This window comes from Nocardia panacis, from assembly GCF_003598715.1.
Lineage (GTDB): Bacteria > Actinomycetota > Actinomycetes > Mycobacteriales > Mycobacteriaceae > Nocardia > Nocardia panacis.
Genome location: NZ_QZFU01000055.1, coordinates 229202 through 344544 on the forward strand (window position 1 = coordinate 229202; position 115343 = coordinate 344544).

A 115343-nucleotide genomic window follows, 5' to 3' on the forward strand; every position below is an offset into this window, starting at 1 on the left:
ACCCGGACCGGTGTCGGTGCCGGTGAGCCGACCGGAGGCGGGTTCCATGACGATCGCGCCGCGCTCGCGCAGCGTCGCCACATTGGCCCGCGTCGCCGGATGCTCCCACATCTCGGTGTGCATGGCCGGAGCGAACAGCACCGGACATCGGGCCGTCAGCAGGGTGGCGGTGAGCAGATCGTCGGCGCGGCCCTGCGCGGCCCGCGCCATCAGGTCGGCGGTGGCGGGGGCGATGACCAACAGGTCCGCCTCCTGGCCCAGCCGGACATGCGGCACCTCGGGCACATCGGCGAACACCTCGGTGTGCACCGGATTGCCCGACAGCGCCTCGAAGGTGGCCTTGCCGACGAATTGCAGCGCCGACTCGGTGGGGATGACCCGCACCCGGTGTCCGGTCTCGGTGAACCGGCGGACCAGCGAACACGCCTTGTAGGCGGCGATGCCACCGCTCACGCCGACCACGATTCTCGGGGATGCCACTGCGGCCGCTGCGTCCTTTTTTGTCGCCGCGCCTTGGGCGCCCTTGGTTGTCACAGCGCCTCCAGGCTGGAAAATATGGTCACCGCCGGACCGGACTCACTCGCCTTCGGAGTGCTCGAGCAGGTCGGAGTGGATCTCGCGCATGGCCACCGACAGCGGCTTCTCCTGCAGACCCGGCTCGACCAGCGGGCCGACGTATTCGAGGATGCCGTCGCCGAGCTGGTTGTAGTAGTCGTTGATCTGGCGGGCCCGCTTGGCGGCGTAGATGACCAGGGCGTACTTGGACGAGGTGCGCTCGAGCAGCTCGTCGATCGGCGGGTTGGTCAGGCCGATCGGCGTGTCGTATGCGGGCGCGGTTTTGGTGTCCGTACTGCTCACTAGGGGGGCTCCTGCAGGGTGGGAGGGTTCACGAATTCGAATTTGTGCTAACGAACAACGATACCAACTGCTCACAGGCGCTGGTCACCTCGTCGTTCACGATGACCGTGTCGAACTCGTCACATGCCGCCAATTCGATCCGCGCGGTCTCCAGGCGACGGGCGATGACCTCGGGCGATTCGGTGCCGCGGCCGGTGAGCCTGGCCACCAGCTCGTCCCAGCTGGGCGGGGCCAGGAAGACCAGCATGGCCTCCGGGATGGCCGCGCGAATCGAGCGGGCGCCGTTGAGGTCCACCTCGATCAGGACCGGTTTGCCCTTGGACAGGGCGGCCCGCACCGGTTGTGCGGGGGTTCCGGAGCGTTGCAGTCCGCCGTGGATATCGGCCCATTCGAGCAGTTCGCCCGCCGCGATCATGGCGTCGAAGCGCTCGCGGGCCACGAAGTGGTAGTCGCGGCCGTCGACCTCACCGGGCCGCGGCGCCCGCGTCGTTGCCGACACGCTGAAAACCAGTTCGGGCAGGCGTTCCCGCACGCACCGAACGACCGTGGACTTACCCACGGCCGAGGGGCCGACCAGAACTACCAGCCGACCCTTCCGCGTGTGTTCGACCACCTCTGTCAGGAAGCGTCGAAGTCGAAGCGCTTGAGCAGCGCTTTGCGCTGCCGATCGCCCAGACCCCGCAGCCGCCGGGTGGGGGCGATCTCCAGCTCCGTCATGATCTCCGCCGCCTTGACCTTGCCCACCTTCGGCAGGGCCTCGAGCAGCGCCGACACCTTCATCTTGCCGAGAATCTCATCGGTCTCGGCATCGGTGAGCACCTGCTTCAGGTTGGTGCCGCCACGCTTCAAGCGCTCCTTGAGCTCCGCCCGAGCGCGGCGAGCGGCAGCCGCCTTCTCCAAAGCAGCGGCGCGCTGCTCGTCAGTCAGCTGGGGAAGGGCCACGGTTCCTCCGTCTCATCGTTCATTGCATCAACTCCTGCCAGTAACCCGGCAGTCTCAGCGACCGTACCCACGACGATCGCCGATTGCGAACCCACCCCCCAGGTCAGCGCATGATTCCGCATGGCGTACCGGGGCGGTGGGCCGGATCCGCACGCGGACCCGATCGCTGCGGCGATAGTACCGCCGAAATCGCGAAATGCCGCCTCAGCAGGGAGTTTTCACCCGTCTCCCCCGTTTGCGGAGCGGTTGCGGCGGGAGCGGGCACCGGTCGGGCAACCGGGTGCGGTCGCGACCTGGAAGTTTCTCGAAATTCCCCGCGTGTCGCACCCGCCGTTCGCGTGTCGCAGGACACATTCGACGGGGGGAACGCTTGCGGCGGAGGGTATTTCGAGTGATTCGACACGGTTGCCGGATTCGGCGGTCCCAGTTCCCGGTCCAAAATTCTCGTGGCGATTTCCCGCGCCTGGCGATAGGTGGGCGCACACCGCGGCGGCTCGGGTAGCTCGAATTCACGCGATGGCGCAACTGGGCCATCACATGACCGCGTCCGGTGCTGCTCGCCATCGGGTGCTGCGGTCGGCGGGCGACGCGACGCCTTGACGGCCGATACCGTGGCGATCGATTCGGGCAGTCGCACTATCGCTGCCGTCATCCGAACACCTGTGCGGCCGAAAAAGGGCGCAGCGGGGCATCCAGGGGCCTTACCGGGGCATCGAACGGACGTTCCGACGCCCCGGTGACGACGCGGTAACGAAATCGGCCCGCACCGAGGCGGCGCGGGCCGAGGGAAAGCTGCCGAATCAGTGCTGAAGGAAGCCGAACACATCCTGCAATTCGGCGACCTTGGCCCGCAGCGCGGGCACCTCCGGTCCGGCCCCGAGCACCTCGCGTGCGACATTCGGCACAGCCGCGTGGAACATCGACTCGGGCAGCAGCGCCCGGATCGATTCCGGTCCGCCGCCCTGCGCACCCACGCCCGGCATGAGCACGGGCCCATTGAGCCGCGACATGTCGGGCGCGTCGGTCAGCGTCGCGCCGACCACCACGCCGACCGCGCCGAACTCGGCTCCCGCATTGCGTTCGGCCGCCGCGTCGACCATGGCCTGCGCCACCGCGCGACCGTCGACCAGCGCCCGCTGCACCTGCGCCCCTTCGGGATTCGAGGTGGCGGCCAGCACGAAGACCCCGCGCCGGTTGGCTGCGGCGAGATCGAGGGCCGGGGCCAGCGCGCCGAAACCGAGGTACGGCGAGACCGTCACCGCGTCCGCGCCCAGCGGCCCGTCACCGAGCCAGGCGTGCGCGTAGGCGTCCATGGTCGACCCGATATCGCCGCGCTTGGCATCGGCCAGCACCAGCGTGCCCGAGCCGCGCAGCACCCCGATGGTGCGCTCGAGCACCGCGATCCCGCCGGAGCCGTAGGTCTCGAAAAAGGCGACCTGCGGTTTGACCAAGGCCACCTGCCCGTCGAACGCCTCGACGCAGATCTCGGCGAAAGTCTCCAGACCGTCGACATCGGCGTTGAGACCCCAGGCCCGCAGCAGCGCGGGATGCGGGTCGATACCGACGCACAGCGGCCCGAAATGCCGCATGGCGCGGCGCAATCGGTGACCGAAGGTGTGCACGGCCGTCCCCTCTCGCTCCTGGAGTCGCGTCTGGTCAGCCACGCAGCACCGAATGCAGTTCCTGCAGCGAGCGCACCCCGATACCGCCGTTGATGGTGGCCTCGATGCCCTGGACGGCGGCCGCCGCGCCCTGCACCGTGGTGATGCACGGGATATTCGTGGCGACCGCGGCGGTGCGGATCTCGTAGCCGTCCACGCGCGGACCGGAATTCCCGTAGGGGGTGTTGAACACCATGTCCACCTCGCCGTCGCGGATCTGCTCCACAATCGAGGGCAGGGTCTGCTCCGACGCGGCGCCCGGCTCCGGATCGGAGTGCTTGCGCACCTGCTCGCACGGGATTCCGTTGCGGCGCAGCATTTCCGCGGTGCCCTCGGTGGCCAGGATGCGGAAGCCCAGATCGTGCAGCCGCTTGACCGGGAACACCATGGCCCGCTTGTCGCGATTGGCGATGGAGACGAAGACCGTGCCCTCGGTGGGCAGCGAACCGTAGGCCGCGGACTGGCTCTTGGCGAAGGCGGTGCCGAAATCGGCGTCGATACCCATCACCTCGCCGGTCGACTTCATCTCCGGGGACAGCAGCGAGTCGACGCCGCTGCCGTCGGCCCGACGGAACCGGTGGAACGGGAGCACCGCCTCCTTGACCGCGACCGGCGCGTCCAGCGCGACATGGCCGCCATCGCCCTCGGCGGGCAGCATGCCCTCCGCGCGGAGTTCGGCGATGCTCGCGCCCAACATGATCCGCGCGGCGGCCTTGGCCAGCGGCACGGCGGTGGCCTTGGAGACGAACGGCACGGTGCGGCTGGCGCGCGGATTGGCCTCCAGCACGTAGAGGACATCGTCCTTCAGGGCGTACTGCACATTGAGCAGACCCTTGACCCCGATCCCCTTCGCCAGGGCCGCGGTGGAGCGGCGCACCGCCTCGATATCGCTGCGGCCCAAGGTGATCGGCGGCAGCGCGCACGCCGAGTCGCCGGAGTGGATACCCGCCTCCTCGATGTGCTCCATCACGCCGCCGAGGTAAACCTCGGCGCCGTCGCACAGCGCGTCGACATCGATCTCGATGGCATCCTCGAGGAAGCGGTCCACCAGCACCGGATGCTCCGGGCTGAGTTCGGTGGCGCGGGTGATGTAGCCCTCCAGGGAGGTCTCGTCGTAGACGATCTCCATACCGCGCCCGCCGAGCACATAGGACGGCCGCACCAGCACCGGGTAGCCGATGGTCGCGGCGATCTTGCGCGCCTGCTCGAAGGTGGTGGCGGTGCCGTACTTGGGCGCGGGCAGTCCGGCCGCGACCAGCACATCGCCGAATTCGCCCCGGTCCTCGGCCAGGTCGATGGCGGCGGCGCTGGTGCCGACCACCGGGACGCCCGCCTCGGTCAGCCGCTGCGCCAGACCCAGCGGGGTCTGACCGCCGAGCTGCACGATAACGCCCGCCACCGAACCGGATTCGGTTTCCGCGTGATAGACCTCGAGCACATCCTCGAAGGTGAGCGGTTCGAAGTAGAGACGGTCGGCGGTGTCGTAGTCGGTGGACACGGTCTCGGGATTGCAGTTGATCATGACCGTCTCGTATCCGGCCTGCGACAGGGTCTGTGCCGCATGCACGCACGAGTAGTCGAATTCGATGCCCTGACCGATCCGGTTCGGACCCGATCCCAGGATGAGGACCTTCGCGCGGTCGCGCTGCGGCGCGACCTCGGATTCGGCGGCCGGATCCAGTTCGTAGGCCGAATAGTGGTACGGCGTCTTGGCCTCGAATTCGGCGGCGCAGGTGTCGACGGTCTTGAAGACCGGGCGCACGCCGAGCCGGTGCCGCAGTGCGCGCACCCCCGTCTCGCCCGCGAGTTCCGGTCGCAGCGCGGCGATCTGACGATCGGACAGGCCGTGATGCTTGGCCCGCCGCAGCAGCGGCTCGTCCAGCACCGGGGCCGCCATGACCTCGGCGCGCAATTCGACCAGCCCCGCCACCTCGGCGACGAACCACGGATCGATCCCGGAGGCGGCGGCCACCTCCTCGATGCCCGCGCCGTAGCGCAGCGCCCGCTCCACCTGATAGATCCGCCCCTCGGTGGGCACCTTCAGATCGGCCAGGATGGCGGCGATGGCCTCCGACACCGACTGCGGGTCATCGGGATTCGCGGGCGCCCACGGTCCGTCGGCGACGGTCCAGAAGCTCGCGGCCTTGGTCTCCAGCGAGCGCAGCACCTTGCCGAGGGCCTCGGAGAAATTGCGGCCCAGCGACATGGCCTCGCCGACCGATTTCATGGTCGTGGTCAGTGTCTGGTCCGCGCCGGGGAACTTCTCGAACGCGAAACGCGGGGCCTTGACCACGACGTAGTCGAGCGTCGGCTCGAAACAGGCCGGGGTTTCCTTGGTGATGTCGTTGACGATCTCGTCGAGGGTGTAGCCGATGGCCAGTTTGGCGGCGATCTTCGCGATCGGGAAGCCCGTCGCCTTGGAGGCCAGCGCGGAGGAGCGCGACACGCGCGGATTCATCTCGATGACGATGAGCCGCCCGTCCTTCGGGTCGACCGCGAACTGGATATTGCAGCCGCCGGTGTCCACGCCGACCTCGCGCAGAATGGCGATGCCCAGATCGCGCAGCTTCTGGTACTCCCGGTCGGTGAGGGTCATGGCGGGGGCGACGGTCACCGAATCGCCGGTGTGCACACCCATCGGGTCCACGTTCTCGATCGAGCAGACCACCACGACATTGTCGCGGCCGTCGCGCATGAGCTCGAGCTCGTATTCCTTCCAGCCGAGGATGGACTCCTCGATGAGCACATTCGCCGTCGGCGAGGCGGCCAGGCCGCCGCCCGCGATGCGGTCCAGGTCGTCGTGGTTGTAGGCCATACCCGAACCGAGACCGCCCATGGTGAAGCTGGGCCGCACGACGACCGGGAAGCCGAGTTCGGTGACCGTGTCGCGCACCTCGTCCATGGTGAAACACACGCGGGAGCGGGCACTCTCGCCGCCCACCTTGGCCACGATGTCCTTGAACTTCTGCCGGTCCTCGCCGCGCTGGATGGCTTCGAAGTCCGCGCCGATCAGTTCGACGCCGTACTTCTCCAGGATGCCGCGCTCGTGCAGGGCGACCGCCGTATTCAGCGCGGTCTGCCCGCCGAGGGTGGCCAGGATCGCGTCGGGGCGTTCCTTCTCGATGACCTTCTCGACGAATTCGGGAGTGATCGGCTCCACGTAGGTGGCATCGGCGAATTCCGGGTCGGTCATGATGGTGGCCGGATTGGAATTGACCAGCGAGACCCGCAGGCCCTCGGCGCGCAGCACCCGGCATGCCTGGGTGCCGGAGTAGTCGAATTCGCAGGCCTGGCCGATGACGATCGGACCCGAGCCGATGACCAGGATGTGGTGTAGATCAGCGCGGCGTGGCATCAGGATCCCTCCATGAGACCGGCGAAGCGGTCGAAAAGATAGGCGGCGTCGTGGGGTCCGGCGGCGGCCTCCGGGTGGTACTGCACGGAGAAGGCGCGTCCGTCGACCAGGCGCACACCCTCGACGGTGCCGTCATTGGCGCAGACGTGGCTGACCTCGGCGCGGCCGTAAGGGGTGTCGAACTGCTCGCCCGCCTCGCCCTCGAGCGCGAAGCCGTGGTTCTGCGCGGTGATGGAGATCCGGCCGGTCTGCTGCTCGACGACCGGGATATTGATGCCGCGGTGGCCGAATTTCATCTTGTAGGTGCCGCGTCCGAGCGCGCGACCCAGGATCTGGTTGCCGAAGCAGATGCCGAACAGCGGCAGGCCGCGACCGAGCACACCCTTGGTCAGTTCGACCGCGCCGTCCTGGGTGGCCGGGTCGCCCGGACCGTTGGACAGGAAGACGCCGTCCGGGTTCAGCTCGAGGATCTGGTCGAGCGAGGTGTTGGACGGGACCACGTGCACCCGCATACCGCGTTCGGCGAACATGCGCGGGGTGTTGGTCTTGATGCCCAGGTCGACCGCGACCACGGTGAAACGGCGCTCGCCCACCGGGTCGATGGTGTAGAGGCCGCCGGTGCTGACCTCTTCGGCCAGATCCGCGCCCAGCATCGAGGGCTGACCGTTGACGCGGGCCAGCAGCTCGTCCACCTCGGCCAGGGCCGCGCCGGAGAAGATGCCCGCCTTCATGGAGCCGCGGGTGCGCAGGTGCCGCACTGCGGCGCGGGTGTCGATCCCCGCGATACCGACGACGTGCTGGGCGACCAACTGATCCTGCAGGGTGGAGTTGGCGCGCCAGTTGGAGGCGCGACGTGACGGATCGCGCACGGCGTATCCGGCCACCCAGATGCGCTGGGATTCGTCGTCCTCGTCGTTCCAGCCGGTATTGCCGATCTGCGGGGCGGCGGCCACCACGATCTGCCGGTGGTAGCTGGGATCGGTCAGGGTCTCCTGGTAGCCGGTCATCGCGGTGCAGAACACCGCCTCACCGAGCGTTTGCCCCTGCGTGCCGAAGGCGGAGCCGCGGAATACCCGGCCGTCCTCCAGCACCAGGGCGGCGGCGCTGTGCGTCATGCTTCGTCTTCTCCCGTCGTCGTGCTGGGCTGGGCCGCGACCCAGGCCGGGTACACCGTTTTGTCGTCACCGCGGAATCCGGTGTCGATCTCGGTTCCGGTCGGCAGCTTCCAGCGAATTACCAGCACACCATTTTCCGTCATCACCTTGCCCGCGTGCCCGCGCTCGGTGCGCACGGCGGAGATGGATTCGCGTGGAATCCAGATCGCCGCCGCGCCGTCGCGTTCGAGCAGAATGCCGCGCTCGAACCGGGTCAATTCGGCCGTCGCGCGAAACCCGAGGTCCCCCACCGCGATTCGGTCCTGCCAACTCGGCGCGATGGTGCTGCCGAGGTAGAGGCCGGTGGTGGGTTCGAGCAATTGCGCCCCCAATTCGGCGGGTACGGTGGGCAGTTCGCCGATGGCATCCACCTGGCGGCGGGCGCGATTGCGCCAACCCATGAACATCAGAAAGAGCAGCCCTGCGAAAACGATCACCAGGCCGCCCACCCACAGTGCGCGCTCCACCTCAGGCACCTCCCGCCGGTGCGGCCTTGCCGTCGCGGGCGGTGATCCGACCGCGCAGCACAGTGGCCGTGACCCTGGCCTGGAAGGTCATCTGATCGAAAGGGGTGTTGTGCGAGATGCTGGCCAATTCCTTGGCCCGCACCGTCCAGGCGGCATCCGGATCCACCAGCGTCAGATTGGCGGGCTCGCCCACCTCGATCGGGCGGCCGTGCTCGTCCAAGCCGACGATCGCCGCCGGACGCTCGCTCATCACCCTGGCCACCCCGCGCCAATCCAGCAGACCGGGTTCGACCATCGTCCGCGCGATGATCGCCAAAGCGGTCTCCAGACCGAGCATGCCGGGGCGGGCAGCCGCGAACTCACAGCATTTGTCCTGGTCGGCATGCGGGGCGTGATCGGTGGCCACGCAGTCGATGACACCGTCGGACAGCGCCCGACGCAGCGCGGCGGCATCGGAGGCCTCACGCAGCGGCGGATTGACCTTGTTGACCGCGTCGTAGGTCTCCAGGCGCGTATCGTCGAGCAGCAGGTGATGCGGGGTGACCTCGGCTGTAATCGAAATCCCCTGGGCCTTGGCCCATTTCACCAGTTCGACGGTGCCCGCCGTGGAGGCGTGACAGATGTGCACGCGGGCGCGGGCATCACGGGCCAGCAGCGCGTCGCGCGCCACGATCGACTCCTCCGCCGCGCGCGGCCACCCGGCCAACCCGAGTCGGGCGGCGGTGGGGCCTTCGTGCGCGACCGCGCCCGCGGTGAGTCTCGGCTCCTCCGCGTGCTGGGCGATCAGCACCCCGAGCGAATTCGCGTACTCCAGGGCGCGCCGCATGATCAGCGGGTCATACACGCAGTGGCCGTCATCGGAGAACATCCGCACCCGACCGACACCGGCGGCCATGGTGCCCATCTCGGCGAGCTGCTTGCCCGCCAACCCGACGGTGACCGCGCCCACCGGGTACACATCGACCAGCCCGACCTCCCGGCCGCGCCGCCACACATGATCGGTGACCACCACCGAATCGGCCACCGGATTGGTGTTCGCCATGGCGAACACCGCCGTGTAACCGCCCAATGCGGCTGCGGCGGAACCGGATTCGATGGTCTCGGTATCCTCGCGACCCGGTTCGCGCAGGTGGGTGTGCAGGTCCACGAATCCGGGCAGCAGGATCTGCCCGGCGGCCTCGATGACCTCCGTCGTCTCGCTGTCGACCGTGCCGATGGCCGCGATCACGCCGTCGCGGATCAGCACATCGACCGGGTCGCCCTCGCCGTACGGGCGCGCGCCCCTGATCAGCACCTCGGACATGCCACCGCCTTTCGAACACCTTTCCAACCGTGGGTCATCCGATCGCCTCCTGCGTGCCGACCAGCAACCGGAACAGCACCGCCATCCGCAGATGCACACCATTGGTGACCTGCTGCAGCACCGCGGCCTGCGGGGAATCGGCGACCGAATGCGCGATCTCCATACCGCGCAGCATCGGACCCGGATGCAGCACCACCGCGCCCGCGTCCAACATGGCCAGCCTGCGTTCGGACAATCCGTAGTTGACCGAATACTCGCGGGCCGACGGGAAGAAACCGCCGTTCATCCGCTCGGCCTGCACACGCAGCATCAGCACCGCGTCCGCGCCGGGCAGTTCCGCGTCCAGGGAATGCGAGATGCGCGCGGGCCAGGCGTCCACACCGATCGGGAGCAGCGTGCGCGGCGCGACGAGCACCACCTCGGCGCCGAGGGTGTTGAGCAGGAACACATTCGAGCGCGCGACGCGGCTGTGCAGGATATCGCCGACGATCACCACCCGGCGGCCCTGAATATCGGCGAGTCGCTGCCGCAGCGTCAACGCGTCGAGCAGCGCCTGGGTGGGATGTTCGTGCGTGCCGTCGCCCGCGTTGATGATCGCGGGACCGTTCGCGCGCCCCTCGGCGGCGGCCCAACTGTCCATCCAGCGGGCGATCTGATGGGCCGCGCCCGAGGCCGGATGCCGCACGATCAGCGCGTCCGCGCCCGCCGCGTGCAGGGTCAGCGCCGTATCGCGCAGGGACTCGCCCTTGGAGACCGAGGAGCCGCTGGCGCTGACATTGATGACATCCGCGCTCATCCACTTGCCCGCGACCTCGAAGGAGACCCTGGTGCGGGTGGAGTTCTCGTAGAAGACCGTCATGACGGTGCGTCCGCGCAGGGTGGGCAGTTTGCGCACCTCGCGACCGAGCAGCGCCTGTTCGAAACGTTCGGCCTCGTCCAGCAGTTCGGTGGCGGTCTCGCGGCTCAGATCGGCGACGGAGAGAAGATGACGCATTATTCGCCGTCACCGCCCTGGTGCAGGTAGACACCGTCGCGCCCATCGCATTCGGTGAGCAGGACCGAGATGTCCTCGCTGCGGGAAGTGGGCACATTCTTGCCGACATAGTCGGCGCGAATCGGCAGTTCGCGATGACCCCGGTCGATGAGCACGGCCAGTTGCACCGCGCGCGGGCGACCCAGATCGCGCAGACCGTCCAGCGCGGAGCGGACCGTGCGACCGGAGAACAGCACATCGTCGACCAGCACCACCAGCGCGTCCTCGATACCGCCCTCCGGCACCGAGGTGCGCTCCAGCGGGCGGTGCGGGCGGGTGCGCAGATCGTCGCGGTAAAGGGTGATGTCGAGTGAGCCGAGCGCGGGGCGGACCCCGGTGAACTCCTCGATCTTGTCGGTGAGCCGCGCGGCCAGATAGGTGCCTCGGGTGGGGATGCCGATCAGCACCACCCTGGCATTCGGCTCGGCCGAATCCAGCGCCGTCTTCTCGATGATCTGATGCGCGATGCGCGCGATGGTCCGACCCACATCCGAGGGCGACAACAACTCCCGCCCCGCCGCGACCCACTCCGGGGTGTGCCGCTGGGATACTTCCGCGGCGCCGGACTTGGCGGCCCGATCTTCGGGCACGGCCATGCCGACCTCCTTCCCCGCCTCACCGGACGGTCCGTTAAAGGATGTCTTACGGCAAGCAGCCTAACAGCGCTCGAATCCCTCGTTTAACCAGGGATATCCCGCTGTGAGCGAGGACACGGGCACACCCGCGGCACATCGGCCGCGGCTACTCGCGGATCGCCCGGATATCCCCGACATTCGAGTCGTTCATCGCCACCGGCGCCCGCCGCGATTCGCGCTCCCGAACCACGGCCACCACGATCGCCGTCATCGCCACACCCGCAGCAGGCGCCCGCCTCTCCGTCATGGACTCCCCCTCGGGCCGAGGCCATAACGAATTCCGTTCTCGGTGGCGCGAATCCACCGATTCGCGCCGCGCACCCGGAGTGCGGCGGCGAGTACGCGGTGCGGCTTGCGGCATGTCGGTCGTGTCGGGTGGGCGCGTCCACTGGAATTCGGCGTGGGCGGGCGGATTTCGTGTGACCCTGGAGGGGTGAGCGTGCGCATCACCGATGCGGAATCGACCGAACTGTTCGTCGGGACCGTGGACGACCCGCGGCAAGTGCTGCGGGTGAGTTTGACTCGCGGCGCCGAGGATGGTCCGCTCACGGTGGCCGTCGCGGGCGACGGGGTTTGCGGGAGTGCGACCGCTGCGCAGGGCGAGGGCGATACCGCGGTCGAGGTCCCGGTCATGGTGTCGGGGCGCGGGGTCGGCGCCGAGGTTCCGGTGGAGATCACCGCAGGCCCGGCGACACTGAACGCCACGGTGATCGTGGCCGAACCCGGCTGGACCATGTACATGGTCTCGCACTTCCACTACGACCCGGTCTGGTGGAATACCCAGGCGGCATACACCCAGGTCTGGGACCTGGGGCGCAATGACGGCAGCACCCGCCCGGTCTGGGAGCACAATGGGTTCGATCTGGTGCGCGCCCATGTGGAAATGGCGCTGTCCGATCCGGACTACGCCTTCGTCCTGGCAGAGGTGGACTACCTCAAACCTTTTCGCGACACCTTCCCCGAATACCGTTCGGTGCTGCGGGATCTCATCGCGGCCGGTCGGGTCGAGATCATGGGCGGCACCTACAACGAACCCAACACCAATCTGGTCGGGTCCGAGGTGACCATTCGGAATCTGGTGTACGGCATCGGCTTTCAGCGGCGCATCATGGGGGCCGATCCGCGCACCGCCTGGCAGCTCGATGTCTTCGGCCACGATCCGCAGTTTCCCGGACTGGTCGCCGAGGCCGGGTTGACCAGCACCTCGTGGGCGCGCGGACCGTTCCACCAGTGGGGTCCGGTGCTGACGAAGTTCGGCGGCCGCGGCGGGGATGTGCGCAATATGCAGTTTCCGGCGGAATTCGAGTGGTTGGCCCCGTCCGGGCACGGGGTGCTCACCCACTACATGCCCAATCACTATTCGGCGGGCTGGGCGATGGACTCCTCGGCCACCCTCGCCGAAGCGGAGCAGCGGGTCTACCAACTGTTCCTGACCCTGAAAGCCGTTGCCGCCACCCGTAATTGCCTGCTGCCCGTCGGCACCGACTACGCGCCGCCGAACAAGTGGGTCACCGCCGTCCACCGCGACTGGAACGCGAAATACGTGTGGCCGAGATTCGTGTGCGGGCTGCCGCGCCAATTCTTCGCCGCCGTGCACGCGCAATCGCAGGCGCGCGGTATCCGACCGAGTCCGCAGTCCAGGGATATGAATCCGGTCTACACCGGCAAGGATGTCTCCTACATCGACACCAAGCAGGCGCAGCGCGCCGCCGAGACCGCGGCCACCGATGCGGAGAAGTTGGCCTGCTTCGCGGCTCTGCTCGGCGCGGGACGCTATCCCGAGGCCGCCATGGACAAGGTGTGGCGGCAGCTCGCCTTCAATGCCCACCACGACGCGATCACCGGGTCGGAGGCCGATCAGGTGTATCTGGATCTGGTCACCGGGTGGCGCGAGGCGCACGATATCGCGGCCGAGGTGCGCGATACCGCGCTCGCGGCCCTGCTCGGGCGGGTGGATACCGCCGGGGACGGGCGGGCGTTGGTGGTGGCGAACACGCTGTCCTTCCGGCGGAGCGAACCCGTTCGGATTCCGGTGCCCGACAGCGGCTTCCGAATTCTCGACGGTGCCGGCGCGGAGGTGCCCTGCGTGGTGGAGGCGGGGACCGCCACCTTCCGCGCCGATGCCGTTCCCGGTATGGGATGGCGCACTTGGCGGCTGGCGCCCGTGGAGAGTTCGGTGCCGGGCTGGGAATCCGTCGCGGGTGACACCATCGCCAACGAGTACTTCGCGGTGCGCGCCGATCCCGCGCGCGGCGGCGGGTTGGTGAGTATTCGCGATCTGACCCGCGATCGGGAGCTGCTGCGCGCCGAGGGGGTGGGCAATGAGCTGCGGGTGTATCGAGAGTACGCGCAGCATCCCGAATTCGGCGAGGGGCCATGGCATCTCCTGCCGACCGGGCAGATGGTCGGCGCCGCCGAGGCGGCGGCGACCGCGTTCCGGGTCGAGCGGTGTCCGGTGGGGCAACGGATTGTGGTGACCGGGACGGTCGGGGAGGTCGACTACGAGCAGACGGTCACGCTGTGGGACGGGATCGATCGGCTCGAGATGCGCACCGGAGTGCGCGATTTCACCGGCGGTGATCGGCTGCTGCGGGTGCGCTTCCCCATCGATATCCCCGGCGCGCGACCGGTGTGCGAGGTGGCGGGGGCGGTCATCGCTCGCGGTTTCGCGCTGCCGGATGAGGATTCAGCCAAAGCGCCTTGGACCCTGGACAATCCGGCGCACACCTGCTTCGCTCTGGGCAGCACCGCGCATTTGGCCCTGGTAGCCGATCGGGAGCTGGGCCGAGCCGCCATCGCGGTGGCCGAAATCATCGTCGCGGCACCGCCGTTCGCCGCAGACGCACGCGAACTGGTGCGGGCGCTGGCCCGGATCGGGGTCACCGCGACCACCTCCACCGCCGCGGGCAGCCGCTACGGGTGGCTGCACGTGGATTCCAATCTGCCGGATGTGCGATTAGTTCTCGGCGGACCCGAGGTCAATCCGGTGACGGCCGAACTCCTTGCGCAGGCCGGAACGAGCTACGCCGCCGAACTGCGGCGGCTGGTCGAGACCGATGGCGCGGCACGACTTTTCATTCCAGCCGAGCACGCGGTGGAGGACGCGTGGGTTCCCAACGCCGATTTGCGGGATGTGCGCGCCCTGCCCGCCGTGGTGCTCGCGGGACGCGACGACACCGCGCTCGCCGCCGAGATCGCCGCATTCGCCGCCGAATTCGCGGCCGAGACCGAGGCGCGGGTGTCCACGCTCGAAGTCGGCGCCACCCGGCTGTTGGATCCGCATACCGTCGGCATCCTCAGCCGCGGCATGCCGGGGTTCGCCATCGATCCCACCGGGGCCATGCATCTTTCGCTGATGCGCTCCTGCACCGGATGGCCCTCGGGTGTCTGGCTCGATCCGCCGCTGCGACGCACTCCGGATGGGTCGGCCTTCCAGCTTCAGCACTGGACGCACGAATTCGACTACGCGCTCATCTCGGCCGCGGGCGACTGGCGGGCGGCGGATCTGGTCGCGCAGGGGCATGCGTTCTCCACGCCGCCGCACGCTCGACTGGTCGAGGGCCACGGCGGTGACCTGCCCGCCGAATACGCGCTGCTACGAGTCGATCCGGAGCGCCGGGTCGAGGTGCAGGCGGTCAAACCTCTCGGCAATCCCTGCGCGAGCGGGGCGCCCGCCGTGGCGGGGACCGAGGAGGTGATGCTCCGGCTTGTCGAGACAACCGGACTTCCGGTGCGGGCCACGGTCGACTGCCCGCTCGGGTGGCGCAGCGCGCACGAGACGGACCTGCTCGAATCCGAGTCGCGCGGAGCGGAACTCGTCGTGAACGGGGAGCTCGTCGCGGAGTTGTCCGGGAGCCGGATCGCGACGATCTCGGCGACTCCGTCGCGTTCGGCGGCGACCGGGACCGTGCTCGGCCCGGATGCGGAACTCGCGCAACCGGTGTATTCGCGGTATTGGCTGCACAACAGGGGGCCTGCGCCGATGGGGTTCGCACCTGTGACTATCTCGGTGCGTCCTACCGTATGCACCGGGCGCACCTGCGAGGTTCAGGTTTCCATTGCGAGCCAGTACACCGAAACCGGCACGGAGGCAACGCTTACCGTCCTCGCGCCGGACGGTTGGTCGACCGATCCCGTGACGCGTCCGATCGTGCTACCGCCGGATGGGCACACCGTCTTCCCGCTGACCATCACGGCACCGGATCCGGTGCCACCCGGTCCGCATTTCGTGCGCGCCCAACTCTCGGTCGGTGCGGACACCCTCGAGGATGTGGTGACCGTCTTCGACGCGGCACAGCCTGCGGTTGGATCCGAGGTCGCCGCGGATACTCAATTGGCTGGAACTACCGAGGATTCCGCGCCGGCCTTCGGCCTCGAGCTCACCTCGATCACGGAGTCGATCACCCTCGCACCGGGTGGCGCCGCGACACTCATCGTCGAGCTCGCCAATCGGACCGGCGGCCTTATCGAGGGTGAGGCCATGCCCATCAGCCCGTGGGGCACTTGGGAGTTCATCGGCCCGCGCAGCACCGGATTTCGAGTAGAGGCTCGGTCCGACGGTGAAATCGTCTTCCCCCTCACGATTCCCCGCGACGCCCGCCCCGGCCACTGGTGGATTCTGGTCAAACTCATGTGGTTCGGGCGTATCCAGTACAGTCCCGCCATCTCGCTGACGGTGCCGTCGTGATTCGCCAGGACGGTCCGATCATCGGCTGGATCGATGACGACCCGATCCCCCGCGTCCGTCTGGACGATCGCCTCGCGGCCCTGCACCGCGGCTCCCGCGCCGCCGCCCTACCGCAGCCCGGCACCGGCGACTACCGGCAGTTGGTCCGCTGGACCGCCCACGTCCTGTGCACCGAAGAACTGTGCCGCCGAGTGCTTCCCGGCACGATGCGGAACCCTGTCGTCGAACTCGATTCGGTCTCCGCCATCCAACTCGGCTCGATCAATGCCGCCGCCTGGTATGCCGAACCTGCGGTCGCCGCTTGCTTCCGACGCCTCTTCCCCGAACCAGCCGCGACCGGCGCGGCCGAATCCTCACGCTGGTGGCAGCTCAGCTACTCGACTGGAGTCGGTCAACCTCCCTCTGCGCCAATACCTTTGACATCCATGGGCTGGACAACCCTGGACGACCTCCCACCCGTCCTCGCCGCCGCCACTCGAAACGCCATGCCCGGCCGGACAACCGGCCCCCACATCGATGAGAACCGCTGGTACTACCTGAGACTCGATCAGATGGCTGATCGACCGCTGCCGCAGCACCGCGACCAAGGCGACAGGCTCCGGGAATTCGCGCGCGAACTCGACCGACTGCGACGTCGATCCTTGGTCATGGCACCGGGTTTCGAACATCCGGGTGATCCGGCCCAGCCGGACAATACCCACCGCCACTGATCCCGACGCGAGGGTCGTCCCGGCCGATACGCCGGGACGACCCGCTACGTCCTCAGAGCAGACAGCCCGCATCCATGAGCTGCGCCACCGCGTCGACGGTGAGGGTGGCCTGACCGGGAGTCGCGGACCCGCTGGTCCCCAGGTCGATCTTGTTCTGCTCGGCGCAGGCGATGAGGCCGTCGGTCAGGGTGACCAGCACACCGGCGTGGGCGGCGCCCGATCCGATCAGCGCCGCGCCTGCCACCATCAACGCAATAGCACCTGTCTTGACGAATCGCACTGGATTGTCTCCTTCGATTTCGCAGATGGGTACCGCATATGACGGCCCGAATCCTGCCGGCCCGAACCCGCGCGCCCCGGTAACCTCGGCTTTCGCCCCGGTCACCTCCGAATGTCGCCTTTTCACACCCGGTCGGCTCCGGTGGCGTCGAGGCCGCGGCTCAGGCCGAAGGCGCCGAGCGTGATCCGATGCCCGCCAGCAGCGTGGCGATGACCGACCCCACCGCCGTCGGCGGCGTCGGGCGGGAGGCGGTTGGCAGCAGCGTCGACAGCGCCTCGTCGTGGCAGATCCCGGCCAGCATGGCGACGGCGGCGTCGAGATCGGCGGCGGGGTCGAGGCGTCCGAGTTCGTGTTCGGCGCGCAGGTAGTCGGCGAGCCGGTCCCGCCAGTCGCGTTCACCGCCCGGCGTGGCGCCGAACTGCGCCAGCACCGCGGGCTGCGCGAGCAGGCTCGCGAACACCGGGAGGACGGCCCGGTGCATCGCCAGTCCCTGCGCCAGGTAGGCGATCAGGTTCTCGGCCACCGACGCGGTGCCCGGCCACGGCAGCGGCGAGAGTCCCCGGTGCACGGTGTCGACGTGCGCGCGCAGCGCCGCGGCCAGCAACTCCTCCTTGTCGGCGAAGTGGTTGTACAGCACGCCATCGGCGACGCCCGCCGCCCGCGCGATCGCCCGCACCGTCAGACCCGTGCCGCCCTGCTCGGCGAGCAGTTGCGCGGCCGTCGCGATCAGGTGCCCGCGCAGGTCGCTGTCGTCGCGATCGCGCAGCGCCGCTGCCTTTCTGGGGGACATGCGGTCCTACGGTAGCGGCTTCGTCGCCGTGACCAACCAGGCGGCCGCGCTCAGATGCACGCCGTCGTGGCGGACGAACGGCTCCAGCGCGCGGGCGATAGCGGCGCGGACCTGTTCGTCGGCGGCGAACTCGCGCAGGCCCCGGTGATAGCGCACCGGCCCCCAGTCCATGACGAACCGGGTGGCGTCGGTGATGTCGGCGCCCCAGGTGCTGTCGGCCTCGACGCGGCGCACGTCGACGCGGGTGAAACCGGCGGTGGTGAGCAGCCGCCGCATGGTGTCGGGATCGGCGAAATCGTTGCGGCTGGGGCTGATCTCGAAGTCCGGCAGGTGCGCTGCGGCGGCCCCGAACACGCGGCCGGTCGCCGAGTCGGGCAGCGCGGTCATGGATACGAACGCGAGCCGTCCGCCGGGCCGCAGCGCGCGGGCGATATTGGCGAACGCCACCACCGGATCGGCGAAGAACATGATGCCGAAGCGGCTGAGCGCGACGTCGAACGCGGCGTTCGGAAACGGATGCACCTGGGCGTCGCCCTGGATGAAGGACACGTTGTCCACCCCTTGAACGCCCGCCTGTTCCCTGGCGCGGGCCAGCATCGGGCCGGACAGGTCCACGCCGGTCGCCGCGGCCGCACGCTGCGCCGCCAGCCGGGTCAATTGACCGTTGCCGCAGCCGATGTCGAGAACACGGTCGCCCCTGGCGATGTGGGCGGCAACCAGCAGTGGCTCGTTGAATCCGCTGTTGACCGCGTCGTATCGATCGTGGTTCGCGGCCCAGTGGTCGCCCTCGTAGCCGTTCCAGGCCGCGGACTGGGCGGTGTTGACGATCTCGGTCATGACAACCTCCTTTATGAACACGCATTCATGAACAGATGTTCATAATGCTCTCTACCCGACCCTCGGTCAATGCCGGTTCGAGCGCGTCGACTCGACTCGATGCGTCGAGATAGCACATACGTTCGATATCGGATACGCTCCACTCATGGCCGCACCACTTCAGGCATCGCTGTTCGATGAGTTGGGGCTGGACGGATCAGGGTCCGACGCGACCGAACTCGGATCGCTCGCCACCCTCCGGCGCACGGAGCTGTCGCACGGCGCCCGGGTCGATCTGCGTCCCGGATGGCTCACCGGATCCGACACACTCTTCGCCCGTCTGGCCGAGGAGGTTCCCTGGCGGGCCGAGCGTCGCCCGATGTACGACAGGGTGGTCGCGGTCCCCCGCCTGCTGCACCACTACGGCGAGCACGCCCCGCTACCGGACCCGATCCTCGCGCAGGCTCGAGATGCGTTGTCGGAACACTATTTTCCGGAGCTGGGCGAGCCGTTCGCCACGACGGGCCTGTGCTACTACCGCGACGGGCGCGACAGCGTCGCCTGGCACGGCGACACCCTCGGACGCGGGGCCACCGAGGACACCATGGTCGCCATCCTTTCCCTGGGGGCCGCGCGCCCACTGCTGCTCCGGCCCAGGGGCGGCGGCGGCCCCAGCCTGCGTTTTCCCGCAGGTCACGGAGATCTGCTCGTCATGGGCGGCACCTGCCAGCGGACCTGGGAGCATGCCGTCCCCAAATCCCGCACGGCCACCGGTCCCCGGATCAGCGTCCAATTCCGCCCGCGCAGCGTCCGCTGACCCGTAGGCCCGGTGTCAACCCAGCGGCCAAGCCAGGTTGAACAGCGCGTGACGAGGTTGCATGCGGGCTACCTGATCAGGTTTCGAGTCGATAAAGTATCAAGATGACTAGACCGGGGGCAGGTGTGCTGGCAGTAATGCCGCTGCACACCCTCAGCGAGGTACATGGTGCGGCCGGGCTCCGCGAGCGGCTGCTGGTCGAGTTCGGCGCGCTGCCCGATTCCCGATTGCCCACGCGGGCTTTGGAATTGGCGAGCGACCTGCACCGCGAGGATCGATACGGGCGCGAACCATATCTGAGTCATCTACTGCGGGTGGCGATTCGGATCATCAGCCACTACGAGGTGCGTGATCCGGAGGTGGTGGCGGCCGGACTGCTGCACGACGCGGTGGAGGATCACCCGGCGGAGCTGGCCGCTGGGCGACCCGGGCCTGCCGCTGCGGCCGCACTCGACGAACTGGCGGACAGGTTCGGGAGTCGGGTCGCGGAAATCGTTGCGGCGGTGACCAATCCGCCCCGCGATCCGACTCTCGACCGACATACGCAGTATCGCGAGAATGTGGCGGCGAAATTGGATCGCGCACCGTGGGCGCGGGTGGTGAAGCTGTCCGACTTCACCGACAACGGTGTGGGCATCCTCTATGCGGGCGATTCGCACATGCACCGTCTGGCCACCAAGTACCGCCCGCTCACCAATGTGTATCGCGACCTGGTCACCCGGCCCGACACTCCGCTGGCCGAGCATGTCAAACAGCATATTCTCGGCCAACTCGATCTCGCCGACGAGCGTTTCGCCGCCATCTTGGACAATTAGGGCGCGCGCAACACCGACTCGACCAGTTCGCGCACCGCTTCCAGCAGTCGATCGGACTCCCCCGTGCGCACCATGGTGGGCACCAACTCTCCGCCGAAGCTCGCCAGCAGCAGTCCCGCGACGATTTCGGCATCGATATCGGGGCGCAGCTCGCGCAGCAGTTCGGTGGTGTGCCGCGCCCAGAATCCGTGGAATTCCGCGCTGCGCGGATGCGGCGGCATCGCGTTGTAGGCGACGATCAGTTCGAGATTGTCGATGACCAGCCGGGCGAATCCCTCGAAGAAGGCCAGTAGCCGGTCGCGGGCAGGCGCGTCGGGTCCCAGCGGCGGCGGGCCTTCCTGCACCGCGCACATCAATTCGATGGCGGGTTCGCCGACGAGTTCGTGCAGCAGTCCCGCGCGACTTCCGAACCGGTGGAAGATGGTGCCCTTGCCGACGCCCGCCGCAGCCGCGACCCGGTCCATGGTGACCGCCTGCGCCCCGTGCTCGAGGAGCATGGCCCTGGTCGCGTCGAGGATCGCGCGCCGATTGCGGGACGCGTCGGAGCGTTCCCTGGGACGCTGGTCGGCCATGCCACCCACTTTCCTTGCCGGAGATAGCCATTGACAACTTGACCGTCGGTCCATATCGTTTCGACACGAACTGGACTATCAGTCAACTTATGGAGCGATCATGCGAGCAATCGTAATCAACGCCGTCGGCGGCCCCGAAGTCCTCATCCCCGCCGAGGTCCCCACCCCGCAGGCCGGACCGGGTGAGCTGGTCATTCGCGCCGAGGCCATTCCCGTACTGCAACCCGAGACGGCGATGCGCTCCGGGGTTTTCCCGATGAGCATGGAACTGCCCGCCGTCTTCGGCTCCCAGGCCGTCGGCGTGGTGACCGAGGTCGGCGCGGACGTCGACCCGACACTGCTGGGAGTTCGCGTCGCCACGGCCGGATCCGGAGCCTACGCCGAATTCGTCAGCGCCCCTGCGGCATCCATCGCGCGAGTGCCGCAGGGCGTCACGCCCGCCGACGCCGCCGCCGTGCTCATGAGCGGTTCGGTGGCGCTGACGCTGCTCGACCGCGCGGCGCTGCGCGGCGGCGAAACCGTTGTCATCGAGGCGGCGGCCACGGGCGTCGGCGGGTTCCTGACCCAGTTGGCGAAGGAATTCGGTGCGGGCCGGATCATCGCGACCTGCGGTCCGGACAAGGCCACCCGCGCCCGCGAACTCGGCGCGGACGACGTCATCGACCACACCGATCCGAACTGGCCAGCGCGCCTGCGCGAGATCCTCGGCGCCGCGACGGCGGACGTCGTCTTCGACTCGATCGGCGGGTCGACCGCCGCGGATCTGCTCCCCGCCATGACCCCGGTGCACGGCCGAATGCTGAGCTACGGGTTCCTGTCCGGCGCTCCCGCGCAGATCTCGACCGTCGACCTGCTCGCAGGCGGTCTGACCAGCACCGCCTGCGCGGGACCAGACTGGCTCGACCTCGTCGCCGGCAATCGAGGCCCGATCCTGGAACGCCTCGCGGCGGGCGGCCTCGACCCGATGCTCGCGGCCGAACTACCCCTCGAAGCGGCGAGCGAGGCGCACCGCCGCATCGAGGAGCGCAGCCCCCTCGGCCGAATCGTGCTGCGACCCTAGAGCCCTGTGTCGAAGTCTCGATCAGGCCGGACTTCGACACAGGGGCCGGCGAATCAGGCCGCGCGGCGGGCGAATTCGGGACTGTGCTCCGGCAGGAAGCCACGGGCGACCAGGTACGGCGGAATGCTGCGCACCACCGGAATGCGCCGGAACACCCGAACCGACCGGGCGGGCCGCTGCGCCCCCCTCAGGTTGATCCGCCCGGCCAGCGCCGGAGCCACCGCGACGGCATGCATGAACCGCTGCATCGCCTGGGTCAGCACGGTCGGCAACTCCCTGCGACGCTGCACCCGCGCCAGATCCTCGCGCCGCACCCGGCCCGCGACCAGTTTCGGCGCGAGAATTCGGGCCGCCGCCACCGCATCCTGCACGGCCAGGTTGATGCCGATCCCACCCACCGGCGACATGGCGTGCGCGGCATCGCCGAGGCAGAGCAGACCGTCGACATACCAGCGGCGCAATCGATCCAACTGGACATCGAGGAGTTTCACGTCGTCCCAGTTCTCCAGTGCGTCGACCCTGTCGCCGAGCCAGGTCACGACATCGGCGATACCGCCCACCATGTCGCGCACCGGTCCGCGACGCGCCTGCGCATCGCTGCCCTTGGCGATGAGCACCGCGACCTGCCAGTACTCGCCGCGATCGAACATCACTCCGGCCCGATGGTGACCGGCGAACGGAATGATTCCGGAGGGGTCGAGCGCGGTGCGCGGCAGTCGGAACCACCACACATCCATCGGCGTCGGCCAGCGCTTCTTGGGCAGTTCCGCCGCGCGACGCAGCAGCGAGGCACGCCCATCGGTGGCGACGGTCAGATCGGCCAGGATTCGGCCGGATTCACCCGCGGTGGTGCGATATTCGACGCCGAGCACCTTCTCGCCATTGCGCACCAGCCCCGTCGCCTCGGTATTCATCCGCAGGTGGAAGTTGGGCTCCGCGTCGGCGCTGCGCGCCAACAGATCTAGCAGATCCCACTGCGGCACCATGGCGATGTACTTGTGCCTGCCCGGCAGATTCCGCAGCGAGAACAGCACCTGCATGGACCCGCGCATCGGCAACTGCACCGAGTCGATTCTGCGCTGGGGCAGCTTGGCGAACTCCGCGCCGAGCCCCAACTCGTCGAGCAGATCCAAGGTGGTCGGGTGCACCGTATCCCCGCGGAAATCGCGCAGGAAATCCCGATGCTTCTCCAAAACCGTGACCTCGACCCCGGCCCTGGCGAGCAGCAATCCGAGCACCATACCCGCAGGCCCACCACCCGCGATCAAACATGTAGTGCGTTCCATCGATCGTCCTCCCTGAATGCGCGCCCAATGGACACGCGGATCGGTAAAACATTCGATGTGCACCCACCATCCATCATAGACCGCGCGACGAAAAATGGTGGCCGCCAAGCGCTCTCACCTGTCGCGCGGCCGGGCCACGATGGGATGGGGGTGATCCGACGAACCGGGGATTGACCTCGAGTGCGGTTGAGGTACCAGGATCGACTGCGAGACCCGGACCGATACAGTCCTCGTTCACCCGGCCGGGTCTCTACCGGGAAGACTCCCGCCGGAGATACCAGTACACCCGTCGGCGGGAGTCGCCCGTCCCGGACGAAAAGCCTCTCGAAACAAGAACGGCCGCATCCGTATTCGGATGCGGCCGTCGATCGTGTTCTGTTATGCGTCCGGCTCGGGACGCCGGGTCGCGGCGGCCGCGGCCCGCACCTGCGCGGCGACCAGCACCACCTGACCGAGCACACCATTGACGAAGGAGGGCGAATCGTCGGTGGACAGCTCCTTGGCCAGCTCCACCGCCTCATCCACCGCGACCACGGGGGGAACGTCGTTGGCGTACAACAACTCCCACACCGCGACACGCAGAATGGCCCGATCCACGGCGGGTAGCCGGGACAACTCCCAATCCTTCAGATAGGACTCGATGGTGCCGTCCACCCGGTCCAGATCGTCGGCGACGCCTTCGACCAGGGTGCGGGTGTAGGCGTGCACCGGGGCGATCTGCTGGTCGCCCACGGACAGCTCGACCCGCTCCTGCACCAGATCGGCCGCGTCGACATCGCGGGCCTCCGCCTCGAAAAGCAGATCCACCGCGCGGCGCCGGGCCTTGTGCCGCGCGCCGAGCTTCTTGTATGTGGACTTTCGGTCCACCGACTCCTCCGCCACCGTCACATTATCGCCGAATCAGGAGGCGACGCGGCCGAGGTAGCTGCCATCGCGCGAATCGATGCGCAGCTTGTCGCCGGTGTTGATGAACAGCGGCACCTGGACCTCGGCGCCCGTCTCCAGGGTGGCGGGCTTGGTGCCGCCGGTGGAGCGGTCGCCCTGCAGGCCGATATCGGTGTGCTGGACCACCAGCTCGATCGAGACCGGGAGCTCGACGAACAGCGCCTCACCCTCGTGCATCGCCACCTGGACCGGCATGTTCTCCAGCAGGAAGCGCGCGCCCTCGCCGATGGTCTTCTCGCCGATACCGATCTGGTCGTAGGTTTCGCCGTCCATGAAGATGTAGTCCGACCCGTCGTGGTACAGGTAGGTCATATCGCGGCGGTCGACGGTCGCGGTCTCCACCTTGACACCGGCGTTGAAGGTCTTGTCCACGACCTTGCCGGAAACGACATTCTTCAGTTTGGTCCGCACGAACGCCGGACCCTTACCCGGCTTGACATGCTGGAACTCGACGATCTGCTGGAGCTGATTATCGATTTTCAGCACGAGGCCGTTCTTGAAGTCGCTGGTGTCCGCCACTGTCCTCGGATCTCCTTGTTCTGGGCACGACCGACGTCACTCGACGACGGTCAGGTCTTTGCTGGTGCGGGTGAGCAGTTCCGGGCCCCCTTCGCGCACCACGAGCGTGTCCTCGATCCGGACCCCGCCGCGGCCGGGAAAGTACACACCTGGTTCGACGGTCACCGCCACGCCAGACAGCAGTGTACCGGTTCCGGTTTTGGCCAATCCCGGCGCTTCGTGGATGCGCAGTCCGACCCCGTGCCCGAGCCCGTGCACGAACAGCGCGCCATGCCCCGCCGCCTCGATCACCGCGCGGGCCGCGCCGTCGACGCTCACCACCGAGGCGCCCGGTTTCAGCGCCTCCCGACCGGCCCGCTGCGCCGCCCGCACCAGCGCGTACACCTCGCGCTGCCAGTCACTGGCCGCGCCCAGCACGAAGGTGCGGGTCATATCGGAGTGGTAGCCGCCGACCACCGCGCCGAAATCGAGCTTCACGAAATCGCCCCTGCGCAGCACCGCATCGGTGGGACGGTGGTGCGGGACGGCCGAATTCGCGCCTGCCGCGACGATGGTGGTGAAGGCGATCGCCTGGGCGCCCGCCTCGAACATGGCCCACTCCAGATCCCTGGCCACCTGGCGTTCGGTGCGACCCGGACGCAGCGCGCCACTCGCCAGCAGCGCGGCCAATCCGGCATCGCCCGCCGCGCAGGCCGCGCGCAACTGCTCGACCTCGTAGGGGTCCTTGACCAGGCGCAACTGCTCGACCAGGCCCGGCGTCGGCACCAGTTCCAGACCGGTGCTCTGATCCTCGAAGCCGCGATGCTGGTCGACCGTCACCACATGGCTCTCGAAACCGACCCGCCCCAACTGCCACTCCCCCGCCAGTTCGACGATTCGGCGGGCGCTCGCGCGGGCGATCTCCGCCCGCAGATCCGGAACCTGCTCGGCGACCTGGGTGCGGTAGCGGCCATCGGTGCAGATGACCGTTCGATCCTCACCATTTCGGGTATCCCAGCAATGCACCAGCAGCACCGCGTTGGATCCGGTGAAGCCGGTCAGGTACCGGATATTCACCAGGTCCGTGACGAGCAGCGCGTCGATCTCGTTCTCCACCAGCAGACTGCGCAGTGCGCCGCGCCGCGCCGCGTAGTCGGGGATCAGGCCCGCATGATCAGCACCCATGGCTCAAAGCTACCGCCGTGCGTCCTCCGTCGACACCCAGCACGGTTCTCGGTTGTGGAGTACGCGATGTTCACTGTGGATCGTTTTCTCCACAATCCGGGATTCGGGGCTGCGCGTCGATATCCGACGGGAGGAGGGTGAATCGCATGTCCTCCGTTGCGGTTTCCGTCCTCGCGCTGTGGTGCGCGGCGCTCAGCGCCTTCGATCTGCGCTCGCGCAGGCTGCCCAACGCGCTCACCGGCGCGGGCGCGATCGGCATCCTCGGATACGCCCTCGGCATCGGGCGATTCGGGGCGGCCCTGCTGGGTGCGGCGCTACTGGCCCTGCCGTACCTGCTCATCCATCTGTGCACGCCAAGAGGATTCGGCGCGGGCGATGTCAAACTGGCCGTCGGGCTCGGGGCCGTCGCCGCACTCGCGGGTCCGCGCACCTGGGCCGTGGCCGCGATAGCCGCACCGGTGCTGACGGCGGTCATCGGGGCGGCAGCGCTGGGTCTGCGCCGCATCAGAGGCGGTGACGCGCCCGGCCCGTTGCCGCACGCGCCCGCCATGTGCCTGAGCACCGCGCTCGCAATAGCGCTGGTGCCATGAGGTCCACCGGATTCGCACCACCGCCCGGCGGCGGGCCACCTGCCCACAACGCCGCCCCGACATGGAAGGATGAAGCTGTGTTGCGCTGGATAACTGCCGGAGAGTCCCACGGTCCCGCCCTCGTCGCCATGCTCGAGGGGATGGTTGCCGGTGTCGAGGTCACCTCGGAGGAGATCTCGGCCCAGTTGGCGCGCCGCAGGCTGGGTTACGGACGCGGCGCCCGGATGAAGTTCGAGGCCGACAAGGTCACCGTCGTCGGCGGTGTCCGGCATGGGCGCACCATGGGCGGCCCGATTGCCATCGAGATCGCCAATTCCGAATGGCCCAAGTGGACCACGGTCATGTCCGCCGATCCGGTCGATCCGGATGAACTGGCCGACCTGGCCCGCAACACACCCCTGACTCGCCCGCGCCCCGGCCACGCCGACTATTCCGGCATGCTCAAATACGGTTTCGATGATGCGCGCCCGGTGCTGGAGCGGGCCAGCGCCCGCGAGACGGCGGCGCGCGTGGCCGCGGGCACCGTGGCGCGGGCCTTCCTGCGGCAGGCATTCGGCGCCGAGGTCCTCTCGCACGTCGTCTCCATCGGCGCCGCCGCCGATACCGGCGGCAGCACCCCCACCACCGGCGCCGATCTGGCCGCCATCGATGAGAGCCCGGTCCGCGCCTTCGACAAAGCGGCCGAAACCGCCATGATCGCCGAGATCGAGGCCGCCAAGAAAGACGGCGACACCCTCGGCGGCGTCGTGGAGGTCGTCGTCACCGGCCTTCCGGTCGGACTCGGCTCGTTCATCAGCGGCGAGGCCCGCCTGGATTCCCGGCTCGCGGGCGCGCTCATGGGCATTCAGGCCATCAAGGGCGTCGAGGTCGGCGACGGCTTCGAGACCGCGCGCCGCCGCGGCAGCCAGGCGCACGACGAGATGCGGCCCGGCCCCGACGGAATACTGCGTTCCACCAACCGGGCAGGCGGCCTCGAGGGCGGCATGACCAATGGCGAGCCACTGCGCGTCCGCGCGGCCATGAAGCCGATCTCCACCGTGCCGCGCGCGCTGTCCACCGTCGATATGAGCACCGGCGAGGAGGCGGTGGCCATTCACCAGCGCTCGGATGTGTGCGCGGTGCCCGCGGCGGGCGTGGTCGCCGAGGCCATGGTGGCGCTGGTGGTCGCGCAGGCCGCGCTGGAGAAATTCGGCGGCGACTCCCTGGCCGAGACCGCCGAGAACATCACCAGCTACCTCAAGCGGATCGGCAACCGTCCCCACATCCCGGCGTCGCAATGACCGAGCCGACCGACCCGCGCCCGCCGAGCGTGGTGCTGGTCGGGCCGCCGGGCGCGGGCAAGTCCACCATCGGACGCAAACTCGCCAAAGAACTCGGTGTCGACCTGTTCGACACCGACGCGGGCATCGAACGCGATACCGGCCGCACCATTCCGGAGATCTTCGCCGAGGATGGCGAACCCGAATTCCGTCGCATCGAGGAGCGAGTGGTGCGCGCGGCCGTCCTGTCCGAATCCGGCATCGTCTCCCTCGGCGGCGGCGCCGTGCTCTCGGCCGCCACCCGCGCCCTGCTGCGCGGCCGCACCGTCGTCTACCTGGAAATCAGTGTGGCCGAAGGACTCCGCCGCACCGGCGCGAGCACCAACCGCCCCCTGCTCCATGGCGACGATCCCGGCGCGAAGTACCGCGAACTCATGCGCAAGCGCAGGCCCCTCTACCGCGAGGTGGCCAGCGTCCGCCTGCGCACCGACGGCCGCAGCCCCGGCCGCGTCGTTCGCATGATCATGGCCAAACTCGGCCTCGAATCCGCCGAACCCATCCCCACCCTCCCCGCCGAATCCAACGGGATACCGCAGGGCAGCTCGCGCTCCCGCGCCCGCCGCCGCGCCCGCGCTCGCGCCGCCGCCCGCCGCCGAGCCGAGGTGGTCGGCCAGTCCCCGGAAGCCGTGGGGTCGGCAGCCACAGCTGATTTGGGCGATACCACTGCCGTGTCGCCCACCGGAACGTCCGACCGAGCCGAACCGCGCCGCGCTTCGCGCACCAGGCGCGGCGGCAGAACCGCCAAGCGGTCGGCCGCGTCGACGGCGAACGCGGCATCGGCCGGCAGCGGCATCGCGGCATCGCAGAGTGCTGACGGAACGATCTCCGATGGTGGCTCCACGCCGACCGATCCTGCCTGCACGCGGGGCGCTTCGTTCGCGGCGGATCGTTCGTCCACGCTGGATCGTTCGTTCGCGGCGGATCGTTCGTCCACGTCGGGTGGTTCGTCCACGCGAGGTGGTTCGTCGACACCAGGTGGTTCGTCGACGCCGGATCGTTCATCCTCGGCGGATCGTTCGTCCACGTCGGGCGGTTCGTCCACGCGAGGTGGCTCGTCGACACCAGGTGGTTCGTCGACACCAAGCCGCTCGGACACCAACACAGCCGCTCACACGCATGACGCGATTCACGCAGCCGTTGACGCGGCCATACCGAACAGTACAAAATCGCCCGCCGCCGAATCGGTTCCAGCCACCGGAGCGTTGTCACCGGACGAATCCAGTACGCGGCCGCGCCGGTCGCGGCGTCGTCGCCGCATCGGGTCGGACAGTTCCGACAATCCCGACGTACGAGGGAGTTCGGTGCCGGCCGATGCCGAATCCGGTATGGCCGTATCCGATTCGGCACAGCGCCGCCGAAATCCGCCGAGCCGCAATGCGATAGCTCCCAGCGACGGCGCTCGAGATGTCCGGAACCTCGCAGACGATCGCAGCGCGCAGCAAGCGACTTCACCAAGTAGGGACAATTCCGCATCCTCCGAGGTCGGATCCGCAGGACAGCAAGTTCAACACGGCGAGCGCCGCAACTCGCGCCGTCGAAAGGTCGATGGCGCGCACTCTTCCGTCAGTACGGGTGTGCAGTCAGCCGCTCCAACGAAGGGCGACCGCCTCGAAGGTGCCGCAGCCGAGGTCTCAAATGAGCGCGCGCACAAAACCAGCGTCCAGGGTGCAGTAGCCGCGCCCGCGCAACGGCGGCGGCGCGTGGCGACGCGGGCTGCCGGTGCTCCGGGGCAGACTGTGGACCCGGCCAAATCCGGCGACACGAAGACGACAACTTCTGGAGCGCTGGGGTCACGCGAACAGATCCTCGCGAGCGATAGCCCCGCCCTCGTGTCCGGCAGCACCGGAGTAGGCGAGAACCAGGCCGGTGCGCAGCGCGACACGGTGGCAGCGGGTAGAGCAGGTCCGGCGGCCGAGGACGCCCGCGGTCGAAAGGTCTCCGGGGCAATCGATTCCGGAGGGCGCGAAGCGGGCGACCGGGCGCGGCGAGACGCGGGCTCTGCTGCGGCGGGGCATGGGGGACGACAGCAGTTGGTAGCAACAGAAGCGGAGAGGTAGTGGTGAGCGAACCGGTTCGTATCGAGGTGAAGACGGCGCAGCCGTATCCGGTGATCATCGGGCGCGGGTTGCTCGGTGAACTGGTGCAGGCCGTGGGCGGTCCGGATGACGGAGTGCGCACCGTGGCGATCTTCCACCAGCCGCCGCTGGCCGAAACCGCGGAGGCGGTGCGGAAGGCCCTGGCGGATACCGGGATCGACGCGCACCGCATCGAGATTCCGGACGCCGAGGCCGGAAAGGATCTGGCGGTGGCCGGATTCTGCTGGGAGGTGCTCGGGCGAATCGGGTTGACCCGCAATGATGTCGTGGTCAGCTTGGGCGGCGGCGCGGCGACAGATCTCGCCGGGTTCGTGGCCGCCACCTGGATGCGCGGCGTCCGTGTCGTGCACGTGCCCACCACCCTGCTCGCCATGGTCGACGCGGCCGTCGGCGGCAAAACCGGCATCAATACCGAAGCGGGCAAGAACCTGGTCGGCAGCTTCCACGAACCCGGTGCCGTCCTCGTGGATCTGGTCACCCTGGAAACGGTGCCGCGCAACGAGATCGTCGCGGGCATGGCCGAAATCATCAAGGCGGGTTTCATCGCCGACCCGGTCATCCTGGATCTGATCGAACGCGACCCCCAAGCCGCCCTCGACCCCACCGGCGAGGTCCTTCCCGAACTGATCCGCCGCGCCATCCAGGTCAAAGCCGATGTCGTGGCCGCCGACCTCAAGGAATCCAGTCTCCGCGAAATCCTCAACTACGGTCACACCCTCGGCCACGCCCTGGAACGCCGCGAACGCTACCGCTGGCGCCACGGCGCCGCCGTCTCCGTCGGCCTGGTCTTCGCCGCCGAACTCGGCCGCCTCGCAGGCCGCCTGGACGACGCCACCGCCGACCGCCACCGCACCATCCTCGAAAGCGTCGGCCTCCCCACCACTTACGACGCCGACGCCCTCCCTCAACTCCTCGACTCGATGCAAACCGACAAGAAGACCCGCTCCGGAGTCCTCCGCTTCGTAGTCCTCGACGGGTTGGCCAAACCCGGCCGCCTCGAGGGACCGGACCCTTCACTACTTGCCGCCGCGTACTCCACCATCGCCCGCGAAGATGAGTCGCGTGGGGGTGCGATTCTGCTATAGGCGGCAAAGGGAATGAAGTTTGCTATCTTGCCGATAAACGCACAGGTCAAGAAGCTTCTGCTCCCCGCGTGCGGGATGAGTCCGGCCGACCGGCATCGACCGGGCGATCCTCACGCGTGGGCCTGCGGTCACAGTGAATCCGGTTGGCGCGCACCCGGTCTCGATGGCCTCGCGTAGTTCGGCGGCGAAAGTGGCTCCCATGACCGGAACAAGCCGGCTAGGTGTACTAACCGGAGACGTTGGTTGACTCAGTGAGTGGCTTGGGCCTGTATCGTCCAGCGACGGCCTCGGCACGTTCTCGGAGGGCGACCCGCAGTTCGTCGGGGCTCAGGGCCTCGGCAGCGGTATCCAACTGCCAGATCGCCCATACCGCGTGTCGCAGATCCTCGAATGTCACTTCGAGACGAACCCAGCCGTCCGGTTCGGACTGTTCGGCCCGGACAGTGCGTGCGGCATTGAGCAGTTCTTCTCGCCGTGCGGATTCGACCCGGACCAGCGCGGGGATGTGGCCGTCAGCGAGAAACCGGGCGCTTCGCTCTGCCCAGATTCGGTCGAGGTCGACCTGAGCGGGGCGTTCTGCCGCTTCGGAAAGCTCTTCCGCGGCCAGCATGCGCGACAACCTGTACGTGCGATCTTCCCCGGACTTTGTGGCGAGCAGGTATGTGCGGTCTCGGACAGTGACGAGTCCGATCGGATCGACGGTGCGCCAGCGAGGTGTCCTGTCGGGTGCGGCGTAGTGGAAGCGGACCTTGTGTCCGGCGAGTACCGCGTGACGGACTTCGTCCATCACCCCGCCTGCCATTTGCTCGGTGACCAGTCGCCGCGAGAGCAGGTCGGTCTCCGGCTCGATCAGGAACCGCTTGGTGGCGTCGTCCAGAGTGGCTCGGTGGCCTTCAGGTAGTGCGTCGACCACCTTGCGCATCGCCGAAGCGAGGGCCGAGCCGAGCCCGAATGCCTTCTCGCCACGTCCCGATCCGGCGGTGAGCAGTGCGAGGGCTTCGTGATGGTTCAGGCCGGTCAGTTCGGTGCGGAACCCCGGAAGCAGGGAGAAGCCGCCGTGTCGACCGCGGTCGACGAAGACCGGCACGCCCGCCGTGGACAGCGCCTCGATATCGCGCAGCACGGTGCGAGCGGACACTTCCAGCTCGTTGGCCAGTTCGTTCGCGGTCATCCTGCCGCGCCGGCGTAGTAGCAGCACCAGCGAGACCAACCGATCGGCACGCATGGCTCCATTCTCGCCATAAAACACGACACAGGGTGTCGTGTTTATTTGGCAGCCTGTTCTCTCGGGCGTCGAGGACGGTGGCCATCAGACCGCCGGGCGCTCGCGGTCGCAACGATTGGAGTGGCAATGGAACGAACAGCAGTCAACCCGGTGACGTGGTCACAAGAGATGGGCTTCAACCAGGGTGAGATCGTCTCCGGAGAATCACGGACCCTTTACATCTCGGGGCAGACCGCGATGAGCGAGGACGGTCGACCCGAGCACGACGGAGACATCGCGGCACAGCTCGCACTGGCCGCGGACAACCTCGAAGCCGTACTCAGCGAAGCCGACATGTCGCTGGCGAACCTCGTTCGCCTCAATGTCTACACCACCGACGTGGACGCGCTGTTCCCGCACTATGGCGTGCTCGCCGGACGGCTCGCAGCCGCGAGCGTCTCGCCCACGACCACGATGCTGGGGGTGACACGCCTCGCGGTCCCCGGCCAGCTGGTCGAACTCGAAGGCACCGCCGTCGCGTAACCACGAGCGTCACTATTCTCTTACCTCAATGAGGGCCGGCGGGCATAAGCCGCCGGCCCTCGGCACCTTCCAGGGAAAGCGCAATGGTCCACGCCAACGCAGCCGCCAAGGCCCTGGACTTGATCCGAAAGCTCCATGCGGGGTTGAGCCTGGATCAGGCAGTCACCGCTGGGAGTTGTTGAGTGGGCGGATCGGTTTCGGCCGCCGCGGAAGTGCCGTTCTTGCGGCCTGCGATCCAGCGGCCCAGCGCGACGCCGAGCAGCGCCGGTAGGAAGATGATCAGCACGATCGAGGATGCGGCGGCGGTGAGTTCGAAGAGTAGGCCGTTGTCGCCGAGGTCCAGGCGGGGGACGAAGTCGAGGAGCCAGGCGATCAGGCCGCTGCCGAGGCCTGCGGCGATGGCGGCTTTGAGCCAGCGCATGGTGAGGTCGGAGCCGTGTTCCGGGTCTATGTGGAGGGCTCGGTCTTTGCGGCCGTCGAAGAGGCCCCACAGCAGGATCGCGGCGAGGAGGACTACGAGGCAGAGGGCGCGCATCCAGGGGCCGTTGGTGGGCCAATAGACCATTGCGAAGCCGAGGGCGGCGCGAAGTAGGACGACCAGTGCGCCGAGGGCTATGGCTCGCAACACCCAAGCATTCATGTCGAACACCATAGCCCGGACCGCGGACAAGCTGAATGAGAACCTGTTCTAGATATTGCCGGGGGTGGGCGGTTCAGCTCGGGAAATCCAGTGCCGCGGCCATTTCCGCACGCGGGGCCTGCCGCCCAGTGAACTGTTCGACCTGGCCGTATGCCTGGTTGAGCAGCATCTGCAACCCGCTGACCACGATGTGGCCCGCAGCGGAGACCGCCGAGGCGAGGGGGGTGGGCCAGGGGTTGTAGATGGCGTCGAGGACGACCGGGGCGGTGGCGATCGCGGTCGCGAAGGGTGCGGCTGCCTCGGCGGGGATGGTGCTCACGACCGCGCCCGCGCCCGCGCACACCTCGGTGAGCGCGAAGGGGTCGAACCCGATCACGGATGCCGAAAGGTCCAGTCGCTCGGCGAGTTCCAGTGCACTGTGCGCGCGACCGGCGTCGCGGGCGACGACGGTCACCTCCTTGGCTCCGAGTTCGGCCAAGGCCAGCAGCGCGGGCCGAGCTGTCCCGCCCGCGCCGAGGACGACGGCCGAGGACAGTTCGGTGACTCCAGCCCCGCGCAGTGCGCCGACAACCCCGTCCACGTCGGTGCAGTCGGCCCGCCAGCCCTCGGAGAGACGCACCAATGTATTGGCCGACCCGACAAGTTCGGCGCGCTCGGTCCGCGCGGTGGCGTAGGCGAGTGCCGCCTCCTTGCCGGGCATCGTCACTGACAGCCCGACCCACTCGGGTCCAAGCCCGTCGACCAGTCCCGGCAGTTCCGCGGCGGAGCATTCGATGCGCTCATAGGTCCACGGCAGCCCAAGCGCCCGATACGCGGCCAAATGCAACTGTGGCGACCGCGAATGGGCGATCGGCTTGCCGAGGACCGCCGCCCGGCGGAGGGAATCATCTGTCACTGTTCAGGACTCCGTTCTTCTCCGCCACCTTCGTATTGATCCGATGTTCTTCATAGCTTTCGGTGAACAGGGTGGTGCCCTGGAAATCGATGGTCACGAAGTACAGCCAGGTGCCGACCTCGGGATTCTCCATGGCCTTCAGCGCGTTCGGAGAGGGTGAGGAGATGGGGGTGGCGGGAAGTCCTAGCATCATGTAGGTATTCCACGCGGTTTTCTTGAAGCGGTCGTTGGGGTCGGTGGCGATCTCGATGCGGTCGAGGGTGTAGTTGACCGTGGAATCGAATTCCAGTTTCTGGTCGACTTTCAGCCGGTTCACGATGACGCGGGCGACCCTCGCCATATCTCGCGGCAGTGCCTCCCGCTCCACGAGCGACGCACCGATGAGCATCTGATAGGGCGTCAATCCGGTCCGCGCGCCCGCTTGCAGCAGTCCGCTGTTCTCGTAGCTGCGGGTGCTGGCGGCGATGATCTGTTTGAGGATCTGGACCGGTGTGCCGCTCGGATCGAAATCCCAGGTGCCTGCCGCGATCAAACCCTCGAGCTGCCTACTGCGGGTCGGCACCTCCTGCACGGACTGCGTCGCCCAGTTCGGCACGCCGAGGCTCGCGAGGTCGGTGCTCGCGCCCGCCGCGTCGAGTTGCTCGTAGGTGACGCATTTGCGGTCGGCGGCCGCGCCGAAGCAGCTGGCGTCGGCGATCTTGCGGAGGATGCCGTCCGAACGCGCCCCGGTCTTCACATCCTGCTGGTCGTGCAGTTGGCGCCCCTCGGAGACGATGACATTCCCGACCCGCGACTCCTTGTCCACCAGCGCCGTCACCGCCTTCGCGCCCTGACTGTGGCTCGGGATGGCGTAGTAGCCGGGTTGCAGCGCGCTCATATTCGAATTGCGCAGCGCCGCTTCGTAGAAGGCGCCGCTGCTGGCGACGACGCCCTTGGCGACCATGGATTCGGCGATCTGCGCCGCCGTATCGCCCGGCTGCACCTGGACCACCACGAGTGGACCGGTGGGGCCGGCGAAGTCGTCGGGCGAATTGAACCGCTTCATGAGTTTGAACGCGGCGAAAGCGGCCGCGCCCGCGAACAGCACCACGAATACGCCGCCGATGATCCACAGATTGCGCCGCCGCCGTTTGCGCTCGGCGGCCTTGCGCGAGGCGATCCTGGACCGCTTGGCGCGCGGCTGGGTGCGTTTGCCGTCGCCCCGCGCGGACTCCCGGCGTCCGACGCGGCGCGGCGCGGGCCGCTCCGGCTCGGCGGGCTCGTATTCGTCCTCGACGTGATCGGCTTGCGCGTAACGGGATTCGCGCGCGTAGCCCGGCGGGGGCGGGTAGTCCTGATCATCGGTGTAGCGCGGGATGACGGTGGTGTCGTCGTCGTAGCCGCCCCGATGTTCGGCATGCCGTCCACCGTGCGACGCCTGGTTGTCGCGTTCGTCGGGTTCCCACGCCTGATTCGCGGGCGGCTCGCCTTCCCATGCCTGGTCGTCCCGCTCCCAGGCGTCATCGTCGCGGCGGTAGCGCCGCTCGGCTTCGCGCTGTCGGAAACGTTCCTCGGCCCGCGCCCATCGATCCGTCATGCATCGTCCCCGGACACTGGACGCGCCTCTCCGATCGACCTCAACACCGCACTCCGTTCGTCCAACCATCCTTGCAGGATCGATACGGCCGCCGCCTGATCGATCACCTGCCGCTGCCCACGCGCGCGAACTCCGCTGTCCCGCAATGCGCGTGCAGCAGTCACCGTAGTCAAACGTTCGTCGGAAAGTCGGATCGGCACCGGGGACACCGCTACCCGCAACTCATCGGCGAATGCCATGGCCAACCCGGCCGCGACACCCTTTTCCCCACGCAATGTCCGAGGCAGGCCGACGACAACCTCGACCGCCTCGTATTCCCGCACAATTTCGGCAATTCGGGCGATATCGGCGGGAATCCCGCCGTTTCGCCCGCGCTGCTTGACCCGAGGCACCGTCTCCACGGGTGTGGCGAGGATGCCATCGGGATCGCTCGAAGCGACCCCGATGCGCACACTGCCCACATCGACACCGATTCGCCTGCCCCGGCCCGGATCGGTGTCGGGGTCGGGGCGGTCGGCCGGTGTACTCGCCGGGTCGCCCATCACCCGGCCAGTTCGGCCACCCGTGCGCGGACCGCGGTCAGACCCGCCGCGATCCCGGACGGGTCCGCCCCCGCGCCCTGCGCCATCTCGGGTTTGCCGCCGCCGCGTCCGGCGATGCTCGGTCCGAAACTGGCGACGAGTTCGCCCGCCTTATACCCCAATTCCTGCGCGCCCTTGTTCACCGCGACGACGAACGGCACCTTGCCATCGGCATTGCCGAGCAGCACGACCACGGCGGGCTGGGAGCCGAAGCGGCCGCGAATATCGGTGGCCAGGGTTCGCAGGTCGCCCGCAGCGGCGCCTTCGGGCGCGGCGGCGGCCACCAGCAGCACCGCGCCGACGCGTTCGGCCCGATCCACGAAGGATCCGGCCGAGGACAGCACCGCGGCGATCTTGGTGCGCTCCAGTTCCCGCTCGGCCACCTTGAGCCGCTCCACGAGTTGTTCGACCCGCGCGGGCACCTCTTCCGAGGGCACCTTCAGCGAGGCGGCCACACCGGCGAGCAGCGCCCGCTCCTTGGCGAGGAACCTGTAGGAGTCCAGGCCGACGAACGCCTCCACGCGCCGCTTACCCGATCCGATGGCCGATTCGCCGAGCAGGGTGATCGGCCCGATCTGCGCGGAATTGCGCACATGGGTGCCGCCGCACAGCTCCATCGAGAAGGGGCCGCCGATCTCCACCACCCGGACCTCGTCGCCGTAGTTCTCGCCGAACAGGGCCATAGCACCCATCTGCTTGGCCTTGTCCAGATCGGTGACGAAGGTGTTGACCGGGAAGTCCGCACCTACCGCGTCGTTGGAGACGGCCTCGATATCGGCCTTCTGCTGCTCGGTGAGCTGACCCTGCCAGTTGAAGTCGAAACGCAGGTAGCCCGGCTTGTTCAACGAACCGGCCTGCACCGCATTGGGTCCGAGCACCTGACGCAGCGCGGCATGCACCATATGCGTGCCCGAATGCCCCTGTGTGGCGCCGCGCCGCCACTGCGGATCCACCTGCGCCAGCACAACATCGCCCTCGGTGATCTGGCCCTGCTCCACGGTGGCCCGGTGCACCCAGAGCTTCTTGGCGATCTTCTGCACGTCGTTGACGCGCAGTCTGAGCCCCGCGGCGGTGAGGGTGCCGCGATCGGCGATTTGGCCGCCCGATTCGGCGTAGAGGGGGCTGCGGTCGAGGATCACCTCGACGTCCTGACCGGTGAGCGCGGTGGGCACCCGCACACCGTCGGCGATCAGGGCCAGCACATGCGCCTCGGAAGTGAGTTCGTCGAATCCGGTGAACTCCGTCTCGCCGCGGTCGACCCACTCCTTGTAGATCGACAGGTCGGCGTGGCCGTGCTTGCGGGCCTGCGCATCCTCCTTGGCGGTTTTGCGCTGCTCGGCCATGAGCGCGCGGAAACCGGCCTCGTCCACGGAAAGTCCGGCCTCGGCGGCCATTTCGAGGGTGAGTTCGAGGGGGAAGCCGTAGGTGTCGTGCAGTTTGAAGGCGTCCGAACCGGCGATGGTCTTGCCGCCCTTGATCTGCACCTCCTCGACCGTCTCGGCGAACAGGCGCGAACCCGTGTTCAGGGTCTTGAGGAAGGTGGCCTCCTCGGCGACCGCGACGCTCTCGATGCGGGCGAAATCGGTGCCCAGCTCCGAATACGACGGCGACATGAGCTCGCTGACGACCTTCATGAACTCGCCGAGGACCGGGCGGTTCGCGCCGAGCAGCCGGGCCGAGCGCACGATGCGACGCAGCAGGCGGCGCAGCACATAGCCGCGACCGTCATTGCCGGGATTGACGCCGTCGGCGATGAGCATGGCCGAGGAGCGGGCATGATCGGCGATGACGCGGAAGCGGCGGTCGTCCTCGTGCTCGATACCGTAGGAGCGGCCGGTCAGTTCCTCGGCCTTGTCGATGATCGGGCGCAGCAGGTCGGTCTCGTAGACATTGTCGACGCCCTGCAGCAGTAGCGCGATACGCTCGACGCCCATACCGGTGTCGATATTCTTCTTCGGCAGCGAACCGACCGGCGGGAAGCCCAGTTTGGGGCTTTTCTCACCGCGCACGTCCTGCATGAAGACGAGGTTCCAGATCTCGAGGTAGCGGTCCTCATCGGCGACCGGGCCGCCGTCCCTGCCGTATTCGGGACCGCGGTCGTAGTAGATCTCCGAGCAGGGACCGCCGGGACCGGGCACACCCATATCCCAGTAGTTGTCCTTGCCGTCGCGGAATTGGATGCGCTCCTTGGGGATTCCCGCGACCCGATGCCAGATCTCGGCGGCCTCGGGATCGGATTCGTAGGCGGTGACCCAGATGCGCTCCGGATCGAGTCCGTAGCCGCCCTCCTGCTGCGACTTGCTGATCAACTCCCAGGCGAGGGTGATCGCCCCCTCCTTGAAGTAGTCACCGAAGGAGAAGTTGCCCGCCATCTGGAAGAAGGTGTTGTGTCGCGTGGTGATGCCGACCTCGTCGATATCGCCGGTCCGGACGCACTTCTGCACACTCGTGGCGCGTGCGTAGGGCGCCGCCTCCTGGCCCAAGAAGTACGGCTTGAACTGAACCATGCCCGCATTGACGAAAAGCAGGGTCGGGTCGGCCAGGATCAGCGAGGCGCTGGGCACCTCGGTGTGACCGGCACGGACGAAATGGTCCAGGAAACGCCGTCGGATCTCGTGGGTCTGCACAACTGTCCAGCCTACCGGTGCCGCACAGCGGATTTTCTCCGCCCTGCCGTGTTCCTCAACTGCCGCGTACTATGCGGCGCAGCTTGGTGACGCGGGGGCCGACCTCGCGTTCGTAGCCGTGATCGGTGGGGTGGTAGTAGTCCGCGCCGACCAGTTCGTCCGGCGGATACTGCTGGGTCAATACACCATCCGGATGGTTGTGCGGGTATTTGTAGCCTTGGGCGTTGCCAAGGCGGGCCGCGCCCGCATAGTGGCCGTCGCGCAGGTGTGGCGGCACCGCGCCCGCCTTGCCGCCACCGATGTCGGAGAGCGCCGTGCCGATCGCCGCGGCGACCGCGCCGGATTTGGGGGCGGTGGCGAGGTGAATGGTGGCGTGCGCCAGCGCGAGTTGCGCCTCGGGCAGACCCACCAGTTGCACCACCTGCGCCGCGGCGACCGCGGTCTGCAATGCCGTCGGGTCGGCCATGCCGACATCCTCGCTGGCCTGGATCATCAGGCGGCGCGCGATGAACCGGGGATCCTCGCCCGCGCTGATCATCCTGGCCAGGTAGTGCAGGGCCGCGTCCACATCGGAGCCGCGAAGCGATTTGATGAAGGCGCTGATCACGTCGTAGTGCTGATCGCCGGAGCGGTCGTAGCGGACGGCGGCCCGGTCCACGCTCGCCTCGACCAGGGCCACGTCGACGATGCCGTCGAGGGAGGATTCGACCGAGGCTTCCAGCGCGGTCAGCGCCCGTCGCGCGTCACCGCCCGCGATGCGCACCACATGGTCCAGGGCCGCGTCCGTCACCTCGTAGGCGCCGTCGAAGCCGCGCCGATCGGTCAGCGCTCTGGTCAGCACCTCCCGCACATCCGCATCCGTCAGCGAACGCAGTTGCAGCACAAGTGATCTCGACAGCAGCGGGGATACCACCGAGAAGGACGGATTCTCCGTGGTCGCCCCGACCAGCAGCACCACCCGATTCTCCACCGCGGCCAGCAGCGCGTCCTGCTGCGTCTTGGAGAACCGATGCACCTCATCGATGAACAGCACCGTCTGCTCACCCGAGGTCAGCCGCCGCCGCGCCACATCGATGACGGCCCGCACCTCCTTCACCCCCGCCGACAGCGCCGACAACGCCTCGAACCGCCGCCCCGTCGCCTGCGAGATCAACGAGGCCAACGTGGTCTTCCCCGTCCCCGGCGGCCCGAACAACAGCACCGAAGCCGCCCCCGACCCCTCGATCAGCCGCCGCAACGGCGACCCGACCCCCAAAAGATGCCCCTGCCCCACGACCTCGTCGAGCGACGCGGGCCGCATCCGCACCGCCAACGGCACGAACGCCCCGGCCCCTCGAAACTCCACCGCCGCCCGCTCCCCCGCAGCCTCCCGCCCGGCCACCTCGAACAACCCATCGCTCATTCCCCGACCGTATCTTTTGACCCCGACACCCCCACCACCGCGCGTCCTCTCGATCGAATGCGTCGCGACGACCACGTGACCCGTCGGGAAGCCGGGCCGTTGGGAGCAGGACTACTCCGACCAGCGTTCTTCCAGCATGGCCGACACGTCCTCGGCGAAATCGCCGATGATGTCGTCGCCGGTGCAGCGGGCGTCCTCGGCGAGGGCGGCCCACCGGTTGATGAGGGCGTCGGAGCGGGGAACGGACAGGCCGTGCTCGCGGGCGGCGGCGATACGGGTGTGGTCGGCAGGCAAGAACCAGTAGGTGGTGAGCCAGACCCAGATGAGGCGGGCCTCCAGGATGCGCTCGGCCAGGACCTCGTCATCGGCCAGGGCGGGCCAGACGCCGACGACTTCGGAACGCCATGCCTCCACCATTTGGTGGGCGCGCTCTCTGGACAGTTCGAAATCGCACAGGCAGCCGGGGAAGGAGACCAGGGCGTAGGCGATATCCAGTGTGGCGTCGCGGAATCCGCCCCACTCGTAGTCGAGGAAGCGGGCGCCCTCATCGTTGAGGAGCACATTGTCGGGGCACAGATCCGACGGGCTGAAGGCACGCAACCGGCCCGCCGAGAACAACCTGTTGCCGCGCACGATGCGTTCGGCGATCTCACCGGGCACCTCGATGCCCAGTTCGCGGCGCAGCAGATGCGGCACCTCGGCGATGGCCGACTCCGCCTGCTGGGCGATACCGTCCACCCGGTGCACCACATCGACGCGGCGCAGCAGTGCGACGAAATCCGCCTCGCGCCCGACGGTGGCGGCGTGCATCCGACCCAGACCCTGCGCGAACGCCATGAGCGCATTGCGCACGGCGGGTGCGGACCCGGAGCGCAGCACGGCGGAGAGCTTGGTGTTCTCGCCGAGATCGCTGAGCACCAGCAGCCGATCCGGCAGGCTGTGCGCGATGAGATAGGCGCCGGGACGCTGCTCACGACTGAGCGCGGTGGTGAACTGATAGGACACGGCCTCGCGCAGGAACGCGGAATCGATGCTGACGACGCCGGGCGCCAGACCACCGGTGCGGCGGTCGGCGGCGGAGCCGCGAACCTGCTTGAGGATCAGGGTGCGCGGTAGCGAGAAAGCGTTCTCCGCGACGCGGACACGCAGGACAGTTGTCCTACCACTTCCGCTGAGTTCGGTCGGATCGCTCAGCTTTACCGGAGCACCCATTCGCTTTGTGAGCAACTGTTGCGCTGCGGACACGACTTCGGTGGCGCGTTCGGCCAATAGTGCGGTCATCGCCCTTCAAGCTACTCGCTCCGGGTCACTTCTAGCGAGCGGTTGCACAACCTTTCCGCGTCGCTCGGCGTGTCTGGGGTCCCGTTGCGGATCGCCCGCTGATTCGCTTGACACCATGGTCGCTCGTACAGTTGTGTCAGCGTGAACGACCGTGCGCCACACAGGAAATGAGCCGATCGAGAATTCGGCGCCGAAAGCTCCAGGACCGAACAGAATTCCGGCACGAACCGGCCGCGTCGAAAGGTTTTGGCAATGACCGAACCGTCCGCCTCCCCACCGCGCGAACCGGGTGGTGACGCGCCCGGCGGCGCATCGAGCGCACCCGGCTACCAGGCGGGCGCACCGGCGACGCCGATGCCCGAACAAGGTCACCAAGGAGTTGCGGCGCAGCCGGGCTACCCGCAGTACGGAGCCGCACAGCCGCCGATGTCCGCGCCTGCCGGCCCCTCCTACGGCCCGACCGGCACGATTCCGCCCGCCGAACCGATACCGCCGCAGCCGGTCCCACCCCTCGGGTATCCGTGGGGCGGACCCACCACCCTCGACGTCGGCAATGCCCTGGGCTACGGCTGGGAGAAGTTCCGCGCCAATCCCGCGCCCTGGGTCGGGACCACCGCGCTCGGATTCGTCATCTACCTGCTGTATGTACTCGTCGTCCAGATCACCGATGTGCATTCGATGCTGCCGCTGCTGCTGATCTTCCTGGCCGTGACGGTGGCCATCTGGCTGCTACAGGCGGTGATGGTGCGCGGCGCGCTCTACGAGACCGACGGCGCGCAACCGGCTTTCGGCGGATTCTTCCGATTCGTCAACGCGGGCAACGTACTGCTGACCGCGCTGCTGGCCATGATCGCCACCGCGATCGGCATCGGATTCTTCGTCCTGCCCGGCCTGATCCTCGGCTTCCTGTTCATGTTCTCGCTGCACTTCGTCATCGACCAGGAGCAGGGGCCGTTCGCGGCGCTCAAATCCAGTGCGGTGCTTGTCCTCAACAATCTCGGGCAGACACTGCTGCTGGCCATCGCGGTGGTGGTGATCACCTTCGTCGGCACACTGTTCTGCGGGCTCGGCCTGCTCATCGCCGGACCGATGTGCGTCATCGCGGTCACCTACGCCTACCGCGTACTCTCCGGCGGCGGGGTGGCGTGAGAGTCACCACCGCATAGGATAATTCGACGCCGGAATAGCGAAAGTCCGTGCCTGCCGAACACATTCGGCAGGCACGGACTCCCGGTATCGGAAACTACTCGGCGGCCTTCTTCGCCTCCGGCTTGGCGTCCAAGCCTGCTTCCTTGCGCTGCTGCGCGGTGATCGGCGCGGGCGCGTCGGTCAGCGGATCGACACCACCACCCGTCTTCGGGAAGGCGATGACCTCGCGAATCGAATCCAGGCCTGCCAGCAGCGCGGTGATCCGGTCCCAGCCGAAAGCGATACCGCCGTGCGGCGGCGCGCCGAAAGCAAAGGCGTCCAGCAGGAAACCGAACTTGTCCTGCGCCTCGTCGTGACTGATCCCCATCACCTTGAACACCCGCTCCTGCACATCCCTGCGATGGATGCGGATGGAGCCGCCGCCGATCTCATTGCCATTGCAGACAATGTCGTAGGCGTAGGCCAGGGCCGAATCGGGATCGGTGTCGAAAGTGTCCAGCGACTCCGGCTTCGGCGAGGTGAACGCGTGATGCACCGCCGTCCACGCCGAATGACCAAGGGCCACATCGCCGCTCGCGGTGGCCTCGGCCGCCGGTTCGAACAGCGGCGCGTCCACGATCCAGACGAACGCCCAGGCGTTCTCGTCGATGAGGCCGCATTTGCGGGCGATCTCACCGCGCGCCGCGCCGAGCAGCGCCCGACTCGACTTCACCGCGCCCGCGGCGAAGAACACGCAGTCGCCCGGCACCGCGCCGACCTGCTTGGCCAGACCCTCGCGCTCGGCCTCGGTGAGATTCTTGGCGACCGGGCCGCCGAGCGTGCCATCCTCATTGACCAGCACATAGGCCAAACCCTTCGCACCGCGCTGCTTGGCCCACTCCTGCCAGGCATCGAGCTGACGGCGCGGCTGACTCGCACCACCCGGCATCACCACCGCACCCACATACGGCGCCTGGAACACCCGGAACGGGGTGTCCTTGAAATAGTCGGTGAGTTCGGTGATCTCGACACCGAAACGCAGATCCGGCTTGTCGGAGCCGAAGCGGCGCATCGCCTCGGCGTAGGTCATATGCGGGATCGGGGTGGTGATCTCGTGGCCGATCAGCTTCCACAGCCCGACCAGGATCTCCTCCGCCAGCAGGATCACATCCTCCTGGCGCACGAAGCTCATCTCGATATCGAGCTGGGTGAACTCGGGCTGGCGGTCGGCGCGGAAATCCTCGTCGCGGTAGCAGCGCGCGATCTGGTAGTAGCGCTCGATCCCGCCGACCATCAGCAACTGCTTGAACAACTGTGGGCTCTGCGGCAGCGCGTAAAAGCTGCCGGGCTGCAAGCGCGCCGGAACCAGGAAGTCGCGCGCGCCCTCGGGGGTGGAACGCGTCAACGTCGGGGTCTCGACCTCCACGAATTCGTGGCGGGCCAGCACCTCGCGCGCCGCCGCGTTGACCTTCGAGCGCAGGCGGATGGCGTGGGCCGGACCCTCGCGACGCAAATCCAGGTAGCGGTACTTGAGGCGGGCCTCCTCACCGGGCTGCTCGTCGAGTTGGAACGGCAGCGGGGCGCTCTCATTGAGCACCTCCAGTTCGGTGACGTTCACCTCGATCCGCCCCGTCGGCAGCTCCGGATTCTCATTGCCCGAGGGCCGCTGCTCGACCACGCCGGTGACCCGCACACAGAACTCCGCACGCAACCGGTGCGCCTGCTCGGCGGGCAGACCCTCCCGGAACACCGCCTGCGCGATACCGGACGCGTCGCGCAGATCGATGAAGATCACCCCACCGTGGTCCCGCCGCCGGGCCACCCAGCCGGTGAGGGTGACGGTCTGACCGGCGTGCTCGCTTCGCAGCGAACCAGCCAAGTGGGTGCGCAGCACGGGATTCCTTTCGACGAATGTGGCACCGGAATTCCCACCCGGCGCGGTAGCCATCGTAGTGAGACACATTCCGGGACCGGAAACCGATATCGGCGCGCACATGCCAAGCTGTATGGGTTCGGGGTCGCCGAAGCGCCCTTTCGGTTCACAGAGAGGTTCCTGATGACCTTCAACGAGGGCATGCAGATCGACCAGGACGCGGTCAGGTCCGGCGGTCCCGGCCTCGGTGGCAAGCTTGCCATCGGTGGCGGCGCGGGCGGGTTGATCCTCTTGGTCATCGGTCTACTGTTCGGCATCAATCCGGGTTCACCATCGCAACAGGCGGCGGTCCCGGCAGGCCCGGCCGCGGGCACACCCGCACATTGCAAGACCGGCGCGGACGCCAACAAGTACGTCGACTGTCGAGTCGCGTTGACCGCGCAGAGCCTCAATGCGATCTGGGCCTCCGAACTGCCCAAGCAGACGAACAAGAAATACGCCAAGCCCACGGTGCAGTTGTTCTCCGGCGCGACGAACACCGCCTGCGGCCAGGCATCCAGCGCGGTGGGTCCGTTCTACTGCCCGGCCGACCGCGTCGCCTACTTCGATACCAGCTTCTTCCAGGAACTTGTCGACCGATTCGGCTCCAGCGGCGGCCCGCTGGCCCAGGAGTACGTGGTGGCGCACGAGATCGGCCACCACATCCAGAACCTGCTCGGCGATATCGGCAAGGCGCAGCGCGATCCGCGCGGTCCGGAATCGGGTGCGGTGCGCACCGAGTTGCAGGCCGACTGCTACGCGGGCATCTGGGCCTACCACGCCGATAAACAGCCTGCCCCCGGCGCCAACCAGCCGTTCCTGAAACCCCTGTCCGACAAGGATGTTCGCGACGCCCTCTCCGCCGCCTCCGCCGTCGGCGACGACCGCATCCAGAAGGCGGCCACCGGCAGGGTGAACCCCGAAGCCTGGACCCACGGCTCCTCCGAAGAACGCCAGAAATGGTTCCTCACCGGCTACAAGACCGGCAAAGTCGCCGCCTGCGACACCTACTCCGCCCAGGACCTGAAGAACCCGCCCGCCCTGCGCTGAGCGAACCCGAGTCGAAAATGCCGCTGCCCCGCTGGAATGGCGGGGCAGCGGTGTATTCGGTGGTGGTTGGTTAGAACTGGTCCTGTTCGTAGTCGGAGACCATTTCGTCCGGGTGGGTCGCGCCGATGACGTCCGGGGTGGATTCGCCGAGCGGGCCGGTGAGATCGTCGTTGCCGGTGCGGCTCTGGTAGGGCTGCACGGTGCGGGAGTGCTCGTCCTCGCTGTTGCGTTGAGCGCCCGCGGCGGCGGGTGCGCCACCCATGAAGGAATTGCCGCCGCCCGCGGCGCCGCCGGCGCCTGGACGGCCGCCGAGCACCGGCTCGCCGGGCAGACCCGCGCCGCCGCGCAGGCCGGGCGCCATCGCGGCCCCCGGTATCGCCGTGACCTTCGGACTCGAGGACGAACCGAGACCGGTGCCGCCACCGCCGGGGCCGCCGCCGGAGCGGCCGGGACTGAATCCGGGCACGGCGCCGGGCGCGCCCGAGGACGACCCGTGATGCGCACCCGATGTTCCGCCGCCGGTGAGCCCGGCGGGCGTGGTGGCGGTCGACGGGATGGATCCGCCCGTGTCGCCGAGTCCTGCCGCCTTGGTGGCGGTATCGCCCGCCGATTGCGCGAGGTCCTTGGCCTGGTTCAGGATCGGCTCGCCGACGTTCTTGGCGACCGCCGCGGCCACCTCCTGCGGTGCGGGCAGCCCGCTCTGGGCGACCATCTGCTGTACGAGACCGCCCAATTGTGCGGTGTGCCCGCCCAATTCGCCTCGGGTGGCGTTGACGATACCGACGGCCTGGCCGAGATGTTCGGTGGCGGTGGCGATGAGCGAGGCCTGCGCGGGCGGGGTGAGGATGACCGGCGCGAGGGCGGTGGCCTGGGTGGCGAAGGAGGTGGCGACGCCGACGAGTTGGGCATTGCCCTTCTGCACGACGGCGGCGGCCTTCTCGGTGAGGTCGGCCATATCGGTGCCGCGCTTGCTGGTCTCCTGGCCGTCGTTGTTGGCGCGCTGGCTCGCGGCCTGGGCGTTGTGCGCGGCCTGGCTCTGCCAGAGCTCGTCGACGGTGGACATGCTGCCCTTGCCGACCTGCATGGCGACATCGATGACCTTGGAGGCCTCGCTCAACAGGGTGGCCGGGTTGAACATGCCCATGATGCCGGTGCCGAAGCTGCCGAGCAGGTCCAGGATCGGTTTGAACAGCTGGTCGATTCCGGGCAGCGCGGGCAACTGCAAACCTTGCAGCAGCGCCGCCACCGGGTCGGCGGGCATGGTGGCGCCGGGGACGGAAGCGGCGGACTGCACCGCGGGCGCCGCGGCCGCCGGTGTGGCCGAGGCGCCGACGTGCGCGCCGAGCGCGCCGCCGACCTGACCGGCCGCCTGCTGCGCCACGCCGACGATGGGTTGCGCCGCGTATTGGAGCGCGTTGTTCGCGTGTTCGGCCGCCTGGGTCAGCTCGTGGTGCACGCCGGACAGGATGTCCTGCGCGTCGGGCTGTTGGCCGCCGCCGAGGCCGGGCAGACCGCCGGGCAGGTGCGCCGCGGCCTGCTCCTCGGAGACCTTGCGGGACAGCACGAATGCGGGCGGCTCGATGGGTGGCAGGTCGGCGGGCAATTGTGGGAGCGCCACATCCTGGATGGCCTGCGGCGCGGCCTGCTGCATTTCCAGCACGGTCGCGGCGGCCTGGTGCGCGGTGCCGGGATCGGCGCCCGGTGCGATGAGGCCGGAGGGTTCCGCGTGTCGCATTACGCACCTCCGGGCAGTTGGGCGTTGAGGCCGGTCATATTGCCGGAATTGATCATGTCGGTGATGTCGTAGGCATTGGCCGAACTGAACGCCGATTCCGACAGCTTGGCGTATCTGCCCGCGAGGTCGTTCATATCCTTTGCCTGCAACACCTGCGCCGCCGCGAACATGGCCAAGTAGTCGGCCCCGATCAGGCCGAATACCGGTGTGAGCGTGGTGACGTTCTTCACCACGTCGATATTGGCCACGCCGGCGATATCGCCCGCTATGCCCGCATTCGAGGCCGCGAAGGCCCGAACGGCCTCGGTCTCGACGGAAAGACGATCACCCATGTGCACTACCCCCCACTCTTTCTGAACATAGTTGTCCACCAACTCGAAAGTCGTTGTGCCGTGCGCCCACTCGCGGTACCCGCGGAGGATCCCCGCCCTCGAATAGCACGCGCCGCTACGGTTGGAGTGAATATAGCCCACGCTCGCGCCATCTTTCGAGCCATCGCGCCATCCGAGTCGATCACACCGGCGGCCGCGCCGAGCCGCACCGAAAAGGAGAGCAGGTTGCAAACTAGAACAAGTTCTATATTCTCGGTTCCATGAAGGTCGCAGTGACCGGCGCCGCCGGGTACCTTGGCACGAATCTGCTCCCCCGGCTCGTCGCACGCGGGCACGAGGTCGTCGCGATCGATCGGCTGGCCCCGACCGGATCGGATCCGTCGCTCACCTGGGTGAGCGGCGATGTACTGGATCCGGCGTCGATGCGCACGGCACTCGACGGCGCGGAGATCGTCTACCACCTGGTCGCGGTCATCACCCTGGCCGAGAAGAACGACCTGGCCTGGCGGGTCAATACCGAGGGCGTGCGGGTGGTCGCCGAGGCGGCCCTGGAGGTGGGCGCGCGCCGGATGGTGCACGCCAGTTCCATTCACGCCTTCGACCAGTACTGCTGCGGCGGCTCCATCGACGAATCCGCGGCCCGCTCCACCGATCCCGGACTTCCCGTCTACGACCGGTCCAAATGGGCGGGCGAGGTGGAGTTGCGCAAGGTGATCGAGCGGGGACTCGACGCGGTGCTGTGCAACCCCACCGGCGTCTTCGGCCCGCTCGACTACGGCAAACCGCTCTCACGCATCAATCGCACCCTCGCCGACGCCGCGCGCGGGCGGGTGCCCGCCATGATCGGCGGCGGTTTCGATCTGGTCGATGTGCGCGATGTGGCCGACGGCCTGATCCTGGCAGGCGAGCGCGGTCGCACCGGAGAGAACTACCTGCTCGGCGGCGCGATGATCGCCATGCTCGACCTGTGTCGGATCGCCGCCGCTCAGGGCGGCAAGCGCGGCCCGAAGTTCGCCATCTCCCCCAAACTGGTCTCCGGCCTGATCCCGGTCCTCGAACCGATCGGCAAGTTGTTCGGCACCGATATCGTCTCGAAAGCGGCACTGGGCGCACTGGTCTCCGCGCCGCTGGTCGATCACGGGAAGGCGGAACGAGAACTCGACTACCACCCCCGCGACATCGAGGAGACAGTGCGCGACCTGGTCGCCTTCTTCGCCGATCCGCAGCGCCCGCAGGTCGGGGCGGCTTGACACCGAATCGAACACATGTTCGACTTGGTGGGTGCGCTGGCAGAACCAAACCCTGGACGCCGATGACGGCGCGCTGCCCGGTCTGGAGCGCGCGGGTTTCGTCCGCACCGTGCGCACCCCCGACTTCGAGGGCATCACATTCCACGAGGTGCTGTGCAAGAGCGCGCTGAATCGGATGCCGGAGGGTTCCGGGTTGCCGTTCAAGTGGACGGTCAACCCGATCCGCGGCTGTTCGCACGCCTGCCGCTACTGCTTCGCGCGCCCCACGCACGAATATCTGGATCTGGACGCGGGCCGCGATTTCGATTCCCAACTCGTGGTGAAGACCAATATCGCCGCCGTGCTGCGCCGCGAGTTGCGCGGGCGCTCGTGGCGGCGCGAACCGGTGGCGCTGGGTACCAATACCGACCCGTATCAGCGGGCCGAGGGTCGATACCGGTTGATGCCGGGCATCATCGGCGCGCTCACCGAATCCGGTACGCCGTTCTCGATTCTCACCAAGGGCACACTGCTGCGCCGGGATCTCCCGCTGCTGATTCGTTCGGCGCGGCAGGTCCGGGTGAGTGTCGCGGTATCGCTTGCCATGCTCGACCCGCAGTTGCAGGCCGAGGTGGAGCCCGGTACGCCCACCCCGCGCGCCCGGCTGGAGTTGATCGCCGCGCTGGCCGATGCCGGATTCGCCGTGCAGATCCTGGTGGCCCCGGTGCTTCCGCACCTCACCGACGGTCGCGCGCAATTGGACGAACTGTTCGCCGCGCTCGCGGCGGCGGGCGCGCGCTCGGCCGTGGCGTTCCCACTGCATCTGCGCGGTGCGACTCGCGGTTGGTACCTCGATTGGTTGGCCCGCGCCCACCCCACGCTGCCATCGGCTTATCGCAGGCTCTATCGGGGCGCGTACGTCATCCCGGAATATGCCGACTGGCTGCGCGAACGGGTCGCGCCACTGCTAGAAAGGCATGGCCTGGAACGGGTATCGCGCGCGGGCGATCCGGAAGATTCGCAGGGCGACGATCCCCGAATTCCGCTTGCCGCGCAATCCCAACTGGCGTTGTTTCCCTGAAGGCGCGCCTGCGCTGCTATGGAGCCGTGCGCGGCGAGAGCTTCGGTGCGCCTTCTTTCGCGGGCGCACAGGAGTAGTTTGGCCACTGGCACCTCTCAATAGACGAGGAAGTGAAGCAGGCATATGGTTTCGCACCAAAATGATGTCGGCACAGCGAAATTGGAAAAGGTCGTCATTCGGTTCGCCGGGGACTCCGGTGACGGAATGCAACTCACCGGCGACCGCTTCACCCACGAGGCCGCCGCCTTCGGCAACGATCTGGCCACCCAACCGAACTTCCCCGCCGAGATCCGCGCGCCGCAGGGCACGCTGCCCGGCGTGTCCTCGTTCCAAATCCAGATCGCCGACTACGACATCCTGACCGCGGGCGATCAGCCCGATGTGCTGGTGGCGATGAATCCGGCCGCGCTCAAGGCGAATCTGGAGGAGTTGCCACGCGGAGCCATCCTCATCGTCAATACCGACGAGTTCACCAAGCGCAATCTGGCCAAGGTCGGCTACGGGAGCGATCCGCTCGCCGACGACACGCTCACCGATTTCGCGGTGCACCGGGTGCCGATGACGTCACTGACGCTGGCCGCCACCGAATCCACCGGCGTCGGCAAGAAGGACGGTCAGCGCGCGAAGAATATGTTCGCCCTGGGCCTGCTGTCGTGGATGTACGGCCGCCCGATCGGCGGCACCGAGCGCTTCCTGCGGGAGAAGTTCGCGGCGAAACCCGAGATCGCGCAGGCGAATATCCTCGCGTTCCGGGCAGGCTGGAACTACGGGGAGACCACGGAGAGCTTCGCGACCACCTACCGCATCGATCCGGCCGCGCTCCCACCGGGCACCTACCGGCAGATCACGGGCAATACCGCGCTGGCCTACGGTCTGGTCACGGCGGGCCAATTGTCGGGTCTGCCGGTGTTTCTCGGCACCTATCCGATCACCCCGGCCTCGGATATCCTGCACGAACTCAGCAAGCACAAGAATTTCGGCGTGACGACCTTCCAAGCCGAGGACGAGATCGCCGGAATCGGTGCGGCCCTCGGCGCTTCGCTCGGCGGCGCGCTCGGCGTCACCAGCACCTCCGGTCCCGGTCTCGCGCTCAAGAGCGAGACCATCGGACTCGCGGTCATGACGGAGGTGCCGCTGGTCGTCGTCGATGTGCAGCGCGGCGGCCCGTCCACCGGTCTACCCACCAAGACCGAACAGGCCGACCTGCTCCAGGCGCTGTACGGCCGCAATGGCGAATCCCCCGTCGCGGTGCTGGCCCCGCGTTCCCCCGCCGACTGTTTCGCCACCGCCGTCGAGGCGGCCCGCATCGCGCTCACCTATCGCACCCCGGTCCTGCTGCTGTCCGATGGCGCGATCGCGAATGGTTCCGAGCCGTGGTCGATTCCGGAAATCGCGCGGCTCGAGCCGATCGATCCGGGCTTCGAACCCGATGCGACAGAAGCGGATTCGTTCCAGCCCTACGCGCGCGATCCGGAGACGCTGGCCCGCCCGCTGGCGGTGCCGGGGACGAAGGGGCGCGCGCACCGCATCGGCGGCCTGGAGAAGGCCGACGGCAGCGGCGATATCTCCTACGATCCGGCCAATCACGAACTGATGGTGCGGTTGCGCCAGGCCAAGATCGACGGTATCGCGGTGCCCGAGCTGGAGGTCGACGATCCCGACGGTTCGGCCGAATTGCTGCTGATCGGTTGGGGCAGTTCCTTCGGTCCGATCGGCGAGGCATGTCGGCGGGCGCGGCGTCGTGGCGTCGCGGTGGCGCAGGCCCATCTGCGCCATCTGAATCCCTTGCCGCACAACCTCGGTGCGGTGCTGCGCCGATACCGCACGGTGGTGGCCCCCGAGATGAACAACGGCCAGTTGGCGCTGCTGCTGCGCGGCAAGTACCTGGTGGATGTGCGACCCTGGACGAAGATCGCGGGTACCGCGTTCTCGGCACAGGAACTCGTCGGGGTCATCGACGCCGCGCTCGACGGCTCGATCGCGGAGATGGAACAGGACAAGTCCTTCGCGGCCCGCGCCAGGGCCACCTATCGCATCGCAGGGGGCAACTGATGACGATCACCGAAACCTCGCTCGTCGGCGCGGATCTCGGACTCACCGGCCTGTCGGGCGTGCCCGCGGCGGATGGACCGCAGAAGGTCAAGGATTTCACCTCCGATCAGGAGGTGCGCTGGTGCCCCGGCTGTGGCGACTATGTCATCCTGGCCACGGTGCGCGGTTTCCTGGCCGATCTCGGATTGCGCAGGGAGAACCTGATGTTCGTGTCCGGGATCGGCTGTTCGAGCCGTTTCCCGTACTACCTCGAGGCTTACGGCATCCACTCCATCCACGGCCGCGCGCCCGCCATCGCCACCGGGTTGGCGATCACCCGACCGGATCTGTCGGTCTGGGTGGTGACCGGCGACGGCGACGCGCTGTCCATCGGCGGCAATCACCTGATCCACGCGCTGCGCCGCAACGTGAACCTCACGATCCTGCTGTTCAACAATCGAATCTACGGCCTGACCAAGGGCCAGTACTCGCCCACCTCCGAGACGGGCAAGATCACCAAATCCACGCCGATGGGTTCGGTGGATCATCCGTTCAATACGCTCTCGGTCGCGCTCGGGGCCGAGGCCACTTTCGCCGCGCGGGCGTTGGACTCCGATCGCGCCGGACTCACCGAGGTGCTGCGGGCCGCCGCCCAGCATCGCGGCACCGCGTTCGTCGAGATCCTGCAGGACTGCCCGATCTTCAATGACGGTTCGTTCGACGCGCTGCGGCGCGAGAGCGCGGCCGACCATCTCGTCCCGCTGCGCCACGGCGAGCCCATCGTCTTCGGGGCGCAGGGCGAATATGCGGTCGTGCGAAGCGGTTTCGGGCTGGCGGTCACGCCGACGGCCGAGGTGGCGCGGGCGGAGATCGTGGTGCACGACGCGTATTCGGACGATCCGGAGTACGCCTACGCGCTGTCGCGGCTGTCCGATCAGGGGCTCGACCATGTGGTCACCGGTATATTCCGCAGCGTGTCCCGCCCCACCTACGACGACGGTGTGCGCGCCCAAGCGCGATCGGCGCGGGAACGCACACCGGTGGGGCCGGATTCCTTGCAGCGCTTGCTGACCGGGTCCGAGACCTGGACCGTCGGCTGAGGATTCAGTCGCGTTTGGCGAATCCCAGATCGATGACGGCGTCGCGCTCCTGCACCAACTCCGCGACGCTGGCATCGATCCTGGCGCGGGCGTTGTCGTCCGGGTCCAGTCCGGGCACGATGGTGTACTCGCCGTTCGCGCAGGTGACCGGGAACGAACTGATCAGCCCCTCGGGCACGCCGTAGGAGCCGTCCGAGGGCACCGCCATGGAGACCCAGTCGCCCTGCGGGGTGCCCAGCGCCCAATCGCGGATGTGGTCGATGGCGGCGCTGGCCGCGCTCGCCGCCGAGGACGCGCCGCGCGCCTGGATGATGGCGGTGCCGCGCTGCTGCACGGTCGGCACGAAATCCTCGGTGACCCAGGACGACTCGACCAGTTCCACGGCGGGCTTCCCGGCGACGGCGGCGTGCGCGAGATCCGGGTACTGGGTGGCGGAATGGTTGCCCCACACCGTCATTCGCGAGATATCCGCGGCGGGCGCGCCGACCTTCTTGGCCAGCTGGGCGATGGCGCGATTGTGATCGAGGCGGGTCATCGCGGTGAAGCGCGCCGCAGGCACATCCGGCGCATTGGTCATGGCGATGAAGGCATTGGTATTGGCCGGATTTCCGACCACCAGCACCTTCACATCGTCGGCGGCGACCGCGTTGATGGCCGCGCCCTGTTCGGTGAAGATGGGGCCGTTGGCGGCCAGCAGATCCGAGCGCTCCATTCCGGAGGTGCGCGGGCGCGCGCCGACCAGCAGCGCGATATTCGCCCCGGAGAAGCCGAGCCACGGATCGTCGCTGATATCCACCGATTCGAGCAGCGGGAAGGCCCCGTCCTCCAGTTCCATTGCCACGCCCTCCAGCGCGGCCACCGCCGCCGGGATCTCCAGCAGCCGCAGGCGCACCGGCGTGTCCGGACCGAGCAGCGCGCCGGAGGCGATCCGGAACAGCAGACCGTAGGCGATCTGGCCTGCGCCGCCGGTGACGGCGACGGTGACGGGCACGGGACGGGCGGTCACGGCTGACTCCTCTATCGCGGGGGATGCTCGTCGACCACCCTAGCCATCCGCACGCCCCGCGATCCGGCTTGGTGAGCTACCCGACAGTGCCGCACCGGCATTCGGTGACCATCAGGACAGTTCGGCGACCTCGCGGTCGGTCAGGACGATCGGTGAGACGTAATCCTTGTTCCTGGCCATCTGGACGGCCCGATAGAGCGGCCGCTGCTCCAACCCGGCATCGCGGGCTTCGGCCCGCAGCTGGGCCACCAGCATGGCCGAAACGGCCGCTGCCGCCGCCAGTTCGCCACTCACCAGCGCGTCGGCCAGGCGGCGCAGCCCGAGCAGGTGCAGTTCCCGCCCGCTGCCCGCATCGGTGTACATGGCCAGCGGGACGATCCGGGTATCGGGACCCGCCGTCACCCGCAGCACGATACGGCTCAATCGGCCGGGGAACACCAGGATCTCGACGCCGGTGGCCGCACTCAGTTCGAGCAGCCGCTCGCGCAGCGCGGTCCGCGCGTGCAAGGTGGTTCCCACCAACCACATTCGTCGCCGCCGCAGCGCGAACGCGTAGAGCACCGTCGGCGCGCCGACGACGACGCCCACCGCGACGGCCACCGGCCAGGACAGCACCGCGGTGGCCAGCAGTCCGGCCCCGACGCCGATACCCGCCGAGGCCAGTGCGAGCCTGCGCAGCATGGGCGCGTACGTCTCGGGTGCGACCAGATCCAACCCGACCGGCGAAACGGGTTGCTGCTGATCGGAATTCGATTCCACCGGCTCCGCCTCTCCGCGTTCGCGCCAGGTCACGGTACCGCGCCGGGCCGAGCCCCCCGCATGGTTTGCCGACCTGGTTCCGAGAACGTTATGCGGCACGGGAAACGGATGCGTTTCCCGTGCCGCCCTGCAGATTTCGACTCAGGCCAGCTCCGCCGCGACCAAGCGCACCGCGTCGTCGAGCGGGATCTGGCGCTGATCACCGGTGGCCATATCCTTCAGACCGATGGTGTTCTCCGCCAAGTCCCGGTCGCCCAGGACCAGGGTGTAGCGCGCGCCGGACCGGTCGGCCGCTTTCATGGCGCCCTTGACCCCGCGCCCGCCGTAGGCCAGATCCACCCGGATGCCCGCGCGCCGCAGTTGCGCGCCGAGCAGCACCATGCGCTGTTTGGCCGCATCGCCCAGCGGCACCCCGAACACCTCGCAGCGCGCTTCGGAGCCCGCCGACTTGCCCTCGGCCCGCAGGGCCAGCATGGTGCGGTCCACGCCGAGGCCGAAGCCGATCCCGGACAGCGGCTGCCCGCCCAGTTCGGCCATCAGCCCGTCGTAGCGGCCACCGCCGCCGATCCCGGATTGCGCGCCGAGCCCGTCGTGCACGAATTCGAAGGTGGTCTTGGTGTAGTAGTCCAGGCCGCGCACCATGCGCGGGTTCACCACGTACGGGATGCCGAGCGCGTCCAGATGGCCCAGAACCTGCTCGAAGTGCGTCTTGGCCGATTCGGACAGGTGGTCGATCATCAGGGGCGCGTCGGCGGTGAGCTCGCGCACCTCGGGCCGCTTGTCGTCGAGCACGCGCAGCGGGTTGATCTCGGCGCGCCGTTTGGTCTGTTCGTCGAGCGGGAGTTTGAACAGGTACTCCTGCAACAGCTCCCGATACTGCGGGCGGCAGGTCTCGTCGCCGAGGGAGGTCAGCTCCAAACGGAATCCCGTCAGGCCCAGACCGCGGAAACCCTGATCGGCGATGGAGATCACCTCGGCGTCCAAGGCCGGATCGTCCACGCCGATGGCCTCCACGCCGACCTGCTGCAACTGCCGGTACCGGCCCGCCTGCGGCCGCTCGTAGCGGAAGAACGGACCCGCGTAGTACACCTTGACAGGCAGTTGGCCCCGGTCGAGACCGTGTTCGATGACCGCGCGCATCACCCCGGCCGTCCCCTCGGGACGCAGCGTGACGCTGCGGTCGCCCCGGTCCGGGAAGGTGTACATCTCCTTGGTGACCACATCGGTCGACTCGCCGACGCCGCGGGCGAACAGCGCGGTGTCCTCGAAGACCGGCAGCTCCATCAACCCGTACCCGGCCACATGGGCGGCATGGATGAGTCCGGCGCGCACGGCGGCGAACTCCGCCGAGGCAGGCGGCACGTAGTCGGGAATTCCCTTCGGAGCGGTAAAGCTGCTGGTCTTCGTCACGGTTGTCCAGTTTTCCAAATGAGCGCACGCCACGTCCAACCGGTATCCCGGAACGCGTCGCGGGAACTGCCGGGTGGTCTCAGGAATAGATGGCACACTGTCATGCCGAATGTCACCACACGGGAGGAACCTGGTAGTGCCGAGCAACGAACAGCGACGGGCGACGGCCAAACGCAAGCTGGAGCGCCAGCTGGCGAATCGGGCGCAGCGGGCGCGCAGGCGTAAGCAACTCACCGTCGCGGGATCCATCCTGGGTGTCATCGTGGTGGCGGCGGCCGGCGTCGGCATCTACTACCTGACCCGCGGCGAGGGCAAGGACACGCGATCCGATACGGTCGCGGGCTCCTCGGCTCCGGTCGCACCCGCGCCGTCCGCGCGGGCCAAGCCCGCCATGGTCACCTGCTCCTACGCCGACAGCGCCAAACCGGCCGACAAGCAGGTCAGCAAACCCACCCGCACCGAGGTGCCGACCACCGGCGACAAGGCGCAGACAGTGAGCCTGAGCGTCGACACGAGTCAGGGCTCGCTCGGCCTCACCTTGAACAATGCCGAATCTCCCTGCACCGTCAATAGTTTCGTGAGTCTGGTGAGCCAGGGCTACTTCGACAACAGCCCCTGCCACCGGATGACGGCCATCGACGGGCTGAAGGTGTTGCAGTGCGGGGATCCGACGGGCAGCGGAACGGGCGGTCCCGGTTACCAATTCGCCGACGAGTACCCGGCCGACCAGTACGCGCCGGGTGATCCGGCGGCCCAGGAGAAGATCAGCTACAAGCGCGGCACCATCGCCATGGCCAATGCCGGTCCCGGCACCAATGGCAGCCAGTTCTTCCTCGTCTACCAGGATTCCCAATTGCCGCCGCTGTACACGATCTTCGGCAAGGTGGACGATTCCAGCATGGCCACCCTGGACAAGATCGCCAAGATCGGCGAGGACAACTCGAACGGCCCCGGCGACGGCAAGCCGAAACAGCCGGTCACCATCCAGTCGGTGCGGGTGGACTGATCGTTTCGGGATCGGACCCGCGCGGTCGGGTCCGATCCGAGGCGATGCCCACACGGACCAGGTCGGTCCGGAACCGCACCGCGACATTCGACCCCTGGCCGGAAATGCGCGATATATGCTGATAAGCGGCACGTCCGTACGGATGTGCCGCACAGAGGTCTCGGAGCTTTGTCGGGTAATCTCGAACCAATAGGGTGTCCAGCTCGGCAGGCGGGGCATCGCCTGCGAACAACCGACACCGCCCTGCGGACAACCCGTTCGCGCGGCGAGTCCGCGACGCAAGCACCACATAATCCATAGTGATCACCGCAGCATCGGGGAGCAGCCATGTCCGGAGAGCTGGACGACATCGGTCGGGAAACCGCGGCCATGATGAAGACAATGTTGCAACTGGCGACGCTGGTCGCACTGCGCACCCGCGAACGTGGTCAAAAGGAAGCCGAAGCGCGCATCAAGGTCACCGAGGCCCGGCTCAAAGAGGCCAGGGAGATGCAGGTCCGCGAGGCCCGCGATATCAAGGCCAAGGATCCGCGCAATGCCGAACTGGCCCGCATGATGGAAAAGCCCTTGCCCCCCAAGGGCGTATCGCTCGAGAAGGATCATTTCTCCGCCGTGCCGGGGCAGCAGTCCAGCGGTATGGCCGCCACCGCCGTCGCCACGGCCGCCGCGGCGAAACCCATGCTGCGCTACGACTCTCCCGAACGCCGCATGGCCATCGCCGCCCATCTCGCCAAGATCGGTGTCGCCCCCGAGTTGGCGGCCGTGCGCATGCTCATCGAAGTCGGCCAGGCCCAACCACCGAACGCGGCGGTGCGCGAGCGGCCCGACGAGGCCCCCAGCGTCCAGCGCGCCCGCGAGATGGAGTCGCGCGGTATGGAGCGCACCCGCAATTAGTGGACGCCCGCGCTACCGCGGGCGTCTCGCCGCTCCCCTCGAGCTCACATTCGGAAATCGCCGATGGTCGGATCGCCGAACATGCCGTGCTGCGGCGATTTCAGCGGTAGCGGGCTGAGCATATCCTTGTGCCCGTTGCGCACCGAGCAGTATTTGAACGGCCCCTTCGGATCGAAGAGTCGGGTCATGTGCGGGTCGGCGTGGTCGAGGAACCAGACGCTCAAGCCGGTCTTGCCGTCGAGGCGGTAGTGCTCCCAGGCCCGCCACAGCGAATCGAGCCGGGCCACCGCCTCCGCGTGCTGGAACCACTCCGGGCACCACACGGTGTCGCTGAGATCGGTGACCTGACGCCGGTACACCATGCTCAGGTAGTTCTCCACGAACTCGACGACACTCGCGTAGATCATGGGCTGCTGCTGTGGTTCGGTCACAGGGGCCGGACCTCCTCGACCTGTCCGTATTCGGTGGGCGGTTCCTTGCTCAACTCGGGCGCACCGAGGAAATCGGTGAGCTCGGTCTTGCGCTGCGGATCGTGCCGGGAGATAGAGCCTTTCACCTCGTCAGCGTACTCGCCCTCCCACCACGGGACGGTGCGCACGAGTACGGGCGGAGCGCCCGAGGAGAAGACGATCACCCGCCCGCGCGGCAACTGGGCCAGCGCCTGCACGCTGAAGGTCTTGGAGGAGCCCAGCGAACGCGAATAGCTCTTGCCGCCTTTGGATTCCGACATCGACTGGGAGATCACCTCGTGATCGCCGATGGCCTCCGAGCGCGCCTGCAGGAATTTGGTGTCGTCCACCCCGCTGCCGAGCACCTTGACATTCGCGGCGGCCCACAGCGCGTCCATCCCGGCCTCGCCCCAGCAGCGCACACCCTGCGCCCAGGATTGCAGCACCGTCATCACCACGATGCCGCGCGAACCGAAGTGGCTGTACTGCTTGGGCAGATCCTTCCAGCGCACCACATTGGCCGCCTCGTCCAGCACCGCGAGCAGCGGCACCGACAGTCGCCCGCCGAACGATTGCGACGCCTTGCGCATGGCCACATCGATCACGGCCTCGGTGAGCGCGCTGACCAGCGGGGCAGCCGAACCACGGCCCTCGAGCGAGAGGCTGTAGAGGGTGCCGTTGCGCTCCAGGAATTCCAATTCGTCGAACTGTCGGCGGTCGCCGCCGGGCATGATCCACGGGTGCACATTCGACAGCTTCAGGCAGCGGATCATCTTCTTGGCGGTGCCGAAAATGCCGCTCTGCGTGCGCACATCGGTGTTGTACTGCTGGGCGAGGCCGGAGGCGGTGAAGTCGTGTTTGGCCGTGCGCAGCAGTTCGATCGGCTCGGTGTTCTGCGGGTTGGTCACCCATTCCCAGACCTGCACGATATGGCGCTGACCGACCGCGGCGGCGAGGAACAGTCCCGCCAGGAGATCCTCGGCCTCCGGATCGAAGAAGGCGTCGGTCTTGGCGTCGGAACCGTCGTCGCTGTCGGCGAAGTGACCCGCCAGCCGCGCGGCCCGCATCTCGCAGCCGACGGTGCGGGCATCGACCCAGGCCAGCGGATCCCAATACCAGGTGGGTTCCTCGGCCGCGACGCCCTGCGGATCGAAGACGTAGGTGCGAGAGCCCTTGGCCTCGCGCACATCTCGCGTCGCATCGACGACATCGCGCTTGTTCGAGGTGGCCAGCACCGGACCGACCGCGCTGAGGATGGCGGGGATGACGCGCGAGCTCGACTTGCCCTGGCGCGGACCCCAGATGTCCAGGTGCAGATCCTCGTAGGAGCCGTAGAGCATGATGCCGTCGGCCACGCCGATACCGATCGGCACGCCGGGCACCGGATCGTTGCGCCACCCGTGATCGAGGATGTGATGGGTATCCATTCGAACGCCGAGCTGCGTGGCCTTGGCGCGCACACCCGATTCGGTGAGCGCGCCGATGGCGCCGCCGTTGCCCATCACATCGGCCTTGTCGTCGACGGAGAGGCGGCCCTTGGTCTTGCGCGCCTTCAGGTTTCGGCGCACGTACACGTAGGCCACGACCAGCGCGACGACCAGCAGCACCAATACCGTCGAGGTGCGCGGCCAGTGCAGCGTGCCCTTGAATAGACCCACCACGATGGCGATCGGATTCACCGGGACGTTCTGCGGGGTCACCGAGAGCGCGTTGCCGATATGCAGCGACAGCCACAGGGTGGCGAGGACCGCGAATCCGGCGTAGACCATGTACAGCGTGAGGTCGGGTCCGGTCGCGGCCGGATCCTGCACCTTTTTCTTCGCCATCTCTGCCTCCTCCAGGCGGTCGATGAAAATGCTTCGGTCTCAGCGGAACGCGTCGAGTCGCCAACCGTCGGGCGTGCGCACGACGGTGGCGATCACCGTCTCCGGTGCCAATTGTTCCTTGCGGCCGTCGGAATAGACGACGGTCTGCTCGATACCGACTTTGAATTGCTGGGTATTGGGGTCGGGACCGGCGGGCGGGCGCTCGCCCGAGGCGAAGACGAACGCCTCGACGCGGGCCTTGGCCTTGGCCCACTGCGACCACAGCAGCGACGCCTTGGGTGCGTCGCCGGGGGCCGGTGTGCCGTCGAGCACCCGGATCATACTGGGACCCAGCCACTTCCGCGCCCGCGCCAGTGACGCGTCCTGACTCTCCCGATCCGGGAACCAGGTGTAGATCTCGCGCAGCGCCACCACCGCGACACCATCGGCGGTGACCGGGTCCGCGGGCGGGGCCTGCTCGAGCTGCCGGGTCGTCGACGGCGCCGCGGGCGGCGCGGCGGAACCCGAATCCTCGCGGGAACCGCGCGCGCATCCCGCGCCGAGCAGCGCGAGGCTCACCACCAGCATCACCACCAGTTTCGCGGGTGCCTGTGCTTTGTCGTTCCAGGCTAGCCGCTCGACGCGCCGGTGCGGCAGTCCGCGCCCCGCCCGGATCTCGGCGTGTTCGCACCCGCTCACAGCACCCTCCGCATCCTGGCGTCGCCCGGCACCGGAATCTCGGTCACACCACCGGTATTGGGTGCGGACACGATCATCGTGCCGGTGCCCGAATAGATTCCGACCAGCGACGGTCCGCGCGGGCCGAAGGCGGCGAAGACCAGATCACCCGGCTGCGCCTTGGCCCTGGGCACCTCGCCGCCCGCCTCCCACTGCTGTTCGGCGGTGCGCGGCAGCGAGACCGCGCCCGAGGACGCGGCGAAGACCGCGGCCGAGGTCAGGCCGGGACCATCCAGTCCGCCACTGCTCGGCCCCTGCGGATCGCCGCCGCCCCACACATAGGGGGTGCCGAGCCATTGCCGCGCCGCCTGCACGATCTGCCCGCTGCCGCCGCCTTCCTGCGGCTGGAACCGCCCCGAGGAGCCCTGGGCACGATACTGCGGCTCCATCGCCAGAATGTTCGCCACGTACGGGCGGGTCTGGGAGAAGTGCGCCGGATACTGATTCGGCATACCGCCCGAGGCGAGCACCGCGCCCTCGCCCGCGTTGTAGGCGGCCAGCGTCAACGACACCACATCGCCCTGCACCCGACCCTCCGCCATCCAGCGCTCGATCCGGTGGGCCAGCGCGCACATGTAGCGGCCCTGTCCGATGATCGCGTCGCCGTCGTCCCAGGCACTGGCATAGCCCTTGTTGCCGGTATCGATGACATAGGGTCGGCCGTCCTCGGGATTGATGGAATTCGCGGTGCCCGGCACGAATTGGGCCAGACCCTGCGCACCCGCCTCCGAGGTCTGACCGCGCGCGAATCCGGATTCCTGCCTGCCCTGCGCCGCCAATAGCGACGGGGTGATCTCCGCGCACAGCGAACCCGCGCGGCGGTACCAGATCTCGAGTTCCGGCGGCACCTTGCCCGCCGCCAGCGCCCCGCCCGCGGTGCCGAAGCCGAGCGAGCAGCGCGGATCGGCCGAGAACGCCTTGGCCCCACCGACATCCGGGGTGGGCGCGCCGTCCAGCCACGGCACCGGGTCGATCTGGTGCCCGCCGGTGAACCGACCGCCGGGCACGATCTCGAAATGCAGGTGCGGACCGGTGGATTGGCCCGCCGACCCCACCTGGGCGATGGGCTGACCCGCGGTGACCGTATCGCCGACGCGCACGTGCACGCCGCTGTCCCACATGTGGCCGTACACCGCCGAATACGCGCGCCCGTTGACATCCACCGAATCGACCACGACCCAGTTGCCGAAACCCGAGGCAGGCCCGGCGGCCACCACCTTGCCGTCGGCCACCGAGTAGATGGTGGTGCCGTCCGGCGCGGCCAAGTCGACGCCGAGGTGGGTGCCGCCGCGCGCGCCGAAGACATCCGAGACCACGAACTTGCCCGCCTCCAGCGGCAGCGTGCGCCGGATCGGACCCGCGCCCGCCGCCAGCGACGGGGTGGCGACCACGGTCGAAACCGTCGACGAGCCGGACGGATTCGGCGGTCCGGAGGCATTCGCGGCGGCGCGCGCGTCACCGGGCGCCGGGCCGCCGAAGGTGGGCAGCGTCGAACCCGTGAGCACGGTCGCCCCCTCACAGGGGTTGTCGATGGCGGGCATGACCACCACCACGACGAGCGTCAGCAGCCCGAGGATGGCCGCCAGCGCGAACCAGATCAGGGCGCGGGCGTTCACGGCCGCCTCCGATCCGCGCTCGGCACACCGGGCGCGGCGGCGCTCACGTCTGACGCCGCGTCTCGTTGAGGGTTTCGGCCAGTGTGCGGTTCATCTCCGCCGCGGCGGCCAATTGCTGTTGCAGCAGTGCCACTTTGCGCCGCAGCGCGGTCGCGTCCATCCGCTCCAGACTCGGCCCCTCGGCGGCGCGCACCCAGTTGCGCACCGAATTCGAATGCACGCCGATCTGATCGGCCACCATGCGGCACGCCTCGGATTCGCTGCTCAGCGTGCCGGTCAGCGACAGCACCTGCGCCACCGCCGCCTGCCTGACCTCGGGCGAGACCCGCCGGTACGCGCGATGCGGCATCAAACCGCCCACCTCCCGGTCGAAGTCACGCCGCGCTACCGCTCGGCGAGGGCGATCCGGAATCGCGATCGGCGTCGCGTCCGGTGGATTCGGCGAACTCGCTGAAACGCTGGTTGGTGTCGTGGATACCGCTCTCCTTCTCGGACAGCGTGAACTCCATGTGGAACGGGATGCCGGGGCGGCGGTCCTCGCCGATCTTCAGCAGGAACTTGCCGGTGCCCGGCGGCGAGGGCCGCTGCTGCCCCGGTCGCAGCGCCTCACCCGTAAGTGCCTGCGGCGCGGACCATCCCGTCACCATATCGGCCTCGGCCGAGGTGAACGGCACCGTACTGTCCAGGCGCTTGACCTCCTCGGCGGGCAGCGCGCCGAAGATCTTGGCGCGGGCGCGTTCCAGGAAGCCGAGCGCCTTGGCGATGGCCGCCTCCGAACCGAGCGCCTGCAGATCCTTGATGGTGTGGCTGATCATGATGAGCGCGGTCGCGATGGCACGCTGCAAACGGGTCAACTCGTCGACCCGGTCGACCATGAAGTCGCCGAGACCGAGCACCTGCCACAGCTCGTCCATCACCACCTGGAAGTAGCGCTGCGGACCGAGACCCGCGTCGGCGAGCACGTGCGCGGCCTCGACCGAGGCGAAACCGTCGGCCCAGCAGGCCAGCATCACCGCGGCCTTGAGCTTCTTGTCACCGGTGGGGATGTGGGAGACATCGATGCAGACCGCGACCGCGCCGGTATCGATCGGCACCGAGGTCTGGCCGTTGAAGATCGCGCCGAACGGACCCTGCGTCAGCGCGCGCAGCGAGCGGCGCAGACCCTTGATGGCGGTCTGGTATTCGGCCGTGTCGTCCGCGCCCGCGTCCAACTGCAACTGCTCGCCGCCCGCCACGATCACCTCGAGCAGGTTCTCCATGATCGGCGGACTGTCGGGGGTGTAGCCGCTGCCCGGCCGGTAGAGGATCTGCAGCGCGGTGGAGATCAGCGTCTCCTCGTAGTCGCGCACGCGCGCGCCGCGCACCAACTCCACCAGGCCCGCGATCAAAGTGACCTGGCGGGCGCGCATATCCTGCAGCACCTGGGTGCGCAGCGCCGGGAACTCCCCCAGCCGGGGCACCACCGAACCGAGCACGCCCGCGGCCAGCGGATTGAGTTTGCCGTGGCCGTAACCGAGATCGATGACCTGGCCGCCCACCAGTTCCACCATGCGCCGATAGTCGGGTTTGACATCGGCCAGGATGAGCGGGGTGACGCCCTGCGCGATACCGCCGAGCACGATCCGACGCACCAGCGAGGATTTGCCGAAACCGTTGAGACCCAGGACGAAAAGGCTGGGCGCGGTGATGAAGCTGCCGCGCATGAACCAGTTCATCGGGTCGAAGCAGACCGGGGCGCCGGTGTGCAGGTGCGAGCCGAGGGGGGTGCCGATCAGCGGCGCGCCCGCGCCCACCGACCACGGCCACAAACCCGCCACCTGGGCCGTGGTGGCCCGGTACTCGACGGGGCGGCCGATGACATTCATCTTCCCGCCGCCCGCGCCCGCGTAGCCGCGATCGGTGAGTTGCGCGGTGGCGCGGTCGAATCCGTCCTCGATGGTGGCCTCGGCGCGCGCGGCGTAGTTGCGGCGGCGAATATCGTCGGTGCGGATACGGAAGGTGGCCCAGCCCGCCCGCAGACCGCTCTGCTCGCGGGCGATCTGCTCCAGTTTGGCCCTGGTCGGCTCGTCCAGCAGCGGCGGACCGGACTGTTTGCGCCGCTCCGCCTTGGCTTTCGCGCGGCGGGCGGCCCGATCCACCCGGGGCGCGCCCATGGCGCGGTCGGCGCTGTAGTCGACCCTGGTCTGCCGCTGCGGGCGGGCGGGCCTGGCGATGCGCTCGGTGTTCGCGCGCGAGTTCATCGCGGCCTCACGCCTGGCGAATTCGGCGTCGCGCCTACCGGATTCGGCCTCGCGCCTGCGGGCCTCGCGGGTGCGTGATTCGACCGAATCGCGGACCCGCCGCTCCCGGTCGGCCACGCCCGAGCGGTCCTCGCCGCTCACGCGTGCCGAATCGCCGCTGCGGCGCGGACTCTCGGAGTAGGGGCGCTGCCCCCACTCCTCGTAGTCCGACGCGCCGCGTCCGCTGCGGCGCTCCGCGTCCCGCTCCCGTACCGGCGGCTCGTAGTCGCGTGCCATGAAACCCTCACCCCGCCAGTGCTTTCGGAATTGTCGCGTGTTCGGGCAGGATCACCCCGCAGCCGAGCGAGGCCGCGAAGGCCGCCGCCTGGTAGCGGTAGCACCGCCGGATCTTCAAGCGCGCCTGGGTGGACAGGTCGCGCGTGATGGCCTCGATGCGCGGCAGGTCGCCGCGCAGGGGTTCGGTGATGGTCACCAGCGCGCCGAAGCGGGTCACGCCGTGACCTCTGGCCTGTTCCTCGCGGGCCTGCTGGGTCGCGCCGACCCGCAGTGTCGCGGCGGCGGACACCACGCCGCGCTCGCTCTGCTGGGCCACCAGGGCGTTCTTGAAGTCGTCGTCGACGATCTCGGCGGCGTCGGCGGCCGAATGCGGCCGGTACACAATGGCGATGCGCTTGCGCGGCACCTCGGGATTGGGCGCGAGCAGCCGCTGCAACACCCGCTCGTCCACCGCGCCCTCCGGGGCGGCGTCCATCTCCCAGGTGACCGAGCGGCCGCCGTCGTGCACCAGGTAATCCCACTTCTCGTCGTGCGAGACCGGCCCGGCATCGGCCCAATCCAGGCCGTGCCCTTCGGGTGCGGAGGCCGCGACCTCCAGATCGGCCTGGGAGGCCGGATCGTAGCTGCGGCGGATGAAGGAGATGACCTCATCGGCCGACATGGGCTGGGCGCGCACGCCCGCCTCGGCCAACGCCGCGCAGATACCGGGCAGCCTGCGGCCGATCTCCACCGCCTCCTCGGCCGGATTCTTACGGCGCTCGGCGGTGGTGGCCTTGAAGGTGATGGCCACGCGCGGCAGCAACTGCACCCGCTCCTGCGGCAGTTCGGTGGCCAGCTCGTACATGACCTGCTGGGCCAGTTCCGGCGCGTCGGGACGGGTGATGGTGGAAACCTCGGTGAGCAAACGGTTTCCGGTCTCGGGCACGGTATCGATCACGGGGACCACGGCGACGATATCGCTGGTCTGGCCGACCGAGGCGAGGAAGGTGCCCCAGGCCGAGACCCAGCGGTCGATGACGGGCTGATCCACCGCCTCGTGCCCCTGCGGCCAAGCCCGCAGCACCACCGTGTACTGCGCGAACTGCGGCAGGTGAATCATGCCGAAGCTGTAGCCGCCCGCATCGATGCCCTCGTAGAGCTTGGACGGGGCTAGCAGACCCGGTAGCCGGGTGACACCGCCGGGGACCCGCGAGAAGCGGCCGCCCCGGTACACGTGCTCGCCCGCCCGGCGCGAGCGCATCCAGTTGAACATCATCAGTCCGTTCTCGTAGCCGGAGCGACCCCCGGTCCGCCACACCAGTGGAACCATGATCACCAGGCCGACGCCGCCCACCGTCGCACCCCACTTGAATCCGCCGACCAGGGCGGTGAGCAGGGCCGTGAGCACGACGACGAAGCCGACTACGGTCTCCTCCCAGCGCAGGCCGAAAAGACCCGCGCTGCGCGGCTTCTGCCACAGTCCGTAGGAGCGGCGCTCGTAGCTATCGGTCATCGTCATCGCGGAATGGTGCTCCTCCCGAGATCAGGCGCGCGATTGGCCCAGCGGTCGCCCGCCACGTCGCCCATCATTTGATCGGCCCGGCTCATTCCGCTCGTCGCGGCGCGCGCCTGTGTGACCCGGTTCGCGACCTTGGCCGCACTGGAGGCTACCCCGCCCGAGCCGCTCGGGCCGGAGGCGCGCGCTGCCTCCGCGCCCGCGCCCGCCCCACCGCCGCCACCGCGCGGTGGTGTCGGCGGCTTCCCGCCGCCGCGCGGACCCAAGCCGCCCGGCGGACGCGGACCCGAACCCGAGCCGCTGACATATCCGGCCGAACCCGGTTGTGCCGCACCGCGAACGCCGACCGCCTTGGTGCCCATGGCGCCGAGGGCGGCGATACCGACCAGGGTGCCACCGGCGGCGGTCAGACCCGAACCGCCGGAGCCGACGATGGCCACCGCGGGCACCACCAGACGCATCAGCGCGGGCAGCACGAACGCCACACTGCACAGCAGCACGACGGCGACCAGCATGCGCTGGGCCTGTTCACCTTCCGGCAATCCGCCGGTGGAGGTGAGGCTGTCGACATGGCCCGCCGTGGTGAAGGCGATCATGTAGACGATGGCCGCCACCGGCTTCCACAGCATGAAGGCCACGATCCAGCCGATGAGCTTCTGATAGGACTGCTTGCCCAGATTCATCCCCGAGGCGGCGGCGGCCAGCGGCAGCACGCCCGCCGCGATCACCAGCAGCCCTTGGCGCACGATGGCCAGCACGATCTGGGCCAGCGCGCCGAGCAGACCGACGATGGCGATGATCAACACCAGACCCGGCGAGAACGCTTGCAGCTTACTGGTTTTCACCATGAGCTCGGCCAGGTCCTTGGCATTGCCGTTGGTGGCATCGCTGATGAGCCATTCGGCGAAGCGATCCGAGGCCTGGGTGCCCGCCACGATGACCGCGCCGAGCATCCAGGAGCTGAAAACCACTCTGGCGAACATGCGGAACGATTCGGCGGCCTCGTTCATCACCGCGCCGCGCCTGGCCTCGGCGAGTCTGAGTCCGGACAGGATCACCGACGCGATCAGCAGCAGTATCTGCGCCTGATAGGTGTATTCGTTGATCTTGGTGAACAATTCGCCGGAATTGCTCGCCGCCTCATTGGGCACCTTCATCCAGAAGGTCAGCGCCAGGATGATGGCCTGGCCCAGACCGTTCATCAGCGAGTCGACCACCTTGCCGAAGGTGGAGTCCCACGCCTTGTCCTTGATCGCGTCGGCGGCCTTGCCCGGATGCGCGGCGGCATTGCCCGCCTTGCACGCGGCCGAGGCGGCATCGCCGAGTGAGACACCGGGTAGCCCGACATTGTCGAGGGTGTCGTGGATCTCGTTGCAGGTCGGGTCGAATCCGTAGCCCTGACCGTAGGCGACGGTCGGGGTCGCGATCATCACCGTGAACATGACCGCGAGAATCGTGAGTAGCCGCCTCACCATTGTGTCCACCCCTCGAGGTTTCGCAGGGACTCGATCTGCACGCGCTTGCGCCCCTTCACCATTTGGTCCACCCATTGAGCGATTCGACGTATTCGGTCTGCGGGTTGTTGGAACTGGCGGGCTTGAGCCGCCAGTCCCCCGCGTCCCACACCATGACCAGGCGCACCGCCGCCCACAACTGTTTACCGTCCACCTGCGGTCCGCGCGAGGCCAATCGCAGGATGGCCAGATCGTCGGCGTAGTCGTCGATCTTGAACGCGTCGGAGGCGACGAAGTATTTGGTGACCTTCTCCGACTGCTGCTTGGGCAGGCGATCGGCGGCCAGCGCCTTGTCGTAGGCGGCGATCTGCTGGGCGCTGCCGCGCACCTGGCGCATGTACAGGTCACGGTCGGCGGGACGGGCATTGAGCCGGTAGGTGATCTGCGCGGCGGCCAGCGCGGCGCCCTGCGGGCTGTGCGAATAGCCCACGGCCAGACCGTCTTCGATGCGGGTCGGTCCGTCGGAGGTGGAGAACGGGACCGACGCGCCGTACACCCGCTGCCAGCCGTGCGGTGCGGTGGTGCCCGTCGGCGCCCCGGTGAGCCAGTCGGCGTCGGCGGGTCTGCGCTGGCGCGCCGGATCCTGCGCGAGCGGCTGCCCCGCCGGGTTGTTCGGGATATCGACGCGACGGTTGAGGATATCCACCTCGGGATCGGCGAATCCGGTGGCGTTCGGGTCGCCGCCCGCCGCGGGCGCGGTGGCCGACTTCGGCTCGTCGCGGGCGATGTACATGACCAGCCCGACGATGAGGATGAGCGCGAGCACCGCACCGGACGCGATGAGCCCGAACGAGACGCGCTCGCGCCCCGGCGCATCCTTCTCGCTCACCGCGGAGCCTCCAATTTCACGATATCCCCTGGTATTTCGTTGACCGGTTCGAGCCGCCGGGCCGTATCGCCCGGATCGGGCAGCCGTAGCCGCCAATCCTCGGCGAACCACTCGACGGTGGCGTGGTTGACCGACCGCGACCGGTCCGGGTATTCGGTGTAGATATCCACGGCGCCGCTCGCCTCGGTGTAGCCGGTGAACCGGTAGCCGAGCAGGCGCGGCACGTACTCGGGCGCGGCCGGACCCGGTATCGACACCTGGATGCGGGTGATCGCCCACTCGTCCTTGGCGCGGCCCGGAACCAACTCCCGCGCCGCCACCTTCGCCCATTCGCCGTCGGTGGCCACACCGAGTCGGACGGTATGGGCGATGGCCGCCAGCGCCGCGCCCTGCGGCGAACGATCGAAACCCGTCGCGGCGCCGGTATCGGTGCGTTTGGGTCCCTGATCGGCCTGCGGGAGCGAAACACCCTGGTACTGCTGCCAGGTCACATTCGTCGGCGCGCCGGACAGATCCGACCCGCGCGGGGCCGACTCGGCACCGCCGCCACAGCCGACGGCGGTCAGCAGCAGGGCCGCGCCCATCAAGGGCGCACCCCAGTTACGCAGTGTCGCGACACCATTCATCTGTGCCACCCGTCACGCGGGCAGGAAGGCGAGCGCGATTCCGGAGGCCCCGCTGGCGACGATGGCCCCGATCAGGCTCATCAGGATGCCGTGCGAGGCGTCGTTCATGGCCCAATCGTTGCGGAATACCAGCCACAACTTCCCGGCCGAGACGATCATCCACGCCACACACGCCAGCAGCACGAACCACAGCAGCCAGTTGAGCAACTGCATGATCGGTTCGACCACCTCGGCGGGCATCTGCTTGTACGCGAGCACGCCTACCGACATCTGTACCCCTATCTCGGACATGTCAGGTGCCGATCACCGCGTTCATGATGGTGCCCGCGCTGGTGGCCACCACTCCGCCGATCATGGCCCCCGCCACCATCTTCGGTGATTCCAGGCCGCCACCGGACCACTTCTCCCAGGCGAATCGGCCACCGGCGTAGACGATGCCGCAGATGCCGGACAGCAGTACGAACCAGGTTAGGTAGCGCACCAATTGCAGGATCTTGTCCGACCCCGGCGGGGCCTGCGGGGTGGGATTGCCGACCTGTGCCAGGAGGGAGCCGTACGTGTCCTGCACGGCGAGGAGAAACATGCTCATCGGGTGCCTTTCTGGATACGTGAACTACTGCGTGAACGCGCCGATCCCGCACGCGCTCGGTGGGTGGTCATCGCGGCCCCTCCTCCGAATGCGTTCCGGCACTCAGATTTTCGCGCACGGCCGCAACAATATCGGCCCCGAGTTCGCGAAGTTCCATCGGTACCTCGTCCAATGGATCGATCTTGCGCTTCTTGGCGGGCGGGGGCGGATCGCCCGGCGACCACACCGGCAGTTGCTCGGGCTCCACCAGCGTCCACTCCTCCACCCACGGCACCTGCCACAGTTGTCCGGCCAGCGAACCGACCACATCGCGGTAGCGGCGGATCTCGGCGGGCAGCCGACCGGGGCGGGCGGCGACGGTGATCAGACCCAGCACCTCGGCCGCACCCGCGAAACCCGAATGATGTTGCCGCAGCAGGTCGTGCGCGCGGGTCAGGCCCGAGATGGTCTCCCTGGCCACCAGTGCCACGAACGGGGATTCCCGCTCGAAGACGCCGGGCCAGCGGCGGCCCGCGTCGGCCGCCGGGGCGAGCACATGCGACAGGACACTGGCGCCCGCGCCGCCGTGCACGCCGAGCAGCCACACCAGCGGGGCGCGACCGACACCGGGAACTGGTCGATCCCAGATGGGGGCGCGACGGGATTCGGGCGGGGCGACCACACCCGCGGTGGCCGGATCGGTGGAGCGGCGGCGAAGTTTCATAGCGGCGGTCATGATGCCACCCCCGCGAGCAGCTGCTCATACGCGCGGCGCGTCGCGGGCGCGAGCGCCGCGTGCCGGACCAGTTCTCCCCTGGCGAGATGCGGATCGTAAGGCACCTCGCGGATATCGCGCACCCAGCCGGACAGGTTCTCGCGCAGATGCTCGGCGATGCGCGAGTCGCCGCCCGGATGCTGATGGGAGATGACGACCGTGGTATCGCCCACCACCCCGCCACCGGGACCCGCACCGGTGCTGCCGAATTCGTCGTCGAGCCATTCGAGGGTGACGCGCAGCCGGTTCGCGGCGTCGGTGCGCGCGGGGATGGCGAGCACCAGCGCGACATCGGCGTCGTCCAGCAATGGACGCAGCTGACGGCCCGCGATGGGCGTGCCGCCGTCGTAGACGGCGGTGTAGCCCGCCTCGTGCACGCCTCGGGCCACCGTGAGGTAGGTGGCGCGCCGCCGCAGCGGCGCCGCGTCGCGCCAGAGCAGACCGTAACCGGAAGTGGAGCGGGACAGGCATTCCTTGAGCGGCGCGGGTTCGTCGTCGCCGCGGCCGTAGAGCCAGGACTGCAGGCTGATCGGGTGCAGGTGCTCGTCCGCGCCGCGCAGCGCCAGATCGCTGCCCGCGGCGGTGGCGTCCACCGCCACCGTCGCCGTCTCGCCCGCCAGTTCCCCGGCGAGCCCGAGCGCCGTCGTGGTGGTGCCCGCGCCGCCGCAGCCGCCGACCACCAGGATCGGGCGCGGCAATCCGCCCGCGCCGTCCTCGCCGTCGCGACCGCGGCGGAAACGCACCACCGACGCCTTGGAGCGCGCGCCAGCGCCCGACGCGCCGCCCTCGGGCGTCTCGTCGAGCCAGCGGCTCCAGTCCTCTGCCATTGCTCCTGCTCTCCTCTATCCGGCCGCGATACCGGTGATCAGGGCGCGGCCCCCGATCACCGCCGTGGTGACGATCTGCCTGTTGTAGGTCGTCGGTCCCGCGCCCGGCCGGAAAACGGTGACCTCGACGGCGTATCTGCCCTCGGTGATGGTCGTGACGTGCACACAGTGCGAGGCGCCCGCGGGCACCGAATCGATTCCGCGCTGGATCATCTCGGCCGAGGAGACCGGCGCGTCCGGCGCGACCGCTGCCCGCGCCCGCTCCCCCGACCGCTCGACGTAGTAGGCGTACTGGAACGCCAGAATGGCGTCCGGTCCGGAATCCGTGCCACCCGGCGCACTACTGCGCAACACGCCGTCGCCCTGTTCGGTGCGGCATTCGTCGCCGCCGGATGGCGCACTGCCCGCAGTGAATTGGAGCGTGGTCGGCGCGGCGCCCGCCCCCTTGGATCCGTCGGCGAGCAGATAGGCCACCGCCGCCGCGGCCGCGAGCAGGACCAGCACCACGGCGACGAGCACAATGAGCGCCCGCTTGCGGCGGGCCGCGCCGATATCGCGCGCCTCCTGACGCAGCGCCCGCGAGGCGGTGACGGGTCTGGAGCCGAAGATGTCCTCCGGTTCGTCCTCGGGCCACGGGAACCGAACGACCTCGCCTCCGCCCGGCGCGGCGTAATCGTCGTCCGGACCGGGGGCGCGGCCGATCCAATCCGACCAGCCGCCGGTGAATTCGGCGCGATCGGCGGGCAGATCGGTGGGGGCCTCGTGCTCGATCCGCTCGACGGGCTCGTCCTCGGCCCGAATGTAGTTGGGGAACTGCGCCGGACCCTCCGCCTCGCGCGGCGCGGCGCCGGTGGCCTCGGTCGGATGCGGACCCAGCGGCGCGGCGGGCTCGGGTTCCAGGGGTGAGTACCAACGCTCGGACAGGTCTTTGTACGAGTTCAACATTCCCCCATTCCCGCGGGGCCGGGCACGTGGTGTCGCATTGACGGACCCTCTCGGCGTTCAGTTCATGGAGAACGGGTAGGCGTTGGTACCGGGGCGATCGGCGGGCACGGCGCTCGGACCGCTCCCAAACGGAAATTGTCCCGTACCGGACGAATTCGGCGTACTCGACGCGCCGGGGCTCGACGAGAATGCCGGTGGGGGCGGGTTTGCGCTACGCTGCGGCCCGAATTTCCCGGCCAGATCGGCGGCCACCGCGGCGAGCCATCCGGCGACGAAGCGCGTCGGGGCCTGACCATTGGCCGAGACCGCCGCATTGTTGTATCCGGTGTGGCGCTGGACGGTATCCCAATAGCGCACCCAGGTGGTGGCGTCGAGCAATTCGGCATTGTCGGTGATGGTGCCGACGACGGCGCCGTAGGCCTGATTCACCAAGCGCGACACCGTGGTCGGCGGCACGAGTTGGGTGACCGATCCGACCAGTCGGGTGCCGAGCAATTGCAGGCTGCCCACCGGGTCGGACAGACCCGCCGTGGCCAAATCGGCGATGGCCGCCGGATTGAGCACGGTGCGGATGACCGCATTCACCGCGTTGAGTCCGATCAGGCCGACGCGCAGCAGCGCTTGCAGTGCGCCGGGCAGGTCCACCCTGCTGCGCGGATCGGCGGCGTCGGCCACCCGCTCGGAGATCGACTTCTGCGGCGCCAGAGACAGATTCGCGGCCGTGCTGCCGCGCAGATCCTGTCCGGCGACGGCGGCGGCGGTCTTGATCGAGGTGAATGCCAGTGCCTGCGCGATGGATTCCAGCGAGGCGATGGGATCGCCGCCGGACAGTTCGGACTGACCGGCGATACTCGCCACCGCCCGCAGCAGCGGCGCGCCGATGGGTGCGTCGCACGCCAAATCGCCTGCGGCACAGAAACTCGCGACCCGACCGGTGAGCGCGCCGAAGGCGGCGGCCCGATCGCGCTCCGGACCGATCCCACCGCCGGAGGCGGGTGGTTCGGGCAGTGCGCGCACCGAGGTCAACCGAGCACCCTCGGTGCCGGGGGCGGGATCCGGCGAGTCCTTGCCCGGCGCGCCGGGAAACAGTGGCGCACCGGGATTTCGAGTCGGATCGCCGAACAGCGCGACCGCCGCGATCCGATCCGCCGCCACCGCGCCGTGGCCGAGCCCGACCTCCTGGGCGAAGACCGAAGCCACGTGCGCCCCTTGGGAATACCCGATCACCGCCAGTCTGGTCTCCGGGCAGCGACGCAGGATATCGGCCGACATGGCACGCAGGCGACCCAGGCCGCCCGCGACGGAATCCGCGTAGGGGGCGCGGCCGCCGCCGAGCACCCCACCGAAGCTGGATTCGTAAGGGACATAAGCCCGTTCGACCAAGCCGGGGGTGGGGGCCAAGGCCAGCAGCGGACGGAAGACGGTGGAGAGCATGCCGGTGTCGGTGGTCGGCGCGGCGTCCGGTGACGATTCCCCGGTGCCCTGGATGCCCAATGCGTACAGTGCCGGGCAGATGGTGATCGGCAGCTCGGTGGGCGGGGCCGGATCCGCCAGCGCCACACCGGAATCCGCGGTCACCGCGGCGACGGTGAACGCAACGAGCATTCCCGCAACTTTTTCCGTGCACCTTGTCATAGCGATCCGCACTCAGTTCGTCTTGCCGCCGTTGACACACGCTCGTCGAAACGCAATAGACCGTAACAGATTCCGACTTTTGACACCGCGATGGCGAAAAACTTCCGCGAACCGCGGCGCGGTCGCGGGCACATCGACGCGCATCGCCCGGAACATTCCGACAACTTTACGAGGGCCGGAATTCGAGGGCAACCACCGAGCGATCGAATGGCTGGGAATACCGCACCGAACCCATTGCGGGTCAGCTAATTTTAAGCTACGTATACGACGGTATGGTTCGACACCGGCGAACTCAGGCCGCCGAAGTCACTCGATACACGTCGTACACGCCTTCGACATTCCGGACCACATTCAACAGATGTCCGAGATGTTTCGGATCTCCCATTTCGAAGGTGAACTTGCTGATTGCCACTCGGTCGCCATGCGTGGCCACCGACGCGGACAGGATATTCACTTTCTCATCGGCGAGGACCTTCGTCACATCCGAGAGCAGGCGGGTGCGATCGAGCGCCTCGATCTGAATGGCGACCAGGAACACCGACGACGGCGACGGCGCCCAGGACACCTCGATGATCCGCTCGGACTGCTCGCGCAGCGAACCCGCGTTGGTGCAGTCGGTGCGATGCACGCTCACCGCACCGCCGCGGGTGACGAAACCCATGATCTCGTCGCCCGGCACCGGGGTGCAGCACTTGGCCAACTTGGCCACCGTGCCCGAAGCGCCGGGAATCAGCACACCCGCGTCACCGGTGACCCGCTGCCTGCTCGGCGTGGTGGACGGCGTGGACCGCTCGGCCAGCTCGTTCTCCACATCGCCGATACCGCCCAACTGGGCCATCAGGCGCTGCACCACATGGTGCGCGGAGACCTGATGCTCACCGACCGCGGTGTAGAGGCTCGAGATATCGGTGTAGTGCAGTTCGTGCGCGACCGCCGTCATGGCATCCACGCTCATCAGCCGCTGCAGCGGCAGACCGACCCGGCGGACCTCCTTGGAGATCTGATCCTTACCGGTCTCGAGCGCCTCCTCGCGACGCTCCTTGGCGAACCACTGCCGGATCTTGGCCTTGGCGCGCGGGGACACCACGAAGTTCTGCCAGTCCCGACTCGGACCCGCGTTCTGCGCCTTGGAGGTGAAGACCTCCACCACCTCGCCGTTCTCGAGCTGACGCTCCAGCGCGACCAGACGACCGTTGACCCTGGCCCCGATGCACTTGTGCCCGACCTCGGTGTGCACCGCGTAGGCGAAATCGACCGGCGTCGACTTCTGCGGCAGGGTGATCACATCGCCCTTGGGGGTGAACACGAAGATCTCCGGCGACTTCAGATCGAAGCGCAGCGACTCCAGGAACTCCGCCGGATCGGCGGCCTCCCGCTGCCAGTCGAGCAGTTGGCGCATCCACGCCATATCGTCGACCTCGGCGGTGTCCTGGGTGTGCTTGCCCTTGGTCTCCTTGTAGCGCCAATGCGCCGCGATCCCGAACTCGGCGGTGCGGTGCATGTCCTGGGTGCGGATCTGCACCTCCAGCGGTTTGCCGTCCGGGCCGACGACGGTGGTGTGCAGCGACTGGTAGACGCCGTAACGCGGCTGGGCGATGTAATCCTTGAACCGGCCCGCCATCGGCTGCCACAGCGAATGCACCACGCCGACGGCGGCGTAGCAGTCGCGCACCTCGTCGCACAGGATGCGGATGCCGACCAGATCATGGATATCGTCGAAGTCCTTACCCTTGACGATCATCTTCTGATAGATCGACCAGTAGTGCTTGGGTCTGCCCTCGACGATCGCGTTGATCCGCGACGCGGCCAGCGTATTGACGATCTCGGCGCGCACTTTGGCCAGGTAGGTGTCGCGCGAGGGCGCGCGATCGGCGACCAACCGCACGATCTCGTCGTACTTCTTGGGATGCAGGATGGCGAAGGCCAGATCCTCCAACTCCCACTTGACGGTGGCCATACCGAGGCGATGCGCCAGCGGCGCGATCACCTCCAGCGTCTCCTTGGCCTTCTTGGCCTGCTTCTCCGGCGGCAGGAAGCGCATGGTGCGCATATTGTGCAGCCGGTCGGCCACCTTGATGACCAGCACGCGCGGGTCGCGGGCCATGGCGATGATCATCTTGCGGATGGTCTCGGCCTCGGCGGCCGAGCCGAGGTTCACCTTGTCCAACTTGGTCACGCCGTCGACCAGGTGCGCCACCTCGGGGCCGAAGTCCAGCGTCAACTGTTCGAGGGAGTAGCCGGTGTCCTCGACGGTGTCGTGCAGCAGCGCGGCCACCAGGGTGGTGGTATCCATACCCAGCTCGGCGAGGATATTGGCCACCGCGAGCGGATGGGTGATGTAGGGATCGCCGGATTTGCGGAACTGGTGTTTGTGCCGCTCGTCGGCCACATCGAAGGCGCGCTGCAGCAGCGTGAGATTCGCCTTCGGGTAGAGCTCGCGATGCACGCTGGCCAGCGGCTCGAGCACCGGTTTGACGGCGGCGATGCCGCGCTGACCCGTCATCCTGCGGGCCAGCCTGGCACGCACCCGACGCGAAGCGGAGGTGGGAACCGCGGCGGCCGCACCCGGCTGACGGGGCGGCTGGCCGTTCGGCGCGGAAGCGGCGACGGGTGCACCGTTGGTCTGCGGGGCTCCAGCCGATTGCTCGACATTAGCCTCGCCCAGATGCTGAGTCATGCCACCACCTCTCAACGCCGCGATCGGAACACCCTATCCGACCGAGGCAACCGCCAAACCCAACTCTAGCCCCGGTCGGACGCCCTTGTACCACATGATTCGCCCGTGCGGATGCGCACGGGTCGACATGGTCAACGCCCGAGGGTGGTGGCGGGATTCCCACAGGTGACGGTAGGCCGGAGCGCCGGCGGAGGTGCGCCTAGCGGGGAGCCGCGGCCAGCCCGCCCGACAGCGGATGGGCGGCGGGACCTTCGCGCAGCGAGACGCCGTCGGCGTACCCGGCGGGTGGTGCGCCGTGCAGATCCAGGATCGTCGGGGTGAGATCGACCAGCGTGCGGACGCCGGTAGCGCCCGGTGCGAAGTCCGGGCCCCTGGCGATGACGAAATTGGTTGTCTCGTCCTCGGTTTGACCGCCGTGACCGCCGCGCGGGGTGTGACCGTGATCGGCGGTCACCAAAACGGTCCAGCGTTCGCTCGGATGCGCGGCGGCGCGGGCGTCCACGGCGGCCACGATCCGACCGACCAGGCCGTCGATGCGGTGCACGGCCTCCAGATAGTCCTCCGACGCCCCGCCGCTGCGGTGACCGGCGCGATCCACCTGGTCCAGGTGGGTGAACAGGAAATCGGGGGCGAAGCGGGTCACGGCGGTGACCACCGAGTCGGCGGTGGCGCAATCGGTGGCGATCTCCTTCGGGTCGTGCGGGGACTCCGGGGTGACCATGACGACGTCGGCGCGCTGCTCGCCGCTTGCCGAGATCAGGGCCAACCGGTCCCAGGTGGTGATCGAGTGCAGCTTCAACGTGGGATCGTGCCGCTTGAGCCGGGTGAAGACGCTCGGGTAGCGCGCGAACGGCGCGGCGTCGAATTCGTTGTCGCGGATGCCGTGCTTGCCATCCCATACGCCGGTCAGCACGGTGGCCCAGGACGGGCCGGAGATGGTGGTGTGCGGGGCGATCGATCCGCGGGTCAGCAGTCCTTCGGCGGCGAGCCGCAAGAGGTTTCGGGCGCGGACCTGCTGCACCTTGTGGTACATCAGGCCGTCGAGACCGATCAGGACGACTTTGGGAGTGGTCGCCGCAGCGGCGCCGGCTCTGGCATCAGCGGGGAGCGGAGCGGCGCCTGCCTTGGCGCGACCGGTGATCAGGGGGACCGTAACAGCCATGAGAGCAACGGCTTTCGCGAGCAGCTGCCTGCGGTTCATGCCTCGACCATGCGGGTCGCACCCTTGCGCCCGGAAGTGTCGCGCGCGAGTGTTCATTGATGTTTCATCGGTCGCGACATTTCCCGCCACCTCACTGAACACGAGCTGAATTCTCGATAGCTATCAGCTATTCAATGAGGTCACGGACGGGGATATGGGAGATGAACGGTGGCGGGCTACCGTTCCACCATGATGGTGCTGCGCTCGCTGCTGCTGTTCGCCCTCGCCGCGGTGGCCGAGATCGGCGGCGCGTGGCTGGTGTGGCAGGGCTGGCGCGAACAGCGCGGGGTGCTGTGGATCGCGGCGGGGATCATCGCGCTCGGCGCGTACGGATTCGTCGCCACCTTCCAACCGGATCCGAACTTCGGGCGGATACTCGCCGCCTACGGCGGGGTGTTCGTCGCGGGGTCGCTCGCCTGGGGGATGGTGGTGGACGGATTCCGGCCCGACCGGTGGGACTACCTCGGGGCCGCCGTCTGTCTCATCGGGGTGGCGGTCATCATGTACGCGCCGCGCGGCTGATCCGTCAGTCCTCGGGGTCGAAGGCCCAGACGGCCGCGGGCCGACCGGTGGCCTTGGTGCGGCGGCGCTCCTCGGTGCGGCGCAGGCCGGGGACCGCGGCGAGGGTGCGGTTGAGATTGGCCGGGTCGGGGCGGACGCCATGGAGGGCGGCGGTCAGGTCAACGGCGCGCGTCGCCGGGAATTCGGCTCCCGCGAGGGCACGGGTGAAAGGCAGGTCCTTCCACAGCAATTGGGCCAGTAGATTGCGCGCGACCTCGACAATGCGATTGTGGTCGAAGGCCAGGGCGGGCACCGCGTCGAACGGCGCCCACCGCGCCGGACCCTCGTGCGGACCGACCACGCCCCACATAGCGATCGACAGGGTCGGGCCGCGCGGATCGCGAGTGGGTTCGTCGAAGGTGACCAACTGCCCCACCGCGTCGATAGCCGCGTCCGGGACACCGAGTTTCGCGCGCACCGCCCGCCGCGCCGCCTCCGCCAACCGCTCGCCGCGCCCCAGCAGGACACCCGGCAGCGCGAGCCGACCTGCGAACGGGTCGAATTCGCGGGGGGCGATACCGACGGTCACCCCCGCGTCCTCGGGCAGGTACCGCAGCGTCACGACGTCGACCGACACCACCGATTGCTCCACGGGCCTATATCCTGCCGGCCCGCCGAGTCAGGCCGCTCGAGCGGCGAGCAGGTTTATACGGTCGGCGCGATCCGGTCCGGCGGCGGCAAGGACCACCGGGGCATCGAGTTCGCGTTCGAACCACCCGATGGGGTCGGCAGGGAGTTCGGTGAGGACAGGGTCGACGGTCTCCAGGAGATCGGTCATCCGGCGCTGGTGGGCCAGATCCTGCCATGGGCCGAGTTCGAGGGATCGTACGGTGCCGGATTCGGTCCGGTATTCCGTTGCGGCGTAGCGGATTCCGGGTGCATCGAGATGGTTGACGACCAGGCCGTCGATGCCCCCGCAGGCGGCGACCCCGTAGCGGAGCAGGACGGAATCGGCATGACCGAGCCGGAATTCGCCTTGGTAGCGGCCGAAGGTGTTGTGCGGCTCGCGAATCGACAGCGTCTTGTCCTCGGTCGGGAAAGGTCCCGCGCCGTGGCGGGTCAGGTAGGTGCGGGTGACGCCGAGAACCGCAGCGTCGGATCCGATCTCGGCCAGCATCGCGCGAGCGCGGCGCGGTTCGACGGTGGACCACGTGGTGTGCGGATGCAGGCCGCGCCACTCGTCGAGCAGCACACCTTGCGCACCCTCGAAGACGAGTCGGCCGCGCCGGGCCGCCACGGCGAGCGCCTCGGGGCCGACTATGCGGACGGCGGAAGCGAATTCGCGATACATCGCCACCAGATCATCGATCGAGTCGTAGCGATGCGCACTGGGCGCGACGAGTGGACCGTAGTGCTCGGCAAGGCGGCGCAGCTTGGCCCGCAGCACGGCGGGCCGCCGACAGTCCACGACCCGAGGCGCGTCGAATTCGAGGGCGTATCTCGCTGTCTCGCCGATGCCGAGGCCGCAGGAACCGTGTCGCGAGGCACCCCGCGTATCCTCGCGAGCACGGTTCGCGGCCCGGTGGATCGGTGTGGTGAGCAAGGCCCGACCATCGATCCACAGCAGTGCGAGCGGGTCCGGGATTCCGAGCGCGGCCAGTCTGCGCGCCTCCCCCGCCAGGGCGATCGGTTCGACAAGCATGTGCCGCGAGAGCAGCGTCGGCACACCGGATAGGGTGCCGGACCCGAACTGGGCGAAGGTGTGGTGGCGGCCCGCGGCGACGACATTGTGCGCGGCCTGCACTCCCCCGTTGAAACGCACCACCGCGCGCACGTCGTAGCCGTTCTCGGGTGCGCACAGCCAATCCACCGTCGCGCCCTTGCCCGCATCGCCGAAGCCGAGGTCGACCACGATGAGATGCCGATTCCCGAGCTTTCCCTTCGCGAACACACCGCCTCCGATCATGCTGTTCGATTCCCCGCGGAGATTTCCGCGTTCAGTCCCGGCCGCCGGGCAGCGCCCGCAGGCCCGCCAGCGCCCGACCGACCGCCGCGGCCTCCGCTTCGGATCCGAGATCGCGCAGATCCGCCAATCCCCCGGCCAGATCCACGCCCACCTCCTCCACACCGATGCTCAGCGCGATCAATTCGCAGACCGCTGCCGGATCGTCCAGTTTCAGGAAGCGCAGGCCGAGCAGGTCGCGCCAGTGCTCGGCGATCTCCGGATCGTCGAAGTAGCTGGACTGATTCGGCAGGATGTAGTAGACGTGCCAGCGCTGCGCCAGTTCGCGATAGACGGAGGGCACCGCGATATTGCGGCCCACCTCGTCGCCGATCACCTCGCGAATGTGGCGCGCGGCCAGGCCGGACTTGTTCAGTTCGTCGCCGATGAGGAACAGGTAGCCGCGCTTGCGGCGCTTGTCCCAGGCGTCGGTCGCGGTGTGGGTGGCCATGAAATACGCGGCCAGCTCATAACTCTCGGACTTCTGTCCGCCGCCGTTGCCCTCCAGGAAGATATTGCGCAACTGCTCGTCCATGCGGTTGTCGGATTCGAACTGACCGACCTGCAGCGGCACCCGGTCGCTGTCGGCATCGCCGATCGCGCCGAACAGGATCTGCGGATCCTGCGCGTAGCCCTTGCTGCGTAGCAGCCCGTGCAGCTTGCCGAGTTTGTCCTGCATGACGCGGGGCACCCGCCCCATCGATCCGGTGACGTCGAACAGCACCGCGATGGGCAGGGACTGCCCGTGTTCGGCCGAGTCCCGGCATTCGCGCAGCGCCACCCCGAACGGATCCAGTGCCGGATGCGCGCGCCATTGCGATGCGGGCTTGGCCCGCTCCTGCGCCGTGTATCCGAAATCGTCGATCCCCCGGCTCGACCGATAGGTCTTGCCCGCGTCGTAGACGCTGTCATTCCAGTGGCCGTATCCCATCCCGATCACATCCTCTCGTCCCAGTTTTAGTGTATGCGACTAAAACATGGGCGGTCAAGAGGTCCACCCGAGACCGCTTTCCACCACGGCGAATTCGCCACGACACCCGATACAGTGACCGCGCGCGGCCGACCCCCCGCCGCGCGCGCACGCACTCACCGGGAGGCCCGATGCAGACCCGCACCGTTCGATCCAGCACCGGACGGGATATCGCCGTCACCGTCGAGGGAAGCGGACCGGGTGTGATCGTGGTGCACGGCAGCATCGTCAGCGCCGCCGACTACCGGGTCCTCGCCCGCGAACTCGGTCGCCGCTGCACGGTCTACCGCTACGATCGCACCGGACGCGGCGACGCACCGGAATTCGACCTCGCCGCCGATCGCGCCGACCTCGCGGCGATCACCGAGGCCACCGGTGTCGGCAATGTCCTCGCCCACAGTTACGGCGGATTCGTCGCCCTGGAAGCGGCGCGCACACTGCCGTTGGATCGCCTCGCGATATTCGATCCGGCCATGCCGGTCAGCGGCCTGTTCCCCACCGACTTCCTCGAGGCGATGGACGAGGCGTTGCGCCGCGGCGATACGGCGGGCGCGCTGGCGCGGATGAGCGTCGGGCTCGACCTCGCCGGTCCGCTCGCGCGAATGCCGTTCGCCGCGCAGCGATTCGCCGCACGCGTATTCCTGCGCACCCCGCCGGGGCGGCCGTTCGCCGACAGGCTCCCCGCGATGGTCGCCGAGGGACGCGCCGCCCTGCCGCACCGCGACCCGGCCCGCTACACCTCGGTCACCGCCAACACGCTGCTCATCGCGGGCGGCGCGAGCCCGTACTACTTCCGCGCGGTCTGCGACGCGCTGCGCGCCGCCATACCGGCCGCTTCCTGCCTGGACCTGCCGGGGCTGCGGCACCACGCCCCGAATGCGGGCGCCGCCGCCCTGGTCGCCGCCGTGGGCGAATGGGTCGCGCGCGACCCGGACTGCGCCCGCGACACCGCTTGCTGATTGATCACCGCCGCACCGACTCGATCACTACTCCACCAATCCCTCCGGGGTGAGCTCGACGCGGCGGGTCGCGCCGATCTCGTCGAGGAAGCGCGGGTCGTGGCTGACGACCAGCAAAGCGCCCTCGAAGCCGGCCAAAGCCTGGGTGAGGTGTTCCAGGCTCGGCAGGTCCAGGTTGTTGGTCGGCTCGTCCAGCAGCAGCAGTTTCGGCGCCGGGTCGGCCAGCAGCAGCATGGCCAGGGCGGCGCGCAGCCGCTCGCCGCCCGACAGGGCCGCCGCCGCGACATCGGCATCCGTGCCGCGAAACAGGAAGCGCGCCAACTGACCTCGAATGCGTTCGGCGGTGACATGCGGTGCCGCCGCCGCCACATTTTGGAATACGGTCAGCTCCTCGTCGAAGAGGTCGAGGCGCTGCGGCAGTAATCGCCACGGCACCCGAGGCTCCGCCGCGGCGACGGCGCGCAGCAGCGTCGTCTTGCCGATACCGTTGCGGCCGGTGAGCGCGATGCGCTCGGGTCCGGTGATGCGCAGCGAAACCGTTGGCCCGCAGGCCAGTTCCACCTGCTCGAGTTCGAGCACCTCCTGACCGGGATAGAGCCGGGTATCGGGCAGGTCGACCCGGATCGCCCGGTCGTCGCGGATCAGTTCCTGCGCCTGCTGCAACTGGTCCTTGGCGGTATCCAACTTCTCGATGTGGTTGTTGCGCAGTTTGCCCGCCGACACCTGTGCCTGCCGTTTGCGTTCGCCCATCACGATTTTCGGTTCGCGCTTGGTATCCCACATCTTCTGCCCGTAGCGCTTGCGGCGCTCGAGTTTGACGTAGGTGTCCACCAATTCCCGTGCCTGCCTGCGCACATCGCCCTTCGCGTCGCGCACGGCCGCGCGGGCCGCCTCCTGTTCGGCGGCGATGATCCGCTCGTAGTCGGTGAAATTGCCGCCGAACAGCCGAATCTCGCCCTGCCGCAGCTCGGCGATGGTGTGCATGCGGTCGAGCAGTTCCCGATCGTGGCTCACGGTGAGCACGGTGCCGCCGAATTGCCCGATGACCTCGTAGAGCCGTTGTCGGGCAACCTGATCCAGATTGTTGGTCGGCTCGTCGAGCAGCAGCGCCTCGGGCTCGCGCAGCAGTTCGGCGACCAGGCCGAGCAATACGGTCTCGCCGCCGGACAGGGTTTCCAGTCTGCGATCGAGTTGGCGCGCCGAATCGGCGACGTAGTGCAGGCCGAGCCGCCCAAGCAGGGCGATCGCCCGCTCCTCGACATCCCATGCCGCACCGATGGTCTCGAAATCGGCCTCGGTGCCCGCACCGGATTCGACGCGGTGCAGGGCCGCGCGGATTCCGTCGATGCCGAGCACCTGATCCACCCGCTGACCGGCGGCCAAGCCGAGATCCTGACGCAGATAGCCCAGCCGCTCCGGCGCGGTGATCGAGCCGCGTCCCGATGCGAGATCACCCACGATCAGGCGCAGCAGCGTCGACTTTCCCGCACCATTGCTGCCGACCAGGCCGACATGTCCGGGTCCGAGCACGGCCGCGAGGCCATCGAAGACAGGGGTGCCATCGGCCCAGGAAAAGGTGAGATCGGACAGAGAAATATTGGCCATACCGACTCCATGAGGTAGCGAAGAGATACAGCGGGGCGCGATACGCGCGGCCGCCCGATTGGCTACCTCAGAAGATCAACTGACCGACTCCGATCAACGGGAACAAGACTCGTAAAGGTAATCACAGTCGGCCCCGACGTCACAAGTGATATTTCGATCACCTGTGGGGGCGGGACCTCAGATCCGGACGATGGACGCCAGCGGATAGTCGCCCTGGACCGCTCTGCCGTTCAGGAACTCCAGCTCCAAAACGACTGCGGCGGAGACGATTTCGGCACCAGCCTGACGGAACAGCTCGGCCGCCGCGGCCAGGGTGCCGCCGGTGGCCAGCACATCGTCGAGCAGCAGCACCCGGCGACCGCGCAGCGCCACACCATCGGCCGGGATCTCGAGGGCGGCCGTGCCGTACTCGAGGTGGTACTCGCGGCGCAGCACCGGCGGCGGCAGCTTGCCCGCCTTGCGCACGGCGAGCACGCCGGTGCCGAGGGTGGCGGCCACGCCCGCGCCGAGCAGGAAGCCGCGCGCATCGATACCCGCGACCAGATCGGCGTCGGGCGCGCAGGCGGCCAAACAGTCGACCACGGCCCGGAAACCCTCGGAATCGGCGAAGACCGGGGTGAGATCGGCGAACCGCACACCGGGCGTCGGGAAGTCATCGCGCCACCGGGTGAGGCGTTCGACCAGGTCGGCTGCCTTTACGGTGCGCTCGACGGCCAATTCGTCGGACTCGATCGCCGCGTGCTTACTCATCGACACCTCTCCATGGTCACATTCACCCACAACACCTGTCACCTCTTCAGCACCCACCGGTCCATATTCCATCCGGTGCCTGCCTGGGTGAGTCCGGCGATACCGTTCTGCATCCCGCCGCCGAAGGCGATGGTGCGCGGGGTGGCGAACAGGGGGATGCTCGGCATCTCCGCCCACAGCAGGTTCTCGGCCTCGGTGAGCAGATTCAGCGTCGTGGTCGAGTTGTCGTCGGCCGCAAGCTGATCGGTGATCGCATCGTAACGGCCGTTGCCGAACCTCCCGAAATCGAGCCCGCTACCGGCGCGCAACGCGCTCGTCGCCGCCACCGCGCTCAGTGATCCGGCCGGACCCGGCCGCGACGCCGTACTCGCCAGCACCGCGTCAACTTTGCCATCGGTGAGCTGGGCGGGGGTGAAATCCGGTGCGCCCGCGTCGATCACGGTGATACCGGCGCCCTTGCACGCCTCGGCGAGCATGGCCACGGTCCGCGCGCGCCGCTCATCGGGTTTGGCATAGCCGACGCGCACCGTGATATTCGGGGTGCCCGCCGCCTTCAGCGCGGCGGTCGCGGCCGCGACATCACCGCCGCGATACTTCTCGGCCGCACCGGTGCTCGCCCCGTAGTACAGCGAATCCTGCTGGGTGATGCGCGAATTCAGCGGGGCGCTGCCCACACCCGTCTTCGGCGCGTCCTTGACCCGGCCCAGTTTGTCGAACAGGTCCTGACGCGGCGCGCACTGGGCGAAGGCGCGACGCGCCTGCACCGGGCCGAAAACCCCTCCGGTGGAAAGGATCAACTGCTCCGCGCCGCGCCCCGCGACGGTCTGGGCCGAGAAGCCGTCCAGCTTCAGATCCGGCACCGAATCCGCGCCGATATCGATCACGCCCACCGCGTTCTCCGACACCTTCTTGGCGATATCGACGGATTTGCCGAACACCACGATGCGCCCCGTCAGCGGCTTGTTCCCCCACCAGTGCTCATTGGCCACCAGCACCAACCCCTCCTTCTCACTGAAGGATTCGATGCGATAGGGACCCGAGGATGGGAACCGGCTCTGATCCAGGTTGCCCGGAGCCATATTCCAGCCGCTGTTCCAGAAATCCGCCAAACGCTGCACACCGGCCGGATCGCCGGACTGCAACGCCGACACCACATTCGGCACATTGGCCGCCCGCGCCGCCACATGCGCGGGCATCAGCTCGCCCGCCACGAACAGCGTGCGCCACGGCAGATAGTGCCGATCCGGGCGGAACACCACGGTGGCGTCCTTGGAACCGGGCTGGCACTCCACCCGCTCGATATCGGAGTAGCCCGCGGTGCTCGCGGCGTCGAACTGCGGCACCGGGCCGCGGTCACCGGGTTTGGTGAATCGGCCGCTGCGCGCGGACCAGGTGAGCACCAGATCGTCGCAGGAGGTCTTCACCCCGTCGGAGTAGACACCGTCCGGATTGAGCCGGTACTGGATGGTCTGCGACTCGCCCGGCACCTCCTTGGCGGTGCCCACATCGGTATCGGCCACCTGCTGACCATCCGGACCGGTATAGAAGAACCCGGTGAGGACCCGCGAGAACACCGCGGGCACACCGCTGCTCGCACCGAGCGTGGTGCCGCCGTTGTAGCCGGTGATCGCGGCGTCGACCGCGTAACCGATGGAGGGCACCTGACTCTTGCTCGCGCAGCCGACCAGGAGTCCGGCGGCAAGGGTGCCCGCGGACAACGCCCCGATCAGTCGCCCCATCGAGGGCTGTCGCATGTATTCCCCTGCTCCTGTGTGCCCTATTTAGAAGGCTGCCCTACCCGCAGGACTCAATGTCGCCGCTTCTGCCGCTTCCCGCTCGGCCGGGCGCCGGGACGCGGCGTCGCATCGGTGACCTTCGGGAACTTCATGGTGGGTTCGTCGAAATTGCGTCCGGTCGCGGCCTGCACCCTGGCATCGGCCGCCATCCGCGCCGCGACGCCCGCCGCGCCGGAGCGCCGCGACAGCACCTTCTCGGTGTGCCGGGCCACCGGACCCCACTTCTCCTTGATCGATACCAGCAGCGGCACCGCGAAGAAGATCGAGGAGTACGCGCCGACGATCATGCCGACCAACTGGACCAGCGCCAGATCCTTGAGCGTGCCGACACCGAGCAGCCACACCGCGATGACCAGCATGCCGACGATCGGCAGGATGCCGATGACGGTGGTATTGATCGAGCGCATCAGCGTCTGGTTGGCCGCCAGGTTGGCCTGCTCGGCGTAGGTGCGCTTGGCCAGATGCAGCACACCCCTGGTGTTCTCCTCGACCTTGTCGAAGACCACGACATTGTCGTAGAGCACATAGCCGAGGATGGTGAGCAGACCGATCACCGCCGCGGGCGTCACCTCGAAGCCGACCAGCGAGTAGACGCCGGCCGTGACGACCATATTGAAGAACAGCGAGGCGATGGCCGCGATGGACATATCGCGCTCGAACCGGATCGCGATATAGATCATGGTCAGCACGATGAACACCGCGAGCGCGATGAGCGCCTTCTTGGTGATCTGGCCGCCCCAGGTCTCGCTGATCTCGGCGACGCTGATCGCGTTGCGGCTCTGCTGTCCGCTGGAATCCTTCGGGTGGAAGGCGTCGAACAGCGAGTTCTGCAACTTCTCGGTCTGCGTCTGATCCAGTGCGTCGGAACGGATCTGAACCGTCGCCGCCGCACCCGAGCCGACCTTCTGCACCGAGACCGGCGCGTGCCCGAGCGCATCCTTGTAAACCTGCTCGACCTGCGCGGTGCTCACACCGTCGGCGGCGGGCAGCCCGATGCGCGAACCGCCCGCGAAATCGATGCCGAGGGTGAACCCGCGCACCCCGATGCTCACGATCGAGATGAGCAGGAACAGCCCGGTCAGCGCGTAGTAGAACCGCCGCTTGCCGACGATCTCGAAGCCGCCGGTGCCGGTGTATAGGCGTTCGAACAGACCGTGTTTCGGCGCGGCGGCCTCATAGTCGAGTTCGTCCTGCGGTGCGGATTGGAGGGTGGAGTTGCTCATCGCGCCGTCTCCTTGACCGGAAGGCTCGCCTTGCGCTCGCGCGCGACCTGCTGGATCGCGCCGAGACCATTGACGGAGGGTTTGGCCCAGAACGGCGAACGCGAGGCCAGCATCATCAGCGGGGCCGTGACCAGGTAGAGCACGATCACATCGAGGACGGTGGTGATGCCGAGGGTGAAGGCGAAACCCTTCACCTGACCGGCGGCCAGCACGTACAGCACCACCGAGGCGATGAGGCTGACCGTCTTGCCCGAGAGGTTGGTGCGCTGGGCGCGCGCCCAGCCGCGCGGCACCGCCGAGCGGAAGCTGCGTCCCTCACGCATCTCGTCCTTGATGCGTTCGAAGAACACCACGAACGAGTCGGCCGTCAGACCGATACCGATGATCAGACCGGCGATACCCGCCAGGTCGAGGGTGAAGCCGATCCACCGGCCGAGCAGCACGATCAGGCCGTACACCGCCACACCCGAGGCCACCAGGGAGAATCCGGCGAGGAAGCCGAGCATCCGGTAGTAGAGCAGGCAGTACAGCAGCACCACCGCCAGGCCGATCGCACCCGCCAGCAGACCGGCGCGCAGCGAGGACAGGCCCAGGGTCGCCGAGACCGTCTCCGCCTCGGAGGTCTGGAACGACAGCGGCAGCGAACCGTACTTCAGCGAGTTGGCCAGATCCTTGGCGCTGTCCTTGGTGAAATTGCCCGAGATGCGGCTGCGGCCGTCGGTCTGTACGGCCTGCACGGTGGCCGCGGTGATCACCTTGGTATCCAGGGTGACCGCGATCTGCTTGTAGAGGTACTCCTTGGTGAGCGCGCTCCACTGGTCCGCGCCGGAGGACTTGAAGGTCAGATCCACCACGTTGCCCGCCGACATCTTGTCGAAACCCGAAGTGGCGTCGGCGATTTCCTCACCGCTGATGCGGGCCTTGTCCAGCAGGTAGACCGTGCCGTCCGAACCGCAGGTGACCAGCGGCAGATTCGGGTCGTCGCTGCCCGCGAGGGGATCGGACTTGGTGCAGTCGATCGCCTTGATGGCGGCCAGCTGCTGATTCTGATCGGTGCTCTGGCGCAGCTTCTTCGCGTCGGCGATCTCCTGCTGGGCCTTCTGCTGCGGGGTCAGACCGCCACCAGGGGTGGTGGGCGCCTGCGCCGGATAGACGCGGTTCTGCGGCACCGGAGCCGGTTCGACGGCGGGCTCCGGCGCGGGCGCGGCGCCGGGAGCGGGCGCCTCGGGGGCGGGAGCGCCAGGGGCCGGAGCGCCGGGAGCGGGGGCGCCGGGAGCACCCGGAACCGGGGAGGCCGTTTCGGGCTCGGCGAGCGCGCCCTTCGGGACGGCCTGCAGGACCGGGCGAATGAAGAGTTTCGCGGTCACGGCGAGGGTGCGGGCCTGCTGGCCGTCGTCGCCGGGCACCGTGATGACCAGGTTGTCGCCGTCGATGACGACCTCGGAGTTGGTCACACCGAGACCGTTGACGCGGCTCTCGATGATCGTCTGTGCCCGGCGCAGGCTGTCCTGGCTCGGCTTGCTGCCATCGGGGGTGCGGGCGGTCAGGGTGACCCTGGTGCCGCCCTGCAGATCGATGCCGAGCTTCGGCGTCGGGGATTTATCGGCGGTGAAGAACACCAGCCCGTAGATCACGGCCAGCAGCGCGGCGTAGACGCCGAGCAACCGGAACGGATGCCCCGTTCCCTTGGAAGGTGGCACAGTACGTATCTCCTAGGAGGGAGTCGACGGTGGATCGGGCGAACGCACGCCAAAGCGCCGAATGCCACCTGGCATGCGGCGCGCGGGCGGCGTCAGTCCTTGGTCAGCCGGGTCTCGGCGGCGGTCTCCTTGGCGGGCGCCTGCGCCGCCTCGGCATCCCGCTCGGCGGCGGTGACAGCGGGCTCGGCGAGCGCCGCGACCGGCTCGGCGTCGACAGCGGTGGCCGCGGCGGGCTCGGCCGCCTCCTCGGTGGTCGCCGCCTCCTCGGTGCGCACCTCGAGGATGGCGTCACGCCGCCAAGTGGTCACGACATCCTCGGCGATCTCCAGGTCGACCGTGGCGTCGTCGATATCGACCACGGTGCCGAAGAGTCCGGAGGTGGTGGTGACCGTATCGCCGATTTTCAGGCTGTCCCGCATGGTGGCCACCTTCTCGGCCTCCCGCTTCTGGCGGCGGACGCCGAGGAACATCGGCACGAGCAGGGCTACCAGCAGCAGCGGAAACAGGAGTTCCATCGTCGAAGTCAGTCCCTAGTCTGTGGGTCGGATCGGACAGGTACCCGCACAGCATACGCGCAGGCACCCGCCGTACCTCCGCTATGTCGCGGAGGTACGGCTGGGCCGGGACTGTCCAACATACGGCCTACGAGGCTGTATCGACATAGGGCCGCTAGGAGGCCGTGTGACATGGGGGCCGCTACGCGGCTGTGTGACGTGGGGGCCGCTACGAGGCCGTGCCGTAGACATAGTCGTCCAGCGGGAAGGCGACGGCCTCGCGGTGCGCGTTGACGGTGCTGGTCGGGCGCAGCAGCGCGGCCTCGCCGTGCTGATTGAAGTAGTAGCTGCGGGCGGTGGCGCAATCGCCGCCGTAGAACACCGAGGAGCCGAGCTTGTCGGTGACCCGGTTCAGGAACGAGGTGTTGGCCGCCGCGCTGACCTCGAAAGTGGTTTCGCCCCTGCGGAACAGCTCGCGGAACAGCCTGCCCATATGCTTCATCTGCGCCTCGATGGTGGTGAAGTAGGACAGTCCGCTGTAGGAGTACGGGCTGTTGAGGCTCAACAGATTCGGGAATTTGGGGACGGTGATGCCCTCGTACGCCTGGAATCGGTTCTCGCGCCACCACTTGCCGAGATTCACCCCGTCGCGGCCGATGATCTCGATGGCCGGGAAGTTCACATCCCAGAGGTTGAAGCCGGTGGCCAGGATGAGGGTGTCGATCTCGGTCTTGTGACCGTCGGCGGTGCGGATGCCGTCGGCCTCGATCCGCTCGATGGAGTTGGTCTCCAAACGCACATGCGGCTCGTTGAAGGCGCGGAAGTAGTGGTTGGAGAAGGTGGGGCGCTTGCAGCCGAAGTCGTAGTGCGGGGTGAGCCTGCGGCGGGTGTCCCGATCGCGCACTTGGGCGCGCAGATGCGCCTTGGCCAGCGCGCCCGCACCCTTGTTCAGCAATTTGGCCTGCTTGAAATGCAGGACGCCGACGATCATCAGCGTCTCGAGCAGGCCGGTATTGACCAGGCGGGCCGCCTGCTGGGTGACGGGCATCTTGGCGAACAGTTGCCGCACGGCGGGCGGGATCGGAGCGTCGATCTTGGGCACCACCCAGATCGGGGTGCGCTGGAAGACGGTGAGCGCCGCGGCCTTCTTGGCCACCTCGGGCACCAACTGCACCGCCGTCGCGCCGGTGCCGATGATGGCGGCGCGGCGGCCCGTGAGGTCGAAATCGTCCTCCCACGCGGTGGTGTGGATGATCTTGCCCGCGAAATCCTCGATACCGGGGAAGGGCGGCGTGTAGGGCTGGGACAGGAATCCGGTGGCGGTGAGCAGGTAGCGGCCGGTGATGGTCTCGCCGTCGGCCAGGGAGACGACCCAGTGCTGGTGCGCGGCATCCCAGCGGGCACCGTCGACGACCGTGTCGAAGCGCATCCGGCGGCGCAGATCGTATTTGTCGGCGATGTGCTCGGCGTACTTCTTGAGCTCCGCGCCCGGCGCGAACAACCGCGACCAGTGGGGGTTGGGCGCGAAGGAATAGGAATAGATGACCGAGGCGATATCGACCGCCAGGCCCGGATAGTGATTGACGTGCCAGGTACCGCCGAGATCGCTCTCGCGCTCCAGGATCACGAAATCGCGCAGGCCGACCCGGTCCAGCTCGATGGCCGCACCCATCCCGCCGAATCCCGCACCGACCACGACCGCGTCGAACTGAGGCGCCACGTCGAACCTCCCGCATTTCAGAAGCTTGGTGAATAACTGTGTCCCAAAAAGCGGAATGACACATCATTCCGTTTATGACGACTGTATCATCGGCCAGGTGACGAAGCCATCGACCGGAACCCCCCGCAACGCCGGTTCGGCCATGCAGCGGCGCAAGGCCGAACTGCGCCGCGACATCATCGACACCGCCTTCGCCTGCTTCGCCGAGAAGGGCTACCACGCCACCGGCATCGCCGATATCGCCGGACGACTCGGCATCGGCCACGGCACCTTCTACCGCTACTTCACCAATAAGCGCGACATCATCGACCACGTCATCGACGACCTGTCGACCCGCATCATCGAGGCGCTGGGCACCGAGAACGCCCCCGACGCGGCCACCACGCTCGACGAGTACCGCGCCCAGATCGACCGCATCGGCGCGGCGCTGACCCGCATCCTGGTCGAGGACCGCAGGGTCGCGCAGTTGCTGCTGTTCCACGCCACCGGAATCGATGACGAACTCACCGCCCGCCTCTACGGCCTACTCGACACCGCAGACGCCCTCACCGCGGGCTACCTGGACCACGGTGTCGAACTCGGCTATCTGCGCACCGATCTCGATACCGCCAACACCGCGCGCGCCGTCACCGGCATGCTGCTGGCCGCGATCCTGCACGGACTGCGCCGCCCCGAAGAGTCCGAGATCACCGCTTTGAACCAGGCCATCCGCCGCTTGCTCATCGATGGCGTCCGACGCGACTGAGACCGCGCGTGCGTCGGGAATTCCGCTCCGGTGGCGAATAATTCGCGAACACCGCGCGTATGGTGAACGCAGTCCGAAGAGGTGCAGCTAGGGGACGCGCATGTTCACGAGAGACCAGCGGGTGGCCGATACCCGCATCACCGGAGCGAGGATGACGGCCGGGGAGGTGAGCCGGACCCGCTTCGCCGCGCCCGTTGCCGAACAGCGCGCCTACCGCGCGCAGGAAGTGGACGCCTTCCTCGCGGCGGTCTCGGCCGCGCTGGACGGACGCGGCGCGCTGACCGCCGACGATATCCGCCACATCGTCTTCGACGCGCCCCGCCTCGGTGAGCGCGGCTACCAGGCCGAACAGGTCGACGAATTCCTGGACCGGGTGCGGGCGGAATTGGAGTCGCGCCGGCGCGGTGCGCGCCCGGTGCCCGCGGCGGGCGGTCCGGCGCTGCTCACGCCCGAGGATCTGCACCACATGCGATTCAGCTTGTCGCCGGTCGGATTTCGCGGCTATCACCAGGAGGAGGTGGACGCCTTCCTCGATCTGGTGGCCGCCACCCTCGCCCACGGCGGGCCGGGCAGTCTCACCGTCGAGGATGTGCGCTCGGTGCGATTCACCGAGGCCAGGCTCGCCACCAAGGGCTATCAGCGCGACGAGGTGGACGCCTTCCTCGATCTGGTGATCGCGGCGCTGCGGCGCGCCGAACCGCAGCCGCACCGCTGGTCGCGCCACGAATAGCGGCGCGGCGCAGGGCTATTCGCCGAATAGATCCAGGCTGGGCTGACTTTCGCGCCCGCGGACCTCGATGGAGCCGAACATCAGATCCGGCGGGGGCGTCAGACCCAGATGCTCCCAGGCGGCGGCCGTGGCCACTCGACCGCGCGGGGTACGCGCCACCAGTCCGGCCCGTACCAGGAACGGCTCGCACACCTCCTCCACCGTCGCGGCCTCCTCGCCCACCGCGACGGCCAGCGTCGAAACACCCACCGGCCCACCGCCGAAGCCACGCACCAGCGCGCCGAGCACGGCGCGGTCCAGGCGGTCCAGGCCGAGCACGTCCACGTCATAGACCTCCAGCGCGGCCCGCACCACGGGACGGGTGACCCGACCGTCGGCGCGCACCTCGGCGTAGTCGCGGACCCGACGCAGCAGCCGATTCGCGATACGGGGCGTCCCGCGCGAGCGTCCCGCGATCTCGGCCGCGGCCTCGGGCTCGATCTCGATGCCGAGGATGTTCGCCGAGCGCAGCAGGATCTGCAGCAGCTCGCCGGGTTCGTAGAAGTCCATATGTCCGGTGAAGCCGAACCGGTCGCGCAGCGGACCCGTGAGCGCACCCGAGCGGGTGGTGGCCCCGACCAGGGTGAACGGCGCGATGTCCAAGGGGATCGACGTCGCGCCCGGCCCCTTGCCGACCACCACGTCCACCCGGAAATCCTCCATGGCCAGGTAGAGCATCTCCTCGGCCGGGCGGGCGATGCGGTGGATCTCGTCGATGAACAGCACATCGCCCTCGACGAGATTGCTCAGCATGGCCGCCAGGTCGCCCGCGCGCTCCAGCGCGGGACCGGAGGTAATGCGCAGCGCCGTACCGAGTTCCGCCGCGACGATCATGGCCATACTCGTCTTGCCGAGACCGGGCGGACCCGACAGCAGCACATGATCCGGGGTCGCCCCGCGACCCTTCGCACCGCGCAGCACCAGCGAGAGCTGTTCGCGGACACGGGGTTGACCGATGAAGTCGTCCAGCGATTTCGGGCGCAGACTGGCCTCGATCTCGCCGTCGGAGCGCAGATAGCTCGCGGTGACCGGGGAGTCGTCCTGATCCTCGTACTCCATGGCGCGCTACCGATTCTTGCCGAGCAGACCCAGCGCGGCGCGCAGCGCGGCCGAGGTATCGGCCGCCGGACGCTCGGCCAGCACCGCGTCCACCGCCGGTTCGGCCTGCTTGAGCGGGAAACCCAGACCGGTGAGCGCCTCGATGACCTGCTCGCGCACCGGTGTGACGGCGACCGCCGAACCGGGCGGACCCGCCTGCACCGGAACGAGATTCACCTTGTCGCGCAGTTCGACCACCATGCGCTCGGCCCCGCGCTTGCCGATACCGGGCACCCTGGTGAGCGCGGCGACATTGCTCTCGGCCAGCGCCTTGCGCAGCGCCTCGGGCTCCAGCACCGCGAGCACCGCCATGGCCAAACGGGGGCCGACGCCGGAGACGGTCTGCAGGAGGCCGAACAGGTCGCGGGCCTCGGTGTCGGCGAAACCGTAGAGGGTCATCGAATCCTCGCGCACGATCATCGCCGTGTAGAGCCGGGCCTCGGCCCCCGTGGCGAGGCCCGCCAGCGTGGCCGGGGTCGCGTTGAGTCGATAACCGACGCCCGCGGCCTCGAGCACTGCGTGATCGAGCGCGATCTCGAGCACCTCACCGCGTACCGACGCGATCACCCCTGCACCGCCTTTCGTTGTTGGGCCAGTCGTTCGGTGTAGCGCCGCCGGGCCGCGGCGGCCTGCGCCTCGGCTTTGGCCATGCGATCCAGCAGCGGCGCCCGCCAACAATGACAGATCGCCAGCGCCAAGGCATCCGCCGCATCGGCGGGTTTCGGCGCGACCCGCAAGCCGAGTATCCGGGTCACCATGGCCGTCACCTGCGCTTTGTCGGCGGTGCCGCTACCGGTGACGGCCGCCTTCACCTCGCTGGGTGTGTGGAAGGCGACCGGGATGTCGCGACGCGCCGCCGCCAGCGCGATGACACCGCCCGCCTGCGCGGTGCCCATGGCGGTGCGCACATTGTGCTGGGCGAAGACCCGCTCGATGGCGACCGCGTCGGGACGGTGGGTATCCATCCAGTGCTCGGCCGCGTCGGCCACGAGCATGAGCCGCCGGGCCAGGTCCAGGTCCACCGGGGTGCGCACCACATCGACATCCAGGGCCGTCACCTTTCGGCCGAGACCTCCGTCGACCATGCTGAGCCCGCACCGGGTGAGCCCCGGATCGACGCCCATCACCCGCACGACATCCCCTCTCGGACACGAACAACTGTTCGAGAGTCTAACGGAGGGTGTGTGTTCCCCACCCCAGCGACACGGCCTCAGCCGAGGACGAACGGCAGGAAACAGTTGACGTAGGCGGTGGGACCCGAACTCGATTCGCTGGCAAGGACTTTGCCGTCGCGCAGAATGCGGCAGCTCATGGTTTCCCCCGCGGCGCCGCTGGCCGAAACGCCCGCGGGCGTGGCGAGCCCGACGATCAGCACCTCCTTGCGCCACGGCAGGGCGCCGCCGGATACGACCGCGTTATCGAATTGACCGTGGTAGTAGGCGATATCGGCGGCGGCGGCCGAGCCGGTGACCTCGTAGACCACCGAAACCTCGTGTCGCGCCTCCTTGGTCGTCCGCACGGCGAAGGCGCCCAGCAGGACCACGCCGCCGCCGACCAGCGCGACCACCACCAGCGCCACCACACCCAGGACCCACGGCCACAGCGGCCGCGACCGGCGCGGCGGATACTGCGGCGGCGGATAGTAGCCCTGCGGGCCGCTCGGCGGCGGTTGATAGGTCACGGCGTCCTCCGGACTCCCGAGCTGTCGCTCGCGAGATTACCGGACACGGGCGTCCGTTCCGACGGAACGGGTTTGCCCATGTGCTTCCCGGGCGGTTCACAGGGAGTCTCGAGGTCGTGGCTGGAGGATTGCGCGAGTGCCTGTACTAAGCGCGCCTCCACCGCCCGCGCCCGAACTTCCCCCGGCCACAGTGAATCCGGGGTATCCCAACGGATTCCACCACGGTCTTTCGCTGCTGCACGGCTGGCTGCCGATCACGGTGCAGTTGCTGGCGCTGGTGGCATTGCTCGTGGCCGTCGGTTGGCGCACTCGGCGTTGGCGTTTGCTGTGGGTTCCGGTATGTGTGCTCGTCGGCGGGGTGGCGGCGCTCGCGGCGTGGTTCTATGTCGATGACCAGGGCTTGGCGTCGGATCCGGCGCCGCCGCTGCTGTGGGTGTGTGTGGCGGCCACGGGCGGCGCGCTCGCGGTGGCGGTGCTGGGCTGGCGTTCGGCCCGCTGGTGGCGGCGCGGCGTCTCGGCGGTGGCGGTGCCGCTCGCGCTGCTCGGCACCGGGATCGTGCTCAACCAGTGGGTGGGCTACTACCCGACGGCGCAAGCGGCGTGGAACGCGCTCACCGCCGGTCCGCTACCGCAGCAGACCGACCTGTCGGCGCTGGCGGGCCTGCGCGGTACGGAGGTGAAAGTCGGCAGGATCGTCCCGGTGCGAATCCCGGACGCGGGCAGCCACTTTCCGCACCGCACCGAATACGTCTATCTACCGCCGGCCTGGTTCGCCGGGGCGACACCGCCGCGACTGCCCTCCGTGATGATGATCGGCGGCGAATTCAATACTCCCGCCGACTGGGTGCGCAGCGGGCAGATCATGCCCATCGTCGACAAGTACGCGGCCGCCGCCAACGGGCAGGCGCCGATCCTGGTCTTCGTCGATTCCAGCGGCAGTTTCAACAATGACACCGAATGCGTCAACGGACCGCGCGGCGACGCCGCCGACCACCTCACCCGCGATGTCCCCGCCTATGTGACCTCGCGGTTCGGCGCGTCGAGCGATCCGGCGAACTGGGCCGTCATCGGCTGGTCCATGGGCGGCACCTGCGCGATCGACCTGACGGTGACCCATCCGGAACTGTTCCACACCTTCGTCGATATCGCGGGCGACCTCGGTCCGGCCTCCGGCGACAAGGAGCAGACCATCCGCCGCCTCTACGGCGGCGATGCCGCGCAGTGGGATGCCTTCGACCCGCTCACCGTCATCGCGCGCCACGGTCCATACACCGAGATCGCCGGACTCTTCGATGATCTGACCCCGCTGCACCCGCAGCGGCCCGGCCTCAACACCCGCCCGGTGGACGAGGGGGCGGTCGGGATGGGCGGCCACGACGGCGTCTACGACACCGGCGAGGTCGGCGCGGCCGAGAAACTCTGCGACGCGGGCCGCGCGGCAGGCATCGACTGCACCATTCACACGACCAAGGGCGGACACACCTGGCAGTTCGCCTCGGCCGCGTTCGCCTCGTCGTTCCCCTGGGTCGCCGCGCGGGTCGGACTGCCCGCTCCCCCACCCGCGTAGGCCCGAAATGCCTACCCGAGCCGGAAATGCTGTGACCGCCGACACAGCGCACCTACCATCGGTGCATGAGCAACCCTGCGCGTGCCGTTCTCGAAGGTGGTCCGACGGATCTGCCGGACCGTGTCGTCACCATCACCCCGCCGGGAACACAGATCAAAGTCCCGTACAAGGGCGGCTACGAGCATTTCGAGGCGACGCCCCGACACCTGGATACGGCCGAGGGTGAATTGCGCGTCTACGAGTGGGCCTATCGCACCACCGTCGCCGAATAGGCCTGCCCTACCGAGACACTCTCTACTGAAACGACTCGGTGCGCCGCACATCCCGTACGGCGCACCGACAAATCAACGAATCAGTCGTCCTCGAGCTGGGCGAGCACCTCATCCGAGAGATCGACATTGGTGTAGACGTTCTGCACGTCGTCGCTATCCTCGAGCGCGTCCACCAGTTTGAACACCTTGCGCGCCACATCGACGTCCACGGCCACCGACATCGACGGCTGGAAGCCGGATTCGGCGGAGTCGTAATCGATCTTCGCGCCCTGCAGGGCGGTGCGGACCGCGATCAGGTCCGACGGGTCGGTGATGATCTCGAAGGAGTCGCCGAGGTCGTTGACCTCCTCCGCGCCCGCGTCGAGCACCACATCGAGCAGGTCGTCCTCGGTGAGGCCGTTCTTCTCCAGGGTGATGACGCCCTTGCGGTGGAACAGGTAGGCCACCGAACCCGGATCGGCCATATTGCCGCCATTGCGGGTCATGGCCACGCGGACCTCGCCCGCGGCGCGATTGCGATTGTCGGTCAGACATTCGATCAGGACCGCGACACCGCTGGGGCCGTAGCCCTCATAGGTGATGTTCTGCCAGTCCGCGCCGCCCGCTTCCTCGCCACCGCCGCGCTTGCGGGCGCGCTCGATATTGTCATTGGGGACCGAGGACTTCTTCGCCTTTTGAATGGCATCCCAGAGCGTCGGGTTTCCGCCAGGGTCACCACCACCGGTGCGCGCCGCGACCTCGATGTTCTTGATCAACTTCGCGAACATCTTGCCGCGCTTCGCGTCGATCGCGGCCTTCTTGTGCTTGGTGGTGGCCCATTTGGAGTGGCCGCTCATGCCCTACTTCCTTCGGTCGGTGAAACCTGATTCGCCCCGCCACGGTGGTGCTCACGGCCGGCCGGACAACCCAGCCAGACTACTCGGCGTGTCATTTCGGGTGAGCGCGCGCACCCGTTTCGGATCGCGCGAGGATCCGAAATGGGTCGCGGCAACACGGGCCGCGCTGTGCGGGCCGCCGCCGAGATCCGGATCAGCCTGCGCGCACCATATCCACGAACATCTCGTGCACCCGCAGGTCCCCGGTCACCTCCGGATGGAAGGAGGTCGCCAGCACCCGACCCTGCCGCACCGCGACAATCCCGCCCGCGAACGGTCCATCCGCAATCCTGGCCAGCACCTCGACACCGGGACCGACCCGCTCGACCAGCGGCGCCCTGATGAACACCGCGCGCACCGGAACCTCATCCAATCCGGCGAACACCAGATCCGTCTCGAAGGAATCCACCTGCCGGCCGAACGCATTGCGCCGCACCGTCATATCGATGCCGGAAAGATGCTGGGCATCCGATCGGGTATCGAGCACCTCGTCGGCCAATAGGATCATCCCCGCACAGGAACCGAAGGCGGGCATCCCCCCGCGCAACCGGGCGCGCAGCGGTTCGAGCAGGTCGAAAACCTCGAGCAGCTTGCTGATCGTCGTCGACTCCCCACCGGGCAGCACCAGCGCGTCGACCGAATCCAACTCCTGCGCGCGCCGCACCGTCACCGGCACCGCGCCACAGTGCGCCAACGCCGCGAAATGCTCGCGCACATCACCCTGCAAACCCAATACGCCAATGCGCGGCGCGCCCGTCCGCGCCGGATGCTCGACCTGTGCGGCTGCCACCGAATCCATGCCCGTATCCTCCATCGCTCTGCCCACAAAACAATACGGACGCCCCAAAAACCGCCCCCGACGCGGCCGCTGTGTGCCCGCTCACCCGTGCCATCAACATTCCGTCAACGACTCTGGCGCATCGGCCCGCCCTCCCGCACACTCGCGCTGGTGACGGATGTGTTACCGCGTACAGTGCCCAACCACCACGATCCGGAGAAACTCGCACCGGACCGGCACGGCCTGACGGTGCTGACCGGGCTTGCCGGACTTTCGCTGGACGCCATGGCCTCGGTGTCCTACGGCCCGGAGGCGGTGGTGCTCGTCCTGGCCGCCGCGGGCGGCGCGGGCCTGGGCCTGACCCTGCCGGTCACCCTCGCCATCGCCCTGCTGCTCGCGGTGCTCACCGCCTCCTACCGGCAGGTCATCGCGGCCTTCCCCAACGGCGGCGGCGCATACGCCGTGGCCCGCCGCCACCTGGGACATCGCGCCAGCCTGGTCGCGGCGGCCTCGCTCATCGTGGACTACGTCCTGAATGTCGCGGTCTCCATAGCGGCGGGTGTCGCGGCCCTCACCTCGGCCTTCCCCGCCCTGCACGGGTACACGGCGTGGATCTGCCTCGCCGTGCTGGTGGGCATCACCGCGCTGAATCTGCTCGGCATCCGGGAGAGCGCACGCGCCTTCATGGCCCCGACCGTGATCTTCGTGGCGGGCATCTTCACCGTCATCATCGCCGGACTGCTGCGCTCGCAACCGGCCGCCGTGGCCGCGGGCACCGCCACCACGCTGGACTTCCGCACCGTCGGACTGCTGTTGCTGCTCAAGGCGTTCTCCAGCGGGTGCGCCGCGCTGACCGGTGTGGAGGCCATCGCCAACGCGGTGCCCAGTTTCGCCGCCCCGAAGGTGGCGCGGGCGCAGCGGGCGGAGGTGGTGCTCGGCGGGTTGCTGGGTGTCATGCTGATCGGTCTGGCCGTGCTCATCCAGAAATTCGAGGTGCGTCCCGTCGACGGCACCACGGTCCTGTCACAGTTGACCGAGGCGTCGCTCGGCCACGGAATCGGTTACTACGTGGTGCAATTCGCCACCGTCGTCTTGCTCGCGCTGGCCGCCAACACCTCCTACGGCGGTCTGCCCACCCTCACCAAACTGCTCGCCGACGACAACTGCCTGCCGCACCGCTTCGCCGTCGCCTCCCCGCGCCAGGTCTACCGCTACGGCGTGCTCACCCTCGGTCTGGCCGCGGCCGCGCTGCTGATCGGCGCGAACGGCGACATGAACGCCCTGGTGCCGCTGTTCGCCATCGGCGTCTTCGTCGGATTCACCCTCGCCCAGGTCGGCATGGTGCGGCATTGGCTGCTCGCGCGCAGCAAAGGTTGGCAGTGGCGGTTGGCGCTCAACGGTTTCGGCGCGGTGCTCACCTTCGTCGCCGCCATCGTCACCACCGCCATGAAGTTCACCGAGGGCGCGTGGCTCATCGTGCTGGTGCTGCCGCTGCTGGTGGTCGCGATGGAACGTATCCGCGGCGCCTACACCCGCATCGGCGAGGTCCGCGGCACCGCGGAGCTGCCCCGCCCGCCGCGTCCGCGCGAATCGGTGGTCGTGGTGCCGGTCTCGGAGGTCTCCGAACTGAGTTGCGAAGCGCTCTCGGCCGCCATGTCCATCGGCAAAGACGTTGTCGCGGTGCATGTCTGCCTCGAGGGCGAATCCACCCGCGCGTTCACCAAAGCGTGGGAGGCATGGCATCCGGATGTCCCCCTCGTCCTGCTCCCCGACCACGACGCCACCGTCGGCGGCCCGGTCGCCCGCTACATCAGCGAGAAATACCCGGACCGACGCAAAGTCGTGGTCGTCGCCGAGGTGGACCCGCCACTCGGCTGGAACCGAGTCCTACCGAGCCACCGCAGCGACGAACTCGAACGCGAACTCCGCAAACTCTCGGACACGGTCGTCTGCCACCTACGCGTACAGGTAGCGTGAGGACACGCTGCCCAACAGCGCAACTCCGGACTTCGCAACGCAATAACTGGTTTCGCGAGAATCCGGGTAACTCGTCGGGAACGCCCAAAATTCGAACACTGCTCAACCGCAGGCCCGGCGACCGACAGTCGAGGCACTCACGACCGGCAAAAATCGCGGGGAGGCGGCTACTGCCGGGTTCTGATCAGGCCTTCTTGGACTACCGAGGCGACCATGTCGCCGTGGCGGTTGAAGATCTTGCCGCCGGTCAGGGCGCGGCCGAAGCCGGCGGAGGGGGAGGACTGGTCGTAGAGGAGCCAGTCGTCGGCGCGGAAGGGGCGCAGGAACCACATGGCGTGATCGAGGGAGGCGTCCTGGGTGGCGATGTCCGGGTGGGTCACCTTCGAGGAGCCGAGCAGGGTCATATCGCTCATGTAGGCGAGGGTGCACACGTGCACCACCGGGTCGTCGGGGAGCGGGTGGCGGTAGCGGAACCACACCTGCTGCGGGGAGACGACGCCGGCGCGCTGGGTGACGCTGTCGGCGGGGACCATGCGGATATCCCAGTGCTCCCATTCGCGCATCAACCACAGTCGCTCCGGACTCAGGGACTGGCTGGCGTCGGGCAGGTCCTCCGGCGACTGGATCTCGGGCATCCGATCCTGATGTTCGGGACCCTCGTCGCCGACGTGGAACGAGGCCGACATGGTGAAGATCGCCGCGCCGTCCTGGACGCCGGTGACCCGGCGGGTGCAGAACGAACGGCCGTCGCGGATGCGTTCGACCAGGTAGACCGTGCGCTCGGCGGGATTGCCCGGCCGCAGGAAATAGCCGTGCAGCGAATGCACCTGGAACTGCGGCTCGACCGTGCGGACCGCCGCGACCAAAGCCTGACCGGCCACCTGACCGCCGAAGGTGCGCGGAAGCTGGGTCTTGCTGGTCGCGCCGCGGAAGATATCCCGCTCGAGCCGCTCTATCTCCAGCGCCTCTTCGATTGTCGCCATGCGCTCGACAGTAACCGGACCGACACCGACCTGAGCGGGCGACCACCCGCCCGCGAGGATGGGTCCATGCGCTATGTGCCGATCACCCCGGACGCTCTGGTCGACACGGTCGTCGAGGCCGTACGCGGGATCGACGGGTACGTGGTCGTCGGTGTGGACGGCGCCGACGCCGCCGAACCCGTCCGGGTCGCGGAGCGGATCGCGGCGGCGCTGCGCGAACCGGGTCGCCCGGCGCATACGGTGGCAGTGCGCGATTTCGTGCGACCGGCCTCGCTGCGCCTGGAATTCGGGCGCACCGATGAACTGTCCTATCGCACCGCGTGGTTCGACTATGCCGCAGTGCGGCGCGAGGTGGTGTCGGCGCTGCGCGAGCACGGCCGGTGGCTGCCCGCCCTGTGGGATGAGCGCACGGATCGTTCCGCGCGCGCCGCCACCCGCACCGCGCTGCCGGGCACCGTGCTGCTCGTCGCCGGACCCATGCTGCTGGGGCGCGGGCTCGCCTTCGATCACACCCTCGCACTGGCCATGTCGGAATCCGCGTTGCGCCGCAAGACGCCGGAATCGGATCGGTGGACCATCCCCGCACTGCTGCGCCATGATGCGGAAACCACGGATACGCCAACCACATTCGTCCGCTGGGAGCATCCCGATCGGCCTGCTCTGCGGGTGCCGTAGGCGGGGCCTGAGCGGCGGTTCGTGCGCCATTGTCCATCCACGTATCCGAGCGACGCACGAACCGCCCGTTCGATCCTCACATCTTCGGGTGCTCCGGCGCCAGAAACGGCCGGGTCGGTTCGTAAAAATTTCGTTACTGCCGCAAGAGATTTCGCACGGGCGGAGCAGGGAGCGGGAATCAGGCCTCGCGGGTCAGCGGTCCGCCGCGCACCGCGGCCACCAGCGATTCCACCGCGGGATGGCGCGACGCGGTCCGCCACACGGCCGTGTACCCGGCCTGCGGATCGTCGAATTCCGCACGGGCGAGCGGTATTCGACTGAATCGCGCGGGCGCTTCGACCGGATCGCGCACCAGTGCCAGATCGACCTCGTCGGCATCGAGCAGCCGCAGTTGGTCGGCGGTGGTTCCGGCGAACAGCACCATCCTGGCGCCGGGGAGCCGGGCGGCGAGCAGTTCCCCGATGCGCGCCAGCAGCCACGGCGGCACCCCGTTGGGGAATCCGAAGCGCAGCACCGGCGCGGGCGATCCGGCCTCCCGGCGGGTCTCGCGGATGGCCGATTCGGTGGCGCGCAGGATCTCGCGCCCGGTGCGCAGCAACACCGCACCTGCCGCCGTCAACCGCACCCGAGGCTCCCGGATCAGCAGCGGGCCGCCCATCTCCCGCTCCAGCCCCTTGATCTGCTGGCTCAGTGTGGGCGTCGAGATGAACAATTTCTCGGCGGCGCGGCGGAAGTGCAGTTCCTCGGCCAGGACGACGAAATAGCGCAGCTGCCGCAATTCCACCGTACCGACGTTACCGGGTGCGCGAAGGGCGGGAGGTCCGCAGGACCTCCCGCCCTTAAGCCGCCGTTCGGCGAAAGTTCATATCAATGCGGTGTTTTCACCAACCGCGCTCGGCCAAGCGGTGCGGCTGCGGGATCTCCTCGACATTGATGCCGACCATGGCCTCGCCCAGGCCGCGCGACACCTTGGCCAGCACATCGGGATCGTCGTGGAAGGTGGTGGCCTTGACGATCGCGGCGGCGCGCTCGGCCGGATTGCCCGACTTGAAGATGCCCGAGCCGACGAATACGCCCTCCGCGCCGAGCTGCATCATCATGGCCGCGTCGGCGGGGGTGGCGATGCCGCCCGCGGTGAACAGCACCACGGGGAGCTTGCCGGTTTCGGCGACCTCGCGCACCAACTCATAGGGGGCCTGCAGTTCCTTGGCGGCGACGAACAGTTCGTCCTGCGGCAGCGCGGCGAGCTTGCGGATCTCCCCGCGGATCTGGCGCATGTGAGTGGTGGCATTGGAGACGTCGCCGGTGCCCGCCTCGCCCTTGGAGCGAATCATGGCCGCGCCCTCGGTGATTCGGCGCAGCGCCTCACCCAGGTTGGTCGCGCCGCAGACGAAGGGAACGGTGAAGTTCCACTTGTCGATATGGTTGCTGTAGTCGGCCGGGGTGAGCACCTCGGATTCGTCGATGTAGTCCACCCCGAGGCTCTGCAGGATCTGCGCCTCGACGAAGTGACCGATGCGCGCCTTGGCCATGACCGGGATGGAGACGGCGGCGATGATGCCGTCGATCATGTCCGGATCGCTCATCCGGGATACGCCGCCCTCGGCGCGGATATCGGCGGGCACCCGCTCGAGCGCCATGACGGCGACCGCGCCCGCGTCCTCGGCGATCTTGGCCTGTTCGGGGGTGACCACATCCATGATCACCCCGCCCTTGAGCATCTCGGCCATGCCGCGCTTGACGCGGGCGGTGCCGACGGTGTTGGTGGTCTCGGGCGTGGTCACGGCAAACTCCTGGGTCATGGCGCGATCGCACCGCGGAAGAGACGGCGCGATCGCGGCAAGGATTGGGATCGCTCCAATTCTAGGCGGGCGGAGCAGGCCACTAGATAGCCAGTTGCGGACGACTGGTCTGGTGCGCTTCGCGCGCGATCGATCCCGTGCCTGCGGCAGGCAATCGCTCAGCACACGATGGTTCGCGGACAGCTTCGACCACGAAAGGCGTTACGGGAGCGGACAACCCCCGGTCGAACGGGTCCGAATCGGCGGCGATCCGGCGAACCCACCGTCGATTCAGAGGGGTTGGACCACCAGCAACTGTGCCCAGAACTGGGCCGCCGCCGCGCCGAGGATCGGCTCGAGCAGATCGAACAGCAGATACGACATGGCACACTCACTTCCGCGAAATCCGCGCGGGCCTGCGGTGAACGACCGGATCCTCGGGGCGCACCATACCGGCAGGCCAACCATGAGAACCTAGCATTACAGTGAAAAAACTCACACTTCAATGACTTTCAACCATAGATCACTGGGCTTGACAATCCGGAATTTGCGGGGCTGACCTGCGGTGACCCACTATACGTCGCGGTCGATCGGGGCACAGGCCCATTCTTTTCGCGTTTCGCCAGGTGGGCACCTCGCTACGTACGCTGAAAAACGTTCGGCGCGAACCGAATCGAAAGTGTCGACGGTGCGAGCGAAGGGCGACGTCAATGGGCAACCGGGACAGCGTGATACACGAGTGCTGTGTGGCACGCCGCACCAGGCTGGTGGTGCCCGAGCACCGCCCGCTACCGGAGAGCATCCCGCGCTGCCGCTTCGCCCATATCCAGCACTGGTCCGGCCTCGGCGGTCCGACCCGCACCCTGGTGCGCGGCTACCGACCCACCCGCGACGGGCTCGTCGTGATCGCCTCGGAGTTGTCGGATCACCGACCAGGATCGGTGGAGAATTTCGCCGCGCTCGCCGAGGCGTTCCGCGTCGACTGGGGCGGCAGGCTGCTGGTCGCCCCGGATGCCATCACCTGGTTCGCCCACCACGGCGATCACACGCAACCGAATCTGTTCACCAGGATCGGCCTGCGCTGGGACGGCGCCCGCTATGTCGACGGGACCGCGAACCATCGGCTCTCCGCGGCCGAGGCGGACACATTTCTCCGCGACCTGGTGTTGGATCCCGTCCCAGAGGTGCTCGCGCAACTGCGCGTGGCGTGATCAGCGGATCGAACGCACCTCGGGATCGCCCGCCGCGGACGCGGCGGCGAGGGCCTCGGGCAGCAGCCGATCCAGGTGGTACGGATACACCGTCTCCCCCGAGGCGTCCAACGCGACGATATCGGCCCCCACGCACCATTGGTGACCGGTGATCGAGCGCCGCTCGACATAGCCGCGATTGCCCGGATCGGGTTCGTATCCCGGCACCCGCAGCGCGAAGAACAACTCCTCGGAGCGAATCAGCTCGCCATCGAACGGGAAGACCGCGACCCGCCGCCAGATCGGACCGCGCAGCGCGGCGGGATCGGCATGATATCCGGTCTCCTCGAACAGCTCCCGCACCGCCGCCGCGCGCAGCGACTCCCCCGGCTGCACGCCGCCGCCGATGGTGAACCAGAACGACAGCTCCGGTGTCTTGGGATCGTTGCCCCGCATGAGCAGCACCCGATCCCGCTCGTCGATCAGCACCACCCGCGCCGAGGTGCGACTGGTGTCGACATCCAATCCGGTGGCAGCGGCTGGGGTGGCCCGCTCGGTGATCTCGAAATATGTCGGCAGCGGCGCGGTGCCGCCCAGGTGCAGGATGCGCACGGGCCGCCGGGTGCGCAGCGCCAGGGTGTCGCGGACGGCGTCATTGTGGAAGCGTCGCGCGATGAGCACTCTGGCCTCGGCGTCGGCCAGTTCGGCCACCAGTTGCGGGCGCAGCACCGCGATATCGACCGCCGACAGCGCGGCGGAGAGTTGATTCTCCGCCGCCTCGCGTTCGGCGCGATCCGCGCGCTCGGCCCGACCCGCCAGTGCGGCAAGACTTCTGGCCTGCTCGGCGCTGTCGGCACCGGAGATCGGCCCGGCCGCGGCCATGGCCGCGGAGCTCGCCCCTGTCAAAGAGCTCGGCCCTGTCACCGCTATGGCTGTCGAACCCGGCCCTGTCATAGCCAGGGCGACGGCGCGGGCGACCACCGCGCGCCTGGCCAGCGCGGCGTCGAGCGCCTGCCAGGACAGGTCCGAGCGCACATGCAGGCGGTCGAGTCGGTTGGCGGTGGTGTAGGCCCAGACGCCGATGGTGATCAGCAGCGCGGCGAGCAGCGCGAGCAGCAGCACCGCTGTCGCGGAGAAGGTGATCATCCGGCGGCCCGCACCCGCACATCGCCGACGGTGACCGTCTCGTACACCCGCAGGATCTGCTCGGCCACCACCGGCCAGTCGTATTCGCCGACCACCCTGGTGGCGGTGCGCACCAATGCCTCGCGCCGCTCCCGATCGGTGAGCACCTGGTGCAGCGCCTCGGCCAGCCGAGCCGAATCGCCGACCGGCACCAGCACACCCGCCGCGCCGTCGCGCAGCACCCGGCGGAAGGCGTCGAGTTCACTGGCCACCACGGCGGTGCCCGCCGCCATGGCCTCGATCAGGATGATGCCGAAACTCTCCCCGCCCAGATTCGGCGCGACATAGACATCGGCGCTACGCATGGCCGAGGCCTTCTCCGCATCCGACACCTGACCGAGCAGGCGCAGGCGGTCCGCGTGCGGTCCGGCTTCCTTGCGCAGCCGCTCCTCGTCACCGCGGCCGACGATCAGGATCTCGATGTTCGGATGGCGGCGCACCAGTTCCGGTAGGGCGCCGAGCAGCACCTGCATACCCTTGCGCGGCTCGTCGTAGCGGCCGAGGAACAGCACGACGCCGCCCGCGCGCGGATATCCGGGCAGCATCGGCGCGCGGGCGAAGGCGGGCACATCGACGCCGTTGGGAATCTCCACCGCATCCGATCCCAGCGCCTCCACCTGCCAGCGCCGCGCCAGTTCGGAAACCGCGATGCGCCCGCTGATCTTCTCGTGATAGGGCCGCAGCACCCCCTGAAAGGTGCTCAGGATCAACGATTTCGTGGTGGAGGTGTGGAAGGTGGCCACGATCGGCCCCTCGGCGATCTTCAGCGCGAACATCGACAGGCTCGGCGCGTTCGGCTCGTGCACGTGCAGGACGTCGAAGTCGTTGCCGTCGATCCAGCGGCGGATCCGGGCGTAGGCGGTGGGGCCGAAGGAGAGTCGGGCCACCGACCCGTTGTAGGGAATGGCGACCGCGCGGCCCGCGGAGACCACGAAATCCGGCAGTTCCGTCTCCTCCGAGGCGGGGGCCAGCACGCTGACCCGGTGGCCGCGCTCGAGCAGCACCCGCGCCAGTTCGACCACGTGGGCCTGCACCCCGCCGGGCACATCGAACGAATACGGGCACACCATACCGATTTTCACGGTGTCACCTCGCCCTTGGCACGCATCGCGTCCTGCGCCGCGGCGATGCGGGCGAGCCTGGCCTCGGACAGGTCCGCCTCCCAAAGGGGTTGCAGCATATGCCAATCGGCGGGATGTTCGGCGATATTGGCGGCGAAGCGATCCGCCAGCGCCTGCGCGGCGGCCGCGATGCCCGCCGAGACATCTATCGGCGCTTCGGTTTTCAGGCCCCAGCCCTCGGCGCCGTCCGGATCGACGGTGAACCAGGCGTGCACCGGGATCAGTGCCGCGCCGGTCTCGATGGCGAGTTTGACCGCGCCCGCGGGTAACCAGGTGCGTTCACCGAAGAACGTGACCGGCACACCTTTCCCGGTGAGATCGCGCTCCCCCATCAGGCAGACGATCTTGTTCTCGCGCAGGCGCGCCGCCAATTGCGGGAACGGCGGTTGCTCGCCGCCGGTCAGCGGGAATACCTCGAAGCCGAGGCTTTCCCGGTAGGCGACGAACCGTTCGAACAGCGCCTCCGGTTTCAACCGCTCGGCGACCGTGGTCAAGCTCTGGTAGTGCTGCACCAGCCACACGCCCGCCATATCCCAATTGCCGGAGTGCGGCAGGCAGAGGATGACACCGCGCTCGGCCGCCAGCCCGGCATCGAGATGTTCCAGTCCGCCGACGTAGTAGTCGATCTTGGTGTGATCCATGCCCGGCAGCCGAAACGCCTCGCGCCAATAGCGCGCGTACGAGCGCATACTCGCCCGGATCAGCTCGTCGGGCACCTGCTCCGGCGTCGTACCGAGGACACGGGAGAGGTTGCGCCGCAACTGAATCGGGCCGCCATGCCGGACCGCGCGATCCGCGCCCCAATCGAAGAGGCGACGCGCCGTGCGCTCGGGCAGCGCCCGCACCACGCGCCACCCCGCCGCATAGGCCAACTCTTTGGCCCGCTCCCCCGCACTCACCGTATTACCCCCGATCTCGTGCGCACCCGCCGCGCCATGACGCGACCGGACGCGCTCACCGCGCTTCCTGCGCTTCCGGTCCGGGCCGCACGGCCTGGACGATATCGCGCGCTCCCGGCGAATTCCGCACTGCGAGCACCCGCTGGAACACCGTGACAATGCTCAGCACCGCCAGAATCCACATGGCGACATGTACGGCGTAGGTCAGCCAACCGATGCCCCAGTATCCGCCGATACCGGTGAATCCGGCACCGACCAGCACGATGATCAGCCGGTCCGGGCGCTCGATGATGCCGCCGTCGGCGGACAGCCCGCTCGCCTCGGCCCGCGCCTTCGCATACGAGATGACCTGCGAGGTGACCAGCACCACCAGCGTCGCGAAGAACAGGGGCCGATGCTGCTCGTGATAGACCGCCCACCAGGCCAGCCCGCCGAAGATCGCGCCGTCGGCGAGGCGGTCGCAGGTGGCGTCGAGCACCGCGCCGTATTTCGTGCCGCCGCCGCGCGCCCGCGCCATCGCCCCGTCGAGCATGTCGAACATGACGAACAGCCAGATCACCATCGTGCCCCAGAACAGATGCCCGGAGGGGAACAGCGTGACCGCGGCGGCGATCGAGGCGGTGGTGCCGATGACGGTCACCGCGTCGGGCGTGAGCCCCGTGCGCACCAGCGCCCGGCCCAGCGGCGCAGTCGCTTTCGCGAACGTCTCCCGGCCGAAGAAGCTGAGCACGGCTGTCTACGCCTCCTTCCAGGCGGCCGCCAATAGCGCGCGGGTCTCGCGGAGCAACTGCGGCATCACCTTCACACCGCCGATGACCGTGATGAAGTTCGCGTCACCGCCCCAGCGGGGGACGATGTGCTGATGCAGGTGGTCGGCGAGCGAACCGCCCGCCACCCCACCGAGATTCAGGCCGACATTGAAGCCGTGCGGGCGCGAGACCCGCTTGATCACCCGGATCGCCTGCTGGGTGAACGCCATCAGCTCGGCGGCCTCCGCCTCGGTCAGATCCTCCAGGTTCGCCACCCTGCGGTAAGGCACGACCATCATGTGACCCGGGTTGTAGGGATACAGGTTGAGCACGGCGTACACCTGTTCGCCCCTGGCGATCACCAGGCCGTCCTCATCCGACATCTTCGGGATATCGGTGAACGGGTGGCCCGAAGCAGTATCCGCGTCGGTGCGCTCGCCCGCCGCTGCGGCGATGTAGGACATCCGGTAGGGCGCCCACAGTCGCTGCAGCCGATCCGGATCGCCCACCCCGGTATCCACTATCGCGTCGACCTCCACATCCAGACCCTGATTCTTCATGCGCCGGTCCGGAGTTCGCCGAGACCCTCGGCGGTCGGCGAGGCATTCTCGCGCCGCCGCACCCAAGCCACCACGGCGGCCACCGCGTCGGCCACCGGAACGCCGTTGACCTGGGTGCCGTCGCGGAAGCGGAAGCTCACCGCGCCCGCGCTCACATCGCGCTCGCCCGCGAGCAGCATGAACGGCACCTTCTGCGCGGTGTTGTTGAAGATCTTCTTCTGCATTCTGTCGTCGCTGCGGTCCACGTGGGCGCGGATACCCGCGGCGGCGAGCTGACCGATCACCGAATCCAGGTGCGGCGCGAAGGCTTCCGCCACCGGGATGCCGACCACCTGGACCGGCGCGAGCCAGGCCGGGAAGGCGCCGGCGTAGTGCTCGGTGAGCACGCCGAAGAAGCGCTCGATCGAACCGAACAGCGCGCGGTGGATCATGACCGGCCGCTTCTTGGTTCCGTCGGAGGCGGTGTACTCCAGCTCGAACAGCTCGGGCTCGAAGAAGTCCAGCTGGATCGTCGACATCTGCCAGTTGCGGCCGAGCGCGTCCCTGGTCTGCACCGAGATCTTCGGGCCGTAGAAGGCGGCCCCGCCCGGATCGGGGACCAGTTCCAGTCCGGAGGATTCGGCGACCTGGCGCAGCGTCTCGGTGGCCTGCTCCCACAGCTCGTCGGAGCCGACGTACTTCTTCGGGTCCTTGGTCGACAGCTCCAAGTAGTAGTCGTCCAGTCCGTAGTCCTCGAGCAGATCGAGCACGAACCGCAGGATGCTGGTGAGCTCCGCGGCGACCTGCTCCTGGGTGCAGTAGATGTGCGAATCGTCCTGGGTCATGCCGCGCACCCTGGTCAGGCCGTGCACCACGCCCGACTTCTCGTAGCGGTAGACCGAACCGAATTCGAACATCCGCAGCGGCAGCTCGCGATAGGACCGGCCGCGCGACCGGAAGATCAGGTTGTGCATCGGGCAGTTCATCGGCTTGACGTAATAGTCCTGGCCGGGCTTGCGGACGGTGCCGTCCTCGTTGTACTCCGCGTCCAGGTGCATGGGCGGGAACATGCCGTCGGCGTACCACTCGAGGTGCTTGGACGTCTCGAACAGATGCGCCTTGGTCAGGTGCGGGGTGTTGACGAATTCGTAGCCCGCCTCGACGTGCCGCTGCCGCGAGTAGTCCTCGAGCTCCTTGCGGATGATGCCGCCCTTGGGGTGGAACACCGGCAGGCCCGAACCCAATTCGTCCGGGAAACTGAACAGGTCCAGTTCGGCGCCGAGTCTGCGGTGGTCGCGCCGCTCGGCCTCGGCCAGCAGGTGCAGGTGCGCGTCCAGCGCCTCCTGCGATTCCCACGCGGTGCCGTAGACGCGCTGCAGATCCTCGCGGCTCTGATCGCCGCGCCAGTAGGCGGCGGAGCTGCGGGTGAGTTTGAAGGCCGGGATGAATTTGGTGGTGGGGATGTGCGGGCCGCGGCACAGGTCGCCCCAGATACGCTCACCGCTGCGCGGGTCCAGATTGTCGTAGATGGTCAGCTCGGCGCCGCCGACCTCCATGACCTCCGGATCATCGATCCCGGACTTGTCGCCGATCAACTCCAGCTTGAACGGCTCCTTGGCCAGTTCGACGCGGGCCTGCTCCGGCTCCACGATGCGACGCGAGAATCGTTGCGCGCCTTTGATGATCTTCTTCATCCTGGATTCCAGGCGGGTCAGATCCTCGGGGGTGAAGGGCTTGTCGACCTGGAAGTCGTAGTAGAAGCCGTCCCGGATGAACGGGCCGATACCGAGTTTGGCCTCCGGGAACTCCTGCTGCACCGCCTGGGCCAGGACGTGCGCGGTGGAATGCCGGATGACATTTCGGCCGTCGGGGGTGTCGGCGGCCACCGGCTCCACCTCGACGTCGACCTCCGGGGTCCAGGACAGGTCCTTGAGCTCACCGTTGTGGCGGACGACTACCACGGTGTCCGGCCCCTTCGTGGGCAGGCCCGCCTCCCGCACCGCAGTGCCCGCCGTAGTCCCGGCCGACACCCGGACGCGGGCGAGGGGACTGTGGACGGCTGGGGTGGTCACGGCGGCGCTCTCCTTGGCGTCGTCGGCGGCGGGGCTGGTCCCCGCGCCGGGCGGGCTGCTCGTCGAACGAGGAGCCCACCATCGGATTGCGGGACGGTTTGTCCCGGCGCGGACCATGCTATCGCCCACCCGCGCACAACCGTGTCGACGGACCGCCGTCGGCCGCGCGCCCTGCGGATCCCGCGCTGCCCTCAGCCCTGTGCGGCCAGTTCCGCCAGCCGCGACTCCCGGTCCGCGGCAGTGCGTTTCGGGCAGCTCGTGCACATCTCGCAGCCCGGAAATTCGAAGACCAGGCAGCAGGACAGCCGCTTGACGAAGGTGCGACCGCCGATCTCGACGAAACGCGGCGCGACCAGCCTGCCCCCGATCTCGCGCGCCAGCCGGGACCCGGCCTCGGCCGACCCCGCGTCGAGGGCGCGATTGCCGATGGCGTCGGTGACCACCGCCCACAGCGCGGGCGCCCCGGCCCCCGAGACGGCGGCCACCACCGGGATCACCGTGGCGAGGGTTTCCCGAAGTGCCGCAGCGCATTCGGCGATGCCGTCGGACGGAAGGATGTGCACGACCTCGATCCCGCCGTCGGTGCGCACCTCGCAGTCCAGCCGCGCCAGCTCCGGCGCCGGGGCGGGCGTGTCGGTCGCGTAGGCCCGCGCCACCTGTTGCACCAGGGCCGAGGCCAGCATGCACCACCACATGGTGCCCGCGACGCGGGGCACGGTATTGCCCCAGGTCTCGCCGGTCTCCGCGATGCGCGCGGCGAGCCACTGCGGCTGGGTGAGCATCCGCCCCGGCACGGTGTGCGTTTCGACGGGGGACTGTGCGGCCATGGTCATTCGACTCCGATCGGCACCGATGCGTATTCCCTGTCGTCCATGCCGCCCCTCACGGCGCGGATTCCCGGCAATGCCACTGATACCACTGTGTCACAAAGATTTTCGAATCTCCGGGGTGCCCGGTCCGCCATTGTCGCCGAGGCGGACCCAAAAGACCCACTCCTCAGTTAGGCGTACCTCCGCCTTCGCTCCGGCCGTGCGCGGATCTGCGGACGGCTTCGCCGGCAGCGCCCATTAGGCAACCCTCAGCGTAGGCGTTGCTCGTGCGTTGCACCAGCGAGCGCGACGGCGAGTCGCGCGGGCACGGCCCACCCGGATCGGATCCGGGCGGGCCGCTGCGGTCGACTCGGCATCAGACGAGTTCGGCGGGCCGATCCACATCATCGATATGGGCCGGACCGTCCTCGGTCACCTCGATCACCCGCGCGGTGCGCAGATCGAAGAACAGACCGGTCACCGTCAGGCCGCGTTCGGCCATGGCCCGCCGCACGGCGGGATGCCGGTGCAGCGTTTCCAACTGGACCGCGACATTGACCATGCTCAACTGGTCCACCTCGCTGAATCCGGCGGCCGCGGCGGCCGCCGCCACCGGATGTCCGGCGCGCAGGCGCGCCAGGCTCGGCGCGGCATGGCCGAGCCAGGTATCGATGCCGACGCCGGATGCGGCGCCCTGGTGCACGGCCTCCATCGCGCCGCAGGAGGAGTGGCCGCACACCACGACGCTGCGCACGTTCAGCTTCTCCAGTGCGAACAGCAGTGCCGACTCCACCGACGCGTCGCCGTGCGCGGGCACCAGATTGCCCACATTGCGCACCGTGAACAGGTCGCCGGGACCACTGTTGGTGATGACATTGGGCACGATCCGCGAATCCGCGCAGGTGAGGAAGAAGGAGTCCGGGTCCTGCCGGTCGCTGAGCACGTCCAGATGCGGCCGGACCACATGCGCGTGGCGGCGGTTGTAGTGCGCCACGCCCGCTGTCATCCGGTCGCCGTGCGGCATATCGCGCCGCCACGGGCCGAGCACCTCGTCCCAGACCGCCCGGCCGAGTCCGCGCGCGGGCGGACCCGCCGCCGCGTCGACCATTCTGGCGCTGCCGATTTCCACGAATTCGACACGGCCGCCGCCGCTTTCGTGCTGACGCCGCCAGTCCTCGATGGCCTCGAAGGCCGCGTGGTCGAGGAAGTCCACCGTCAACTCCACGGTGACCTCCGCTCCCGAGGGCACCCGCGCCAGCAC

The 115343-nt window shown here is 68.3% G+C and carries 105 protein-coding genes and 1 pseudogene (2 of these 106 running past the window's edge); 27 read left to right on the forward strand and 79 right to left on the reverse strand.

Features of this window, described 5'->3' with window-relative positions:
* From coaBC to D5S18_RS35135, 12 genes are all read right to left on the reverse strand, one after another.
* Positions 1–480, reverse strand: partial view of a bifunctional phosphopantothenoylcysteine decarboxylase/phosphopantothenate--cysteine ligase CoaBC gene (gene coaBC, locus D5S18_RS33500; protein WP_120045140.1) — the 5' portion only. Its footprint begins 747 nt before the window's first position; 480 of the gene's 1227 nt are visible here — the first part of the coding sequence; the start codon lies at positions 478–480; the stop codon falls past the left edge of the window.
* 96 nt (positions 481–576) lie between these two features.
* Entirely contained in the window at positions 577–858 is a 282-nt protein-coding gene (gene rpoZ, locus D5S18_RS33505; protein ID WP_120045141.1) for a DNA-directed RNA polymerase subunit omega, read from the reverse strand.
* Between the two features lie 28 nt (positions 859–886).
* Entirely contained in the window at positions 887–1471 is a 585-nt protein-coding gene (gene gmk, locus D5S18_RS33510) for a guanylate kinase (protein WP_120045142.1), read from the reverse strand.
* 5 nt (positions 1472–1476) lie between these two features.
* A complete protein-coding gene (mihF, locus tag D5S18_RS33515; protein WP_120045143.1) occupies positions 1477–1800 on the reverse strand; it encodes an integration host factor, actinobacterial type in 324 nt (107 codons plus the stop codon).
* Positions 1801–2600: 800 nt separating this feature from the next.
* On the reverse strand, positions 2601–3422 hold the full coding sequence (pyrF, locus tag D5S18_RS33520; RefSeq protein ID WP_120045276.1) for an orotidine-5'-phosphate decarboxylase: 822 nt from the start codon (positions 3420–3422) through the stop codon (positions 2601–2603).
* A gap of 34 nt (positions 3423–3456) precedes the next feature.
* Positions 3457–6816, reverse strand: a complete 3360-nt coding sequence (gene carB, locus D5S18_RS33525; RefSeq protein ID WP_120045144.1) for a carbamoyl-phosphate synthase large subunit — start codon at positions 6814–6816, stop codon at positions 3457–3459.
* Positions 6816–7931: a glutamine-hydrolyzing carbamoyl-phosphate synthase small subunit gene (carA, locus tag D5S18_RS33530; RefSeq protein WP_120045145.1), complete on the reverse strand. Its 1116-nt coding sequence runs from the start codon at positions 7929–7931 to the stop codon at positions 6816–6818. The genes carB and carA overlap by 1 nt, the downstream gene beginning before the upstream one ends.
* Positions 7928–8437 (reverse strand): PH-like domain-containing protein, encoded by a 510-nt coding sequence (locus D5S18_RS33535; RefSeq protein ID WP_120045146.1) that lies wholly within the window; start codon positions 8435–8437, stop codon positions 7928–7930. Before D5S18_RS33535 ends, carA begins: the two co-directional genes overlap by 4 nt.
* Position 8438: 1 nt before the next feature.
* Positions 8439–9740 (reverse strand): dihydroorotase, encoded by a 1302-nt coding sequence (locus tag D5S18_RS33540; protein WP_120045147.1) that lies wholly within the window; start codon positions 9738–9740, stop codon positions 8439–8441.
* A 34-nt stretch (positions 9741–9774) separates the two neighbouring features.
* Positions 9775–10734, reverse strand: a complete 960-nt coding sequence (locus tag D5S18_RS33545; RefSeq protein ID WP_120045148.1) for an aspartate carbamoyltransferase catalytic subunit — start codon at positions 10732–10734, stop codon at positions 9775–9777.
* A complete protein-coding gene (pyrR, locus tag D5S18_RS33550; RefSeq protein ID WP_120045149.1) occupies positions 10734–11369 on the reverse strand; it encodes a bifunctional pyr operon transcriptional regulator/uracil phosphoribosyltransferase PyrR in 636 nt (211 codons plus the stop codon). Before pyrR ends, D5S18_RS33545 begins: the two co-directional genes overlap by 1 nt.
* A gap of 145 nt (positions 11370–11514) precedes the next feature.
* Positions 11515–11655, reverse strand: coding sequence for a hypothetical protein (locus D5S18_RS35135; RefSeq protein ID WP_158608043.1), 141 nt, complete (start codon positions 11653–11655; stop codon positions 11515–11517).
* 192 nt (positions 11656–11847) lie between these two features.
* Here D5S18_RS35135 and D5S18_RS33555 point away from each other — a divergent pair, with 192 nt between their 5' ends.
* Entirely contained in the window at positions 11848–16095 is a 4248-nt protein-coding gene (locus D5S18_RS33555; protein WP_203237044.1) for a glycoside hydrolase family 38 N-terminal domain-containing protein, read from the forward strand.
* A complete protein-coding gene (locus D5S18_RS33560; RefSeq protein ID WP_120045151.1) occupies positions 16092–16805 on the forward strand; it encodes a DUF7158 domain-containing protein in 714 nt (237 codons plus the stop codon). Before D5S18_RS33555 ends, D5S18_RS33560 begins: the two co-directional genes overlap by 4 nt.
* Before the next feature lie 52 nt (positions 16806–16857).
* Here the strand turns inward: D5S18_RS33560 and D5S18_RS33565 are convergent, their stop codons facing one another.
* The 3 genes from D5S18_RS33565 to D5S18_RS33575 form a co-directional block, all read right to left on the reverse strand.
* The gene (locus D5S18_RS33565) at positions 16858–17085 is read right to left on the reverse strand and encodes a hypothetical protein (RefSeq protein WP_120045152.1); all 228 of its coding nucleotides are present in this window, start codon (positions 17083–17085) and stop codon (positions 16858–16860) included.
* A 160-nt stretch (positions 17086–17245) separates the two neighbouring features.
* Positions 17246–17875, reverse strand: a complete 630-nt coding sequence (locus D5S18_RS33570) for a TetR/AcrR family transcriptional regulator (protein ID WP_120045153.1) — start codon at positions 17873–17875, stop codon at positions 17246–17248.
* A gap of 6 nt (positions 17876–17881) precedes the next feature.
* A complete protein-coding gene (locus tag D5S18_RS33575) occupies positions 17882–18712 on the reverse strand; it encodes a class I SAM-dependent methyltransferase (protein WP_120045277.1) in 831 nt (276 codons plus the stop codon).
* Between the two features lie 145 nt (positions 18713–18857).
* Between D5S18_RS33575 and D5S18_RS33580 the strand changes: the two genes are divergently transcribed.
* Both D5S18_RS33580 and D5S18_RS33585 read left to right on the forward strand, forming a co-directional pair.
* Positions 18858–19508 (forward strand): alpha-ketoglutarate-dependent dioxygenase AlkB, encoded by a 651-nt coding sequence (locus D5S18_RS33580; protein WP_120045154.1) that lies wholly within the window; start codon positions 18858–18860, stop codon positions 19506–19508.
* A gap of 104 nt (positions 19509–19612) precedes the next feature.
* A complete protein-coding gene (locus D5S18_RS33585; protein ID WP_120045155.1) occupies positions 19613–20323 on the forward strand; it encodes an HD domain-containing protein in 711 nt (236 codons plus the stop codon).
* Here the strand turns inward: D5S18_RS33585 and D5S18_RS33590 are convergent.
* Positions 20320–20895, reverse strand: a complete 576-nt coding sequence (locus D5S18_RS33590; RefSeq protein WP_120045156.1) for a TetR/AcrR family transcriptional regulator — start codon at positions 20893–20895, stop codon at positions 20320–20322. The genes D5S18_RS33585 and D5S18_RS33590 overlap by 4 nt on opposite strands.
* Positions 20896–20995: 100 nt before the next feature.
* Here D5S18_RS33590 and D5S18_RS33595 point away from each other — a divergent pair, with 100 nt between their 5' ends.
* Positions 20996–21955, forward strand: a complete 960-nt coding sequence (locus D5S18_RS33595) for a quinone oxidoreductase family protein (RefSeq protein WP_120045157.1) — start codon at positions 20996–20998, stop codon at positions 21953–21955.
* A 53-nt stretch (positions 21956–22008) separates the two neighbouring features.
* On the opposite strand, the gene D5S18_RS33600 is transcribed toward D5S18_RS33595, so the two are convergent.
* The 4 genes from D5S18_RS33600 to D5S18_RS33615 form a co-directional block, all read right to left on the reverse strand.
* Positions 22009–23241, reverse strand: coding sequence for an FAD-dependent oxidoreductase (locus tag D5S18_RS33600; RefSeq protein ID WP_120045278.1), 1233 nt, complete (start codon positions 23239–23241; stop codon positions 22009–22011).
* A 378-nt stretch (positions 23242–23619) separates the two neighbouring features.
* Complete coding sequence (nusB, locus tag D5S18_RS33605; RefSeq protein ID WP_120045279.1) at positions 23620–24123, reverse strand: transcription antitermination factor NusB; 504 nt, start codon at positions 24121–24123, stop codon at positions 23620–23622.
* Positions 24124–24141: 18 nt separating this feature from the next.
* Positions 24142–24705 carry an elongation factor P gene (gene efp, locus D5S18_RS33610; protein ID WP_120045158.1) on the reverse strand — a complete coding sequence of 188 codons (564 nt, stop codon included), beginning with the start codon at positions 24703–24705 and terminating at the stop codon, positions 24142–24144.
* Positions 24706–24741: 36 nt separating this feature from the next.
* Positions 24742–25869, reverse strand: coding sequence for a M24 family metallopeptidase (locus D5S18_RS33615; protein WP_203237037.1), 1128 nt, complete (start codon positions 25867–25869; stop codon positions 24742–24744).
* Positions 25870–26015: 146 nt separating this feature from the next.
* Here D5S18_RS33615 and D5S18_RS33620 point away from each other — a divergent pair, with 146 nt between their 5' ends.
* From D5S18_RS33620 to aroB, 4 genes and pseudogenes are all read left to right on the forward strand, one after another.
* Positions 26016–26459: a prepilin peptidase gene (locus D5S18_RS33620; RefSeq protein ID WP_120045159.1), complete on the forward strand. Its 444-nt coding sequence runs from the start codon at positions 26016–26018 to the stop codon at positions 26457–26459.
* 77 nt (positions 26460–26536) lie between these two features.
* Positions 26537–27739 carry a chorismate synthase gene (gene aroC, locus D5S18_RS33625; protein ID WP_120045160.1) on the forward strand — a complete coding sequence of 401 codons (1203 nt, stop codon included), beginning with the start codon at positions 26537–26539 and terminating at the stop codon, positions 27737–27739.
* Positions 27736–28254: pseudogene (locus D5S18_RS36020) on the forward strand (shikimate kinase); the annotation flags it as partial. The gene aroC and the pseudogene D5S18_RS36020, both read left to right, overlap by 4 nt.
* A gap of 1583 nt (positions 28255–29837) precedes the next feature.
* Positions 29838–30959: a 3-dehydroquinate synthase gene (gene aroB, locus D5S18_RS33635; RefSeq protein WP_120045281.1), complete on the forward strand. Its 1122-nt coding sequence runs from the start codon at positions 29838–29840 to the stop codon at positions 30957–30959.
* Between the two features lie 226 nt (positions 30960–31185).
* Here aroB and D5S18_RS33640 read toward each other — a convergent pair whose 3' ends face one another.
* Positions 31186–32184, reverse strand: a complete 999-nt coding sequence (locus tag D5S18_RS33640) for a helix-turn-helix transcriptional regulator (RefSeq protein WP_120045162.1) — start codon at positions 32182–32184, stop codon at positions 31186–31188.
* Between the two features lie 126 nt (positions 32185–32310).
* Here D5S18_RS33640 and D5S18_RS33645 point away from each other — a divergent pair, with 126 nt between their 5' ends.
* Positions 32311–32706, forward strand: coding sequence for a RidA family protein (locus D5S18_RS33645; protein ID WP_120045163.1), 396 nt, complete (start codon positions 32311–32313; stop codon positions 32704–32706).
* Between the two features lie 154 nt (positions 32707–32860).
* On the opposite strand, the gene D5S18_RS33650 is transcribed toward D5S18_RS33645, so the two are convergent.
* The 7 genes from D5S18_RS33650 to D5S18_RS33680 all read right to left on the reverse strand — a co-directional run bounded on the left by D5S18_RS33650 (position 32861) and on the right by D5S18_RS33680 (position 41708).
* The gene (locus D5S18_RS33650; RefSeq protein WP_239004172.1) at positions 32861–33346 is read right to left on the reverse strand and encodes a B-4DMT family transporter; all 486 of its coding nucleotides are present in this window, start codon (positions 33344–33346) and stop codon (positions 32861–32863) included.
* A gap of 73 nt (positions 33347–33419) precedes the next feature.
* Positions 33420–34241: a shikimate dehydrogenase gene (locus D5S18_RS33655; RefSeq protein ID WP_120045165.1), complete on the reverse strand. Its 822-nt coding sequence runs from the start codon at positions 34239–34241 to the stop codon at positions 33420–33422.
* Positions 34231–35817, reverse strand: a complete 1587-nt coding sequence (mltG, locus tag D5S18_RS33660) for an endolytic transglycosylase MltG (protein ID WP_120045166.1) — start codon at positions 35815–35817, stop codon at positions 34231–34233. Before mltG ends, D5S18_RS33655 begins: the two co-directional genes overlap by 11 nt.
* Positions 35814–36359, reverse strand: coding sequence for a Holliday junction resolvase RuvX (ruvX, locus tag D5S18_RS33665; RefSeq protein ID WP_120045167.1), 546 nt, complete (start codon positions 36357–36359; stop codon positions 35814–35816). The genes mltG and ruvX overlap by 4 nt, the downstream gene beginning before the upstream one ends.
* Entirely contained in the window at positions 36359–39025 is a 2667-nt protein-coding gene (gene alaS, locus D5S18_RS33670) for an alanine--tRNA ligase (RefSeq protein WP_120045168.1), read from the reverse strand. The genes ruvX and alaS overlap by 1 nt, the downstream gene beginning before the upstream one ends.
* A 55-nt stretch (positions 39026–39080) precedes the next feature.
* Positions 39081–40427, reverse strand: a complete 1347-nt coding sequence (locus tag D5S18_RS33675) for a replication-associated recombination protein A (protein WP_120045169.1) — start codon at positions 40425–40427, stop codon at positions 39081–39083.
* Positions 40428–40538: 111 nt separating this feature from the next.
* A complete protein-coding gene (locus tag D5S18_RS33680; protein WP_120045170.1) occupies positions 40539–41708 on the reverse strand; it encodes a phosphotransferase family protein in 1170 nt (389 codons plus the stop codon).
* 252 nt (positions 41709–41960) lie between these two features.
* On the opposite strand from D5S18_RS33680, the gene D5S18_RS33685 reads away from it, so the two are divergent.
* Positions 41961–42857, forward strand: a complete 897-nt coding sequence (locus tag D5S18_RS33685; protein ID WP_120045171.1) for a DUF2189 domain-containing protein — start codon at positions 41961–41963, stop codon at positions 42855–42857.
* Between the two features lie 94 nt (positions 42858–42951).
* Here D5S18_RS33685 and aspS read toward each other — a convergent pair whose 3' ends face one another.
* Positions 42952–44730 carry an aspartate--tRNA ligase gene (gene aspS, locus D5S18_RS33690; protein WP_120045282.1) on the reverse strand — a complete coding sequence of 593 codons (1779 nt, stop codon included), beginning with the start codon at positions 44728–44730 and terminating at the stop codon, positions 42952–42954.
* A 162-nt stretch (positions 44731–44892) separates the two neighbouring features.
* On the opposite strand from aspS, the gene ypfJ reads away from it, so the two are divergent.
* A complete protein-coding gene (gene ypfJ / locus D5S18_RS33695) occupies positions 44893–45798 on the forward strand; it encodes a KPN_02809 family neutral zinc metallopeptidase (RefSeq protein ID WP_120045172.1) in 906 nt (301 codons plus the stop codon).
* A gap of 70 nt (positions 45799–45868) precedes the next feature.
* Here the strand turns inward: ypfJ and D5S18_RS33700 are convergent, their stop codons facing one another.
* Together D5S18_RS33700 and D5S18_RS33705 are read right to left on the reverse strand one after the other, a co-directional pair.
* Entirely contained in the window at positions 45869–47533 is a 1665-nt protein-coding gene (locus tag D5S18_RS33700; RefSeq protein WP_120045173.1) for a hypothetical protein, read from the reverse strand.
* Complete coding sequence (locus D5S18_RS33705; RefSeq protein ID WP_120045283.1) at positions 47533–47865, reverse strand: type VII secretion target; 333 nt, start codon at positions 47863–47865, stop codon at positions 47533–47535. The genes D5S18_RS33700 and D5S18_RS33705 overlap by 1 nt, the downstream gene beginning before the upstream one ends.
* A gap of 260 nt (positions 47866–48125) precedes the next feature.
* On the opposite strand from D5S18_RS33705, the gene D5S18_RS33710 reads away from it, so the two are divergent.
* From D5S18_RS33710 to D5S18_RS33725, 4 genes are all read left to right on the forward strand, one after another.
* Positions 48126–49115, forward strand: coding sequence for an NAD-dependent epimerase/dehydratase family protein (locus D5S18_RS33710; protein WP_120045174.1), 990 nt, complete (start codon positions 48126–48128; stop codon positions 49113–49115).
* A 31-nt stretch (positions 49116–49146) separates the two neighbouring features.
* Positions 49147–50175: an Rv2578c family radical SAM protein gene (locus tag D5S18_RS33715; RefSeq protein WP_120045175.1), complete on the forward strand. Its 1029-nt coding sequence runs from the start codon at positions 49147–49149 to the stop codon at positions 50173–50175.
* Positions 50176–50298: 123 nt separating this feature from the next.
* On the forward strand, positions 50299–52227 hold the full coding sequence (locus tag D5S18_RS33720) for a 2-oxoacid:acceptor oxidoreductase subunit alpha (RefSeq protein WP_120045176.1): 1929 nt from the start codon (positions 50299–50301) through the stop codon (positions 52225–52227).
* Positions 52227–53306 (forward strand): 2-oxoacid:ferredoxin oxidoreductase subunit beta, encoded by a 1080-nt coding sequence (locus tag D5S18_RS33725; protein ID WP_120045177.1) that lies wholly within the window; start codon positions 52227–52229, stop codon positions 53304–53306. Before D5S18_RS33720 ends, D5S18_RS33725 begins: the two co-directional genes overlap by 1 nt.
* A 4-nt stretch (positions 53307–53310) precedes the next feature.
* On the opposite strand, the gene D5S18_RS33730 is transcribed toward D5S18_RS33725, so the two are convergent.
* From D5S18_RS33730 to hisS, 3 genes are all read right to left on the reverse strand, one after another.
* Entirely contained in the window at positions 53311–54312 is a 1002-nt protein-coding gene (locus D5S18_RS33730; protein ID WP_120045178.1) for a malate dehydrogenase, read from the reverse strand.
* A 111-nt stretch (positions 54313–54423) separates the two neighbouring features.
* Positions 54424–55071 (reverse strand): hypothetical protein, encoded by a 648-nt coding sequence (locus tag D5S18_RS33735; RefSeq protein WP_120045284.1) that lies wholly within the window; start codon positions 55069–55071, stop codon positions 54424–54426.
* Positions 55072–55212: 141 nt separating this feature from the next.
* Positions 55213–56481 carry a histidine--tRNA ligase gene (gene hisS, locus D5S18_RS33740; RefSeq protein ID WP_120045179.1) on the reverse strand — a complete coding sequence of 423 codons (1269 nt, stop codon included), beginning with the start codon at positions 56479–56481 and terminating at the stop codon, positions 55213–55215.
* Positions 56482–56617: 136 nt separating this feature from the next.
* Here hisS and D5S18_RS33745 point away from each other — a divergent pair, with 136 nt between their 5' ends.
* Both D5S18_RS33745 and D5S18_RS33750 read left to right on the forward strand, forming a co-directional pair.
* Entirely contained in the window at positions 56618–57487 is an 870-nt protein-coding gene (locus tag D5S18_RS33745; protein WP_120045180.1) for a peptidylprolyl isomerase, read from the forward strand.
* Between the two features lie 327 nt (positions 57488–57814).
* Positions 57815–58381: a hypothetical protein gene (locus D5S18_RS33750; RefSeq protein ID WP_120045181.1), complete on the forward strand. Its 567-nt coding sequence runs from the start codon at positions 57815–57817 to the stop codon at positions 58379–58381.
* Positions 58382–58425: 44 nt separating this feature from the next.
* Here the strand turns inward: D5S18_RS33750 and D5S18_RS33755 are convergent, their stop codons facing one another.
* The 18 genes from D5S18_RS33755 to D5S18_RS33840 all read right to left on the reverse strand — a co-directional run bounded on the left by D5S18_RS33755 (position 58426) and on the right by D5S18_RS33840 (position 78597).
* Positions 58426–58812, reverse strand: a complete 387-nt coding sequence (locus D5S18_RS33755) for a DUF4913 domain-containing protein (RefSeq protein WP_239004173.1) — start codon at positions 58810–58812, stop codon at positions 58426–58428.
* Positions 58809–60656 carry a type IV secretory system conjugative DNA transfer family protein gene (locus D5S18_RS33760; RefSeq protein WP_120045182.1) on the reverse strand — a complete coding sequence of 616 codons (1848 nt, stop codon included), beginning with the start codon at positions 60654–60656 and terminating at the stop codon, positions 58809–58811. Before D5S18_RS33760 ends, D5S18_RS33755 begins: the two co-directional genes overlap by 4 nt.
* Positions 60657–60695: 39 nt before the next feature.
* Positions 60696–61334 carry a hypothetical protein gene (locus tag D5S18_RS33765; protein WP_239004174.1) on the reverse strand — a complete coding sequence of 213 codons (639 nt, stop codon included), beginning with the start codon at positions 61332–61334 and terminating at the stop codon, positions 60696–60698.
* Positions 61331–62989 (reverse strand): peptidoglycan DD-metalloendopeptidase family protein, encoded by a 1659-nt coding sequence (locus tag D5S18_RS33770; protein WP_120045183.1) that lies wholly within the window; start codon positions 62987–62989, stop codon positions 61331–61333. The genes D5S18_RS33765 and D5S18_RS33770 overlap by 4 nt, the downstream gene beginning before the upstream one ends.
* A gap of 43 nt (positions 62990–63032) precedes the next feature.
* Positions 63033–63338 (reverse strand): transposase, encoded by a 306-nt coding sequence (locus D5S18_RS33775; RefSeq protein WP_239004175.1) that lies wholly within the window; start codon positions 63336–63338, stop codon positions 63033–63035.
* Between the two features lie 25 nt (positions 63339–63363).
* On the reverse strand, positions 63364–65505 hold the full coding sequence (locus D5S18_RS33780; protein WP_120045184.1) for a putative type IV secretion/conjugal transfer ATPase: 2142 nt from the start codon (positions 65503–65505) through the stop codon (positions 63364–63366).
* A 7-nt stretch (positions 65506–65512) separates the two neighbouring features.
* Positions 65513–67003, reverse strand: coding sequence for an SCO6880 family protein (locus D5S18_RS33785; protein WP_120045185.1), 1491 nt, complete (start codon positions 67001–67003; stop codon positions 65513–65515).
* Positions 67000–68475 carry a hypothetical protein gene (locus tag D5S18_RS33790; RefSeq protein WP_120045186.1) on the reverse strand — a complete coding sequence of 492 codons (1476 nt, stop codon included), beginning with the start codon at positions 68473–68475 and terminating at the stop codon, positions 67000–67002. The genes D5S18_RS33785 and D5S18_RS33790 overlap by 4 nt, the downstream gene beginning before the upstream one ends.
* A 55-nt stretch (positions 68476–68530) precedes the next feature.
* Positions 68531–69343, reverse strand: coding sequence for a DUF8175 domain-containg protein (locus D5S18_RS33795; RefSeq protein ID WP_120045187.1), 813 nt, complete (start codon positions 69341–69343; stop codon positions 68531–68533).
* Complete coding sequence (locus D5S18_RS33800) at positions 69340–69969, reverse strand: DUF8175 domain-containg protein (protein WP_120045288.1); 630 nt, start codon at positions 69967–69969, stop codon at positions 69340–69342. Before D5S18_RS33800 ends, D5S18_RS33795 begins: the two co-directional genes overlap by 4 nt.
* A gap of 12 nt (positions 69970–69981) precedes the next feature.
* Positions 69982–70239, reverse strand: a complete 258-nt coding sequence (locus D5S18_RS33805) for a hypothetical protein (RefSeq protein WP_120045289.1) — start codon at positions 70237–70239, stop codon at positions 69982–69984.
* 22 nt (positions 70240–70261) lie between these two features.
* Positions 70262–70558 (reverse strand): hypothetical protein, encoded by a 297-nt coding sequence (locus D5S18_RS33810; protein WP_120045188.1) that lies wholly within the window; start codon positions 70556–70558, stop codon positions 70262–70264.
* A 67-nt stretch (positions 70559–70625) separates the two neighbouring features.
* Positions 70626–71273, reverse strand: a complete 648-nt coding sequence (locus tag D5S18_RS33815) for a hypothetical protein (RefSeq protein ID WP_120045189.1) — start codon at positions 71271–71273, stop codon at positions 70626–70628.
* Positions 71270–72139: a hypothetical protein gene (locus D5S18_RS33820; protein WP_120045190.1), complete on the reverse strand. Its 870-nt coding sequence runs from the start codon at positions 72137–72139 to the stop codon at positions 71270–71272. The genes D5S18_RS33815 and D5S18_RS33820 overlap by 4 nt, the downstream gene beginning before the upstream one ends.
* 15 nt (positions 72140–72154) lie before the next feature.
* Positions 72155–73084, reverse strand: coding sequence for a DUF8176 domain-containing protein (locus D5S18_RS33825; protein ID WP_120045191.1), 930 nt, complete (start codon positions 73082–73084; stop codon positions 72155–72157).
* 57 nt (positions 73085–73141) lie between these two features.
* The gene (locus tag D5S18_RS33830) at positions 73142–74689 is read right to left on the reverse strand and encodes a cutinase family protein (protein WP_120045192.1); all 1548 of its coding nucleotides are present in this window, start codon (positions 74687–74689) and stop codon (positions 73142–73144) included.
* A gap of 322 nt (positions 74690–75011) precedes the next feature.
* Positions 75012–77396 (reverse strand): RelA/SpoT family protein, encoded by a 2385-nt coding sequence (locus D5S18_RS33835; protein ID WP_120045193.1) that lies wholly within the window; start codon positions 77394–77396, stop codon positions 75012–75014.
* A 199-nt stretch (positions 77397–77595) separates the two neighbouring features.
* Positions 77596–78597, reverse strand: a complete 1002-nt coding sequence (locus tag D5S18_RS33840) for an alkaline phosphatase family protein (protein WP_120045194.1) — start codon at positions 78595–78597, stop codon at positions 77596–77598.
* A gap of 189 nt (positions 78598–78786) precedes the next feature.
* On the opposite strand from D5S18_RS33840, the gene D5S18_RS33845 reads away from it, so the two are divergent.
* A complete protein-coding gene (locus tag D5S18_RS33845; RefSeq protein ID WP_120045290.1) occupies positions 78787–79119 on the forward strand; it encodes a YnfA family protein in 333 nt (110 codons plus the stop codon).
* 4 nt (positions 79120–79123) lie between these two features.
* Here the strand turns inward: D5S18_RS33845 and D5S18_RS33850 are convergent, their stop codons facing one another.
* From D5S18_RS33850 to D5S18_RS33860, 3 genes are read right to left on the reverse strand one after another with little or no spacing between them, the layout of a single operon-like run.
* Positions 79124–79750 carry an NUDIX hydrolase gene (locus D5S18_RS33850; protein ID WP_120045195.1) on the reverse strand — a complete coding sequence of 209 codons (627 nt, stop codon included), beginning with the start codon at positions 79748–79750 and terminating at the stop codon, positions 79124–79126.
* A gap of 27 nt (positions 79751–79777) precedes the next feature.
* Entirely contained in the window at positions 79778–81049 is a 1272-nt protein-coding gene (locus D5S18_RS33855; protein ID WP_239004176.1) for an adenylosuccinate synthetase, read from the reverse strand.
* 46 nt (positions 81050–81095) lie between these two features.
* Positions 81096–82031, reverse strand: a complete 936-nt coding sequence (locus D5S18_RS33860) for a hypothetical protein (RefSeq protein WP_120045197.1) — start codon at positions 82029–82031, stop codon at positions 81096–81098.
* Between the two features lie 170 nt (positions 82032–82201).
* Here D5S18_RS33860 and D5S18_RS33865 point away from each other — a divergent pair, with 170 nt between their 5' ends.
* Positions 82202–83029: an alpha/beta fold hydrolase gene (locus D5S18_RS33865; protein WP_158608044.1), complete on the forward strand. Its 828-nt coding sequence runs from the start codon at positions 82202–82204 to the stop codon at positions 83027–83029.
* Positions 83030–83056: 27 nt separating this feature from the next.
* Here the strand turns inward: D5S18_RS33865 and D5S18_RS33870 are convergent, their stop codons facing one another.
* From D5S18_RS33870 to D5S18_RS33900, 7 genes are all read right to left on the reverse strand, one after another.
* Positions 83057–84634 carry an ABC-F family ATP-binding cassette domain-containing protein gene (locus tag D5S18_RS33870; RefSeq protein WP_120045198.1) on the reverse strand — a complete coding sequence of 526 codons (1578 nt, stop codon included), beginning with the start codon at positions 84632–84634 and terminating at the stop codon, positions 83057–83059.
* Between the two features lie 177 nt (positions 84635–84811).
* Positions 84812–85384 carry an adenine phosphoribosyltransferase gene (locus D5S18_RS33875; RefSeq protein ID WP_120045199.1) on the reverse strand — a complete coding sequence of 191 codons (573 nt, stop codon included), beginning with the start codon at positions 85382–85384 and terminating at the stop codon, positions 84812–84814.
* A gap of 38 nt (positions 85385–85422) precedes the next feature.
* On the reverse strand, positions 85423–87138 hold the full coding sequence (locus D5S18_RS33880; RefSeq protein ID WP_120045200.1) for an ABC transporter substrate-binding protein: 1716 nt from the start codon (positions 87136–87138) through the stop codon (positions 85423–85425).
* A 53-nt stretch (positions 87139–87191) separates the two neighbouring features.
* Positions 87192–88403 (reverse strand): protein translocase subunit SecF, encoded by a 1212-nt coding sequence (gene secF / locus D5S18_RS33885; protein WP_120045201.1) that lies wholly within the window; start codon positions 88401–88403, stop codon positions 87192–87194.
* Entirely contained in the window at positions 88400–90103 is a 1704-nt protein-coding gene (gene secD, locus D5S18_RS33890) for a protein translocase subunit SecD (RefSeq protein ID WP_120045202.1), read from the reverse strand. The genes secF and secD overlap by 4 nt, the downstream gene beginning before the upstream one ends.
* A gap of 92 nt (positions 90104–90195) precedes the next feature.
* Positions 90196–90618 carry a preprotein translocase subunit YajC gene (yajC, locus tag D5S18_RS33895; RefSeq protein WP_120045203.1) on the reverse strand — a complete coding sequence of 141 codons (423 nt, stop codon included), beginning with the start codon at positions 90616–90618 and terminating at the stop codon, positions 90196–90198.
* A 208-nt stretch (positions 90619–90826) separates the two neighbouring features.
* Positions 90827–92317, reverse strand: a complete 1491-nt coding sequence (locus D5S18_RS33900; RefSeq protein ID WP_120045204.1) for a flavin-containing monooxygenase — start codon at positions 92315–92317, stop codon at positions 90827–90829.
* Between the two features lie 142 nt (positions 92318–92459).
* Between D5S18_RS33900 and D5S18_RS33905 the strand changes: the two genes are divergently transcribed.
* The gene (locus tag D5S18_RS33905) at positions 92460–93062 is read left to right on the forward strand and encodes a TetR/AcrR family transcriptional regulator (protein ID WP_239004185.1); all 603 of its coding nucleotides are present in this window, start codon (positions 92460–92462) and stop codon (positions 93060–93062) included.
* A 100-nt stretch (positions 93063–93162) separates the two neighbouring features.
* Complete coding sequence (locus D5S18_RS36220; protein WP_282434933.1) at positions 93163–93792, forward strand: DivIVA domain-containing protein; 630 nt, start codon at positions 93163–93165, stop codon at positions 93790–93792.
* 15 nt (positions 93793–93807) lie between these two features.
* On the opposite strand, the gene ruvB is transcribed toward D5S18_RS36220, so the two are convergent.
* The 4 genes from ruvB to D5S18_RS33930 all read right to left on the reverse strand — a co-directional run bounded on the left by ruvB (position 93808) and on the right by D5S18_RS33930 (position 96610).
* Positions 93808–94890: a Holliday junction branch migration DNA helicase RuvB gene (ruvB, locus tag D5S18_RS33915; RefSeq protein ID WP_120045206.1), complete on the reverse strand. Its 1083-nt coding sequence runs from the start codon at positions 94888–94890 to the stop codon at positions 93808–93810.
* A gap of 6 nt (positions 94891–94896) precedes the next feature.
* Positions 94897–95496, reverse strand: coding sequence for a Holliday junction branch migration protein RuvA (ruvA, locus tag D5S18_RS33920; RefSeq protein WP_120045207.1), 600 nt, complete (start codon positions 95494–95496; stop codon positions 94897–94899).
* On the reverse strand, positions 95493–96062 hold the full coding sequence (ruvC, locus tag D5S18_RS33925) for a crossover junction endodeoxyribonuclease RuvC (protein WP_203237038.1): 570 nt from the start codon (positions 96060–96062) through the stop codon (positions 95493–95495). The genes ruvA and ruvC overlap by 4 nt, the downstream gene beginning before the upstream one ends.
* A 77-nt stretch (positions 96063–96139) precedes the next feature.
* Positions 96140–96610, reverse strand: a complete 471-nt coding sequence (locus D5S18_RS33930; protein WP_120045208.1) for an MmpS family transport accessory protein — start codon at positions 96608–96610, stop codon at positions 96140–96142.
* A 127-nt stretch (positions 96611–96737) separates the two neighbouring features.
* Here D5S18_RS33930 and D5S18_RS33935 point away from each other — a divergent pair, with 127 nt between their 5' ends.
* Entirely contained in the window at positions 96738–98177 is a 1440-nt protein-coding gene (locus D5S18_RS33935) for an alpha/beta hydrolase (protein ID WP_439651211.1), read from the forward strand.
* Positions 98178–98242: 65 nt separating this feature from the next.
* Positions 98243–98449 (forward strand): DUF5988 family protein, encoded by a 207-nt coding sequence (locus tag D5S18_RS33940; RefSeq protein ID WP_120045209.1) that lies wholly within the window; start codon positions 98243–98245, stop codon positions 98447–98449.
* Positions 98450–98529: 80 nt separating this feature from the next.
* Here D5S18_RS33940 and D5S18_RS33945 read toward each other — a convergent pair whose 3' ends face one another.
* Both D5S18_RS33945 and pdxT read right to left on the reverse strand, forming a co-directional pair.
* Positions 98530–99285, reverse strand: coding sequence for a YebC/PmpR family DNA-binding transcriptional regulator (locus D5S18_RS33945; RefSeq protein WP_120045210.1), 756 nt, complete (start codon positions 99283–99285; stop codon positions 98530–98532).
* 193 nt (positions 99286–99478) lie between these two features.
* Entirely contained in the window at positions 99479–100123 is a 645-nt protein-coding gene (gene pdxT, locus D5S18_RS33950; RefSeq protein ID WP_120045211.1) for a pyridoxal 5'-phosphate synthase glutaminase subunit PdxT, read from the reverse strand.
* Between the two features lie 264 nt (positions 100124–100387).
* Here pdxT and D5S18_RS33955 point away from each other — a divergent pair, with 264 nt between their 5' ends.
* Entirely contained in the window at positions 100388–102079 is a 1692-nt protein-coding gene (locus D5S18_RS33955) for an APC family permease (protein WP_120045295.1), read from the forward strand.
* A gap of 167 nt (positions 102080–102246) precedes the next feature.
* Here D5S18_RS33955 and D5S18_RS33960 read toward each other — a convergent pair whose 3' ends face one another.
* Positions 102247–103062: an acyl-CoA thioesterase gene (locus D5S18_RS33960; protein WP_120045212.1), complete on the reverse strand. Its 816-nt coding sequence runs from the start codon at positions 103060–103062 to the stop codon at positions 102247–102249.
* Positions 103063–103128: 66 nt separating this feature from the next.
* Between D5S18_RS33960 and D5S18_RS33965 the strand changes: the two genes are divergently transcribed.
* Positions 103129–103737, forward strand: coding sequence for a nucleoside/nucleotide kinase family protein (locus tag D5S18_RS33965; RefSeq protein WP_120045213.1), 609 nt, complete (start codon positions 103129–103131; stop codon positions 103735–103737).
* 178 nt (positions 103738–103915) lie between these two features.
* Here D5S18_RS33965 and D5S18_RS33970 read toward each other — a convergent pair whose 3' ends face one another.
* On the reverse strand, positions 103916–104521 hold the full coding sequence (locus D5S18_RS33970; protein ID WP_120045214.1) for a LysR family transcriptional regulator: 606 nt from the start codon (positions 104519–104521) through the stop codon (positions 103916–103918).
* 97 nt (positions 104522–104618) lie between these two features.
* On the reverse strand, positions 104619–105539 hold the full coding sequence (gene pdxS / locus D5S18_RS33975; protein WP_120045215.1) for a pyridoxal 5'-phosphate synthase lyase subunit PdxS: 921 nt from the start codon (positions 105537–105539) through the stop codon (positions 104619–104621).
* Between the two features lie 725 nt (positions 105540–106264).
* On the opposite strand from pdxS, the gene D5S18_RS33980 reads away from it, so the two are divergent.
* Positions 106265–106729, forward strand: coding sequence for a hypothetical protein (locus tag D5S18_RS33980; RefSeq protein ID WP_147404342.1), 465 nt, complete (start codon positions 106265–106267; stop codon positions 106727–106729).
* Here the strand turns inward: D5S18_RS33980 and D5S18_RS33985 are convergent, their stop codons facing one another.
* The 8 genes from D5S18_RS33985 to D5S18_RS34020 form a co-directional block, all read right to left on the reverse strand.
* Positions 106730–107851, reverse strand: a complete 1122-nt coding sequence (locus D5S18_RS33985) for an NUDIX hydrolase (protein ID WP_120045296.1) — start codon at positions 107849–107851, stop codon at positions 106730–106732. It abuts the gene before it with no gap.
* Positions 107851–108975 carry a glycosyltransferase family 4 protein gene (locus tag D5S18_RS33990; protein ID WP_120045217.1) on the reverse strand — a complete coding sequence of 375 codons (1125 nt, stop codon included), beginning with the start codon at positions 108973–108975 and terminating at the stop codon, positions 107851–107853. Before D5S18_RS33990 ends, D5S18_RS33985 begins: the two co-directional genes overlap by 1 nt.
* Complete coding sequence (locus D5S18_RS33995) at positions 108972–109913, reverse strand: phosphatidylinositol mannoside acyltransferase (protein ID WP_120045218.1); 942 nt, start codon at positions 109911–109913, stop codon at positions 108972–108974. The genes D5S18_RS33990 and D5S18_RS33995 overlap by 4 nt, the downstream gene beginning before the upstream one ends.
* A gap of 55 nt (positions 109914–109968) precedes the next feature.
* Positions 109969–110643: a phosphatidylinositol phosphate synthase gene (gene pgsA / locus D5S18_RS34000; RefSeq protein ID WP_120045219.1), complete on the reverse strand. Its 675-nt coding sequence runs from the start codon at positions 110641–110643 to the stop codon at positions 109969–109971.
* A gap of 6 nt (positions 110644–110649) precedes the next feature.
* A complete protein-coding gene (locus D5S18_RS34005; protein ID WP_120045220.1) occupies positions 110650–111222 on the reverse strand; it encodes an ATP adenylyltransferase in 573 nt (190 codons plus the stop codon).
* On the reverse strand, positions 111219–113273 hold the full coding sequence (thrS, locus tag D5S18_RS34010) for a threonine--tRNA ligase (protein ID WP_120045221.1): 2055 nt from the start codon (positions 113271–113273) through the stop codon (positions 111219–111221). The genes D5S18_RS34005 and thrS overlap by 4 nt, the downstream gene beginning before the upstream one ends.
* 191 nt (positions 113274–113464) lie before the next feature.
* On the reverse strand, positions 113465–114100 hold the full coding sequence (locus D5S18_RS34015) for a (2Fe-2S)-binding protein (RefSeq protein WP_239004178.1): 636 nt from the start codon (positions 114098–114100) through the stop codon (positions 113465–113467).
* A gap of 358 nt (positions 114101–114458) precedes the next feature.
* On the reverse strand, positions 114459–115343 hold the 3' portion of the coding sequence (locus tag D5S18_RS34020) for a solute carrier family 23 protein (RefSeq protein ID WP_120045223.1). It continues 1335 nt past the right edge of the window; 885 of the gene's 2220 nt are visible here — the last part of the coding sequence; its start codon lies beyond the right edge, outside the window; it ends in the stop codon at positions 114459–114461.

Bases quoted from the DNA above. Each gene is read 5' to 3' on its own strand.
- carB (WP_120045144.1), bottom strand. From the start codon at position 6,816: ATGCCACGCCGCGCTGATCTACACCACATCCTGGTCATCGGCTCGGGT.
- carA (WP_120045145.1), bottom strand. From the start codon at position 7,931: ATGACGCACAGCGCCGCCGCCCTGGTGCTGGAGGACGGCCGGGTATTC.
- D5S18_RS33540 (WP_120045147.1), bottom strand. From the start codon at position 9,740: ATGTCCGAGGTGCTGATCAGGGGCGCGCGCCCGTACGGCGAGGGCGAC.
- D5S18_RS33545 (WP_120045148.1), bottom strand. From the start codon at position 10,734: ATGCGTCATCTTCTCTCCGTCGCCGATCTGAGCCGCGAGACCGCCACC.
- pyrR (WP_120045149.1), bottom strand. From the start codon at position 11,369: ATGGCCGTGCCCGAAGATCGGGCCGCCAAGTCCGGCGCCGCGGAAGTA.
- D5S18_RS35135 (WP_158608043.1), bottom strand. From the start codon at position 11,655: ATGACGGAGAGGCGGGCGCCTGCTGCGGGTGTGGCGATGACGGCGATC.
- D5S18_RS33570 (WP_120045153.1), bottom strand. From the start codon at position 17,875: ATGTCCCCCAGAAAGGCAGCGGCGCTGCGCGATCGCGACGACAGCGAC.
- D5S18_RS33575 (WP_120045277.1), bottom strand. From the start codon at position 18,712: ATGACCGAGATCGTCAACACCGCCCAGTCCGCGGCCTGGAACGGCTAC.
- D5S18_RS33580 (WP_120045154.1), top strand. From the start codon at position 18,858: ATGGCCGCACCACTTCAGGCATCGCTGTTCGATGAGTTGGGGCTGGAC.
- D5S18_RS33585 (WP_120045155.1), top strand. From the start codon at position 19,613: ATGACTAGACCGGGGGCAGGTGTGCTGGCAGTAATGCCGCTGCACACC.
- D5S18_RS33590 (WP_120045156.1), bottom strand. From the start codon at position 20,895: ATGGCCGACCAGCGTCCCAGGGAACGCTCCGACGCGTCCCGCAATCGG.
- D5S18_RS33595 (WP_120045157.1), top strand. From the start codon at position 20,996: ATGCGAGCAATCGTAATCAACGCCGTCGGCGGCCCCGAAGTCCTCATC.
- D5S18_RS33600 (WP_120045278.1), bottom strand. From the start codon at position 23,241: ATGGAACGCACTACATGTTTGATCGCGGGTGGTGGGCCTGCGGGTATG.
- D5S18_RS33615 (WP_203237037.1), bottom strand. From the start codon at position 25,869: ATGGGTGCTGATCATGCGGGCCTGATCCCCGACTACGCGGCGCGGCGC.
- D5S18_RS33620 (WP_120045159.1), top strand. From the start codon at position 26,016: ATGTCCTCCGTTGCGGTTTCCGTCCTCGCGCTGTGGTGCGCGGCGCTC.
- D5S18_RS33640 (WP_120045162.1), bottom strand. From the start codon at position 32,184: ATGCGTGCCGATCGGTTGGTCTCGCTGGTGCTGCTACTACGCCGGCGC.
- D5S18_RS33645 (WP_120045163.1), top strand. From the start codon at position 32,311: ATGGAACGAACAGCAGTCAACCCGGTGACGTGGTCACAAGAGATGGGC.
- D5S18_RS33650 (WP_239004172.1), bottom strand. From the start codon at position 33,346: ATGAATGCTTGGGTGTTGCGAGCCATAGCCCTCGGCGCACTGGTCGTC.
- mltG (WP_120045166.1), bottom strand. From the start codon at position 35,817: ATGACGGATCGATGGGCGCGGGCCGAGGAACGTTTCCGACAGCGCGAA.
- ruvX (WP_120045167.1), bottom strand. From the start codon at position 36,359: ATGGGCGACCCGGCGAGTACACCGGCCGACCGCCCCGACCCCGACACC.
- D5S18_RS33675 (WP_120045169.1), bottom strand. From the start codon at position 40,427: ATGAGCGATGGGTTGTTCGAGGTGGCCGGGCGGGAGGCTGCGGGGGAG.
- D5S18_RS33680 (WP_120045170.1), bottom strand. From the start codon at position 41,708: ATGACCGCACTATTGGCCGAACGCGCCACCGAAGTCGTGTCCGCAGCG.
- D5S18_RS33685 (WP_120045171.1), top strand. From the start codon at position 41,961: ATGACCGAACCGTCCGCCTCCCCACCGCGCGAACCGGGTGGTGACGCG.
- ypfJ (WP_120045172.1), top strand. From the start codon at position 44,893: ATGACCTTCAACGAGGGCATGCAGATCGACCAGGACGCGGTCAGGTCC.
- D5S18_RS33700 (WP_120045173.1), bottom strand. From the start codon at position 47,533: ATGCGACACGCGGAACCCTCCGGCCTCATCGCACCGGGCGCCGATCCC.
- D5S18_RS33705 (WP_120045283.1), bottom strand. From the start codon at position 47,865: ATGGGTGATCGTCTTTCCGTCGAGACCGAGGCCGTTCGGGCCTTCGCG.
- D5S18_RS33710 (WP_120045174.1), top strand. From the start codon at position 48,126: ATGAAGGTCGCAGTGACCGGCGCCGCCGGGTACCTTGGCACGAATCTG.
- D5S18_RS33720 (WP_120045176.1), top strand. From the start codon at position 50,299: ATGGTTTCGCACCAAAATGATGTCGGCACAGCGAAATTGGAAAAGGTC.
- D5S18_RS33725 (WP_120045177.1), top strand. From the start codon at position 52,227: ATGACGATCACCGAAACCTCGCTCGTCGGCGCGGATCTCGGACTCACC.
- D5S18_RS33750 (WP_120045181.1), top strand. From the start codon at position 57,815: ATGTCCGGAGAGCTGGACGACATCGGTCGGGAAACCGCGGCCATGATG.
- D5S18_RS33760 (WP_120045182.1), bottom strand. From the start codon at position 60,656: ATGGCGAAGAAAAAGGTGCAGGATCCGGCCGCGACCGGACCCGACCTC.
- D5S18_RS33775 (WP_239004175.1), bottom strand. From the start codon at position 63,338: ATGCCGCATCGCGCGTACCGGCGGGTCTCGCCCGAGGTCAGGCAGGCG.
- D5S18_RS33780 (WP_120045184.1), bottom strand. From the start codon at position 65,505: ATGGCACGCGACTACGAGCCGCCGGTACGGGAGCGGGACGCGGAGCGC.
- D5S18_RS33785 (WP_120045185.1), bottom strand. From the start codon at position 67,003: ATGACGATGACCGATAGCTACGAGCGCCGCTCCTACGGACTGTGGCAG.
- D5S18_RS33790 (WP_120045186.1), bottom strand. From the start codon at position 68,475: ATGGTGAGGCGGCTACTCACGATTCTCGCGGTCATGTTCACGGTGATG.
- D5S18_RS33800 (WP_120045288.1), bottom strand. From the start codon at position 69,969: ATGAATGGTGTCGCGACACTGCGTAACTGGGGTGCGCCCTTGATGGGC.
- D5S18_RS33805 (WP_120045289.1), bottom strand. From the start codon at position 70,239: ATGTCGGTAGGCGTGCTCGCGTACAAGCAGATGCCCGCCGAGGTGGTC.
- D5S18_RS33810 (WP_120045188.1), bottom strand. From the start codon at position 70,558: ATGAGCATGTTTCTCCTCGCCGTGCAGGACACGTACGGCTCCCTCCTG.
- D5S18_RS33815 (WP_120045189.1), bottom strand. From the start codon at position 71,273: ATGACCGCCGCTATGAAACTTCGCCGCCGCTCCACCGATCCGGCCACC.
- D5S18_RS33820 (WP_120045190.1), bottom strand. From the start codon at position 72,139: ATGGCAGAGGACTGGAGCCGCTGGCTCGACGAGACGCCCGAGGGCGGC.
- D5S18_RS33825 (WP_120045191.1), bottom strand. From the start codon at position 73,084: ATGTTGAACTCGTACAAAGACCTGTCCGAGCGTTGGTACTCACCCCTG.
- D5S18_RS33830 (WP_120045192.1), bottom strand. From the start codon at position 74,689: ATGCTCGTTGCGTTCACCGTCGCCGCGGTGACCGCGGATTCCGGTGTG.
- D5S18_RS33835 (WP_120045193.1), bottom strand. From the start codon at position 77,396: ATGACTCAGCATCTGGGCGAGGCTAATGTCGAGCAATCGGCTGGAGCC.
- D5S18_RS33840 (WP_120045194.1), bottom strand. From the start codon at position 78,597: ATGAACCGCAGGCAGCTGCTCGCGAAAGCCGTTGCTCTCATGGCTGTT.
- D5S18_RS33845 (WP_120045290.1), top strand. From the start codon at position 78,787: ATGATGGTGCTGCGCTCGCTGCTGCTGTTCGCCCTCGCCGCGGTGGCC.
- D5S18_RS33860 (WP_120045197.1), bottom strand. From the start codon at position 82,031: ATGGGATACGGCCACTGGAATGACAGCGTCTACGACGCGGGCAAGACC.
- D5S18_RS33865 (WP_158608044.1), top strand. From the start codon at position 82,202: ATGCAGACCCGCACCGTTCGATCCAGCACCGGACGGGATATCGCCGTC.
- D5S18_RS33870 (WP_120045198.1), bottom strand. From the start codon at position 84,634: ATGGCCAATATTTCTCTGTCCGATCTCACCTTTTCCTGGGCCGATGGC.
- D5S18_RS33875 (WP_120045199.1), bottom strand. From the start codon at position 85,384: ATGAGTAAGCACGCGGCGATCGAGTCCGACGAATTGGCCGTCGAGCGC.
- D5S18_RS33880 (WP_120045200.1), bottom strand. From the start codon at position 87,138: ATGCGACAGCCCTCGATGGGGCGACTGATCGGGGCGTTGTCCGCGGGC.
- secF (WP_120045201.1), bottom strand. From the start codon at position 88,403: ATGAGCAACTCCACCCTCCAATCCGCACCGCAGGACGAACTCGACTAT.
- yajC (WP_120045203.1), bottom strand. From the start codon at position 90,618: ATGGAACTCCTGTTTCCGCTGCTGCTGGTAGCCCTGCTCGTGCCGATG.
- D5S18_RS33905 (WP_239004185.1), top strand. From the start codon at position 92,460: ATGCAGCGGCGCAAGGCCGAACTGCGCCGCGACATCATCGACACCGCC.
- D5S18_RS36220 (WP_282434933.1), top strand. From the start codon at position 93,163: ATGTTCACGAGAGACCAGCGGGTGGCCGATACCCGCATCACCGGAGCG.
- ruvB (WP_120045206.1), bottom strand. From the start codon at position 94,890: ATGGAGTACGAGGATCAGGACGACTCCCCGGTCACCGCGAGCTATCTG.
- D5S18_RS33940 (WP_120045209.1), top strand. From the start codon at position 98,243: ATGAGCAACCCTGCGCGTGCCGTTCTCGAAGGTGGTCCGACGGATCTG.
- D5S18_RS33945 (WP_120045210.1), bottom strand. From the start codon at position 99,285: ATGAGCGGCCACTCCAAATGGGCCACCACCAAGCACAAGAAGGCCGCG.
- pdxT (WP_120045211.1), bottom strand. From the start codon at position 100,123: ATGGATTCGGTGGCAGCCGCACAGGTCGAGCATCCGGCGCGGACGGGC.
- D5S18_RS33955 (WP_120045295.1), top strand. From the start codon at position 100,388: ATGGCCTCGGTGTCCTACGGCCCGGAGGCGGTGGTGCTCGTCCTGGCC.
- D5S18_RS33960 (WP_120045212.1), bottom strand. From the start codon at position 103,062: ATGGCGACAATCGAAGAGGCGCTGGAGATAGAGCGGCTCGAGCGGGAT.
- D5S18_RS33965 (WP_120045213.1), top strand. From the start codon at position 103,129: ATGCGCTATGTGCCGATCACCCCGGACGCTCTGGTCGACACGGTCGTC.
- pdxS (WP_120045215.1), bottom strand. From the start codon at position 105,539: ATGACCCAGGAGTTTGCCGTGACCACGCCCGAGACCACCAACACCGTC.
- D5S18_RS34005 (WP_120045220.1), bottom strand. From the start codon at position 111,222: ATGAAGAATCAGGGTCTGGATGTGGAGGTCGACGCGATAGTGGATACC.
- D5S18_RS34015 (WP_239004178.1), bottom strand. From the start codon at position 114,100: ATGGCCGCACAGTCCCCCGTCGAAACGCACACCGTGCCGGGGCGGATG.